This is a genomic window from Streptomyces sp. NBC_00887 (assembly GCF_045207585.1).
Window position 1 is genome coordinate 1,434,260 of the sequence record NZ_CP108788.1, and the last position, 112,943, is coordinate 1,547,202.

108 protein-coding genes and 1 pseudogene (2 of these 109 running past the window's edge) are annotated in these 112,943 nt (G+C 71.1%); 35 read left to right on the forward strand and 74 right to left on the reverse strand.

Translation table 11 applies throughout. From position 1 onward, the window contains the following. Positions 1–84, forward strand: partial view of a serine/threonine-protein kinase gene (locus OG844_RS06485; protein ID WP_406388699.1) — the 3' end only. It extends 1,263 nt beyond the left edge of the window; only the last 84 of its 1,347 coding nucleotides appear in the window; the start codon falls outside the window, past its left edge; the stop codon is at positions 82–84. Here the strand turns inward: OG844_RS06485 and OG844_RS06490 are convergent. The 8 genes from OG844_RS06490 to OG844_RS06525 all read right to left on the reverse strand — a co-directional run bounded on the left by OG844_RS06490 (position 57) and on the right by OG844_RS06525 (position 11,076). After that, positions 57–881: a TrmH family RNA methyltransferase gene (locus tag OG844_RS06490; RefSeq protein WP_406388700.1), complete on the reverse strand. Its 825-nt coding sequence runs from the start codon at positions 879–881 to the stop codon at positions 57–59. The two genes, OG844_RS06485 and OG844_RS06490, sit on opposite strands and share 28 nt — an antisense overlap. Beyond that, positions 874–2,139 (reverse strand): uroporphyrinogen-III C-methyltransferase, encoded by a 1,266-nt coding sequence (gene cobA / locus OG844_RS06495; RefSeq protein WP_406388702.1) that lies wholly within the window; start codon positions 2,137–2,139, stop codon positions 874–876. The genes OG844_RS06490 and cobA overlap by 8 nt, the downstream gene beginning before the upstream one ends. 293 nt (positions 2,140–2,432) lie before the next feature. Then, on the reverse strand, positions 2,433–5,930 hold the full coding sequence (gene cobT / locus OG844_RS06500) for a nicotinate-nucleotide--dimethylbenzimidazole phosphoribosyltransferase (protein ID WP_406388704.1): 3,498 nt from the start codon (positions 5,928–5,930) through the stop codon (positions 2,433–2,435). 333 nt (positions 5,931–6,263) lie between these two features. Next, a complete protein-coding gene (cbiE, locus tag OG844_RS06505) occupies positions 6,264–7,490 on the reverse strand; it encodes a precorrin-6y C5,15-methyltransferase (decarboxylating) subunit CbiE (RefSeq protein ID WP_406388706.1) in 1,227 nt (408 codons plus the stop codon). A 122-nt stretch (positions 7,491–7,612) separates the two neighbouring features. After that, the gene (locus tag OG844_RS06510) at positions 7,613–8,299 is read right to left on the reverse strand and encodes a GNAT family N-acetyltransferase (RefSeq protein ID WP_406388708.1); all 687 of its coding nucleotides are present in this window, start codon (positions 8,297–8,299) and stop codon (positions 7,613–7,615) included. Positions 8,300–8,401: 102 nt separating this feature from the next. After that, a complete protein-coding gene (locus tag OG844_RS06515) occupies positions 8,402–9,268 on the reverse strand; it encodes a MetQ/NlpA family ABC transporter substrate-binding protein (RefSeq protein ID WP_406388710.1) in 867 nt (288 codons plus the stop codon). 69 nt (positions 9,269–9,337) lie between these two features. Beyond that, the gene (locus tag OG844_RS06520; RefSeq protein ID WP_406388712.1) at positions 9,338–10,009 is read right to left on the reverse strand and encodes a methionine ABC transporter permease; all 672 of its coding nucleotides are present in this window, start codon (positions 10,007–10,009) and stop codon (positions 9,338–9,340) included. Continuing rightward, on the reverse strand, positions 10,006–11,076 hold the full coding sequence (locus OG844_RS06525; protein WP_406388714.1) for a methionine ABC transporter ATP-binding protein: 1,071 nt from the start codon (positions 11,074–11,076) through the stop codon (positions 10,006–10,008). The genes OG844_RS06520 and OG844_RS06525 overlap by 4 nt, the downstream gene beginning before the upstream one ends. A 612-nt stretch (positions 11,077–11,688) precedes the next feature. Here OG844_RS06525 and OG844_RS06530 point away from each other — a divergent pair. Continuing rightward, complete coding sequence (locus tag OG844_RS06530; RefSeq protein WP_406388716.1) at positions 11,689–12,048, forward strand: hypothetical protein; 360 nt, start codon at positions 11,689–11,691, stop codon at positions 12,046–12,048. A 2-nt stretch (positions 12,049–12,050) separates the two neighbouring features. Continuing rightward, positions 12,051–12,503: a hypothetical protein gene (locus OG844_RS06535; protein WP_406388718.1), complete on the forward strand. Its 453-nt coding sequence runs from the start codon at positions 12,051–12,053 to the stop codon at positions 12,501–12,503. A 22-nt stretch (positions 12,504–12,525) separates the two neighbouring features. Here the strand turns inward: OG844_RS06535 and OG844_RS06540 are convergent, their stop codons facing one another. The 3 genes from OG844_RS06540 to OG844_RS06550 all read right to left on the reverse strand — a co-directional run bounded on the left by OG844_RS06540 (position 12,526) and on the right by OG844_RS06550 (position 14,890). Further along, positions 12,526–13,029 carry a GNAT family N-acetyltransferase gene (locus OG844_RS06540; protein ID WP_406388720.1) on the reverse strand — a complete coding sequence of 168 codons (504 nt, stop codon included), beginning with the start codon at positions 13,027–13,029 and terminating at the stop codon, positions 12,526–12,528. A gap of 46 nt (positions 13,030–13,075) precedes the next feature. Beyond that, positions 13,076–13,627 (reverse strand): sigma-70 family RNA polymerase sigma factor, encoded by a 552-nt coding sequence (locus tag OG844_RS06545; protein WP_406388722.1) that lies wholly within the window; start codon positions 13,625–13,627, stop codon positions 13,076–13,078. A gap of 93 nt (positions 13,628–13,720) precedes the next feature. Further along, entirely contained in the window at positions 13,721–14,890 is a 1,170-nt protein-coding gene (locus OG844_RS06550) for a glycerophosphodiester phosphodiesterase (protein ID WP_406388724.1), read from the reverse strand. A 370-nt stretch (positions 14,891–15,260) separates the two neighbouring features. On the opposite strand from OG844_RS06550, the gene OG844_RS06555 reads away from it, so the two are divergent. Continuing rightward, entirely contained in the window at positions 15,261–15,932 is a 672-nt protein-coding gene (locus tag OG844_RS06555) for a lysophospholipid acyltransferase family protein (protein WP_329212861.1), read from the forward strand. A gap of 105 nt (positions 15,933–16,037) precedes the next feature. Here OG844_RS06555 and OG844_RS06560 read toward each other — a convergent pair whose 3' ends face one another. Together OG844_RS06560 and OG844_RS06565 are read right to left on the reverse strand one after the other, a co-directional pair. Continuing rightward, positions 16,038–17,591 carry an MFS transporter gene (locus OG844_RS06560; protein WP_406388726.1) on the reverse strand — a complete coding sequence of 518 codons (1,554 nt, stop codon included), beginning with the start codon at positions 17,589–17,591 and terminating at the stop codon, positions 16,038–16,040. After that, positions 17,588–18,139 (reverse strand): TetR/AcrR family transcriptional regulator, encoded by a 552-nt coding sequence (locus OG844_RS06565; RefSeq protein ID WP_406388728.1) that lies wholly within the window; start codon positions 18,137–18,139, stop codon positions 17,588–17,590. Before OG844_RS06565 ends, OG844_RS06560 begins: the two co-directional genes overlap by 4 nt. A gap of 346 nt (positions 18,140–18,485) precedes the next feature. Between OG844_RS06565 and OG844_RS06570 the strand changes: the two genes are divergently transcribed. The 3 genes from OG844_RS06570 to OG844_RS06580 all read left to right on the forward strand — a co-directional run bounded on the left by OG844_RS06570 (position 18,486) and on the right by OG844_RS06580 (position 21,502). Beyond that, positions 18,486–18,644, forward strand: coding sequence for a hypothetical protein (locus tag OG844_RS06570; protein ID WP_406388730.1), 159 nt, complete (start codon positions 18,486–18,488; stop codon positions 18,642–18,644). 160 nt (positions 18,645–18,804) lie between these two features. Next, positions 18,805–20,958, forward strand: a complete 2,154-nt coding sequence (gene helR / locus OG844_RS06575; protein ID WP_406388732.1) for an RNA polymerase recycling motor ATPase HelR — start codon at positions 18,805–18,807, stop codon at positions 20,956–20,958. Between the two features lie 43 nt (positions 20,959–21,001). Continuing rightward, positions 21,002–21,502, forward strand: coding sequence for a hypothetical protein (locus OG844_RS06580; RefSeq protein ID WP_406388734.1), 501 nt, complete (start codon positions 21,002–21,004; stop codon positions 21,500–21,502). Between the two features lie 7 nt (positions 21,503–21,509). Here OG844_RS06580 and OG844_RS06585 read toward each other — a convergent pair whose 3' ends face one another. Continuing rightward, on the reverse strand, positions 21,510–22,481 hold the full coding sequence (locus OG844_RS06585) for an aldo/keto reductase (RefSeq protein WP_406388735.1): 972 nt from the start codon (positions 22,479–22,481) through the stop codon (positions 21,510–21,512). Between the two features lie 64 nt (positions 22,482–22,545). Beyond that, on the reverse strand, positions 22,546–23,979 hold the full coding sequence (argH, locus tag OG844_RS06590) for an argininosuccinate lyase (RefSeq protein WP_406388737.1): 1,434 nt from the start codon (positions 23,977–23,979) through the stop codon (positions 22,546–22,548). Between the two features lie 243 nt (positions 23,980–24,222). Here argH and OG844_RS06595 point away from each other — a divergent pair, with 243 nt between their 5' ends. The 3 genes from OG844_RS06595 (at position 24,223) to OG844_RS06605 (ending at position 27,035) form a co-directional block, all read left to right on the forward strand. After that, complete coding sequence (locus OG844_RS06595; RefSeq protein ID WP_406388739.1) at positions 24,223–25,629, forward strand: HEAT repeat domain-containing protein; 1,407 nt, start codon at positions 24,223–24,225, stop codon at positions 25,627–25,629. Between the two features lie 43 nt (positions 25,630–25,672). Next, on the forward strand, positions 25,673–26,272 hold the full coding sequence (locus OG844_RS06600) for a pyridoxamine 5'-phosphate oxidase family protein (protein ID WP_406388740.1): 600 nt from the start codon (positions 25,673–25,675) through the stop codon (positions 26,270–26,272). A 64-nt stretch (positions 26,273–26,336) separates the two neighbouring features. Continuing rightward, entirely contained in the window at positions 26,337–27,035 is a 699-nt protein-coding gene (locus tag OG844_RS06605) for a L,D-transpeptidase (RefSeq protein WP_406388742.1), read from the forward strand. An 11-nt stretch (positions 27,036–27,046) separates the two neighbouring features. Here OG844_RS06605 and OG844_RS06610 read toward each other — a convergent pair whose 3' ends face one another. The 5 genes from OG844_RS06610 to argC form a co-directional block, all read right to left on the reverse strand. Next, positions 27,047–27,583: an arginine repressor gene (locus OG844_RS06610; protein ID WP_329212851.1), complete on the reverse strand. Its 537-nt coding sequence runs from the start codon at positions 27,581–27,583 to the stop codon at positions 27,047–27,049. Between the two features lie 10 nt (positions 27,584–27,593). Next, positions 27,594–28,790, reverse strand: coding sequence for an acetylornithine transaminase (locus OG844_RS06615; protein ID WP_406388744.1), 1,197 nt, complete (start codon positions 28,788–28,790; stop codon positions 27,594–27,596). Beyond that, positions 28,787–29,749 carry an acetylglutamate kinase gene (gene argB, locus OG844_RS06620; RefSeq protein WP_406388746.1) on the reverse strand — a complete coding sequence of 321 codons (963 nt, stop codon included), beginning with the start codon at positions 29,747–29,749 and terminating at the stop codon, positions 28,787–28,789. Before argB ends, OG844_RS06615 begins: the two co-directional genes overlap by 4 nt. Continuing rightward, a complete protein-coding gene (gene argJ / locus OG844_RS06625) occupies positions 29,746–30,900 on the reverse strand; it encodes a bifunctional glutamate N-acetyltransferase/amino-acid acetyltransferase ArgJ (RefSeq protein ID WP_406388747.1) in 1,155 nt (384 codons plus the stop codon). The genes argB and argJ overlap by 4 nt, the downstream gene beginning before the upstream one ends. Positions 30,901–30,988: 88 nt before the next feature. After that, positions 30,989–32,017, reverse strand: a complete 1,029-nt coding sequence (gene argC, locus OG844_RS06630; RefSeq protein ID WP_406388749.1) for an N-acetyl-gamma-glutamyl-phosphate reductase — start codon at positions 32,015–32,017, stop codon at positions 30,989–30,991. 212 nt (positions 32,018–32,229) lie between these two features. Between argC and OG844_RS06635 the strand changes: the two genes are divergently transcribed. Continuing rightward, entirely contained in the window at positions 32,230–32,895 is a 666-nt protein-coding gene (locus OG844_RS06635; RefSeq protein ID WP_406388750.1) for a hypothetical protein, read from the forward strand. A gap of 291 nt (positions 32,896–33,186) precedes the next feature. On the opposite strand, the gene OG844_RS06640 is transcribed toward OG844_RS06635, so the two are convergent. Continuing rightward, positions 33,187–33,591: a DUF5997 family protein gene (locus tag OG844_RS06640; protein WP_384603748.1), complete on the reverse strand. Its 405-nt coding sequence runs from the start codon at positions 33,589–33,591 to the stop codon at positions 33,187–33,189. Positions 33,592–33,649: 58 nt separating this feature from the next. Here OG844_RS06640 and OG844_RS06645 point away from each other — a divergent pair, with 58 nt between their 5' ends. From OG844_RS06645 to OG844_RS06665, 5 genes are all read left to right on the forward strand, one after another. Next, positions 33,650–34,405 (forward strand): LysR family substrate-binding domain-containing protein, encoded by a 756-nt coding sequence (locus OG844_RS06645; RefSeq protein ID WP_406388752.1) that lies wholly within the window; start codon positions 33,650–33,652, stop codon positions 34,403–34,405. A 146-nt stretch (positions 34,406–34,551) separates the two neighbouring features. Next, positions 34,552–35,508: an alpha/beta hydrolase gene (locus OG844_RS06650; protein ID WP_406388753.1), complete on the forward strand. Its 957-nt coding sequence runs from the start codon at positions 34,552–34,554 to the stop codon at positions 35,506–35,508. After that, a complete protein-coding gene (locus OG844_RS06655; protein ID WP_406388755.1) occupies positions 35,501–36,661 on the forward strand; it encodes an acyltransferase in 1,161 nt (386 codons plus the stop codon). The genes OG844_RS06650 and OG844_RS06655 overlap by 8 nt, the downstream gene beginning before the upstream one ends. 10 nt (positions 36,662–36,671) lie before the next feature. After that, positions 36,672–37,970 (forward strand): sensor histidine kinase, encoded by a 1,299-nt coding sequence (locus tag OG844_RS06660; protein WP_406396022.1) that lies wholly within the window; start codon positions 36,672–36,674, stop codon positions 37,968–37,970. Next, the gene (locus OG844_RS06665) at positions 37,967–38,635 is read left to right on the forward strand and encodes a response regulator (RefSeq protein WP_406388757.1); all 669 of its coding nucleotides are present in this window, start codon (positions 37,967–37,969) and stop codon (positions 38,633–38,635) included. The genes OG844_RS06660 and OG844_RS06665 overlap by 4 nt, the downstream gene beginning before the upstream one ends. Positions 38,636–38,689: 54 nt before the next feature. Here OG844_RS06665 and OG844_RS06670 read toward each other — a convergent pair whose 3' ends face one another. The 4 genes from OG844_RS06670 to OG844_RS06685 all read right to left on the reverse strand — a co-directional run bounded on the left by OG844_RS06670 (position 38,690) and on the right by OG844_RS06685 (position 42,530). After that, the gene (locus OG844_RS06670; protein ID WP_406388759.1) at positions 38,690–39,841 is read right to left on the reverse strand and encodes a serine hydrolase domain-containing protein; all 1,152 of its coding nucleotides are present in this window, start codon (positions 39,839–39,841) and stop codon (positions 38,690–38,692) included. 94 nt (positions 39,842–39,935) lie between these two features. Next, the gene (locus OG844_RS06675) at positions 39,936–40,511 is read right to left on the reverse strand and encodes a histidine phosphatase family protein (RefSeq protein ID WP_406388760.1); all 576 of its coding nucleotides are present in this window, start codon (positions 40,509–40,511) and stop codon (positions 39,936–39,938) included. Positions 40,512–40,581: 70 nt separating this feature from the next. Then, positions 40,582–41,064 carry a GNAT family N-acetyltransferase gene (locus OG844_RS06680; protein ID WP_406388762.1) on the reverse strand — a complete coding sequence of 161 codons (483 nt, stop codon included), beginning with the start codon at positions 41,062–41,064 and terminating at the stop codon, positions 40,582–40,584. After that, complete coding sequence (locus OG844_RS06685; RefSeq protein ID WP_406388764.1) at positions 41,061–42,530, reverse strand: PLP-dependent aminotransferase family protein; 1,470 nt, start codon at positions 42,528–42,530, stop codon at positions 41,061–41,063. Before OG844_RS06685 ends, OG844_RS06680 begins: the two co-directional genes overlap by 4 nt. Between OG844_RS06685 and OG844_RS06690 the strand changes: the two genes are divergently transcribed. Beyond that, positions 42,529–43,503, forward strand: coding sequence for a DMT family transporter (locus OG844_RS06690; protein WP_406388766.1), 975 nt, complete (start codon positions 42,529–42,531; stop codon positions 43,501–43,503). The two genes, OG844_RS06685 and OG844_RS06690, sit on opposite strands and share 2 nt — an antisense overlap. A 42-nt stretch (positions 43,504–43,545) precedes the next feature. Further along, complete coding sequence (locus OG844_RS06695) at positions 43,546–43,749, forward strand: DUF1918 domain-containing protein (protein WP_351170625.1); 204 nt, start codon at positions 43,546–43,548, stop codon at positions 43,747–43,749. A gap of 72 nt (positions 43,750–43,821) precedes the next feature. Here the strand turns inward: OG844_RS06695 and OG844_RS06700 are convergent, their stop codons facing one another. Continuing rightward, positions 43,822–45,066 (reverse strand): glycoside hydrolase family 10 protein, encoded by a 1,245-nt coding sequence (locus tag OG844_RS06700; protein ID WP_406388768.1) that lies wholly within the window; start codon positions 45,064–45,066, stop codon positions 43,822–43,824. A gap of 221 nt (positions 45,067–45,287) precedes the next feature. Here OG844_RS06700 and OG844_RS06705 point away from each other — a divergent pair, with 221 nt between their 5' ends. After that, the gene (locus OG844_RS06705) at positions 45,288–46,148 is read left to right on the forward strand and encodes a 3-hydroxybutyryl-CoA dehydrogenase (protein WP_351172834.1); all 861 of its coding nucleotides are present in this window, start codon (positions 45,288–45,290) and stop codon (positions 46,146–46,148) included. A 97-nt stretch (positions 46,149–46,245) separates the two neighbouring features. On the opposite strand, the gene OG844_RS06710 is transcribed toward OG844_RS06705, so the two are convergent. The 9 genes from OG844_RS06710 to infC all read right to left on the reverse strand — a co-directional run bounded on the left by OG844_RS06710 (position 46,246) and on the right by infC (position 56,346). Beyond that, a complete protein-coding gene (locus tag OG844_RS06710; RefSeq protein WP_351172831.1) occupies positions 46,246–46,776 on the reverse strand; it encodes an NUDIX hydrolase in 531 nt (176 codons plus the stop codon). Between the two features lie 87 nt (positions 46,777–46,863). Then, positions 46,864–48,204: a transcriptional regulator gene (locus OG844_RS06715; protein ID WP_406388770.1), complete on the reverse strand. Its 1,341-nt coding sequence runs from the start codon at positions 48,202–48,204 to the stop codon at positions 46,864–46,866. 457 nt (positions 48,205–48,661) lie between these two features. Continuing rightward, entirely contained in the window at positions 48,662–51,175 is a 2,514-nt protein-coding gene (gene pheT / locus OG844_RS06720) for a phenylalanine--tRNA ligase subunit beta (protein ID WP_406388772.1), read from the reverse strand. Beyond that, positions 51,175–52,302 (reverse strand): phenylalanine--tRNA ligase subunit alpha, encoded by a 1,128-nt coding sequence (gene pheS / locus OG844_RS06725; protein ID WP_351172822.1) that lies wholly within the window; start codon positions 52,300–52,302, stop codon positions 51,175–51,177. The genes pheT and pheS overlap by 1 nt, the downstream gene beginning before the upstream one ends. Before the next feature lie 201 nt (positions 52,303–52,503). Next, on the reverse strand, positions 52,504–53,658 hold the full coding sequence (locus OG844_RS06730; RefSeq protein ID WP_406388774.1) for an ATP-binding protein: 1,155 nt from the start codon (positions 53,656–53,658) through the stop codon (positions 52,504–52,506). A gap of 145 nt (positions 53,659–53,803) precedes the next feature. Then, complete coding sequence (locus OG844_RS06735; RefSeq protein WP_406388776.1) at positions 53,804–54,643, reverse strand: TrmH family RNA methyltransferase; 840 nt, start codon at positions 54,641–54,643, stop codon at positions 53,804–53,806. Positions 54,644–54,797: 154 nt separating this feature from the next. Then, positions 54,798–55,181 (reverse strand): 50S ribosomal protein L20, encoded by a 384-nt coding sequence (gene rplT, locus OG844_RS06740; RefSeq protein ID WP_329212826.1) that lies wholly within the window; start codon positions 55,179–55,181, stop codon positions 54,798–54,800. Positions 55,182–55,287: 106 nt separating this feature from the next. Next, positions 55,288–55,482, reverse strand: a complete 195-nt coding sequence (gene rpmI / locus OG844_RS06745; protein ID WP_031097481.1) for a 50S ribosomal protein L35 — start codon at positions 55,480–55,482, stop codon at positions 55,288–55,290. A gap of 120 nt (positions 55,483–55,602) precedes the next feature. After that, positions 55,603–56,346 (reverse strand): translation initiation factor IF-3, encoded by a 744-nt coding sequence (gene infC, locus OG844_RS06750; RefSeq protein ID WP_406388778.1) that lies wholly within the window; start codon positions 56,344–56,346, stop codon positions 55,603–55,605. Between the two features lie 341 nt (positions 56,347–56,687). On the opposite strand from infC, the gene OG844_RS06755 reads away from it, so the two are divergent. Continuing rightward, positions 56,688–57,050, forward strand: coding sequence for a DUF1844 domain-containing protein (locus OG844_RS06755; RefSeq protein WP_329212824.1), 363 nt, complete (start codon positions 56,688–56,690; stop codon positions 57,048–57,050). Positions 57,051–57,112: 62 nt separating this feature from the next. Here OG844_RS06755 and OG844_RS06760 read toward each other — a convergent pair whose 3' ends face one another. Next, positions 57,113–57,841: an SseB family protein gene (locus tag OG844_RS06760; protein WP_406388780.1), complete on the reverse strand. Its 729-nt coding sequence runs from the start codon at positions 57,839–57,841 to the stop codon at positions 57,113–57,115. Between the two features lie 86 nt (positions 57,842–57,927). Here OG844_RS06760 and OG844_RS06765 point away from each other — a divergent pair, with 86 nt between their 5' ends. After that, the gene (locus OG844_RS06765; protein ID WP_406388782.1) at positions 57,928–58,830 is read left to right on the forward strand and encodes a serine hydrolase; all 903 of its coding nucleotides are present in this window, start codon (positions 57,928–57,930) and stop codon (positions 58,828–58,830) included. On the opposite strand, the gene mycP is transcribed toward OG844_RS06765, so the two are convergent. Beyond that, positions 58,814–60,043, reverse strand: coding sequence for a type VII secretion-associated serine protease mycosin (gene mycP / locus OG844_RS06770; protein ID WP_406388784.1), 1,230 nt, complete (start codon positions 60,041–60,043; stop codon positions 58,814–58,816). The two genes, OG844_RS06765 and mycP, sit on opposite strands and share 17 nt — an antisense overlap. Next, positions 60,040–60,903: a hypothetical protein gene (locus OG844_RS06775; RefSeq protein ID WP_406396023.1), complete on the reverse strand. Its 864-nt coding sequence runs from the start codon at positions 60,901–60,903 to the stop codon at positions 60,040–60,042. The genes mycP and OG844_RS06775 overlap by 4 nt, the downstream gene beginning before the upstream one ends. A 553-nt stretch (positions 60,904–61,456) precedes the next feature. Here OG844_RS06775 and OG844_RS06780 point away from each other — a divergent pair. Further along, positions 61,457–62,659: an amino acid deaminase/aldolase gene (locus tag OG844_RS06780; protein ID WP_406388786.1), complete on the forward strand. Its 1,203-nt coding sequence runs from the start codon at positions 61,457–61,459 to the stop codon at positions 62,657–62,659. Between the two features lie 31 nt (positions 62,660–62,690). On the opposite strand, the gene OG844_RS06785 is transcribed toward OG844_RS06780, so the two are convergent. The 5 genes from OG844_RS06785 to OG844_RS06805 form a co-directional block, all read right to left on the reverse strand. Then, positions 62,691–63,635 carry a DUF2510 domain-containing protein gene (locus OG844_RS06785; RefSeq protein ID WP_406388788.1) on the reverse strand — a complete coding sequence of 315 codons (945 nt, stop codon included), beginning with the start codon at positions 63,633–63,635 and terminating at the stop codon, positions 62,691–62,693. 90 nt (positions 63,636–63,725) lie between these two features. Beyond that, positions 63,726–65,087 carry a PQQ-binding-like beta-propeller repeat protein gene (locus OG844_RS06790; protein ID WP_406388790.1) on the reverse strand — a complete coding sequence of 454 codons (1,362 nt, stop codon included), beginning with the start codon at positions 65,085–65,087 and terminating at the stop codon, positions 63,726–63,728. Between the two features lie 139 nt (positions 65,088–65,226). Further along, positions 65,227–66,015 (reverse strand): 3-oxoacyl-ACP reductase, encoded by a 789-nt coding sequence (locus OG844_RS06795; protein ID WP_406388792.1) that lies wholly within the window; start codon positions 66,013–66,015, stop codon positions 65,227–65,229. A 6-nt stretch (positions 66,016–66,021) separates the two neighbouring features. Further along, positions 66,022–67,386, reverse strand: a complete 1,365-nt coding sequence (locus OG844_RS06800) for an aldehyde dehydrogenase family protein (RefSeq protein WP_406388794.1) — start codon at positions 67,384–67,386, stop codon at positions 66,022–66,024. Between the two features lie 7 nt (positions 67,387–67,393). Further along, entirely contained in the window at positions 67,394–68,755 is a 1,362-nt protein-coding gene (locus OG844_RS06805) for a glutamine synthetase family protein (protein ID WP_406388795.1), read from the reverse strand. A gap of 74 nt (positions 68,756–68,829) precedes the next feature. On the opposite strand from OG844_RS06805, the gene OG844_RS06810 reads away from it, so the two are divergent. Beyond that, positions 68,830–69,567 carry a FadR/GntR family transcriptional regulator gene (locus OG844_RS06810; protein WP_406388797.1) on the forward strand — a complete coding sequence of 246 codons (738 nt, stop codon included), beginning with the start codon at positions 68,830–68,832 and terminating at the stop codon, positions 69,565–69,567. Between the two features lie 114 nt (positions 69,568–69,681). Further along, a complete protein-coding gene (locus OG844_RS06815; RefSeq protein ID WP_406388799.1) occupies positions 69,682–70,395 on the forward strand; it encodes a gamma-glutamyl-gamma-aminobutyrate hydrolase family protein in 714 nt (237 codons plus the stop codon). Positions 70,396–70,464: 69 nt separating this feature from the next. Here the strand turns inward: OG844_RS06815 and OG844_RS06820 are convergent, their stop codons facing one another. After that, on the reverse strand, positions 70,465–71,409 hold the full coding sequence (locus OG844_RS06820; RefSeq protein WP_406396024.1) for a LysR family transcriptional regulator: 945 nt from the start codon (positions 71,407–71,409) through the stop codon (positions 70,465–70,467). Positions 71,410–71,491: 82 nt separating this feature from the next. On the opposite strand from OG844_RS06820, the gene OG844_RS06825 reads away from it, so the two are divergent. Next, complete coding sequence (locus OG844_RS06825; RefSeq protein WP_406388801.1) at positions 71,492–72,646, forward strand: TDT family transporter; 1,155 nt, start codon at positions 71,492–71,494, stop codon at positions 72,644–72,646. Here the strand turns inward: OG844_RS06825 and OG844_RS06830 are convergent. The 4 genes from OG844_RS06830 to OG844_RS06845 form a co-directional block, all read right to left on the reverse strand. After that, the gene (locus OG844_RS06830; RefSeq protein ID WP_406388802.1) at positions 72,585–73,292 is read right to left on the reverse strand and encodes a helical backbone metal receptor; all 708 of its coding nucleotides are present in this window, start codon (positions 73,290–73,292) and stop codon (positions 72,585–72,587) included. The genes OG844_RS06825 and OG844_RS06830 overlap by 62 nt on opposite strands. A 16-nt stretch (positions 73,293–73,308) precedes the next feature. Continuing rightward, complete coding sequence (locus OG844_RS06835; protein ID WP_406388804.1) at positions 73,309–73,854, reverse strand: helix-turn-helix domain-containing protein; 546 nt, start codon at positions 73,852–73,854, stop codon at positions 73,309–73,311. 187 nt (positions 73,855–74,041) lie between these two features. After that, complete coding sequence (locus tag OG844_RS06840) at positions 74,042–76,678, reverse strand: ABC transporter permease/substrate binding protein (RefSeq protein ID WP_406388806.1); 2,637 nt, start codon at positions 76,676–76,678, stop codon at positions 74,042–74,044. Beyond that, complete coding sequence (locus OG844_RS06845; RefSeq protein ID WP_406388808.1) at positions 76,671–77,762, reverse strand: glycine betaine/L-proline ABC transporter ATP-binding protein; 1,092 nt, start codon at positions 77,760–77,762, stop codon at positions 76,671–76,673. The genes OG844_RS06840 and OG844_RS06845 overlap by 8 nt, the downstream gene beginning before the upstream one ends. A 263-nt stretch (positions 77,763–78,025) precedes the next feature. On the opposite strand from OG844_RS06845, the gene OG844_RS06850 reads away from it, so the two are divergent. The 4 genes from OG844_RS06850 to OG844_RS06865 all read left to right on the forward strand — a co-directional run bounded on the left by OG844_RS06850 (position 78,026) and on the right by OG844_RS06865 (position 81,322). Then, the gene (locus OG844_RS06850; RefSeq protein ID WP_406396025.1) at positions 78,026–78,934 is read left to right on the forward strand and encodes a 5'-3' exonuclease H3TH domain-containing protein; all 909 of its coding nucleotides are present in this window, start codon (positions 78,026–78,028) and stop codon (positions 78,932–78,934) included. Positions 78,935–78,998: 64 nt separating this feature from the next. Next, entirely contained in the window at positions 78,999–79,841 is an 843-nt protein-coding gene (locus OG844_RS06855; RefSeq protein WP_406388810.1) for a siderophore-interacting protein, read from the forward strand. A 144-nt stretch (positions 79,842–79,985) separates the two neighbouring features. Next, complete coding sequence (locus tag OG844_RS06860) at positions 79,986–80,570, forward strand: sigma-70 family RNA polymerase sigma factor (protein WP_406388812.1); 585 nt, start codon at positions 79,986–79,988, stop codon at positions 80,568–80,570. Further along, on the forward strand, positions 80,567–81,322 hold the full coding sequence (locus tag OG844_RS06865; RefSeq protein ID WP_406388814.1) for an anti-sigma factor domain-containing protein: 756 nt from the start codon (positions 80,567–80,569) through the stop codon (positions 81,320–81,322). Before OG844_RS06860 ends, OG844_RS06865 begins: the two co-directional genes overlap by 4 nt. Positions 81,323–81,364: 42 nt before the next feature. Here the strand turns inward: OG844_RS06865 and OG844_RS06870 are convergent, their stop codons facing one another. The 5 genes from OG844_RS06870 to OG844_RS06890 are packed head-to-tail and all read right to left on the reverse strand — an operon-like array spanning position 81,365 to position 85,848. Next, positions 81,365–82,171, reverse strand: a complete 807-nt coding sequence (locus OG844_RS06870; RefSeq protein ID WP_406388816.1) for a DUF1295 domain-containing protein — start codon at positions 82,169–82,171, stop codon at positions 81,365–81,367. Further along, on the reverse strand, positions 82,168–82,539 hold the full coding sequence (locus tag OG844_RS06875) for a hypothetical protein (protein ID WP_406388818.1): 372 nt from the start codon (positions 82,537–82,539) through the stop codon (positions 82,168–82,170). The genes OG844_RS06870 and OG844_RS06875 overlap by 4 nt, the downstream gene beginning before the upstream one ends. Further along, positions 82,536–83,798 (reverse strand): class I SAM-dependent methyltransferase, encoded by a 1,263-nt coding sequence (locus OG844_RS06880; protein ID WP_406396027.1) that lies wholly within the window; start codon positions 83,796–83,798, stop codon positions 82,536–82,538. Before OG844_RS06880 ends, OG844_RS06875 begins: the two co-directional genes overlap by 4 nt. Positions 83,799–83,857: 59 nt before the next feature. Beyond that, entirely contained in the window at positions 83,858–84,583 is a 726-nt protein-coding gene (locus OG844_RS06885) for a DUF1365 domain-containing protein (protein WP_406396029.1), read from the reverse strand. Beyond that, entirely contained in the window at positions 84,577–85,848 is a 1,272-nt protein-coding gene (locus OG844_RS06890; RefSeq protein ID WP_406388819.1) for an NAD(P)/FAD-dependent oxidoreductase, read from the reverse strand. The genes OG844_RS06885 and OG844_RS06890 overlap by 7 nt, the downstream gene beginning before the upstream one ends. Positions 85,849–86,097: 249 nt before the next feature. Here OG844_RS06890 and OG844_RS06895 point away from each other — a divergent pair, with 249 nt between their 5' ends. The 4 genes and pseudogenes from OG844_RS06895 (at position 86,098) to OG844_RS06910 (ending at position 89,921) form a co-directional block, all read left to right on the forward strand. Further along, complete coding sequence (locus OG844_RS06895) at positions 86,098–87,633, forward strand: molybdopterin-dependent oxidoreductase (protein ID WP_406396030.1); 1,536 nt, start codon at positions 86,098–86,100, stop codon at positions 87,631–87,633. 75 nt (positions 87,634–87,708) lie between these two features. Further along, positions 87,709–88,353, forward strand: a complete 645-nt coding sequence (locus OG844_RS06900) for a fasciclin domain-containing protein (RefSeq protein ID WP_406388820.1) — start codon at positions 87,709–87,711, stop codon at positions 88,351–88,353. Between the two features lie 28 nt (positions 88,354–88,381). Next, a pseudogene (locus OG844_RS06905) lies at positions 88,382–89,391 on the forward strand (ADP-ribosylglycohydrolase family protein). An 89-nt stretch (positions 89,392–89,480) separates the two neighbouring features. Beyond that, positions 89,481–89,921 (forward strand): SPW repeat protein, encoded by a 441-nt coding sequence (locus tag OG844_RS06910; protein WP_406388821.1) that lies wholly within the window; start codon positions 89,481–89,483, stop codon positions 89,919–89,921. A gap of 144 nt (positions 89,922–90,065) precedes the next feature. Here OG844_RS06910 and OG844_RS06915 read toward each other — a convergent pair whose 3' ends face one another. From OG844_RS06915 to OG844_RS06970, 12 genes are all read right to left on the reverse strand, one after another. After that, a complete protein-coding gene (locus tag OG844_RS06915) occupies positions 90,066–92,894 on the reverse strand; it encodes a DEAD/DEAH box helicase (RefSeq protein ID WP_385610547.1) in 2,829 nt (942 codons plus the stop codon). 50 nt (positions 92,895–92,944) lie between these two features. Next, positions 92,945–93,835, reverse strand: coding sequence for a diacylglycerol kinase (locus OG844_RS06920; protein ID WP_406388823.1), 891 nt, complete (start codon positions 93,833–93,835; stop codon positions 92,945–92,947). 42 nt (positions 93,836–93,877) lie between these two features. Next, positions 93,878–94,843, reverse strand: a complete 966-nt coding sequence (gene tatC / locus OG844_RS06925) for a twin-arginine translocase subunit TatC (protein ID WP_406388825.1) — start codon at positions 94,841–94,843, stop codon at positions 93,878–93,880. A 49-nt stretch (positions 94,844–94,892) separates the two neighbouring features. Next, on the reverse strand, positions 94,893–95,189 hold the full coding sequence (gene tatA / locus OG844_RS06930) for a Sec-independent protein translocase subunit TatA (protein WP_406388826.1): 297 nt from the start codon (positions 95,187–95,189) through the stop codon (positions 94,893–94,895). Between the two features lie 218 nt (positions 95,190–95,407). Beyond that, complete coding sequence (locus OG844_RS06935; RefSeq protein ID WP_384603641.1) at positions 95,408–95,605, reverse strand: hypothetical protein; 198 nt, start codon at positions 95,603–95,605, stop codon at positions 95,408–95,410. Positions 95,606–95,643: 38 nt separating this feature from the next. Then, positions 95,644–95,919, reverse strand: coding sequence for a hypothetical protein (locus OG844_RS06940; RefSeq protein WP_383184435.1), 276 nt, complete (start codon positions 95,917–95,919; stop codon positions 95,644–95,646). A gap of 37 nt (positions 95,920–95,956) precedes the next feature. Continuing rightward, positions 95,957–96,913, reverse strand: a complete 957-nt coding sequence (locus OG844_RS06945) for a WYL domain-containing protein (protein WP_329212791.1) — start codon at positions 96,911–96,913, stop codon at positions 95,957–95,959. Positions 96,914–96,927: 14 nt separating this feature from the next. Further along, positions 96,928–97,881 carry a helix-turn-helix transcriptional regulator gene (locus OG844_RS06950; RefSeq protein ID WP_406388828.1) on the reverse strand — a complete coding sequence of 318 codons (954 nt, stop codon included), beginning with the start codon at positions 97,879–97,881 and terminating at the stop codon, positions 96,928–96,930. A gap of 113 nt (positions 97,882–97,994) precedes the next feature. Further along, positions 97,995–98,369, reverse strand: coding sequence for an FKBP-type peptidyl-prolyl cis-trans isomerase (locus OG844_RS06955; RefSeq protein WP_406388829.1), 375 nt, complete (start codon positions 98,367–98,369; stop codon positions 97,995–97,997). 43 nt (positions 98,370–98,412) lie between these two features. Next, positions 98,413–99,345 carry an FKBP-type peptidyl-prolyl cis-trans isomerase gene (locus OG844_RS06960; RefSeq protein WP_406388831.1) on the reverse strand — a complete coding sequence of 311 codons (933 nt, stop codon included), beginning with the start codon at positions 99,343–99,345 and terminating at the stop codon, positions 98,413–98,415. Between the two features lie 122 nt (positions 99,346–99,467). Beyond that, positions 99,468–100,829 carry a Pup--protein ligase gene (gene pafA, locus OG844_RS06965; protein WP_406388833.1) on the reverse strand — a complete coding sequence of 454 codons (1,362 nt, stop codon included), beginning with the start codon at positions 100,827–100,829 and terminating at the stop codon, positions 99,468–99,470. Between the two features lie 9 nt (positions 100,830–100,838). After that, a complete protein-coding gene (locus tag OG844_RS06970) occupies positions 100,839–102,098 on the reverse strand; it encodes an MFS transporter (RefSeq protein ID WP_406388835.1) in 1,260 nt (419 codons plus the stop codon). Positions 102,099–102,230: 132 nt separating this feature from the next. Here OG844_RS06970 and OG844_RS06975 point away from each other — a divergent pair, with 132 nt between their 5' ends. Beyond that, a complete protein-coding gene (locus OG844_RS06975; protein WP_406388837.1) occupies positions 102,231–103,271 on the forward strand; it encodes a LacI family DNA-binding transcriptional regulator in 1,041 nt (346 codons plus the stop codon). A gap of 62 nt (positions 103,272–103,333) precedes the next feature. Here the strand turns inward: OG844_RS06975 and prcA are convergent, their stop codons facing one another. The 6 genes from prcA to arc all read right to left on the reverse strand — a co-directional run bounded on the left by prcA (position 103,334) and on the right by arc (position 109,464). Next, complete coding sequence (prcA, locus tag OG844_RS06980) at positions 103,334–104,158, reverse strand: proteasome subunit alpha (protein WP_406388839.1); 825 nt, start codon at positions 104,156–104,158, stop codon at positions 103,334–103,336. Positions 104,159–104,213: 55 nt separating this feature from the next. Continuing rightward, on the reverse strand, positions 104,214–105,059 hold the full coding sequence (gene prcB, locus OG844_RS06985; protein WP_385610522.1) for a proteasome subunit beta: 846 nt from the start codon (positions 105,057–105,059) through the stop codon (positions 104,214–104,216). Beyond that, positions 105,011–105,604, reverse strand: a complete 594-nt coding sequence (locus tag OG844_RS06990) for an endonuclease VII domain-containing protein (protein WP_406388841.1) — start codon at positions 105,602–105,604, stop codon at positions 105,011–105,013. The genes prcB and OG844_RS06990 overlap by 49 nt, the downstream gene beginning before the upstream one ends. Positions 105,605–105,610: 6 nt before the next feature. Continuing rightward, positions 105,611–105,829 (reverse strand): ubiquitin-like protein Pup, encoded by a 219-nt coding sequence (locus OG844_RS06995; RefSeq protein WP_329212782.1) that lies wholly within the window; start codon positions 105,827–105,829, stop codon positions 105,611–105,613. Positions 105,830–105,949: 120 nt separating this feature from the next. Further along, complete coding sequence (dop, locus tag OG844_RS07000; RefSeq protein WP_406388842.1) at positions 105,950–107,461, reverse strand: depupylase/deamidase Dop; 1,512 nt, start codon at positions 107,459–107,461, stop codon at positions 105,950–105,952. 236 nt (positions 107,462–107,697) lie between these two features. Further along, a complete protein-coding gene (arc, locus tag OG844_RS07005; RefSeq protein ID WP_406388844.1) occupies positions 107,698–109,464 on the reverse strand; it encodes a proteasome ATPase in 1,767 nt (588 codons plus the stop codon). A gap of 241 nt (positions 109,465–109,705) precedes the next feature. On the opposite strand from arc, the gene OG844_RS07010 reads away from it, so the two are divergent. Continuing rightward, a complete protein-coding gene (locus OG844_RS07010; protein ID WP_351175720.1) occupies positions 109,706–110,017 on the forward strand; it encodes a ferredoxin in 312 nt (103 codons plus the stop codon). A 4-nt stretch (positions 110,018–110,021) separates the two neighbouring features. Here the strand turns inward: OG844_RS07010 and OG844_RS07015 are convergent, their stop codons facing one another. From OG844_RS07015 to OG844_RS07025, 3 genes are all read right to left on the reverse strand, one after another. Next, positions 110,022–110,609: a hypothetical protein gene (locus tag OG844_RS07015; protein WP_406388846.1), complete on the reverse strand. Its 588-nt coding sequence runs from the start codon at positions 110,607–110,609 to the stop codon at positions 110,022–110,024. A 209-nt stretch (positions 110,610–110,818) separates the two neighbouring features. Then, a complete protein-coding gene (locus OG844_RS07020) occupies positions 110,819–111,727 on the reverse strand; it encodes a tRNA (adenine-N1)-methyltransferase (protein WP_406388848.1) in 909 nt (302 codons plus the stop codon). A gap of 88 nt (positions 111,728–111,815) precedes the next feature. Continuing rightward, positions 111,816–112,943, reverse strand: partial view of a site-2 protease family protein gene (locus OG844_RS07025; protein WP_383811499.1) — the 3' portion only. 123 nt of this gene lie beyond the right edge of the window; the window shows 1,128 of its 1,251 coding nt (coding positions 124–1,251); its start codon lies off the right edge, out of view; the stop codon is at positions 111,816–111,818.

The following is a 112,943-nucleotide window of genomic DNA, read 5'->3' on the forward strand; positions in this document are numbered from 1 at the left end:
CCGTCCCCGACCCACGACGCGTACCCGGCCGTGGATCAGCAGGTGGCGCCGTCCGGTCAGGCGGAGACGGGACGCGTCGCGTAGAAGGCGACGGCCGAGGCAGCGGCGACGTTGAGCGAGTCGACTCCGGCGTCCATGGGGATGCGGACGTGTTCGTCCGCGGCGGCCAGCGCCGCGGCGGTGAGCCCGTCCCCCTCGGTACCGAAGACGAGCGCGAGCCTCTCGTGCCGACGTGCGGCCAGGGCGTCCAGGGTGATCGACTGCTCGCTGAGGCAGAGCGCGGCCGTGGTGAAGCCGGCCGAGCGGAGCAGGTCGAGGTCCTTGGGCCATGCACCGAGCCTGGTCCACGGGACCAGGAAGACGGACCCCATCGACACCTTGACCGCCCGCCGGTACAGGGGGTCGGCGCAGCGCGGGGTGAGGAGGACGGCGTCGACTCCGAGTGCTGCCGCGTTACGGAAGGCCGCTCCGAGATTGGCGTGGTCGACGATGTCCTCGAAGACGGCCACCCGGCGGACGTGCCCGGACTCCGGGGCCAGGAGGGAGCCGACCTCGGCAAGCGGTCTGCGCTGCATGGAGGCGAGCGCTCCGCGGTGCACGTGATAGCCGGTGACGCGTTCGGCGAGCTCCGGTGTGACCGCGTAGACGGGTGCGCGGGCCTCGTCGATGACATCGCGCATCACGTCGACCCACTTGGCGGACAGCAGCATGGACCGCATCTCGTACCCGGCGTCCGCGGCCCGTCTGATGACCTTCTCGCCCTCGGCGATGAAGAGGCCTTCGGCGGGCTCCCGGCGGCGCCGGAGTTCGACGTCCGTGAGGCCCGTGTAGTCGCTCAGACGCGGGTCGTCGGGGTCGTCGATCGTGATGAGTTCAGCCACGGGACGATGCTTCCCCACCGGTGACCGGGCCGGTGCCGACGCCGACGACGGCGCCGATGACGATCACGGCGGGCGGACGCACGTCCTCCGCGACGACTCGCTCCCCGACGTCCTTGAGGGTCGCGTCGACCCTGCGCTGAGCGGCCGTGGTGCCCTCCTGGACCAGTGCGACCGGGGTGTCGGGGGACTTGCCGTGGGAGATGAGCGCACGGGCGATGGCGCCGATCTTGTCGACGGCCATCAGGAGGACGAGGGTGCCGCGCAGCTGTGCGAGGGCCTCCCAGTCGACCAGCGAGCGCGGGTCTTCGGGGGCCACGTGCCCACTGACCACGGTGAACTCATGGGCGACTCCGCGGTGGGTGACGGGGATGCCGGCCGCCCCCGGTACGGAGATCGAACTGGAGATGCCGGGGACGACGGTGCAGGCGATGCCTTCGGCGGCCAGCGCCTGGGCCTCCTCCATCCCGCGGCCGAAAACGAAGGGGTCGCCTCCCTTGAGCCGGACGACGGCCTTGCCCGCCTTGGCGTGGTCGATCAGCGCCTGGTTGATCGCCCCCTGCGCCATGTAGCGGCCGTACGGGATCTTCGCCGCGTCGATCACCTCGACGTGCGGCGGGAGTTCGTCGAGCAGATCACGGGGACCGAGCCGGTCGGCGATGACCACATCGGCCTCGGCCAGGAGGCGCCGGCCCCTGACCGTGATCAGGTCGGGGTCGCCCGGGCCGCCGCCGACCAGCGCGACGCCGGGGGCACGGGTGCGGTGGTGCGGGGCGGCGAGGGTGCCGTCGCGCAGGCCCTCGACGATCGCGTCGCGGACCGCGGCGGAGTGGCGGGGGTCCCGGCCCTGCGAGGTGGTGGTGAGGACGGCGACCGTGATGCCCTCGCTGCGGCCGGTGGCCGGTGTCCAGGCGGTCGCCGCCTCCGCGTCGTCGCTGCGGACGCACCAGGTGCGGGTGCGCTCCGCCTCGGCGGACGCGGCGTCGTTGGCTGCGGCGTCGGTGGACGCGACCAGGGCGTACCAGGTGTCCGCGAGGTCGCCGTCCTCGTACCGGCGGCGCTCCCAGCGGATCTCACCGGCGTCCGCCATCGCCTCGACGGACGGGGTTGCGGACGGGGAGACCAGGGTGATGTCGGCGCCGGCCGCGATGAGGGCGGGCAGCCGGCGCTGCGCGACCTGGCCGCCGCCGACTACGACGACGCGGCGCCCGGTCAGGCGCAGTCCGACGGGGTAGGCAGGGTGATCGTCGTGCTCGGCCATGGCGGTGCGGGCTCCTCGTGCAGGGTGCAGGGTGCGGTGTGCTGCGGGCCGCTGCGGCGGTGGAGCGGCTGTGACGTGAGGCTGTGACGTGTGGCTGTCGCGGACCCACGATACGGGGTGGTGGGGGCGGGGGTCGGTGGGCGGTGCGGGGTCCGGTGGGCGCCCGCGGTGGGCCTGTACCCCTGCCCGCCCTGCCGGTGACCGGGGCTCCCGCCCGTCCCCGGTCCCCGATCGTGCACCGCACCGCGGTACCGGTCCCACCGGGTGGGACCGGTACCGCGGTGCGGTGCCCGCTACTTCTCCGTGACTCCGGCTGAGTCGAAGGTCGCCACGTCGTGCATCGCGCGCGCCGCGCTCTGCACGATCGGCAGTGCGAGCAGGGCGCCCGTGCCCTCGCCGAGCCTGAGGTCCAGGTCGACCAGCGGGCGCAGGCCCAGCTTGTTGAGGGCGGCGACATGGCCGGGTTCCGCGCTGCGGTGTCCGGCGATGCAGGCGGCGAGCGCCTCGGGGGCGATCGCGCGGGCGACCAGGGCGGCCGCGCCCGCGCTCACACCGTCGAGGATGACGGGTGTGCGGAGCGACGCACCACCCAGCAGGAAACCGGCCATCGCGGCGTGCTCGAGGCCGCCGACGGCAGCCAGCACGCCGATCGGGTCGGCCGGGTCGGGCTGGTGCAGCTCCAGGCCGCGCCGGACCACATCGACCTTGCGGGCGTGCATCTCGTCGTTGATCCCGGTGCCCCGCCCGGTCACCTCCGCCGGGTCCATGCCCGTGTACACGCAGATCAGGGCCGCCGACGCGGTGGTGTTGGCGATGCCCATCTCACCTGTGAGGAGGCCCTTGTTGCCCGCAGCCACGAGGTCCCGCGCGGTCTCGATGCCGACCTCGATCGCCGCGAGGACCTCCTCGCGGGTGAGCGCGGGGCCCGTCGTGAAGTCGGCCGTCCCCGGGCGTACCTTCCGGGGAAGGAGGCCGGGCGTCGAGGGCAGGTCGGAGGCGACTCCGACATCGACCACGCAGACCTCGGCGCCGACCTGGGCCGCGAACGCGTTGCACACGGCTCCGCCGCCGAGGAAGTTGGCGACCATCTGGCCCGTGACCTCCTGCGGCCACGCCGTGACGCCCTGGGCGTGCACCCCGTGGTCACCGGCGAAGATCGCGACGGCGGCGGGCTCCGGGACCGGCGGCGGGCAGACCCGCGAGAGTCCGGACAGCTGGGCGGAGATGATCTCCAGCATGCCGAGCGCGCCTGCGGGCTTCGTCATCCGCTTCTGGCGTTCCCAGGCCTCGCCGAGCGCCTTCGCGTCCAGCGGGCGGATGCTCGCGATGGTGTCCTGCAGCAGGTCGTGCGGCTCCTCGCCCGGCAGGGCACGGCGGCCGTACGTCTCCTCGTGCACGACCCAGGACAGCGGGCGGCGCTTGGACCAGCCCGCCTGCATCAGCTCGGGTTCCTCGGGGAACTCGTCGACGTAACCGACGCAGAGGTACGCGACGACTTCGAGGTGATCGGGCAGGCCCAGGGCACGGACCATCTCACGCTCGTCGAAGAAGCTGACCCAGCCGACTCCGAGGCCCTCGGCGCGGGCGGCGAGCCACAGGTTCTCGACGGCGAGAGCCGAGGAGTACGGGGCCATCTGCGGCTGGGTGTGGCGGCCAAGGGTGTGACGGCCGCCGCGGGTGGGATCCGCGGTGACGACGATGTTCACCGGAGTGTCGAGGATGGCCTCGATCTTCAGTTCCTTGAACTGCTTGGCCCGGCCCTTGGGGAGCGACTTGGCGTACGCCTCCCGCTGGCGCTGAGCCAGTTCGTGCATCGAACGGCGGGTCTCCGCGGAACGGATGACCACGAAGTCCCAGGGCTGGGAGTGACCGACGCTCGGTGCGGTGTGCGCTGCTTCGAGCACACGGAGCAGGACCTCGTGCGGGATGGGGTCGCTGCGGAATCCGTTGCGGATGTCGCGGCGTTCGCGCATGACCTTGAGGACGGCTTCGCGCTCGGCGTCGTCGTAGCCGGGGGCGGGCGGGGTCACGGCCGGCGGTTCGGCGGGCTCGGGGGCCGCGGCGGGAGCGGCCTCGGCGACAACGGTCCCGTCGGGAGCCGCTTCGACGAAGACGGCCCCGGCGGGAGCCGCTTCCGCGGACACGGCCTCGGCCCCGCGGGGCTCGGCGTCCGTCGTCACGGCGTCGGGCTCCGCGCCGCCCGCGAGTTCGGTGGCCGGAGCACCCACGGCAGGGGTCTCCAGGGCGGGAGTCTCGATGATCTCCGGTCCGGTGCCCGGTTCGGCCTCGGCCTCTACGGGGAGTTCGGCCTGCGGTACGGGGACGGGCTCCGCGACGAGCTCGGGCTCGGACTCCACGACGGGTTCCGGAGTCGCGAGCGCGGCCGGCTCGGGGTCCGGCGCGGCAACCGGCTCGGGCTCGGGCGCGCCAACCGGCTCGGCGATCGCGACGGGTTCCGCAACGGGGGCCGGTTCGGCGAAGGTGACCGGCTCGACCGGGGCGACGCCGTCCGGCGCCTCGACCGCCTGCTCGGGCTCGGGGGCCTCCACCGGCACCGGGGCGACGGCCACCGCAGGAGCGGTGGGCTCCGGCGCGGTCGGCGCCACGGGTTCCGGGGCGACCTCGGGCGCGAACGCGACCGGAGCAGCCGGGGCGACCTCGGGCGCGAACGCGACCGGAGCAGCCGGGGCGACAGCGAACGGCTCCTGGTCGACGACCGCGTCGGGCCGGGCCTCCTCGGCCGTCACAGCCCCGGCTTCCGGCTGTACGGGGTCGGGTGCCGGGGCAGCGGGCGTCGGGGCGAGGTGCGGAGTCGTCGGCACGGAGCCTTCCACGGGCACGAACTGCCCCATGGACTCGGCTGCGGCAGTTTCGGCCGGCGCGTCGAGGGGCGTCGTGAGGGGAGTTCCCTCAGCAACCCCGTCAGGAAGACCGGCAATCCCGGTCTGCACCTCCGCCGGCACCTCCGGTGTCGCCTCGGCCACCGGTTCCGGGGCCACTTGTTCCGGGGCGACCTGTTCCGGGGCGACCGTTTCTGCGGGAACGGCAGGTACGGGTTCGGGCCGGAAAGCCTGCTCGGGCGCCTGCGCGCCCCACGGGTCGCCGAGCTGGCGCGGGATCTCGCCCAGCTGCGGGCCCGGCAGCGGGGCCTGGTCGTCCGCCGGGATGTCGAAGTACTCGGGACCCGTCGTCGGCGGCCCGGCGTGCCGTGCGGGCATCGGGCTCTGCGGGGCGCCGGCCGGGCCGCGGTCGGCGAGTGAGCGCACGACGCCGCCGCTCGGCGAACCGCCGTAGGAGGGGGCGTCGCCCGAGGCGGGGCCCCGGTGCAGTGGGCGCCGCGCCGGGGCGGGGGCCTGGGCGGCCACGGGGACCTGGGCGGGGGCCTGCACCGGGGCGGGGGCCGGGATCCGTACCCCGTTGAGGTCGACGGAGCCGGAGTCACGGCCTCCGGACTCGTGGGTGCCGGTCGTGGACGTCTGCGCCTCGGCGGCGTACAGGGGCTGGCCCTGCGCCGGTACATGCGCATGGTGCTGCGACTGGAAGGCGGACTGCTGTCCTGCCGACTGCTCGGGCAGACCCGACGGCGCGGGCGCCGGTGCGGGTGCCGGGGCGGCGGGTGCGTCGCTCCACGCGCCCTGGGGCGCGGGCATCAGCAGAAGGTCTTCGTCCTCGGGTGCGTGCTCGGAGGGGTCGAGGTAGGCGTACGCGTCCGGGGCGGGGATGCCCGGCTGCGCCACCATGCCTGCGTTCTCCGGCAGTCCCTCGCCCGGGATCTGGCCGGTGTCAGTCATGCGTACCCCTCGCCCATCGTCAGTGCTCCTTCGGCCCTTCGCCCGGGATGCCCGAACCACGGCACGCCGGTGCTCGTCAACAAGAACGAGCGGGCTCGCCGCGCGGCACGAAACGCGCGCGGAGCTATACATTCTCGCGGTCGTTCGCCGCCGCGACAGGCAGTTCCGCCACGGCTCGCTGTGGACTGCGCCACGTTGCGCGTCCCCCGGTTTCGCCGTACCACACCGCGGACCAAAACGAGCCACTTTTCCGGACATTGACGAACGAAGCGACGAACGGCCGGGCGCGGTACAACAATCGGTCAGCCTACCTCGCGCTCCGTGGCGAGCACCTCAGGGGGCGAGGTCGGAACGGAGCGCGGAGAGCAGGAACACGACGGACCGTTCGCGCTCGGTCCAGGCAGAGGTGTCGAGTTCGACGGACTGGAGCAGTGCGCACTCGATGGTGTAGCCGTTCTCCGTGAGTGCCGCCCCGAGGGCTTCGGCCTCGTCCCGGGTGGAGGCATGGGTGACGATGCGCTCCGGGCGCCGGGCGGCGACGGCGGTGACCACGGGAACGCCGCCGCCGCCTATCCGTACGACATCGGGCTCAGGCAGGCGTTCGAGAACGTGCGGGGCCCGGCCGTGGACGACCTGGACCGGGACCTGGAAGGTCCTGGCCGCCGCCGTCGTACGGGTACAGGCGTCCGGGTCGCTGTCCACGGCCAGGACCGCCGCACCGAAGCCTGCGGCCTCCACGGCGAGGGCGCCGCCGCCGCAGCCGATGTCCCAGACCAGGTCGCCGGTGCGCGGGCCGAGGCGGGCCAACTGGGCGGCCCGCAGGCCGGGCGACTCGCCCTCGCCGGGCTCCGCCCCGACGGGTCCGTAGGCACCGGCCGGCAGGGCCCAGCCGCGGGCTCCCCGGGGCTGGACCGGCTCGCGGCCGGCGAACCAGGCGCCGGTGGCGGGATTCTCGGGCCCGCCGCCTATGACGATGACCACGTTCGGGTCGCGCCAGGTGTGGTCGGCGGTCTTGTCGGAGGTGAGGACGGTGACCCGTTCGCGTTCGGTACCGAGCTCCTCGCAGATCACGAAGGTGCGGTGGACGCCTTCCATGAGGAGGGCGAGCTCGGCGGGTCCCGCGCCCGGGGAGGTGAGGACGGCGACCTTGTGGTGGGCGCGGCAGACGTTGACCGCGCGGCGCAGGGTGCGCGGGTGGGCCACGACGACCTGGGCGTCGTCCCAGGGCATTCCCGCGCGGGCGAAGGCGGCGGCGACCGAGGAGACGGCGGGGACGACTTCGACCTCGAGGCCGTGCTCGGGTGCGCGCAGGGTGCGTACGACCCCGAAGAAGCCGGGATCGCCGTCGGCGATGACCACGGCGCTGCCACGGTGGCCGGCGATCCTGCGGGCGGCCAGGTCGATGCTGCCGAGGCGGATCCGTTCGGCGCTCCCGGGGACCTCGGGGAGCGCCAGGTGGTGGGCGGCTCCGGCGACGAGCGTGGCGGCCGAGAGCGCGGCCGTGGCCGCTCTGGTCAGTGGCGAGCCGTCCCAGCCGATCACCGTGACCCGGTCGGCCATCGTCGTCAGTCTCCTGGTGTGTCGCAGGCGTGGGCTCTGCGCGGGAGCGGCGGAGCAAGGGTGAGCGTATCCGGTCCGTACCAAGGGCCGGCCAGCGGCTTCCTTGAGCCCGGAGGAGGCCTTCAGTTCCAGTCGTTGTAGGTGCCGTAGCCGCCCGCGTCGGCCAGCTGCTCGGCGACGCCTTCGAGGTCCTCCGGGAGGAGCCCCCAGACGATCAGGTCGGTCCTGATGTCCGTCCAGCCGCCGTCCGTGCCGTTCTCGGTCCGGGTGCGCGCTATCCGTGCGTTGCGCAGCACTCCCTCGCTGATGCAGCCCAGCTTCTGGGCGACCTGCTGGGAGGCGGTGTTGTCGGCGGGCGTGCGCAGCTCGATGCGCTCGAAGCCCTGGTCGCGGAAGAGCCACTCGGCGAGGGCCAGGACGGATTCGGTGGCGTATCCCTCGCCGCGCGCCCAGGGGGCGGTGATGTAGCCGACCTCGGCCGCCAGGGTGCGCCAGTCGGTGTTGAGGAGCCGGACGGAGCCGACGAGGCGCTGGGTGAGGAATTCGGTGACGGCGAAGACGATGCCGTTTCCCTGGGTGCGCTCGGCGGGGGCGATCCTGCGGACCCACCGTTCCGCGTCGACCTGGGTGTAGGGGTGTGGCGCATCGGTCCAGGCGGTGACCAGCTCGTCGTTCATCATTTCGATGTACGCGGGGACGTCCGCCATGTCGAAGGGGCGCAGCACCAACCTGTCCGTGCTGATGGAGATGGACGGGAAGGTGGTATTCATGCGCAGCTCCATGCCGAAGACCGTGTAAAGGCACAGCATGCAGCATCGGGCCGTTGATGTGCATGGCCGGGTCCGCACGGCGGAGCCCCGCACACCCCGGTCGGGGTGTGCGGGGCTCGTGACGCAAGTGGCCCCGGAGGGTCAGGACTTGGCGGGCACTCCGAAGGCCGGGACGATCGAGCCCTGGTAGGTGTCCTCGATGAACTTCTTGACCTCGTCGGAGTTGAGGAGCTTCACGAGCTTCTGGACGCGGGCGTCCTTCTCGTTTCCTTCCTTGACGGCGAGGAAGTTGGCGTACGGGTTGTCGTCGGCGCTCTCCAGCACCAGCGAGTCCTTGCCCGGCTTCAGGTCGGCCTCGATGGCGTAGTTGCCGTTGATGACGGCGGCGTCGACGTCGTTCAGGGCGCGGGGCACGGTTGCGGCCTCCAGCTCCTTGAACTCCAGACCCTTCTTGTCCGTGATGTCGCTGAGCTTGGCGCTGGTTCCGACGCCGTCCTTGAGGGTGATCAGCCCGTTCTCGGCGAGCAGCTGGAGCGCGCGGCCCTCGTTGGTGGTGTCGTTGGGCACGGCGACCGTCTGGCCGGCCTTGATGTCCTTGACGTCCTTGATCTTGCTCGAGTAGAGGCCGAGGGGCTCCAGGTGAACGTTGACGACCGGGACGATGTGCGTCTTCTGCTTCTTGTTGAAGTCGTCCAGGTACGGCTTGTGCTGGAAGAAGTTGGCGTCGACCTGGCCGTTCTCCGTGGCGGTGTTCGGCAGGACGTAGTCGGTGAACTCCTTGACCTCCAGCCTGAGGCCCGCCTCGTCCGCCAGGTTCTCCTTGACGAAGTTCAGGATGTCGGCGTGCGGCGTCGGGGACGCGGCGACGACGAGGGCCTTGGAGGTGTCGGCGCCGGCGCCGGTCTCGCCCTTGGCGGCCGGGTCGGAGTCCGTGCCGCAGGCGCTGAGGCCGAAGGCGAGGGCGGCGGTGGCTGCGGCTGCAGCGGTGATCTTGATGTTCTTACGCACGAAGAGTGCCTCTTTCCGGTGGTGATGGTGGTGCGCCCGGACAAGGAGTTCGGGCTTCTTGGGGAGAAGTCAGGAGGTGGTGCGGCCCCGGCGGGCCAGCAGGCGTACGGCTCCGTCACCGATCAGCTGGATCAGGGTCACGACGACGATCAGCAGCACGACGGTGATGAGCATGAACTGGTTGTCGAAGCGCTGGAATCCGTAGGTGACGGCCTTGGAGCCGAGCCCTTCGCCGCCGACCGCGCCGGCCATCGCGGAGTAGCCGATGAGCACGATGACGGTGGTGGTCACACCGGAGACAATCGAGGGCAGCGCCTGCGGGAGCAGGACCTTGCGGACGATCGTGGGGATGGACCCGCCCATCGACTGGACGGCTTCGACGAGCCCGTGGTCGACCTCGCGGATCGCCGTCTCGACGAGGCGCGCGAAGAACGGGATGGCGCCGACGGCGAGGGGCACGATCATCGCCGACGGGCCGATGAAGGTGCCGACGACCCAGGTGGTGAACGGGATCAGGGCGATCAGCAGGATGATGAAGGGCAGCGAGCGGCCGATGTTCACGATCACGCCGATGACCTTGTTGACCACGGTGTTTTGGAGCAGCCCGCCCTTGTCGGTGAGGACCAGCAGAACGCCGAGCGGCAGTCCGCCGAGGACGGTGACGACCGCGGACCACAGCACCATGTAGAGGGTGTCGATGGTTCCCTGGGTGAGCAGTGGCTGCATTTCGGACCAGGTCACTTCGCCACCTCCTTGGTGAGCGGGGCGGGGGTCTGTGCGGGGATGGCGGTGGTGCCGGCGGGCGCGCTGTCCACGATCTCGGCCTGGAGGCCCTGCTCGCGCAGGAAGCCGATCGGGACGACGTTCTCCTCGAACCGGCCGGGCAGCTCGATGCGCATCCGGCCGATCTGCCGGCCGCCGACGGTGTCCATCGCGGCACCCAGGATCGAGATGTCGACGTTGTACGTACGGGAGAGCTGCGAGATCAGGGGCCGGGCCGCGGCCTCGCCGTGGAAGGTGACGTCGACGACCGTGCAGTCGGGGCCGGAGGCCGTGCCCCCCACGGGGAAGAGCTCGTGGGCCAGCTCCGAACCGGGCGTGGCCAGCAGCGTGCCGACGGTGCCCGACTCGACGATGCGGCCCTTCCTCATCAGCGCGGCCGAGTCGCAGATGGTCTTGACGACGTCCATCTCGTGCGTGATGAGCAGCACGGTGAGGCCGAGCTCCTGGTTGAGGTCGCGCAGCAGTTGCAGGATGGAGCGGGTGGTCTCGGGGTCGAGGGCGGAGGTCGCCTCGTCGGAGAGCAGCACCTTCGGGTCGCCGGCCAGCGCGCGGGCGATGCCGACGCGCTGCTTCTGACCGCCGGAGAGCTGGCCCGGGTAGGCCTTCGCCTTGTCGGCGAGTCCGACGAGGTCGAGGAGCTCGCGGGCCTTGCGGGTGCGTGCCTGGCCGGAGACGCCGAGGATCTCCAGGGGCAGCTCGACGTTACCGAGGACGGTGCGTGAGGCCAGCAGGTTGAAGTGCTGGAAGACCATGCCGATACGGCTGCGCGCCTCGCGCAGTTCCTTGCCGGCCCGCTTGCCGCGGCCCGCGAGGGCGGTGAGGTCCTGGCCGGCCACGGTCACGGTGCCGGCGGTGGGGCGTTCCAGCAGGTTGACGCAGCGGATGAGGGAGGACTTTCCGGCGCCGCTCTGTCCGATGACGCCGTACACCTCGCCTTCGCGGACATGGAGGTCCACGCCGTCCAGGGCCGTGACCTCACGGCCGCGTGACTGGTAGACCTTCGTGAGGCCCGAAGTGGTGATCACAGGGGGGTTCCGTCACTGTCGAGTGCACGGCGCGGTGTCCGCCGGGCACGGGGCATTCGTCTGAAGAGACTGTTCTCGGTGGTCTCGTGGTCGACCGGTGGGAGTCTCGGCACGGCCGGGCCGTCGGTGGGCGGGGGCGCGGCACATGCCCGGGCAGGCTCGATCCGTTGGCTACGGACGGCGCGGGCTCGGTCTCGCTTCGGGGCGCGAGGCTCAGGCGGGGGCCCTCAGAAGGCGCGCATTCGACACATACAACGAGCACCGGGCGTGGTGATCGCCTCGGTCGCAGGGATGCGGCAGCTCGTCGTGGTCATGGGCCCCAGTAAAACAGACGTGCCGTTCCGGAAGATCCAGCTGTCCGGATAGCGGACAGCCGTGGATGGTCGGCCCACGACGCCCGGCCTCCGGTTCCGCGCCCCGTGCGCACCGCTCTGACCTGCGGTGACACGAGGTACGGCATACCCCCTCCACAGTGCCCGGCCCGCCCTTGCCGGGCGCGTGCTGTGGTCAAGGCCACGAAGTCCGGACGCCGCGCCGGTCCGGACGCCGGTGCCCGCCCGAGGGGCCGGGGCCGCACGCGGCGGGTCCTGGAGTCCGTAATACCCTCACTGCATGCTTGACGCCCTGACGGTCGCGGTCGCCGTGACCGCGCTCGCCCTCGCCGCCTGGTGCGGTCACGCCGCCTACCGGGACCAGCCCACGAAGGACTGGCACTTCATCGGGATGGCCGTCGTCTCCGTGCTGGCGCTGGCCCAGCTGCTGGTGGGGATCGTGCAGCTGGCCCGGGGTGAGCGGCCCGACCAGGGCATGACGATCTTCATCGCCTATCTGATCGGCTCCTTCGCGGCCGTGCCCGCGGCGGGCTTCCTGTCGCTGAGCGAGCGGACCCGCTGGGGTTCGGTGACGGTGGCGGCGGGCGCGGTCGTGCTGGCCGTGCTCGAAGTACGGCTCTACGACATCTGGGGAAACTGACCGTGACCGACACCGACCGCACCGGGGACCCCGGCGCTTCCCCCGTACCCGCGGGCCCGAAGCCGCAGTTCGAGCTCGGCACCGGGCCCGGGCGCGTACTCGTCTGGTTCTACGGGGTGTTCACCGTGGCCGCCGCGTCCCGCTCGATCGTCCAGATGATCCTGGACTTCGACAAGGCTCCGTTGGCCTACGTGCTGTCCGCCGTCGCCGCCGTCGTATACGGCTTCATCACGTACTCGCTGGTGCGGGGCGGGGAGAAGGCGCGCAGGGCGGCGCTGGTGTGCTGCGCCGCCGAGCTCGCGGGGGTGCTGGTCATCGGCACCTGGACCTTGCTGGAGCCGTCCGCGTTCCCCGATGCCACGGTGTGGTCGGACTTCGGCATGGGCTACCTGTTCATCCCGGTGATCCTGCCGGTCACCGGGATGATCTGGCTGCGCCGCGCGCGGAACGCCTGACTGTCAGATCCGCCGCGGTCCTTCAGGCACTGGCCACGTAGACCGGTGCGGCAGCGTCCTTCTCCAGCAGGATCAGACGAACGCCGTCCTCGCCGGTGGCGTTGCCCACCCTTGAGTAGCCGGCCTTGCTGTAGAGCCGCAGGTTCGCCTCGCTGCGCTCTCCGGTGTGCAGCCGGAAGCGCCTGGCCGAACGCCCGTCGGCCAGGCCCGATTCCGCGGCGCGCAGCAGACGTGCGCCGAGGCCGTGCCCCTGGAGCCGGGGGTGGACGCAGAGTTTGCCGATGAGGCCGGTGCTGTCCCCGTCGGTGAAGCCGCGTACCGAACCGACGACTTCCTCGCCGAGCCGGGCCACGAAGACCAGGTCCCTGGCGACTTCGCCGCGTACCGATTCGAGGGTCTGGACGAGTGGGTCGATCCGGTAGTTGCCGTAGAGCTCCGCCTCGCTCTGGAAGCAGAGGTACTGAAGCTTGAAGATCTGCTCGACGTCCTGTGCTGTCGCCGCCGAGATGGTCACGCTCATGCCCATGTGTGCATGCCTCCCGCTCACCTGGTCCGCCGGTTGTCTACCGCTCCTATCCCCGCACTTCAGGAGCTACAACCTCCGCCGCGAGCATTCTGCGCAGACATCCAAGGCATCGGGAACGGATCGGGCCCAAGCTTCCCTGTGACATACCCAACTCCCCTGCGATTTCCCGGTAGGTCGGATCGTGGGGAGCGAGTATCGCCGCCAGCAGCCGGGGGCACCGGCCGGGCAGCCGGTCCACCGCCGCACGCAGCACCCGGCGTTCGTCGGCACCCAGGGCGAGGCGCTCCGGGCAGCCGCTCCAGTCTCCCGGCGGCTCGCCCGCTGTGTACGCGCGCTCGCGCCGTGCTCTGCGGCGGGCGCGGCGCACCTCCGCCCGTACGGCGGTGCGGACCCAGCGGGCGGGATCCGCGGGTGCCCCCTGCCCCGCCGGCCGCTCCAGCAGCCGCAGCCACACGGCCTGTTCCAGGTCCGCCGGATCGATCTCGGCGGCCGGGGCCTCGGCCGTCGCCTCCGCGCGCACCAGCGGGAGCAGGGCCCGGACGACAGCGGCCGGGGAGAGCGGGCCCCGGGCCGCGGGAGCTTGATCGAGAAGCGTCATGCCCCGTCAACGCTCCCCGTCCACAGCCGGTTGCCGTGCACGGGGAGCTCCACCCGACCGGGGCATCCCGGCCTGGCCGCTGACGGAGGTGGCTCAGCGGCCGGCGGCGTCCCCGGCGAAGTCGGCCGCCGCGAGCAGCGCGGTGTCCGGGTTGTCCGAGAAGACCCCGTCGATGCCGGCCTGGAAGTACGTACGGAGGGCGCCGAAGGCGTCGCCGTACGCGTTCGGGTCCGTGCCGCGCCGGAAGTCCGCCGGCAGGAAGGAGTTCTCGTTGCGCATCGTGTACGGGTGCAGGATCAGGCCGCGCGCGTGCGCGTCCCGGACCAGGGTGGTCGGTGTGGTGAGCCGGCCCGCCGAGTCCTTGGGGATGACCAGGTCCAGCGTCGGGCCTATGCCCTGCGCGAAGGACGCGATCCACGTCAGCCCGGCGGGCTTCACGAGGTCGGCGACGGTACGCGGGTCGCCCGCCTCGACGAAGTCCCAGGGCCGCTCCTTCGGTCCGGACAGCAGGACGACGCGCGGTGTGGCGACGAGCTTCGACAGCCGCTGCACGGAGGTCGGTTCGAAGGACTGCAGGATCAGCGGGGAGTGCGCGCGGTGCCGGTTGTGGCGGCGCAGCAGCCGGGCCAGCGGCTCCTCGAGACCGAGCCCGAGGCTCCGGAAGTACGTGGGGTGCTTGGTCTCGACGTACAGCCAGACGGGCTTGCCGCGCCGGCGTCCTTCCTTGTCTGCCCAGCGCAGGACCTCCTCGAAGGTGGGGATCTCCCAGCGGCCGTCGTAGAGGGTGTTCTCCTGGCGGGTGCCGGGGATCCGCTCCTTGGCGCGCAGCGTCTTCAGTTCGGCGAGGGTGAAGTCCTCGGTGAACCAGCCGGTGAGGGAGACCCCGTCGACCGTCCTGGTCGTCCTGCGGCCCGCGAACTCGGGGTGGTCCGCGACGTCCGTCGTGCCGGTGATGTCGTTCTCGTGTCGGCAGACGAGATGGCCGTCCTTGGTCGGCACCAGATCCTGCTCGACGATGTGCGCGCCCATGTCCAGGGCCAGCTGGTAGGAGCCGAGGGTGTGCTCGGGCCGGTAGCCGCTGGCGCCGCGGTGGCCGATGACGGTCGGCACGGGCAGGTCCCGGTAGGAGCCGTGGCCGCCGCCCTGTGCGGCCCGGCCGTGCTCGGCCGCGTTCGCCGTACCGATCGGTCCGAGGGCTGCCGTACCGAGGACGGCCGCTCCCAGCAGTGTCCGCCGGCCGGGACCCTGCGCACGCTCTGTCATGTGTACTCCTCGCATGTGATGTCCGGCACCTGTCGAGCCGGGGTCTTCCGCTTGGAACAGGCCGGATCGGGCCGGGGTCCGGTGCCGTGGATCGCGGGGCGGAGGCGCTGCCCGACGACCAGGAGACGGGGTAAAGCCGCACGCGAGCCCGGCCCCATCCGTACGAGAGGCTCGAGTGGCTTGATCGTAGGCAGCTACGCCATCGGTGGGGCGGCACGTGGACGAACATGGCGGAAACACACGTCAACACTGCGTATCCACTCGGTGAACCCGATGTGCGATTCGGGGGTACCCACGAGTATCGTCCTCACCTGCACAGACCCTTAAAATTCCCGACCCGGCCGGCCCGGCCACAACACCGGAGGATGCGTTGTCCCGACTCACGGTCATCAAGGCAGTGCTCGGACCGATCCTGCGCCTGATGTTCCGCCCCCAGGTGGAAGGCGCCAAGAACATTCCGGGGACCGGGCCGGTGATTCTCGCGGGCAACCATCTGACGTTCATCGACTCGATGATCATGCCGATCTGCTGCGACCGGCCGGTGTTCTACATCGGCAAGGACGAGTACGTCACCGGCAAGGGCCTCAAGGGCCGTCTGATGGCCTGGTTCTTCACGGGCTGCGGAATGATCCCGGTCGACCGGGACGGGGGCCGCGGAGGCGTCGCCGCCCTCATGACGGGCCGCCGGGTGCTGGACGGGGGCAACGCCTTCGCCATCTACCCGGAGGGCACCCGCTCCCCCGACGGCCGGCTCTACCGGGGCCGTACGGGCATCGCGAGGCTGACGCTGATGACGGGTGCGCCGGTGGTGCCGTTCGCGATGATCGGCACGGACAAGCTGCAGCCGGGCGGCGCCGGGCTGCCCCGGCCGGGCAAGGTGACGGTCCGGTTCGGTGAGCCGATGGAGTTCTCGCGCTACGAGGGCATGGACCGCGACCGCTATGTGCTGCGGGCGGTGACGGACTCGGTGATGGCCGAGGTGATGCGGCTGTCCGGCCAGGAGTACGTCGACATGTACGCAACGAAGGCCAAGGCCGCCTGACCCGGCCGCGCCCGGCGTGAAAGGGCCCGTACCTCCGGATGGCGGGGGTACGGGCCCTTTCGTGTGTCCGCCGCTCGGGTGGACCCTGTGGCCGGCGTGAAGGCCCTACGGCCTGCCGTCCGGCACGATGCCTTCCTCCAGCTTCTGGCCGCGCAGCAGGTACCACGCGGATACGGCGGTCGCCAGGAGCACCGCGGCGCCGACGCCAGCGGCGACCCTCAGCCCGTTGACGAACGCCTCCTGCGCGGCCCAGACCAGTGCCTCCGCCTGCTGGGCGGGTAGTGCCTCGGCCGATTCCACGGCACCGCCGAGTGATTCGTGGGCCGCCGCGGAGGTGTCCGCCGGGACTCCCTCCGGTGTGGCGAAGCCCTGGTAGACGCTGGTGACGATGGAGCCGAGCAGCGCGATACCGAGGGCCGCGCCGAGCTCGTACGCCGTCTCGGAGACGGCGGACGCGGAGCCGGCATGCTCATGGGGGACGCTGGAAAGGATGACGTCGGCGGTGACGGTGAAGGAGAATCCGGCGCCGACGCCGACCACCAGGAGCAGAGCTCCGATCAGCGGATACGCGGTCTCCTTGTGGATGAGGGTGACCACCGCGAGCGACAGCCCGATCGCCGCCAGCCCGCCCGCGACGACGGACCGGACCGAGAAGCGGCGGGCCGCCCGGCCCGCCAGCAGCCCCGCGGTCACCGCGCCGATCGCCGCGGGCAGTTCGGCGAGCCCGGCCTCCAGCGGGCTGCGCCCCTGAACCAGCTGCAGGAACTGGGAGAGGAAGAAGACCAGTCCGGACAGGCCGAGGATGGTCAGCAGGTCGGCGACGACCGCGCCCGAGAAGCCCCGGTGGTGGAAGAGCCGCATGTCCAGCAGGGGTGCGGGGAGCCGGAACTGCCGCCGTACGAACCAGACGAGCGCGAGCACACCCACCACGGCTGCGAGAGCCACGGCCCAGCTGATGCCGTGCGCCGCCAGGTCCTTGATGGCGTACACGACGCCGACCATGCCGATGAGGGAGAGCCCCACGCTGGGCACGTCCCACGGCCCCGGCGCCGGGTCCTTCGACTCGGGGATCATCTTGATGCCCACGGCCACGAGGACCGCCATCACCGGCAGGTTGATCAGGAAGACCGAGCCCCACCAGAAGTGCTCGAGGAGGACACCGCCGATGACGGGGCCGACCGCCGCGCCCGCGGAGGCCATGGCACCCCAGATGCCGATGGCGAAGCTTCGCTCGCGCGGATCGTGGAAGAGGTTCCGGATCAGGGCGAGCGTGGACGGCATCAGGGTGGCTCCCGCGACACCCAGCAGCGCCCGGGCCAGGATCATCATCTCGGCGCTGTTCGCATACGCGTTGAGCACGGAGACCGCGCCGAAGGCGGCGGCCCCGGTCAGCAGGAGCTTCTTGCGGCCGATGCGGTCGCCGAGGCTGCCCATGGAGACGAGGAGTCCGGCGATGACGAAGGAGTAGACGTCGCCGATCCAGAGCAACTGGGTCGCCGTCGGTTCGAGGTCCTCACTGAGGAACGGGGTGGCGAGGCCGAGGACAGTGGCGTCGACGGCCACCAGCAGGACGGCGAGGACGAGGACCGCGAGGGCGATCCACCGCCCCGGGTGGTACGGGTCGCCCGAGATGCCGGGGCGGTGCTCGGTGCTGGTCATTTCTCCACGCTCCGGCGTGCTCCGCCGAGCAGCAACTCGACGATCATGTACTGGAAGTCCTGTCCGGCGACGCGCCCGGCCTGTACGGCCCACGCGCCGGTGCCGATGAGCCCGTACAGGGCCTCGGTCAGCCAGGCCGGTGTGAGGTCGATCCGGAACTCGCCGCGCTCCTGGCCGCGCCGGAAGAAGGCGGAGACGCGGGCGTCGAGCCGGTTCCAGCCCTCGTTCACCTGATCGCCCTCGAAGAGCTGGTTCTCGTTGACGAGGAAGGACAGCAGCCCGGCAGCGGGCTCGACGGCGGCGACGAGGCGCCGCAGGCCTTCCTCGGCGGTTCCCTCGTCGAGCTCGGCGGTGTCGAGTGCGGCCTCGAATTCCTGGATGCCGAGGTTCTCCAATGCCCTGACCAGCGCATCCCGTCCGGCAAAGTGGCGGTGCAGGGTGGCGCGGCCGATGCCTGCGGCCTTGGCGACCTCGTCCATGGTGGCGGTGGATCTACGGGTCAGCAGTGCGGCGGCGCTGCGCAGCACCTGCTCACGGTCGAGAGTCATGAGACGACACTAACCCAAATGAGACATGGACGTCTCATAGCGAGGCCGGGTCGTGTCGCAGCCCGCGGCGGTACGGGTCATCATGAACGACTTCTGGATCCGCGGCCGCATCCGTGGGCCGACGGGAGATTCTCCTGAGCCGCGGCACCGGCGTACGCTCGTAGGCTGCACACCGCGGATGTACGAGGAGGCTGTCCGTCCGGAGCGGACGGCAGAGGGAAAAGAGGAGCACCCACTCCTTTCCACTCTCAACATATAGCGCACGGGGGGCCTTGCGGCAAGGCCCCGGTCATGCCGCAGAATCATCCGCCGAAGCCACTACCTGCGGAAATGAGGGAGCAACGACGTGCGCGCGTTGTCGTCTGCGTATGGACCGGGCGGGGAGGCCGAACCGCTGATGGGACTCGCGGTGACGGCCATCCGGGCCGACGCACCTCCGGTGGTGGTGACCCGGCCGTACTGGGCCGGACGGGTGGCCGACGAACGACACCCCGTGTCCGCGTGAGCCACGCGGGAACGCCGGCCCGGAAACCCGGAAGCACAGAGCACGAGACCTCAACACCCCTGGTGGCCGATGCCCGCCACGGACACCAGATTCTTCACGCCGGTCCAGGCACCTTGCTGCGCGCAACGGTTGCAAGCGACCTCAGATCGGAGCCAACGCCGTGAACCCGCTGACCACCAGCGCATTCGACCTTCCCGACCGCCTCTCCCCCAAGGCCGACCCGGCACTGATCGCCGGCGACGAGCGGCACTTCGCGGCCATCGCGGAGTGCCTCGAGCAGTCGATCGCCGAACTGTCCGACCGCCTCGCCGCCGAACGAAGGACCCCCGGCGGCATCGGCCGGCAGGCCATGGACCGGGACAGCGAAATCCACCGGCTGACCGCTCGTCTGCGCACACTGCGTCGCTTCGGCATGGACCTGTGCCTCGGGCACATGGTCGGTGCGGACACCTCCGAGCCGGTCTACGTCGGACGTCTGGGCCTGACGGACAGCTCGGGCCGCCGGCTGCTGCTCGACTGGCGCTCACCCGCGGCCGAGCCGTTCTTCGGGGCCACCCACGGCAACCCGATGGGTCTGGCGAGCCGCCGCAGGTACCGCTGGACACGCGGCCGCATCAGCGACTACTGGGACGAGGTGTTCACCCCGGACGGCTTCGCCGGGCACGCCGCGCTCGACGACCAGTCCGCCTTCATCGCCAGCCTGGGCAGCAACAGGTCGCCCAAGATGCGGGATGTGCTCGGCACCATCCAGGCCGACCAGGACGCCATCATCCGCGCGGGATCACGTGGCGCCCTCGTCGTCGACGGCGGTCCGGGCACGGGGAAGACCGTCGTCGCGCTGCACCGCTCCGCCTACCTCCTCTACTCCGACCCCCGCCTCGGTCACCGCCGGGGCGGCGTCCTGTTCGTCGGTCCGCACCAGCCCTACCTCGGCTACGTCGCCGACGTCCTGCCCAGCCTCGGGGAGGAGGGCGTACAGACCTGCACCCTGCGGGATCTCGTCACCGAGGGAGCCGCGGCGGCCGTGGAGACCGACCCGGAGGTGGCCCGCCTGAAGTCGTCCGCGAACCTGGTGAAGGCGGTGGAGGCGGCCGTCAGCTTCTACGAGGAGCCGCCGACCGAGGGGATGACGGTCACGACCCAGTGGTCCGACATCCGGCTGAGCGCCGCCGACTGGGCCGTGGCGTTCGAAGCAGCAGGACCCGGTGCCCCGCACAACGAGGCGCGCGACCAGGTCTGGGAGGAACTGCTCACGATCCTGATGGACAAGTACGAGGGCGAAGGCTCGGAGTACTTGCTGCGCAAGTCGCTGCTGCGGAACAGGGACCTGCTCACGGCCTTCGACCGGGCGTGGCCGCTGCTCGAAGCGGCCGACCTCGTCGGAGACCTGTGGTCGGTACCCGCCTACCTGCGCAAGTGCGCTCCCTGGCTCGGCCCCGATGACATCAAGCGTCTGCAGCGCCGCGACGCCCAGGCCTGGACCGTGTCCGACCTGCCGATCCTGGACGCGGCTCGACAGCGGGTCGGGGACCCCGAGGCGGCGCGGCGCAGGCGTCGGAACGAGGCCGCTGTCGCCGACGAGCGCGAGCGCAGGGCCGAGTCCATCACCAGCATGATGCAGAACATGGTGATCGACGAGAGCGAAGGCGCGCTGGGGATGCTGCACGGCCGGGACCTGCAGGACTCCCTGATCGACGAGAGCGCACTGCAGGGCACCGAACCGGACCTGCTCGCCGGCCCGTTCGCCCACGTCGTCGTGGACGAGGCCCAGGAACTGACCGACGCGGAGTGGCAGATGCTGCTGCTCCGGTGCCCGTCCCGCAGCTTCACCATCGTCGGGGACCGCGCCCAGGCCAGGCACGGGTTCACGGAGTCGTGGCAGGAACGTCTCGAGCGGGTCGGGATCGACCGGATCAACCTGGCCTCACTGAGCATCAACTACCGGACGCCGGAGGAGATCATGGCGGAGGCCGAGCCGGTCATCCGGGCCGTGCTCCCGGACGCCAATGTTCCGGCCTCCATCCGCAGCAGCAACGTTCCCGTCGTGCACGGGTCCGCTTCGGAACTGAGCTCGGTCCTCGACACCTGGCTCGCCGAGCATGCGGACGGGATCGCCTGCGTCATCGGCGATCCGGCATTCCGCTCGACGTCCCGCGTCCGGTCGCTGACCCCGGAGCTGTCGAAGGGGCTCGAGTTCGACCTGGTCGTCCTCGTCGACCCGGAGGAGTTCGGCGAGGGCGTCGAAGGGGCGGTCGACCGCTATGTCGCGATGACCCGGGCGACCCAGCAGCTCGTCATCCTCACGAGCTCCTGACGCCTTCCACCCTGTCGGGCGGGGACAGGGGCACCATGAGGCGATGAAGCCGCTGCTGCTGATCGACATCGACGGCCCGCTCAATCCGTACATGGCGCTGTCCCGCCGCGGGGCGCCCGAGGGCTACCGGCGGCACACCATGCGGCCGACGGGGTGGACGGCGGGGCCGGCGCTGCCGGTCCTGCTCAACCCGGAGCACGGCGACGAACTGCTGGCCCTCACCGACCGGTACGAACTCGTCTGGGCGACCACCTGGAAGGACGAGGCCAACGAGTGGATCGGCCCGCACCTCGGGCTGCCCCCGCTGCCGTACATCGACTGGCCCGCGATGCACGGTGCCACCGCGGACGGGACGTACTGGAAGACGCGGTACGTCGTCGAGTACGCGGCCGGGAGGCCGTTCGCCTGGGTCGACGACGAGATCACGGATCTCGACACGGGCTGGGTGGCGGGACACCACCCGGGGCGGGCGCTGCTGCGTCCGGTGGATCCCCGGGTGGGGCTGGTGCGGGCGGACTTCGACGCACTCGCCGCCTGGGCGTGATGCCGGCTCAGCTCCAGGGCAGCGAGGAGCGGTGCCGCCAGTACGCCTCCGGCTCCTCCACCAGGGCGTCGAGCCGGTCCAGCCGGTCCGCGTCCAGGTCGAGGAGGGGGGCGTGCAGATTGCCGGCGAGCTGGGTGACGGTGGCCGCTCCTGACAGCACGACGCCCGCCCACGGCCGGTGGAGCACGAAGGCCAGGGCGGCGGCGTCCGCGCCCAGTTCGGCCTCGGCGGCGATCTCCCGGACGACGGCGGGAGCCTCGGTCCCGGCGAGCCTGCCGTTGGCCATGGCCTCCTTGACGATGACGGTGAGCCCGGCGTCGTGCGCCTCGGCGAGCGCCGGCTCCGCGGAGGTCTCCAGCGCGTTGTACGTGGCCTGGACGGTGCGGAAGAGGGGCTCGCCGTCCACCGTGACGGCAAGGGCGGCCCGGATGGCGTCGGCCTGGGCGGGGCCGCTGGTGGAGAGACCGACGGTGGTGCCCTCCGCGGCCAGCGCGGCCAGGCGCGCGTGCAGGTCCTTGTCGCTCAGTGCCGGGCTGTCGGCGGTCACCGAGTGGATCTGGTAGAGGTCGAGCCGTTCGCCGAGCAGTCCGGCCGTTTCGGCGCGCTGGCGTTCGAACGTGGCGAGGCTGTGGTCCTTGACCTCGTGCGCTTCGGCGTCGACGCGCCAGTCGGCGGTGTAGGTGTAGCCCCACTTGCTGCCGATGACCACGTCCGTCACCTCGGGCCGCGCGGTCAGCCAGTCGGCGAGGAACTCCTCGGAACGGCCGTAGGAGCGGGCCGCGTCGAAGTACCGGACGCCCTGCGCGTAGGCGGCGTCCAGGAGGTCGTGGGTGCGGGAGCGCAGCGCGTCCGCGCTGCGGTCTGCGGGCAGGTCCCGGTCCCGGTGCAGATTGATGTAACCGGGCCTGCCGACAGCGGCCAGGCCCAGCCCGATGTGGGCGGTCGGGGTGGTCGCTCGGTTCAGGCGGGCGAAGGGCATCGCGGACTCCTCCTGGTCGGTTTCATGTACCTGCCCGACCAACGTAGCCCGCGATGCCGCCGGATCAGCCGCGCGCGGTCGCCCAGGCGTGCTGCGTCGTGAGGTCGGCCTTCACCTCGGCGAGCTGGACGGCGACGGCCGACGGGGCCGTGCCGCCGCGGCCGTCGCGGGAGGCGAGCGCGCCGGGCACGTCGAGTACCGTGCGCACCTCGGGGGTGAGGTGCTCGGAGATCTTGGCGAACTGCTCGTCCGTCAGTTCGTCGAGCTCGATGCCCTGCTGCTCGCACACCTTGACGCACTCGCCTGCGACCTCGTGCGCGACCCGGAACGGGACGCCCTGCTTGACCAGCCACTCGGCGATGTCCGTGGCGAGCGAGAAGCCGGCCGGGGCCAGCTCCTCCATGCGCTCACGGTTGACGGTGAGCGTGGCCATCATGCCGGTGAAGGCGGGGAGCAGGACCTCCAACTGGTCGCAGGAGTCGAAGACGGGTTCCTTGTCCTCCTGCAGGTCGCGGTTGTACGCGAGCGGGAGGGCCTTGAGGGTCGCCATCAGCCCGGTCAGATTACCGATGAGACGGCCGGACTTGCCGCGGGCCAGCTCGGCGATGTCCGGGTTCTTCTTCTGCGGCATGATCGATGACCCGGTGGAGAAGGCGTCGTGGAGGGTGACGAAGGAGAACTCCTTCGTGTTCCAGATGATGATCTCCTCCGCGATCCGGGAGAGGTTGATGCCGATCATCGCGGTGATGAACGCGAACTCGGCGACGAAGTCCCGGGACGCGGTGCCGTCGATGGAGTTGGCGACGGATCCGTGCTCGAAGCCGAGGTCGGCGGCGACCGCCTCCGGGTCGAGCCCGAGGGACGATCCGGCCAGCGCGCCGGAGCCGTACGGGGAGACGGCGGTCCGCTCGTCCCACTGCCGCAGCCGCTCGGCGTCCCGGATGAAGGGCTGCACATGGGCCAGGACGTGGTGGGCGAACAGCACGGGCTGGGCGTGCTGCAGGTGCGTACGGCCGGGCATGGCCACGTCGGCGTGGGCCTCGGCCAGCCCGACGAGCGCGTCCTGGAGTTCGGCGATCAGCCCGCCGATGATCCTGGCGTGGTCGCGCAGGTACATCCGGAAGAGCGTGGCGACCTGGTCGTTGCGTGACCGGCCTGCCCGCAGCTTGCCGCCGAGGTCCGGACCGAGACGCTCCAGCAGGCCGCGCTCCAGCGCGGTGTGGACGTCCTCGTCGGCGATGGTGCCGGTGAACGAGCCGTCGGCGACGGCGGCTTCGAGCGAGTCCAGGCCGGCGATCATGCGGTCGAGCTCGTCCTCGGTGAGCAGACCCGCCTTGTTGAGCACCCGCGCGTGGGCACGGGAGCCGGCGATGTCGTACGGGGCGAGCCGCCAGTCGAAGTGGACGGAGGCGGACAGCTTGGCCAGCGCCTCGGCGGGTCCGTCGGCGAAACGGCCGCCCCAGAGGCGTACGTCGCTGTTGCCGGTGCCGTTGCTCACTGCGTGCTCCTCGGGAGTGCAAGGGTGGGATGTGCGACCGCCTCCCCGCACGCGTACGGAGGGGAGGCGGTGGGTGACTCGGGGATCGGACGAGGTCGCACGTGGCCGCGATCTTCGAGGAAAGGCCGAGGATCCCGATGAAGCCCTGTGCGGTGCAGTCACTGGTAGGCATAACTATGCAGCCCTCTGTATGGTTTGTCAAAGCTGCTGGTGGGAGGCGCGTGTGATCCCTAGGCTGGGCTCATGCGGAACGTGATCCCTCTGTCGCCCACGCTGTACCTCTCCCCGCAGGACCGACTCCTGCTGGGCAAGCCCCTGGCCGCGGCACTGGACACGCCCGATCCGGAGGCATGGGTCGAGCTCGACCGGCGGATACGGTCGGAGACCGCGCGGCGGAGCGGGGTCCTGCCGCTGGTGTCCCTGCTCCGGGAGCGTCATGCAGGCGGACGCGGGTCGGTCGACTGGTCGAGCGCACCCCGCTGGGACGAGGAGGCGAAGGACGTCACCTGGTCGCAGTTCCCGCCCCGTGAGGCGGAGACCGCGATCGCCCTCTGCCACCGCCGGTGGCAGGTCCGCGAGGCCGCGCTGGCGTTCACCCCCGGGCAGCCGCCCCTCCTGCCCCTGCTGCTGATCCGCTGCGCCGACCGTCACGTACGGGTACGGGAGCGGGCCCGCCGGATCATGCGTGCGACCCTGCAGGCGTCGGAGGCGGAGCCCTCGGACCTGGTGGCCCTGGCCCTGCGTCTGACCCTTTTCCCGCACGGCGGCTGGGCCCTGGACCGGGTCCTGGCCGCCACGGGACCCCTGCCGGGACTGCCGGGCATGCTCTGCGCGAGCCATGCGCCGGAGGTCCGGGTCCTCGGGGCGCGACTGGCCCTGGAGGGGGACCTGCTCACGCCCGCCGGGCTGACGGAGCTCATCCTCACCGCCCCGGACCGGGTCGTCCGCCACCGGTGCACCGACAAACTGCTCGCGCAGGTCACCGCAGGTGATCCGGAGCGGCTCCTGGACCCCTTGCTCGGGGCCTCCTCGGCCGTGACGCGGTCCTCCGCGGTGATGGCCCTGCACCGGGCGGACCGCGGCCCGGAGGCCGAGTCGCGCCTGGTCGATCAGTCGGCCCGCGTGCGTTCCGCCGCCCGCCTGGTCCTGCGGCTGGAGGGCCGCGACCCGGGGGAGGTCTACCGCGCGATGTGCGCCGGTCGCGCCGCCTCCGGGCTGCCGCCGGGAGCCCTGTTCGGCCTGGCCGAGTCCGGAGCGCCCGACGCGACGGCCCTGCTGCGGCCGTTGACGGCCCATCCGGAGGGCCGGGTGCGCGCCGCGGCACTCGCCGCCCTGCGCATGCTGGACGCGGTCTCCCCCGACGAGCTGATGGCCGCCATGGACGACCCGCATCCGCCGGTGGTGCGCACCGCCTGCAAGGCGCTCGTCCCGTACGTCCTGCTGGTCCCGGAGGAGTGGCTGGCCTCCTTGGTCGCCCCCGGCCGCCCCCAGCACGTGCGGCGTTCCGCCCTCCGCCTGCTCTGCGCCCACAGCCTCGCTCTGCGCAAACGCGTACTGGCCGCGATGGAGGACGACGAGGACCCCGAGGTCGCCCACGAGGCGCAGCGTGCCCGCTACGAGCCGCTGCCGCCCTTCAGTTCCGGTGGATGAGAAGCATTACGGGCGAGTCGTCCGGCGACGGATACTTCACTTCATGGGAAAAACGTACGAGCGTATCGACGGACGGCTGCGGACCTTCATCGAGGAGCAGCACATCTTCTTCACCGCCACCTCCCCTCTGGACGCCGATGGCACGGTGAACCTCTCCCCCAAGGGCGTCAGCGGTTCATTCGCCGTCGTCGACGAACGGACCGTCGCCTACCTCGACTTCGCGGGGAGCACCGCCGAGACCGTCGCCCACCTGCGCGAGAACGGACGCATCACGCTGATGTGGTGTGCCTTCCAGGGGCCGCCGAACATCGTGCGTGTGCACGGCCGCGGTGAGCCGGTCTTCCGCGACGATCCGCGGTTCCCTGCCCTGCTCGGCCACTTCCCCTCGGTCGACCCGGCTTCGCACGGCCTGCGCGCGATCATCGTGGTGACGGCCGAACTGATCCGGGACAGCTGCGGATACGGGGTGCCCTTCATGGCGTACGACGAGGACCGCTCCCTGCACGCCGACCGCTTCAGGCGGGAGGACGACGCCAGCCTGAGCGCGTACTTCGGGAAGAAGGAGCACATCGCGACCAGCATCGACGGGCTGCCGGGTCTTCCCCTGCCGCTGCCCGCCCTGCCGGCGCCGTCCGCGGGGTGAGGCGCTGGGCCGTACGGAGCAGGCGCGGTGGGGCCGCGCCGCCGCGGGCCGTACGGTCCGGAACATGCGCAGATCCCTGGTGACCGTGTCGGTTCTGCTGGCACTGGCGTCCCTCGCGGCCCGGCCGGCAGAACCGGCACCCCTCCCTGAACGGCTGGCCGACACGGGCGGCGGCAGCCAACTGATCACCGCCGAGGCCCCGGGCACGGACTCCACCACGGGCACGGTCACGTGGTGGGACCGGCGGTCGGGTACATGGGTCCGTGCGGGTTCCGCACCTGCCCGCTTCGGGGCGAACGGACTGACCGAGGGTGCCGCGCGTACGCAGGGCACGAACACCACGCCCACCGGCCTGTACGACCTGCCGTACGCCTTCGGCGTCGCTGCCGCCCCGGCCGGGACCCGCTATCCGTACCGCCTGGTCAACGAGCGCTCGTGGTGGTGCCAGGACAACGCGTCGCGCGCGTACAACCGCTGGGTGGAGCCGCTGTCGGCGGACTGCCGGGCGGACGAGGCCGAACATCTGGTGACGTACGGGACGCAGTACGCGCGTGCGCTCGTGATCGGCTTCAACTACCACCGGCCGGTACGGGGCCGGGGTGCCGGGATCTTCCTCCACGTCAACGGCAAGGGGGCGACAGCGGGTTGTGTCTCCGTGCCGGCCGCCGACATGGACCGGATCCTGGCCTGGGCGGAGCCGGCGCGGCGTCCGCATATCGCGGTCGGGACCGAGTCCGGCCCGACCGCGATCACGCGCTACTGACGGGCCGCCGCTCAGCGCTCGTTCTGGGCGAGCCGCAGCAGGTGGTCGGCCAGCGCCTGGCCGCCGTTCGGGTCACGGCTGATCAGCATCAGCGTGTCGTCACCCGCGATCGTGCCGAGGATCGCCTGCAGTTCGGCCTGGTCGATGGCCGAGGCGAGGAACTGGGCGGCGCCCGGCGGCGTACGCAGCACCACGAGGTTGGCCGAGGCCTCCGCCGAGATGAGCAGCTCGGAGGAGAGCCTGCGCATCCGTTCCTCCTTCGCGGACCCGCCGAGCGGTGCCTGCGGGGTACGGAAACCGCCCTCACTGGGCACCGCGTAGATCAGCTCGCCTCCGGTGTTGCGGATCTTCACCGCGCCGAGCTCGTCCAGGTCCCGGGAGAGCGTCGCCTGGGTGACGCTCAGCCCGTCGTCGGCCAGCAGCCTGGCCAACTGGCTCTGTGAGCGCACCGGCTGCCGGTTCAGGATGTCCACGATCCGTCGGTGGCGGGCGGTGCGGGTCTGTGGCACCGACGGCCCGCCGTGCTCGGATTCCTGCGCCTCGGTCATCGTCGTCGCCTCATTCTCCGGATCGTCCGTCCCCGTGGGCCGCGTCGAGAGCTCCGGGCAGAATGCGCAGGAACGCGTCCACCTCGGCGTCGCCGATGATCAGTGGCGGCATGAGCCGCACGACATCGGGGGCGGGAGCGTTCACCAGGAGTCCGGCTTCCTGGGCCGCCTTCTGCACCTGCGGTGCGAAGGGCCCGGTGAGCACGATGCCCAGCAGCAGGCCGGAGCCGCGGACGTGGGAGACCAACGGGTGACCCAGCCCCTCCACACCGTCCCTGATCTTCTCGCCGAGCCGCTTCACGTCGTCCAGGGCGCCGTCGGCGGCCAGGGTGTCCAGAACGGCGAGACCGGCGGCGCAGGCGACCGGGTTGCCGCCGAACGTCGTGCCGTGCTGGCCGGGCTTCAGCAGGTCGGCCGCCGCGCCGAACGCTACGGTCGCGCCGATCGGCAGCCCTCCGCCGAGGCCCTTGGCGAGGGTGACGAGGTCGGGCTCGACGCCCTGGTGGGCCTGGTACTCGAACCAGTGGCCGCAGCGGCCGATCCCGGTCTGCACCTCGTCCAGGACCAGCAGTGTGCCGGTGGCCCGGGTGATCTCCCGGGCGGCCTCCAGATAGCCCTTGGGCGGTACGACGACACCGTTCTCACCCTGGATGGGCTCGATGATCAGGAGGGCCGTGTCGGTCGTCACCGCGGCGCGGAGCGCCTCGACGTCGCCGTACGGCACGTGGGTGACGTCGCCGGGCAGCGGCACGAAGGGCTCGCGCTTCCTGGGCTGGCCGGTCAGGGCGAGCGCGCCCATGGTCCGGCCGTGGAATCCGCCGTCGGTCGCGACCATGTGGCTGCGCCCGGTGAGCCGGCCGATCTTGAAGGCGGCCTCGTTCGCCTCGGCGCCGGAGTTGGAGAAGTAGACCTTGCCCGTCCGGCCGAAGAGCTGAAGCAGGCGCTCCGCGAGCGCGATGGGCGGTTCGGCGATGAAGAGGTTGGAGACGTGGCCGAGTGAGGCGGCCTGGGCGGAGACGGCCTCGACGACGGCCGGGTGCGCGTGGCCGAGGGCGTTCACCGCGATACCGCCGACGAAGTCGAGATATTCGGTGCCGTCGGCGTCCCACACACGGGCGCCCGCGCCGCGGACCAGGGACAGCTGCGGTGTTCCGTAGTTGTCCATCAGCGCCGTCTGCCAGCGCTGCGAGAACTGCTCGTTGCTCATGACTCCCCCTGCGCGTGCGGCTGCGGCTCGATGTGTACGTCGTTGTGTGGGCCGACCGGTGCGCCGTCCTGCGTGTCGGGCACGACCATCGTGCCGATTCCCTCGTCGGTGAAGATCTCCAGCAGGATCGAGTGCTGGACCCGGCCGTCGATGACGCGGGCGGTCTCGACGCCGTTGCGCACTGCGTGCAGGCAGCCCTGCATCTTGGGCACCATGCCGCTGGAGAGATCGGGCAGCAGCTTCTCCAGCTCGGTGGCGGTGAGCCGGCTGATCACGTCGTCGCTGTGGGGCCAGTCCTCGTAGAGGCCCTCGACATCGGTGAGGACCATCAGCGTCTCGGCGTTGAGCGCGGCCGCGAGGGCCGCGGCGGCGGTGTCGGCGTTGACGTTGTAGACGTGGTTGTCCTCGGCGGAGCGCGCGATGGAGGAGATGACCGGGATCCGGCCGTCGTCCAGCAGCGCCTGGATGGCTCCGGTGTCAATGGCGGTGATCTCGCCGACCCTGCCGATGTCGACGGACTCGCCGTCGATCATCGGGCGGTGCTGGGTGGCGGTGATGGTGTGGGCGTCCTCGCCGGTCATGCCGACGGCGAGCGGGCCGTGCTGGTTGAGGAGGCCGACGAGCTCGCGCTGGACCTGGCCGGCCAGCACCATGCGTACGACGTCCATGGCCTCGGGCGTGGTGACGCGGAGACCGGCCTTGAACTCACTGACCAGGCCCTGCTTGTCGAGCTGGGCACTGATCTGCGGACCGCCGCCGTGCACGACGACGGGCTTGAGACCGGCGTGCCGCAGGAAGACGACGTCCTGGGCGAACGCGGCCTTCAGCTCCTCGTCGATCATGGCGTTGCCGCCGAACTTGATGACGACGGTCTTTCCGTTGTGCCGGGTCAGCCAGGGCAGCGCCTCGATGAGGATCTGCGCCTTCGGCAGCGCCGTGTGCTTCCTCGCGGCACTCATGAGCTGTACGCGCTGTTCTCGTGGACGTACTCGGCGGTGAGGTCGTTGGCCCAGATGACGGCCGTCTCGGTGCCGGCGGCGAGGTCGGCGGTGATCTTGACCTCCCGGTAGCGCATGTCGACGAGGTCGCGGTCCTCGCCGACACAGCCGTTCCTGCAGACCCACACGTCGTTGATCGCGACGTTCAGCTGATCGGGGTCGAAGGCGGCCTTCGTGGTACCGATGGCGGACAGGACACGGCCCCAGTTGGGGTCCTCCCCGTGGATGGCGCACTTGAGGAGGTTGTTGCGGGCGATGCTGCGGCCCACCTCGACGGCGTCGTCCTCGGTCGCGGCGTTGACGACCTCGATCCGGATGTCCTTGGAAGCGCCCTCGGCGTCACCGATCAACTGGCGTGCGAGGTCGGCGCAGACGGTCTGGACGACAGCGGCGAACTCGGCCTGCCCCGGGGAGATTCCGCTCGCGCCCGAGGCGAGCAGCAGCACGGTGTCGTTGGTCGACATGCAGCCGTCGGAGTCGACCCGGTCGAAGGTGGTCCGGGTCGCGTCGCGCAGCGCGGAGTCGAGACCTGCGGCGTCCACGTCGGCGTCGGTGGTCAGGACGACCAGCATGGTGGCGAGGCCGGGGGCGAGCATGCCGGCGCCCTTGGCCATTCCGCCGACGGTCCAGCCCGCGCCGCCCGCGACCGCGGTCTTGTGCACGGTGTCGGTTGTCTTGATGGCGATGGCGGCCTTCTCACCGCCGTGCTCGCTCAACGCCGCCGCGGCCTTCTCGATGCCGGGCAGGAGCCTGTCCATGGGGAGCAGCAGGCCGATCAGTCCGGTCGACGCGACCGCGATCTCGCCCGCGCTGTGACCGGTGAGGACCTCGGCGGCCTTCTCTGCGGTCGCGTGCGTGTCCTGGAAGCCCTTGGGGCCCGTACAGGCGTTGGCACCACCGGAGTTGAGGACGACGGCGGTCACTTCGCCACCCTTGAGGACCTGCTCCGACCAGAGGACGGGTGCGGCCCTGACGCGGTTGGAGGTGAAGACGCCCGCGGCGGCGCGACCGGGCCCGTTGTTGACCACGAGGGCCAGGTCCGGACCGCCGCTCTCCTTGATTCCGGCGGCGATGCCCGCCGCCGTGAATCCCTTGGCTGCCGTGACGCTCACTGCATCTCCTCGTTCGCTGCTCCGCCGGCGCTGCGCGGCGGCGCGGTCCTCGTCGTCTCCCGCAGCCCGGCGGCTGCGCGTGCGTCGCTCACGGTGCGACTCCGATGGTGGAAAGACCTGTGTCCTCGGGCAGCCCGAGTGCGATGTTCATGCTCTGCAGGGCTCCGGACGCGGTGCCCTTGGCGAGGTTGTCGATGGCGCTGATCACGATGATCCGGCCGGCTGCCTCGTCGTGGGCGACCTGGATCTGGACGGCGTTGGATCCGTACACGGCCGCGGTGGCGGGCCACTGCCCCTCGGGCAGCAGGTCGACGAACGGCTCGTCCGCGAAGGCCTTCTCGTAGGCGGCGCGGAGGGACTCCGTGCTCACGCCCGGCTTCGCCTTCGCGCTGCACGTGGCGAGGATGCCGCGGGGCATGGGCGCGAGGGTCGGTGTGAAGGACACGGTGACCGGCTCACCGGCTGCCGCACTGAGGTTCTGGATCATCTCGGGCGTGTGCCGGTGGACTCCGCCGACGCCGTACGGGGACATGTTGCCCATGACCTCGGAGCCCAGGAGGTGCGGCTTGGCGGCCTTTCCCGCCCCCGAGGTGCCGGAGGCGGCGACGACGACGGCCTCCGGTTCGGCGAGCTGGGCCGCGTACGCCGGGAAGAGCGCGAGGGAGACGGCGGTCGGGTAGCAGCCGGGCACCGCGATGCGCTTGGACCCCTCCAGCGCGCTGCGGGCTCCGGGCAGCTCGGGCAGGCCGTACGGCCAGGTGCCCGCGTGCGGCGAGTTGTAGAATTTCTCCCAGTCGGCGGCGTCCTTCAGCCGGAAGTCGGCGCCCATGTCGACGACGAGCACCTCGTCGCCGAGCTGCTCGGCGACGGCGGCCGACTGCCCGTGCGGCAGGGCCAGGAAGACGACCTCGTGCCCGGCGAGCACCTCGGCCGTGGTCGGCTGGAGCACGCGGTCGGCCAGCGGCCTCAGGTGCGGTTGCAGTGCGCCGAGCTTCTGTCCGGCGTTGGAGTGGCCGGTGAGGGCGCCGATCTCGACCTGTGGGTGGGTGAGGAGCAGGCGGAGCAGTTCCCCGCCGGCATATCCGCTCGCTCCAGCCACTGCCGCACGTACCACCATCGAAATGCCTCCTCGTCGATGGCATGACTATACGCTGGCCTGCACTTTTATGCAAAGATTTGCTGATTGAGCGTCGTCTTGATGGTGACTGAGCGCGATAGTTGGCCCTTGAGCTCACGAGTTGGCCCCTGAGCGCGATTCCTGGCCCGTAGGACTGCGGGCGGGACTGCCGCCCGATGCGCTGCCGGACCCCGCCACTAGACTCCGGCACCATGACGGCCGCCACTCCCCTGTCGCCGATCCCGGTCGCTCCTGACGGTTTGACCCGCAGGGCCAAGAGGTTCGTAGAGGTGGAGGGCATCCGCGTTCCTCGGCAGTGCATCGGGCGCCATCGCGACACGTGGCTCAGGCACGGCATCCCGGCCGCAGAGATCGACCGGGTCGCGGCCTTCCAGAACCGCTGGGGCGGTCTCGCGCTGCCGCCGGCCCCGTTCTACGAGAGCGGCCCGCGCATCCTGGACGCGGACGTCCCCGAGGGCTCGGCCGCGGAGGGCTGGTGGATTCCGGCCGGGGACTGTCGGGTGTCCATGGCCTACGGCTTCATGATCGGCCCCGGTGGCGAGTTCGGGATCCACGGCTCCCATTGGGCGCCGCTGCATGCCAGTGCGGACGGCTGGGTGGAATCGCTGGCGCTGGCCGCCCACGCGAGGCGCTGGGCCAAGACCATCACGAGGACCACCGGCAAGGCCGTCGACTCACTGGACCTCGACGGTTACGAGCAGGTGCCTGAAGTGCAGGGCCTGACCGACACCTGGTGGCGGGGCAAGGACTCGCTCATCGCCCTCTACCGTGGCGAGGCCGTAGGCCTTGACGCACCTCAATGCCTGGAGGCTCACGTCTACGGCAGCCTCGACCAGTGGGGCCTCCACGGCGGCTGACCGCTCACCGGCGCCGCTGTTCGGGCCGGAGCCGGGGTTCGGCGAGGAAGCGGCCGCCTGGCAGTCCACGCCCGAGGCGAAGTCGGTCATGGCGCGCTCCGGCAACGAGTGGGGCGCCGCGTACGCCGCGTCGGGCGCGGACCCGGAGGTCGTGGCGGCCACGACGGCGGCGACGATCGCTGCCTACACCGGGGCGTAGAGCGGGGCGGCCGGGTTCCTCACCGCTTCGAGACCCTGACGGACCCGGGAGACCCGGCGGCCGTCACCGCGCCCTCACCGCCCCCGCACGCGTCAGGAACGCGGGTCGCCGGACTCCTCGGACCGCGCCGCGTTCTTCTCCTTGATGCGGATCGCTTCCTTGCGGACCTCGGCCTGGGTGGCGCGCTCCTTCTGCAGCCACTCGGGGCTCTCGTCCTTGAGCGCGTCGATCTGCTCGGTGGTGAGCGGCTCGGTGACTCCGCCCCGCGCGAGGCCGGCGATGGAGATGCCCAGCTTCGAAGCGACCACGGGCCGGGGGTGCGGACCGTTGCGCCGCAGCTCCTGCAGCCACTCGGGCGGATCGGCCTGGAGTGCGTTCAGCTCGCTGCGCGAGACGACGCCCTCCTGGAACTCGGCGGGGGTGGCTTCGAGGTACACACCCAGCTTCTTCGCCGCGGTGGCGGGCTTCATTGTCTGGGTGGTCTGGTGCGACGTCATGGTGTCCAGGGTATCGAGCATGTGCGCCGCCTCCGACCACGGCCGGTAACCTGGCGGAGTGACAGGCTCGGAAACCCCCTCTTCGTTCCGGCTCGCCTACGTCCCGGGCGTGACCCCGACCAAATGGGTGCGGATCTGGAACGAGCGGCTGCCCGGCGTCCCGCTGATCCTCGTGGGCGTCCCCGCGGCCGAGGCGGCCGGTGTGCTGCGCGGCGGCGACGCCGACGCCGGTTTCGTACGCCTCCCGGTGGACCGTACGGATCTGAGCGCGATCCCCCTCTACACCGAGACGACCGTGGTCGTGGTCCCCAAGGACCACCTCGTGGCGGCCGTCGACGAGGTGTCGGCCGCGGATCTCGCCGACGAGATCGTGCTGCACCCCCTCGACGACACCCTGGAGTGGGAGCGTCCGCCTGGCCGGCCCGCGCTCGAGCGCCCCGCGACGACGGAGGACGCCGTCGAGCTGGTGGCGGCGGGGGTGGGGCTGCTCGTCGTCCCGCAGTCGCTGGCCCGTCTGTACCACCGCAAGGACCTCACCTACCGGCCGCTCTCGGACGTACCCGAGTCGCGCATCGCCCTGTCCTGGCCGGAGGAGAGGACCACCGACCTGGTGGAGGAGTTCATCGGGATCGTCCGCGGGCGGACCGTGAACAGCACCCGGGGCCGCCCCCCGACACCCCCGCAGCCGAAGGCCAAGCGCCCGGAGAAGAAGGGCGGCGCACCGCGCAAGCCCGCAGCCGGCAAGGCGACGGGCAAGAGCCCCCGGGGCGCGTCCGGCGGCGGCAAGCGCGGCAAGCCCCGGCGTCGCCCGTAGCGGGCATCGGAGGCGGGGCACCCCCTACTCGTAGTACTCCAGAGCTACGTGACAGGTGCGCTCCTCAGCGGGACGCCGACCACACGGGGCGGTCCATAGCTTCGGTACCGGATTCATCAGGCACATCCGGTACGGAAGGACCACCCATGGCGTCCCGCCCACGCAGCAGCCGTTTGCGTCGCGCGTTGCTCTCCGCGCTCGTCACCGCGTCCGTGGCACTGCCGGTGTCGGGGGCGGCCCGCCCCGCCGCTGTTCCGGCACCCGCCCCTGCGGCCCTCGGCCCGCTGGGCACCACGGCCCCTGGCGCGCTGGCGGCGCGGTACGCGGCGAACCGTGACGGCATCCGGGCCGCCGAGCACATGGCCGCCCGGAACGGGGACCGGCAACGCGCCGCCTCGCTGCGGGACATGGCCAGGTCCGCCCGGCACTTCCTCGCGTTCGACGGGCGCGACGGCGGCCGCAGCGCCGAGGTCTTCGGGGATCTGTCCCGGGCCGGACGGATCGCCGTACTGGTACCGGGAGCCGGCGTCGACCTCGACCACTACTGGCGTTTACGGCGCGATGCCGAGGCGCTCCTCCGGGAGCTCGGCAGCGGGTCGGCCGTCGTCGCCTGGCTCGGGTACCGGACACCGGTCACGGTGAGCCCCGGGGCGCTGACGTCGGCGCGTGCCGTCGAAGCGGCACCTCAACTGACCTCCTTCGTACGGGAGTTGGGTGCGGCACGGCCCCCCGCCCGGGTCTCCGTGCTCTGCCACTCCTACGGTTCCGTCGTCTGCGCCAGGGCGGCGTCCGGACTCGATGTCGCGGAGATCGTGCTGTACGGCAGTCCCGGCACCGGTGCCGACAGCGCCGCCGCGCTGCACACCCGGGCCACCGTCCGGGCCGGCCGGAGCGGTGACGACTGGATCGCGGACGTACCGCACATACGGGTGCGACTGCCGTTCGTGACGGTCGGGTTCGGTACCGACCCGGTCTCGCCGGAGTTCGGCGCCGAGGTCTTCGACGCGGGCGACGGCGGGCACAGCGACTACCTGAAGCCCGGTTCCGTCTCGCTGCGCAGCATCGGCCGGATCGTCGCGGGGACGGCGGGCCGTCGTGCGTGAGCTCGTGCGGCGCATCGAGTCCGCGACGCCTCCGGACCGCGACCGTGCGCTCGACGCCCTGCGCGGCCTCGCCATCCTGGGCGTGGTGTGCGGCCACTGGCTGGTGACGGCTCTGGTCGCCGACAGCGGCACGGTGCACGGGGCGAGTCCGCTCCAGTACATGCCGCAGTTCACCCCGGTGTCCTGGGTGTTCCAGACGCTCGCGGTCTTCTTCCTGGTGGGCGGGCACGTGGGAGCGAAGGGTTATGCCTCCGCCCGGGCGAGGGGCGAGTCCTACGGCGTGTGGCTGCGGGCCCGGATGGGGCGGCTGTTCCGGCCGGTCGCCGTGGTCCTGGTGGTGTGGGCCGTGGCGGCGTGCGTGATGCTGGCCTCCGGGGTGGACCAGGGCACCGTGCGCGCGCTGGGCAAGCTGGTGTGGTCGCCCCTGTGGTTCCTGCTGGTCTTCGCGGCGCTGACGGCGGCGACCCCGCTCGTGGCGCGGCTGCATGCGCTGTGGCCGCTCGCCGCGGTCCTCCACGTCGACCTGATCCGCCTGGGCCTCGACGGCCCGGCCGCCCTCGGCCGGGTCAACGTGGCGGCGGGCTGGCTGGTCCCGTACTGCCTGGGCGCCGCTTGGGCGCGGGGCGGGCTGCGCAGCCGCCGGACCGGTTGGGCGTTGCTGCTCGGGGGCGCGGCGGCCACCGCAGGGCTCGTCCTGTTCGCCGGCTATCCGGCGTCCATGGTCGGGGTGCCGGGCGGCGAGCTGTCCAACCTCGATCCTCCGACGCTCGCGGTCGTCACCTTCGGCCTCGCCCAGTGCGGAGCGGCTCTGCTGCTGCTCGGACCGCTGCGCCGGGTCCTGGCGCGTCCCGCCGTCTGGGCGGCCGTGGCGCTGGTGAACCTGTCCGCGATGACCGTGTTCCTGTGGCACCAGACCGCGATGATCGTGGTCACCTCGACCGTCCTGTTCGCCGGCGGCCCGTTGCCCGGTCTGCACACCGTGCCCGACGGCCCGGTCTGGGTCCTGGCACGGCTGGCCTGGCTGCCGGTCTTCGCCCTGGTGTTGCTGGCGCTCCGGCACGCCTTCGGTGCGTACGAGCAGCGGCGGAACAGCAGATCGACCGTCGTACGGAAGAGTTCCCCCGCCCGGATCCAGGAGTCGCGACGTGCTTAAGGTGGAGAACATGACGGGGTGGGCGGGGGCCGGGGCGGCCGGGCGACGGCTGGCGGCCGCTCTGCGGAGGCTGCCGCGCACGCTGCGCGAGGATCTGTGGACCTCGCCCGTCGATCCGGTACCGCCACCGGGCCGGCCGGGCGCACCGATATGGCGGCCGGTGTTCGGAATGCTGCTGGCGATCGTCGCGTCGGCGATCACGCTGTTCCATGTGTACGACCTGATACCGGACGGCTCCGGCATCCCCCTGTACGCGGTTCTCCTCGCCGTGCTCCAGTCGGTGGCGCTGATCACCGGTATGTCCCGGCCGCTGTACGCCTGGTGGGCGTCGCTCGGGCTCATGGTCGTCAGCGTGCGGCTCGCCGAGCCGGTGCTGAGGCCAGACGCGCTGTTCCCGTGGACCACGCCCGAAATCGCCCTGCAGAGCGGGGCGTTGTTTCTGTTGGCACTCCGGGTCCAGCCACGCCGCGCGGTCACCGCGCTGGTGGTCAGTCTCCTGACGGGGCTTGCCGCCAGCTCGTTCGCCACGCAGGCCCACAACTACGCCCTCGACCGCGCCGCCCTCGTCGCCGTCGCGGCCGTCGTGGTCGGCAGCGCGCTGCGGGCCCTGCGGGTGGCCCGCACCCAGTTGGTGGAGCAGTCGGAGCTGACGGAGGAGGAACGGGCCCGGCGCACGCTCCTGGAGGAGCGCAACCGGATCGCACGCGAGCTGCACGACGTGGTCGCCCACCACATGTCCGTGATCTCCATCCAGGCCCAGGTAGCCCCGCACCTGGTGGAGAACCCGTCGGACGAGCTCAAGGAGAACCTCGCGGGCATCCGGGAGAACGCCGTCGAGGCACTCGCCGAACTGCGCCGCGTGCTCGGCGTACTGCGCTCGGAGGACGCCCTCGCGGACGGCGTACGGCACGCCCCGCAGCCCACCCTCGACATGCTTCCCGAACTGGTCGGGAAGGTACGGGGGGCCGGCATCACCGTCACCACGGAAACGGCCGGCACCCGGCGGCCGTTGCCGCCCGGCGTCGAGCTGTCGGCGTTCCGCATCGTGCAGGAGGCGCTCAGCAACGTGATGCGGCACGCCCCGGGGGCACGCGCCCGGGTGGAGGTCGGCTACCACAGGGCGGCCGTCACGGTCCGGGTCACCAACTCCGCCCCGGACACCCCGCCCGCACGGTCCGCAGGCGTCGGCCACGGGCTGCTCGGAATGAACGAACGGACCGCCATGCTGGGCGGCGAACTCACCCACGGCCCCACCCCCGGCGGGGGTTACGAAGTAGTGGCGACACTTCCCCTGGAGGAACCCGCATGACCATCCGCGTGCTGATCGCCGACGACCAGATGATGGTGCGTCAGGGCTTCACGGTGCTGCTGAACGCCGAGCCCGGCATCGAGGTCGTCGGCCAGGCGGTGGATGGTCTCGACGCGGTGGAGAAGGTCGCCGCACTGGCTCCCGACGTCGTCCTGATGGACATACGGATGCCGCGTCTCGGCGGGATCGACGCCACCCGCCGCATCACCGAAGCGCCGGGCGCCACCGTCAAGGTCCTCGTCCTGACCACCTTCGACCTCGACGAGTACGTGTACGAGGCGCTGCGCGCGGGCGCCTCCGGTTTCCTGCTGAAGGACGCGTCGGCGGCCGAACTCGCGCGGGCGGTACGGGTGGTGGCGGCCGGCGACGCGCTGCTCGCCCCGAACATCACCAAGCGTCTGATCGCCGAGTTCTCCCGGGTGAGCACCGCGCCGCGCGCCCCGAGCAGGGACCGCGTCGGTGATCTCACGGAACGCGAGACCGAGGTCCTGTTCCTCGTCGCGCAAGGGCTGTCCAACGCGGAGATCGCCGGGCGGCTGGTCGTGGCGGAGCAGACCGTGAAGACCCATGTGAGCCGGATCCTGGTGAAACTGGGCCTGCGCGACCGGACGCAGGCCGCGGTGTTCGCGTACGAGTCGGGGCTGGTGCGCCCGGCCGGCTACTGACCGGACGCCGCCCGCGGCCGGGAGCGGGGCACGTCGTCCGCCCCGTCCGCCCGGTCAGAGGGACGCGTACACCGCGTCGATCAGCGCCATCTTGCGTGGGTCGTCGGCGATGTTCGCGCCCATGCGGTTCATGACGTAGCCGAGCGAGATGCCGGCCTCCGGGTCGGCGAATCCGCAGGAACCGCCCGCCCCGTCGTGCCCGACGGCACGCGGGTTGGGACCGTAGGAGGCGTTCTCGCCGCTCAGCCAGAGGCCGAGGCCCAGCTCGGTGTCGTGGGCGAAGCCCGCGCCGAGGACCAGGTCCCGGCAGCTGCCCTGCCCCTCACGGACCCTTTCCGCGGCCTTCTCGGAGAGGATCCGACGGCCGTCGACGCTGCCCCGTCCGGCGAGGATGCCGTAGAGCGCGGCGACCGCGCGGGCCGTTCCGTGGCCGTTCGCGGCGGGGATCTCGGCGGCCCGCCACTCGGGGGTGTTGGCGGCGGCCGTGCCCGTACCGGGGTTGAGCAGTGAGGCGATGGCCACCGGCTCCATCCGGGCGAAGAGCGCGGCCTGTTCACGCGAGACGGTCTTCGGCTGGACGAGCTCGGCGACCCGGTGGGCGTCCTCCTCCGGGAAACCGATGGTGAAGTCGATGTCCAGCGGGCCCGTGATCTCCTGCCGCAGGAACTCCCCGGGCAGCAGGCCGGTGATCCGGCGGACGACCTCGCCGATGAGGAATCCGTACGAGATGGCGTGATATCCGGAGCGGGTGCCCGGCTCCCACCACGGTTCGGTCGCGGCGAGGCGGGCCGTCGTCAGCTCCCAGTCGTACAGCTCGGCCAGGGTGTGCGGATCCCGCAGGCCCGCGACGCCCGACCGGTGCGAGAGCAGATGGCGTACGGGCACGGACTCCTTGCCGGCGGCGGCGAATTCGGGCCAGTACGTGGCTACGGGAGCGTCCAGGTCGAGGAGGCCGCGGTCGACGAGGATGTGGGCGCAGAGCGCGGTCGGGCCCTTCGTCGTGGACCACACGTTGACCACGGTGTCCCGCTCCCACGGACGGGTCCGGTCCTTGTCCGCCCAGCCACCCCAGAGGTCTACCGCCGGGGAACCGTCGACGAGGACGGTGACGGCCGCGCCCAGTTCGTCACGCTGCTCGAAATTCGCCGCGAACGCGTCGCGCACCGCCGCGAACCGGTCGTCGCAGTGGCCATGGAAGTGCGGCACGGATCACTCCTCGTCTCGGGAGCCCTCACCGTACCGACTGGTCGGACTGGCGGGAAGAAGCCGAACTCCGGGTTCCTCCGATCGAGGGGAGCCGTCAGCGCCGAAGCGCTTCGAGGCTCAGGCTCCAGCGGCCGGGCATCCCGGTGAGCGTGAGGGTGGAGAGCGGGCGGACGTCGACGTTCCAGTACGTCGACGGCGGAGCTTTGAGCGCGTAGACGAGGGCGGCCCGGACGACGGCGGGTTCGGCGACGGCGACGATGAAACCGTCGCACGCCGGACGGGTGTCGAGCCAGCCGCCTATCCGGGAGATGAAGGCGAGCAGCGGTTCGCCGCCGTGCGGGGCGGATCGCGGGTCGGCGAGCCAGGCGTCGACGGACGCGGGCTCCCGGGCGGCCACGTCCGCGAGGGTCAGGCCGCGCCAGCGGCCCATGTCGCAGTCGCGGAGCGCGGGCTGGGCCATGGGCGCGAAGCCGAGGGCGTCGCCGGTGGCGCGGCTGCGCGGTGTGGGCGAGCAGTAGCGCAGCTCGGCCGCGCCGAGCGACACCAGGGCGTGTGCGGCGAGCTGCACCTCGTGCCAGCCCGTGTGGTCGAGCGGCCGGTCGTCGTCGAAACGCTCGGCGAGCAGGGCGGAGCTGCGCGCTGCTGCGACCAGGGAGACACGAACACTCATGGGCGCGATCGTGGAGCCGAACGCCGCGCCGGTCAAGAGGGCGGCGTCCGGCGGACACAAGCGCTTCCGGTCAGCCCACCTGGAGGCACATCCACTTTCCCGGTGCTTCGAGCGGCATGAAGCCGACCTTCGCGTAGACCCCGTGCGCGTCGTCCGTGGCGAGGAGGAACCTGCGCACGCCCGTCGGCGCCAGCCGGTCCCGGATCTCGGTGACGAGCCGGGTGCCGATTCCGTTGCCGCGGGCCGCCCGGTCGACGTACACGTCGCAGATCCAGGCGAACGAGGCGTGGTCGGTCACCACCCGGGCGAGGGCGACCTGTTCGCCCGAGGCGACGTCGTACGCGCCGAAGTTGAGGGATCCGGCCAGCGCACGGTCCTGCTGCTCACGACTGCGGCCCAGGGCCCAGTAGGCGTCCGTGGAGAGCCATTGGTGAATGCGGGCGGGGTCCAGCCGGGAGGGGTCGCTGGAGATCTCGTACCGCTGCCCGCAGGCACCTGCGGAGGAGGCGTCGGCAGAGGAGGCGGTGGCTGCTGAGGCGTCTGTGTCGGTCATGCGCGCAGGCTATCCGTCGGGCCCTGGCGGTCGAACAGCTCGTCGCACGCTGTGCGCAGTCTCCGTACGCCCTCGGCGATCTCCACGGGGCCGGCGACCGCGGCGAAGCTCAGCCGGATGTGACCGGCCGGGGGCTCGGCGCAGTGGTACGGGCGGCCGGGGGCGACGGCGACGCCGGCCCGCAGGGCGGCGGAGACCAGGGCGGGCTCCTCGGCCCCCGGCCCGGGGAGCCTGAGCCAGAGGCTGCCTCCGCCCGACGGCACGTGGGGCAGCGCGAGTTCGGGCAGCCGGCTCCGGACCGCGGCGGTGATCGCGGTGCGGCGGCTGCCGAGCTCGGCGGCCACCGCACGCAGATGACGCCCCCAGGCCGGTGAGCCGACGAGTTCGAGTGCGGCCTCCTGGAGCGGGCGGGGCACGAAGAAGCTGTCGACGACCTGGATGGCCCGCAGGCGCTCCAGGACAGGACCGCGGGCCGCCAGCGCGCCGACGCGCAGGCTCGGCGAGGTGACCTTGGTGAGGGAGCGGACGTGGACGACGACACCGTCCCGGTCGTGTGCGACCAGAGGTTCGGGCAGCGGGCCGGAGTCCGCGTGGGCGAGGCGGCGGGCGAAGTCGTCCTCGACGACGAAGGCGCCCGCCTCCCGGGCGGTCCGTACGATCTGCGCACGCCGGTCCGGTCCGAGTACCGCGCCGGTCGGGTTCTGGAAGAGCGGCTGGCAGACGAAGAGCCGCGCCCCGGTGGCGCGGAAAGCGGCGGCGAGCAGGTCGGGGCGTACGCCGTCGGTGTCCACCGGCACGGGCACCGGCCTCAGCCCGGTGGCACGGGCGGCGGCCAGCATGCCGGGATAGGTGGGGGATTCGACGAGAACGGGGGCCCCGGGCGGCGCGAGGGCCCGCAGTGCGGTGGCCAGCGCGCTCTGGCCGCCCGCGGTGATCAGGACGTCGGCGCCGGTGAGCGTGCCGCCGATCTCGCGGGCGAACCAGGCGCGGAGCTCGCTCAGGCCGTCGGTGGGCGGTCTCCCCCACGCTCCGGGGCGGCGGCCGGCCCGGGCCAGCGCGTCGGACATGGCTCGCTCGGGCTGGAGCGAGGTGTGGAGGTAACCGCCGTTGAACTCGATGACTCCGGGCCGCGGCGCGGCGAGCGTGACCAGCACTCCGGAGGCGTCGACGGTGCGCGGTACGACCTCCGGTCCGCTGTCGCCGCTGAGCGAGACCTCCTGCCAGGACGTGTCACCCGGTGCGGGAACGTCGGTGCGGTCCTCGGCCCGGAAGGCTCCCGAGCCGGGCCGGGTGACGACCAGGCCTTCGGCGGCGAGCTGCGCGACGGCCCGGGAGACGGTCACGGGACTCACCCGGAAGCGCTCGACGAGAGCTCGGCTCGATGGGAGCTTTCCACCGGGTGAGTAGCGGTTGAGTTCCTCGCGCAGGGAACTCACCAGCTCGGCCACACTGCTACGCTCATGCATGACAGCACAGGATAGCGCTATTGCGCCCACCACGATAGCGGTCGGCCGGCACACGGGCCGTGGCGGCGTCCTGCTCGCCGGACTCGGCGTCCTCGCCTTCTCACTGACCTTTCCGTCCACCGCGTGGGGGCTGGAGAGCTTCGGCCCCTGGTCCCTGGTCGCGCTGCGCAGCGTGCTCGCCGCGCTGATCGTCGGCAGCTTCCTGCTCGCGGGCCGCGTCCCGTTGCCGGACCGCCGCCACTGGGGCGGCCTCGCGGTCGTCGCGGGCGGGGTCGTGGTCGGGTTCCCCCTGCTGACGACGCTCGCCCTGCAGACCTCCACGACTTCGCACGCGGCCGTGGTGGTGGGGCTGCTGCCACTGACGACCGCGCTCTTCGCGTCGCTGCGCACCGGCTCCCGGCCGCCCCGCGCCTTCTGGATCGCCGCGCTCACCGGCGCCGCCGTGGTGATCGCCTTCACGGTCCAGCAGAGCGGCGGGGTCCTCTCCCGCGGCGATCTGTACCTGTTCGGCGCACTGCTGGTCTGCGCGGCCGGATACACGGAGGGCGGCAGGCTCGCCGGCGTCATGCCGGGCTGGCAGGTCGTCGGCTGGGCTCTGCTCCTCTGCCTGCCGCTCGCCATCGTGGGCGCGGCCGTGGCGCTGCCCTTCGAGCCGGTGCGAATCACCGCGCACGGGGTGATCGGTCTGGTCTGGGTCGCGGCGGGGTCGACCTTCCTCGGCCTGTACGTCTGGTACCGCGGCATGGCGGAGATCGGGGTCGCGCGGGCGAGCCAGCTCCAGCTGGCGCAGCCGTTGCTCACCCTGGTCTGGTCGTTCTTCGCCCTCGGCGAGGAGGTGCCCGCAGCCGCTCCGGTGGCGGCGGTGGCCGTGCTGGTGTGCATCGCCGTCACCCAGCGCGCGGGCAGGCCCGCAGGACGCCCTGGAGCCCGCGGGACGGCCCGTACGAGAGGCGGCGCCCGCGTCCGGTCATAGACTTGTCGACATGGATCGCCACCCGTGAGGAGGTCACTCCCGATGGAGGCACATGCGGGCGACCGGCTGCTGATGCACGGCAGGACCGTGGGACAGCACGACCGTGTCGCAGACATCATCGAAGTGCTCGGCGACGGGGGCAGTCCCCCGTTCCGCCTGCGCTTCAAGGACGGGCATGAGTCGATCATGTCCCCCGGCCCCGACAGCGTCGTCCAGCACACCGCCCCCGAGGACCGGGACCGGTAACCGGGCCGCGCGCGTGCAGCCGGGGACCGTGCGGGTCCCCGGCACACGCGTCCCCGGCACACGCGTCCCCGGTCAGCGCGGCGTGCGGGTCCGCACCTGGTAGTGGTCGGCGACCACACGGGCCATGGCCCCGATCCTGTCGGCCTTCAGGTGCCGCGCGGAGAAGAAGACGTGGCCGCCCACCTCCGGGTGCGTGGCGGCGAGGTCGAGGTGGCGGGAGAGTTCCGCCGGGTCCTGCCAGGCGGCGGGCTGGGCGGGATCACCGGCCTTGTGGAGCGCCTCTCCCGCATAGAGACCGACTCCCGTGCCCCGGACCGTCTCGGCCCACCAGGGCAGCAGCTTCGCGTAGTCGGCGGCGGCGAAGCCGATGTTCCAGTAGATCTGCGGGCAGATGTAGTCGATCCAGCCCTCCTTCACCCACTTGCGGGTGTCGGCGTGCAGGTCGTCGTACGTCTGCACACCGGCCCTGGTGTCCGAGCCCAGTGGATCGGTCGCGGCGTTGCGCCACACCCCGAAGGGGCTGATCCCGAAGCGGACGGCCGGCTTGAGCTCCTTGATCCGTTCGGCCGTCCCGCTGACGAGCCGGTCGGTGTTGTCCCGGCGCCAGGCGGCCTTGTCCGGGAAGTCCGCGCCGTACTCCTCGTACGCCGCGTCGTCGGCGAAGGCCTGGCCCGCCACCGGGTAGGGGTAGAAGTAGTCGTCCCAGTGGACCCCGTCGATGTCGTAGCGGCTGACCGCGTCGAGCATCGCGTCCTGAACGAACGTCCTCACCTCGGGGAGCCCCGGGTTGTAGTAGAGCTTCCCGCCGTAGGGCAGTACCCAGTCCGGATGAAGTCTGGCCGGGTGGGTGGCGACGAGCCGTGAAGGGTCCGTGTGGTTCGCGACCCGGTACGGGTTGAACCATGCGTGCAGCTCCAGACCGCGGGCGTGCGCCTCGCGCACCGCGGTCCCCAGCGGGTCCCAGCCCGGGTCCCGGCCCTGCACCCCGGTCAGGCACCGCGCCCACGGCTCGTACGGCGAGGGCCACAGGGCGTCCGCGGTCGGCCGCACCTGGAGGAACACCGCGTTCAGCCGCAGCTCGACCGCCCGGTCCAGATGGGCGGCCAGCTCCGCCTGCTGGGCCGCGGCGGTCAGGCCGGGGGCAGAGGGCCAGTCCAGATTGGCCACCGTCGCGATCCACACACCCCGCAGTTCACCCGGGGCCGCCCCGCGGCGCCTCCGTGCGGAGCCCGGCCGGGGCCCGGCGACCGCGTCGCCCGCCGTCATCAGGGCGGCCACCATCCCGGCCGCGCCCATCGCGAAGGATCTCCGGCCCATATGCCGCATTGATCACACCTTTCACTCGTCTGTCCCCTGTACCGCTCCGGTCTCACTCCGGATCATGGCCGGTGACGCAGATCATGCCCGCCCCAAGACCTCCCGACCCGCAGGTCACCTCGGCCGGATCGCGGAGTAACGTCGTGGGGTCGAGGCGGGCACCGGAATCAGACGGGAACTGCCGCACGAAGATCAGCGAAAGGCACGAGGTGACGGACTCTATGGCCGACATTGCACGCGTCGGAGTGGTGGGCTGTGGCCAGATGGGCGCAGGCATCGCGGAGGTGTGCGCCCGCAGCGGCCTCGATGTCATGGTGGCCGAGACCACCGGCGAGGCCCTGGAGATAGGGCGTACCCGGCTGCACAACTCCCTCTCGAAGGCCGCCGAACGCGGCAAGATCACTGCGGAGGAGCGCGACGAGACACTCGGCCGCCTCAGCTTCACCACCGATCTCGGTGAGTTCGCGGACCGCGATCTCGTCATCGAGGCCGTCGTGGAGAACGAGCAGGTCAAGACCGAGATCTTCCAGGTGCTCGACCAGGTGGTGACCCGGCCGGACGCGATCCTCGCCTCGAACACCTCCTCCATCCCGCTGGTGAAGCTCGCCGTGGCGACGTCCCGGCCGGACCAGGTCATCGGCATCCACTTCTTCAACCCGGCCCCGGTGCAGAAGCTCGTCGAGCTGATCCCCGCTCTGACAACGTCGGACGAGACGATAAAGCGCGCCGAAGCCGTCGTGCAGAACGTGCTCGAGAAGCACGCGATCCGCGCCCAGGACCGTTCCGGTTTCGTCGTCAACGCCCTGCTGATCCCGTATCTGCTCTCGGCGATCCGGATGTTCGAGTCGGGCATCGCCAGCCGCGAGGACATCGACAACGGCATGGAGATGGGCTGCGCCCACCCGATGGGTCCTCTCAAGCTCGCCGACCTGATCGGGCTGGACACCGTGGCCTCGGTCGCCGACTCGATGTACGCCGAGTACAAGGAGCCGCTGTACGCCGCTCCCCCGCTGCTCCAGCGGATGGTGGACGCGGGCCGCCTCGGCCGCAAGACGGGCTCGGGCTTCTACCCGTACGGCTGAATTCCCGCGGCGCCGCGACCACGCGCCAGGCGCCGCACGTGTACGCGAAGGGCCGGCCGGGACATCCCCGGCCGGCCCTTCGCATGTCCGTATGCGCTCAGCCCAGCTGCATGTGATGCAGCATCAGCAGGCCGGCCGCCATGTTGGCCGCCGGGATCTCGCCGCGCGCGATCATGTCGGGCACGAGCTTGAGCGGTATCCACTCACGGCGCGAGGACTCGAAGCCGTCCGCCGGGGGGCCGGTGTACGTCGCCTCCCGCGTCCAGAAGAGGTGGTGCCGGGCGTCGATGAGGCCGTTGGCCGGCTCCACCGTCATCAGTGGGCGCAGTTCGCCCGGGCGCCAGCCGGTCTCCTCCTCCATCTCCCGGGCTGCCCCGGCCGCGATGTCCTCGCCGTCCTCGACGACACCCGCAGCGAGCTCCCAGCCCCAGCTGTCGGTGATGAACCGGTGCCGCCACAGCAGGAGCACCTCGTTCGCCTCGTTCACGACGGTCGCCGCGGCCACCGGCCGCAGCCGGATGAGGAAGTGCTCGAGATGCCGGCCGTCAGGCAGAACGACATCTGCCAGATTGACCCGGAACCAGCGATTCTCATAAACAGTCTGTTCGCCTAAGTTCATCCACTGCACAGTTTTGCCACCTTCCGACTGGTCGATGGCAACATCGGAGCAGGGTCAGCCCCGCAAGGGAACGTACGGCGGCACCTCGGGCGGAGCTCACAGAGGCACGCGCAGCGCCCCGTCGATGAGGCCGGCCGCAGCGTCGGCGTCGGCGGAGCCGCTCGCGGCCAGGTGTTCCCGCACGGAGCGCAGCCGGTCACGCAGTCGCCGCGACTCCATGCCCCGGGCGCGTTCCGCCATTTCCGAGGCGGTGCGGGCCGCCTTGTCCGGCTCGCCCTGGAGCAGTTCGAGATGGGTGAGCATCGCCAGCCTGTGCACGGTGCCGCGGTCGTGCGCCGGGGAGCGTACGGCCGCCGCGGCGTGCTCCCTGGCGCCGGGGAGATCCCCGAGCCTGAGCAGCGCCTCCGCCACCTGGACGTTGACGAGTCCGGGCTGCACGTATCCCGTCTCGTCCGGTTCGTGGCCCGGGTGGATACGGCCGTCCTGGGACTCTGCGCGGCGGATGCACTCCAGGGCGCTCCGGTGGTCGCCGAGCTGCGCGTAGGCCTTGGCCTGCATCGCGTACAGATCGGCTGCCAGGGCCGGGGTGATGTGGGAGCCCGCCGCCCGCAGTGCGGCCTCGGCGAACGCGACGGACCGGCGGTAGTCGGCCAGGAACAGCGACTGGTTGACCAGCAGCGCGATCACGTAGCCGCCGAGCCCCCGGTCCCCGCTGGCCTTGGCGAGTCGCAGTGCCTGGTGGAAGTAGCGCTGCGCGAGCCCATGGGCGTCCGAGTCGTAGGCACAGATCCCCGCGACGGCCACCAGCCCACCCGTCGCACGGTGCAGTTGACGGCCCGTCGCGTCGCTGTACCCGCTGCGCAGGAGCGGCGCGGTCTCGGCGTTGAGGAAGCCCACGACCCGTGCCCTGGTCGCGATGCCACCCGCCTTTCGGTACATCTGTTCGTAGTGGGCGCGGGCCGCACGCAGCATCGCTATGTCGGCCATGCTCACGCGGGACGGCCCGGGGCGGGACACATCGGCGTCCTCGGGCGGGTTCTCCCACTCCCAGACGGGCATCACGGCCGTCGTACCCGTGACGGCGGGAGCCGTCACGAGATTGGGGCGCTGTTGCTCGTCGGAGCGCCACAGGGCGGTCGCGTGCTCGACGAATCCCGGGAGGGTCGAACCGTGCGCGACCGTGTACACCCCTGAGGTACCCATGCCGATGTCGTCGAGCGTGACGGGCCTGTCCAGTCGGCTGCCCAGGACCTCGCAGATCAGGTCCGGCACCTGACCGCGCGGGCGTTGGCCCTTGAGCCAGCGGGAGACCGCAGTGTGTTCGTACTTCAGGCACAGGCCGCGGGCGCGGCCTGCCTGATTGACATGGCCGGCGAGCCCTGCGCGGGACACACCCGCCTCGTCGATCAGGGATTCGAGCAGGACGTTGGGCTCCATTGCCCCCCCATGTGCGCGTCGCAATGACCCTAGTGGAGCACGATTCACACGGGGTGTGAACGGAATGCCCGAACCATCCTGCTGTGCGCTCTGCCGCGCCGGGGCACCGGTCGCTTGAATGAGTGCCTCGCAAGAGGCGGCCGGGTCGTCGGCTCCCCCTCGTAAAGTTCGACGACCCGCACCCGCGCCGTCCGTTCTGCCGACCTGCCCGACACTCCGTGGCAGGGCGGACGGCGCCGGATCGCACGACCTACTGCCCCGATGACAGGAGGGTGGCTGCGGGTCCGGCCGGACCGGGGTTCCCCCGGCGCCGTCCGGGGCCCGCGTGCGGTCCACGCGCCCGGCGAGACAGAAGAAGGGGCGTATCCGATGGCCGGATACGCCCCTCCTCACTGTGCGCGAACTGTGCGCGAACCCTGCGCGAGCCCTCGTCGGCAAGGACCGGTCGCGCCGGGTGCTACGCGCCGCGCAGCACCGCGCCCGTGCGCTCGGCGGCCAGGGCGACCGCGGTGTCGCGGGCCGCGGAGGCCTCGTCGACGGTGAGCGTGCGGTCGGTGGCGCGGAAACGCAGCGCGTACGCCAGGGACTTCTTACCCTCGCCGATCTGGTCGCCGGTGAAGACGTCGAACAGCCGCAGCGACTCGAGGAGTTCGCCGGCGCCTTCGCGCAGCGCCTTCTCGACCGCGTCGGCGGACACGTCCTGCCCGACGACGAGCGCCACGTCCTGGGTCGCCACCGGGAAGGTGGAGATCCGCGGCGCCTGGAGCGCACCGTCGACGGCCTGCTCCAGGACGTCGAGCTCGACCTCCATGGCGCAGGCCCGCTCCGGCAGGTGGAGCTCCTTGATGACGCGCGGGTGCAGTTCGCCCGCGTGCCCGAAGAGGGTCTCCTCGCCGTTCACCGTGACGTACAGTGCGGCGCACCGGCCGGGGTGCCACGGGGCGTGCTGATCGCCGCGGACGGTCAGCTCGACGCCCGCCTCACGGGCGATCGTGCGTGCCGCCTCGACGGAGTCCGCCCAGTCGGCGGGACGGCCCCTGCCCCACCAGCCGGCCTGCTCGCGGGCGCCCGCGAGGACGACGGCGGCGCGGCGCGGCTGGCGCGGGAGCGCCGCGTCGAGACCGGCGATCTCCTCGTCGGTGGGACGGCGGTCGACGGGCAGCCGCACGGCCTTCGTCTCCTCGCCGGACGGCCGGAAGACCAGACCGGTCTCGAAGAGCGCGAGGTCGTGGCTGCCTCGCCCGTCGTTGCGCCGCAGTGCTCCGAGCAGACCCGGCAGCAGCGTCGTGCGCAGCGCGGGCTCCTCGTCGGACAGCGGGTTGACGAGCGTGACCGTGCGGCGGCGGGCGTCGTCCTCGTCCAGGCCGAGCTGGTCGAGGGCGGCGTCGCCGATGAACGGGTAGCTGAGCGCCTCGACGTAACCGGCGCCCGCGAGTGCCCGGCCGATGCGCCGGTGGAGCCGCTGGCGGTCGGTGAGCCCCCGGCCGGACGGCGGCGTCGGCAGCGTGGACGGGAGGTTCTCGTAGCCCTCGAGCCGGATGACCTCTTCGGCCAGGTCGTTCGGCGCGGCGAGGTCGGGGCGCCAGGACGGCACCGTGACGATCAGCTCGTCCTGACCGTAGACGTCGCAGCCGACCTGCTGGAGGCGGCGTACGACGATCTCGCGGCCGTAGGCGACACCGGCCACCCTGTCGGGGTGATCGGCCGGCATGGCGATGGTGCGGGGGGCGGACGGGGCGCTGATCTCGGTGACGCCCGACTCCGCGGTGCCGCCGGCGAGGAGGACCAGCAGGTCGACGGTGCGCTGCGCGGCAGCGGCGGCGGCCTGCGGGTCGACGCCGCGCTCGAAGCGCTTGGACGCCTCCGAGGCCAGCTTGTGGCGGCGCGCGGTCCGTGCGATGGAGATCGCGTCGAAGTGCGCGGCCTCGATGACGACCTCGGTGGTGCCGGCCTCCTCGGCCTGCACGTCGGCGATCTCCGTGTCGGCACCGCCCATGACACCCGCGAGACCGATCGGCCCGCGGTCGTCGGTGATGACCAGGTCCTGGGCGTCCAGGACGCGCACCGTGCCGTCGAGCGTGGTGAGCTTCTCGCCCTGCTGGGCGCGGCGCACCCCGATCGCTCCCTGGATGCGGGTCCGGTCGTAGGCGTGCAGCGGCTGGCCGAGCTCGAGCATCACGTAGTTGGTGATGTCGACCGCGAGCGAGATCGGGCGCATCCCGGCCTTCTGGAGCCTGCGCTGCATCCAGATCGGGGAGCGTGCCTCGGGCTGCAGACCGACCACGGTGCGCGCGGTGAAGCGGGAGCAGCCGATCGGGTCGGCGACCTTCACCGGGTAGCCGTACGCGTTCGGGGCGGGCACGTCCAGCAGCGCCGGGTCGCGCAGCGGCAGACCGTACGCGATCGCGGTCTCGCGGGCGACGCCGCGCATCGACAGGCAGTAGCCCCGGTCGGGGGTGACGGCGATGTCGAGGACCTCGTCGATGAGCTCGAGGAGCTCGATCGCGTCGGTGCCGGCCTCGTGCTCGGGGGGCAGCACGATGATGCCGTGCGTGCCGTCGTCGCCCATGCCGAGTTCGTCGGTCGAGCAGATCATGCCGTGCGAGGTCTTGCCGTAGGTCTTGCGCGCGGCGATCGCGAAGTCACCGGGCAGGACGGCGCCCGGGAGGACCACGACGACCTTGTCGCCGACGGCGAAGTTGCGGGCGCCGCAGACGATCTCCTGCGGTTCGCCGGTGCCGTTGGCGGTGCCGACGTCCACGGTGCAGAAGCGGATGGGCTTCTTGAAGCCCTCCAGCTCCTCGATGGTCAGTACCTGACCGACGACGAGGGGGCCCTTGAGGCCCGCGCCGATCTGTTCGACGGTCTCTACCTCGAGGCCCACCGCGACGAGCTTGGCCTGTACGTCACGGCCGGTCTCGGTCGCCGGCAGGTCGACGTACTCCCGCAGCCAGGAAAGCGGGACGCGCATCAGATCTCCATCCCGAACGGCCGGGTGAACCGGACGTCACCCTCGACCATGTCTCGCATGTCTTCGACGTTGTGGCGGAACATCAGCATCCGCTCGATGCCGAACCCGAAGGCGAATCCGCTGTACTTCTGGGGGTCGACACCGCAGGCGACGAGCACCTTCGGGTTGACCATGCCGCAGCCGCCGAGCTCGATCCAGCCCTCGCTGCCGCAGGTGCGGCAGGGGCGGTCCGGGTTGCCGACGGACTCGCCGCGGCAGACGTAGCAGACCATGTCCATCTCGGCGGACGGCTCGGTGAACGGGAAGAAGTTCGGCCGCAGCCGGGTCTTCATGTCCGGGCCGAAGAGCGCCTGGACCATGTGGTCGAGGGTGCCCTTGAGGTCGGCCATGGTGAGGCCCTCGTCGACGGCGAGCAGCTCGATCTGGTGGAAGACCGGGGTGTGCGTCGCGTCGAGCTCGTCGGTGCGGTAGACCCTGCCGGGGCAGACCACGTAGACAGGGGGCTTGCGACTGAGCAGCGAGCGGGCCTGGACGGGCGAGGTGTGCGTGCGCAGCACGACACCGGACTCGTCGTTCCTGGCACCGTCGGCGCCCTGCACGAAGAACGTGTCCTGCATCTGCCGGGCCGGGTGGTCGGGCACGAAGTTCAGGGCGTCGAAGTTGAACCACTCCGCCTCGACCTCGGGGCCTTCCGCGATCTCGTAGCCCATGGCGACGAAGACGTCGGCGACGCGCTCCATGATGGTCGTGAGGGGGTGGCGCGCACCGGCCGGGGTGCGGTCGTAGGGCAGTGTGACGTCCACGGCCTCCTCGACGAGCACACGGGCGTCACGCTCGGCCTCCAGCTCCGTCTGGCGGGCGGCGAGGGCCTTGGAGACGGCGCCGCGGGCCTGGCCCACGCGCTTGCCGGCCTCGGCCTTGGCCTGCGGCGGCAGGGCGCCGATCTCGCGGTTGGCGAGCGACAGGGGCGAGGTGCCACCGGTGTGCGCGGTCTTCGCCTGGGCGAGCGCGTCGAGGTCGCCGGCAGCGGCGAAGGCGGCGAACGCCTCGTCCCGCATGCGCTCGATCTCTTCCGGTTTCAGTGCCTCGACCTCGACTGGGTCGTACGACTTGTTCGGTGCCGACATCTCTTCCCGTGCTTCCGATTGGCTGATACTGCGCTGAACCGGGGAAACCCCGGACCCTGCGGCCCCTCGCTCGACGACTGAGGACGCAAAGGTGCCAAAAGTCGAGTCTAAGGGCCGGGGAGAGGCGAAGGAGCCCGTGGGCCGCTCAAGCCCACCCGTCGCCCGCCGCCACCCTGTCCGATTCGCTGGCGCGAAACCCCTTCATTTCAGATAGGCCGGGGCGCTCACGGGCAGGATAAATCGGAACTCGGCGCCGCCGCCGGGCCCCCGGTCGACCGTGATCGTGCCGCCGTGCGCCTCGACGATGCCCTTGACGATGTAGAGGCCCAGGCCGGTCCCGCCGCGCTTGCTCCCCCGCCAGAAGCGGGTGAAGACGCGGCCCATCGACTCCTCGGGGATGCCGGGACCTTCGTCGCTCACGGTGACTGCCGTTCCGATCTCGTCGCTCTTGCCCGGTGCGGGTGCAGGGGCGATCTCAATAGTGATGGTTCCCTCGCCGTGGCGCACCGCGTTTTCCAGGAGGTTGCCCAGGACCTGGTCGACCTTGTCGGGGTCGGCCCAGAGGTCGGGCAGGGGCTGCCGTGTGCGTACGAGGAAGCGGTCCGGTGCCTGGCCGTTCGCCGTGAGGGCCTGGACGTGGCGTTCGACGGCGGCGGAGATGTCCACGGGCTGGCGGCGCAGCTCCAGGCGCCCGGAGTCGATGCGGGAGATGTCGAGCAGCTCCGCGATGAGCCGGTTGACGCGGTTGGCGTCGGCGTCGACGGTCTCCAGCATGAGCCGCTTCTGGTCGTCGGTGAAACGCTCCCACTTGGCCAGCAGGGTCGCGGTGAACCCCTTGACCGAGGTCAGCGGGGAGCGCAGTTCGTGGGCGACGGTGGCGATCAGCTCGGCGTGGCTGCGTTCGGTGCGGCGGCGCGCCTCGGTTCCGCGGAGCGAGACGACCAGCCGGCGGACCGGGCCGGTCGGGGCTTCACGTACGTACCGCGCTGATACCAGGACCTCACGGCCGCCGGGGAGCAGCAGGTTCCGCTCGGGCTGTCCGACCCTGATGGCGAGCCCCCCGTACGGGTCGGTCAGGGCCCACCAGCGGCGGCCCTTGAGGTCTTCGAGGGGCAGCGCGAGCTCGAGGGGGCGGCCCAGGGCCGCAGCCCGCGGTGTGGCGGTGATCCGCGTCGCGGCCGAGTTGAAGCAGATGATCCGGCCGCTCTCGTCGGCGACGACGAGACCGTCGGGCAGGTCGTCCGGGTCGATGCCCGTTGCCGCGTCCCCGATGATGCCGATGGTGTCGTCCCCGTCGGTGATGGCGCGCACGGCGGCCGTGTGTGTCTGACGCGGCCTGCTCATGCCGACAGCCATATTCCCGTACCCCACCTCTCGAACCGGTGCAGTGGGCCCCCGAGTTCGTCACCCTACTAGGCGCCGGACGGCGAGCGACACCCCGAGGCTGCGCACCGCCGGGTGTGGCTTGGATCGATCGGTGGAGCTCCGGTAACGGGCCGGCTCAGCCGGTGTGCCGCGGGCGCTGGGCCCGTGCGGAGGCGTAGAGGCACACGGCGGCGGCAGTGGCAAGATTGAGGCTCTCCGCCCGGCCGTGGATCGGGACCCGGACGACGGCGTCGGCCAGCGCCCTGGTCTCCTCCGGCAGGCCCCAGGCCTCGTTACCGAACACCCAGGCGGTGGGACCGCCCATGGTGCCCGCGTCGAGCTCGTCGTCGAGGTCGTCCGCGCCCGCGCCGTCGGCCGCCAGGATGCGCACACCGGCGTCCCGCAGCCCTTGCACGGCCTGTTCGACGGGCACGCCGACGGCGACCGGCAGATGGAAGAGCGAACCGACCGAGGCACGGACCGACTTGGGGTTGTACAGGTCCACGGACGCGTCGGTGAGCACGACGGCGTCGGCGCCCGCGGCATCGGCGCAGCGCAGCACGGTTCCGGCGTTCCCGGGGTCCCGTACGTGGGCGAGTACGGCGACCAGTGTGGGCTTCGCCGCGAGGATCTCCTCGAAGGGCGAGTCCAGGAAGCGGCAGACACCGATCAGCCCCTGCGGGGTGACGGTCTGCGAGACGTCGGCCAGCACGTCGCTGTCCGCGAGATGCACGCGGGCGCCCGCCGCGTGGGCGGCGTCGACGATGTCGGCGTACCGGTCGGCGGCCTCGACGGTGGCGAAGAGCTCGGTCAGCGTGGGCTCGCCGTCGCTGCCCCGGTGCGCCGCTGCCTCCCGCACGGCCTGCGGCCCCTCTGCGATGAACCTGCGCTCCTTGCCGCGGAAGTTGCGCCTGGCCAGCCGTCGTGCGGCGGCGACGCGCGGCGACCGCGCGGAGATCAGTTCGGGGGTGCCCATGGTCGGCGGCGAGCCTCTCTGCGTATCTCTGCTTCTCTGCGTACGTTTCTCTGCGTACGGATGACTACGTACGCACAGCGTCCTGCAACGCACCGGACCCGCAGACGGCTTGCGCCTGCGGGTCCGGCTCACACACCTGGAAGGACTGCCTGGATCAGGCGGCCTTCGGGGCGTTGACGTCGCTCGGAAGGGCCTTCTGAGCGACCTCGACGAGAGCGGCGAACGCGTTGGCGTCGTTGACCGCGAGCTCGGCCAGGATCTTGCGGTCCACCTCGATGTTGGCGGCGTTCAGACCCTGGATGAGGCGGTTGTACGTCATGCCGTTCTGGCGGGCAGCGGCGTTGATGCGCTGGATCCAGAGCCGACGGAAGTCGCCCTTGCGCTTCTTGCGGTCGTTGTAGTTGTAGACCAGGGAGTGGGTGACCTGCTCCTTGGCCTTGCGGTACAGGCGCGAACGCTGACCGCGGTAACCCTTGGCGGCCTCGAGGATCGCCCGGCGCTTCTTGTGGGCGTTTACTGCCCGCTTGACGCGTGCCACTTTTGACTCCTTACAGCGGGGCCGTGGTTGGACTCACACGGCCCGGAAACGAATTGGTCCCGGTCGGATCGAGGTCGCGCCTCCGGGTTCACCGGAGGCAGCGTCCTCACTTGCCGAGAAGCTTCTTGACCTTCTTGACGTCGGCCGGAGCCACGACGACCGTGCCGGTCAGCGAGCGGGTCTTCTTGGACGACTTGTGCTCGAGCAGGTGGCGCTTGCCGGCCTTCTCACGGAGCACCTTGCCGGAGCCGGTGATCTTGAAGCGCTTGCTGGCACCGCTGTGCGTCTTGTTCTTCGGCATCGCGCCGTTCTCTCCTCGTCAGTGGCGCCCCTCTCGGTGCGGGCACCGGACTGCAGGGGCGTCAGATCTTTGGGTGGTTCCCGAGGGACCTGGGGGCGCCTGGATGGCAGCCCCCAGAGGTCACGCCTCGGAAGGTGTTTCTGCAGGTGTCTCGGCCGGAGCCTCGGCAGCTGCGGCCGGGGCCTCAGCGTCTTCACCCTCGGGCTCGGCGTCGTGGGCGTAACCCTGACGCTCCGCCTTGCGGGCGGCCTGGGCCTCACGGGCCTCGGCCATGGCTTCGGTCTTCTTCTTGTGCGGGCCCAGAACCATGATCATGTTCCGGCCGTCCTGCTTCGGGTTGGACTCGATGAAGCCGAGGTCCTCGACATCCGAAGCGAGACGCTGGAGCAGTCGGAAACCCAGCTCGGGACGGGACTGCTCACGACCACGGAACATGATCGTGATCTTGACCTTGTCCCCCTGCTTGAGGAACCGGACGACGTGACCCTTCTTGGTGTCGTAGTCGTGCGGGTCGATCTTCGGCCGGAGCTTCATTTCCTTGATGACCGTGTGCGCCTGGTTCTTGCGCGCCTCACGGGCCTTCATGGCCGACTCGTACTTGAACTTTCCGTAGTCCATGAGCTTGCACACGGGGGGACGGGCTGTCGCCGCCACCTCGACCAGGTCGAGGTCGTACTCCTGTGCAAGTTCCAGGGCCTTGGCAAGCGGAACAATCCCGACCTGCTCGCCGCTGGGACCGACAAGTCGCACCTCGGGAACGCGAATCCGGTCGTTGATGCGGGGCTCGGCGCTGATGGATCCTCCTCGGTAGCGCCACGCGACCGCCTGGCGGACAGCCGCGTAGCGTCTGTTTCGTAAGACCAACCGAGCCGGGAAAGCAAAAATGCCCCGGGACGGGACACAGGCGGGGCTCCAGGAAATACCGGAACACCGCGCGGTCAACCGCGGGGCGCATCGAGCAGCTCCATCGTCCGTACGGAACGATGGTCGCTACCTGACCGGTGACCCGCCGTCCGCGAGGACGGTCAGGTGGGAGATCGGAGCCTCCACTTGTGGGCCGAGCACATAGGTGTCCGGCCGGTCGTTACACAAGGTTAGCAGCTTCGCGGGGCTGCGGCTAACCCGCGGCCCCGCACGCCTCGCAGTCGCTCCCACAGGTGCTCCCACGGACAGCGCCGTGCGGACGTGGCCTTATCGTGTGGGGCATGAGTGACGCGACCCCCAGCACCGAGAACCCCGGCTTCGACGACATGGCCCGCGACATCGCGGAGGTCCCCGCGGTCGAGGTGATCGTGACCGTCGCCGTCAATCTGATGAGCGCGGCCGCCGTGAAGCTCGGTCTGACCGAGGAGGGCGAGCAGCACAAGGACCTGGACGAGGCCCGCAAGCTGGTCCAGGCACTGGCCGGTCTGCTCGACGCGAGCACCACCGAGATCAGCACCTTCCACGCCTCCCCGCTGCGCGACGGCCTGAAGTCGCTCCAGCTGGCCTTCCGCGAGGCCTCGCTCGTACCGGACGAGCCGGGCCAGGGCCCCGGCGAGAAGTACACGGGCCCCGTCTACGGCTGATCCCTCCGCACCGCACACCTCCGAGCCCGCTGCCTGCGACAGGCGGCGGGCTCTCGCGTGTGTCAGCGGGTGAAGAGGGGCTCGCCGGGTGCCTCGGCCCCGGCCGGCAGGAGTGCGAGGTCGATACCGCGCACCAGCCTGGCACGCAGGACCTCGCTGGCCGACAGCGCGTCGGCGACCCGCCGGGCGGCTTCGGCCACCACCGCGTCCGGGCGGAGGACCAGGGCGAGGGTGCCGTCGGCCTGCCCCGGGCCCAGGTGGGCCCGGATCACCGCAGGTTCGGCTGCGACCGCTTCCCGTACCGCGGCGACCACGGCCGGGTCGTCGAGCGGGTCCGTGCTGCTGCGGTTCTCTGCCAGGGCGAGCAGCGCCGGGCCGGTCAGTTCGAAGGCGACGGGCCCCGCGAGGTCCAGGACCACCGTGTCCGCCTTCTCGTGGGCGGCGGCCTGCAGGGCCTGGTGCAGGGGTACGGCGACCGGGCGCGCCTGCGGGTCCCAGCGGGCCAGCGAGGCGGTGGAGGTGAAGGCGGGCAGGGCGCGCCGGTCACCGGCCTGCAGGGTCGGCACGGCCATGTCGCTGGTCTTCTCGCGACGCAGCCCGTTCTCGTCCTCCTCGACCTCGCCGAGGACGGCGACGACCGGGACGAGGAGCCTGGCGCCGCGGAGCGCCGCCAGGACCGGGCCGACGGTTGTCCGGTCCTCCGCCCACGCGGCGAGCGCCGCCGTCAGTTCGGGGGCGGCCGTGCCGTCGTCGTCGGAGAAGCCGGGGTCCGGAATGTTCTTGAGCGCCACACGACGAGCGTAGTGGACCGGTTCTCCCATCCCGGCGACAGGTCGGGCACAGGCTGCTGCCAGCTGCGGTTCCTAGCGTCCGGATCATGTCCCGCAGAAGAATCCGCAGGTCCGCCCTGTCCGCATCCGTGACGGCTGTCGTGCTGCTGGCGGGTTCCGCCGCCGGGGGCGCGAATCTGGTGGGTCACTCGCCGGATCGTGCGCCCGCCGCCGTGGCATCCGTATCGTCCGCGTCGAGCCCGTCGGCCGCGGCGAGCACGAGCGAGGAGCCCGAGGTGGATCTCGATGCGGAGCTGGCAGGCGCGCTGGCGCCCCTGACCGGCGGCGCCGACGTGTCGGTGGCGGTGCTGGACACGGCGAGCGGGGCGGGCGCGGTGTACGGGGACGGGGCGTACGACACCGCGAGCATCGTCAAGGTCGACATCCTGGCGGCCCTGCTGCTCCTCGCCCAGGACGAGGGGCGGGAGCTGAACGGCGCCGAGCACGCGTGGGCGGAGGCCATGATCCGGCGCAGCGACAACACCTCGGCCACCGAGCTCCTGAAGACGGTCGGCGGCGCCGAGGGGCTGGACGCGGCGAACGAGCGGCTGGGGCTCTCCGGGACGACTGCCGCGCATGCGTGGGGGCTGACGCAGACGACGGCCACCGACCAGGTGCGTCTGCTGGAGGCGGTGTTCGGTACGGATTCGGAGCTGTCGGAGACCTCGCGCGCGTACCTGACGGAGCTGATGGGCGAGGTCCGGGCGGACCAGCGGTGGGGGGTGTCGGCGGCGGGCAGCGGCGCGGCGCTGAAGAACGGGTGGATGCCCCGCACGACGACCGGGCTGTGGGACATCAACAGCATCGGACGGGTGGAGAGCGGCGGGAGCACCTACCTGGTGGCCGTGCTGTCGCGCGGGCACGCGACGAAGGAGGCCGGCGTAGCCCTCGTCGAGTCGGTGGCGAAGGCCGCCGTCGGCGTGGCAGGACGGGTCAGCGCCACCGGGTGATGCCGGCGACGGTGCTGTTTCCGCTCGTGCTTCCGCCGGTGTGGGCTCCCCTGCCGCGCCACAGGACCACGGCCAGGGCCAGCAGCACGGCGCCGAGCGCCCCGGCGGACGGGGCCAGCCAGCCGGCGGGGCCGTCGTCCCCGGCCTTCGGGTCGGGGCCGGATCCGAAGTACTGCTTGCGGTAACCGGCCGGGGCGGACTTGGCGTCCAGGTTGTCGGGGCGGAGCTTCTCCCCGGCCTCGATCGCGGCGGCGGGGTCGACCAGCCCGTAGCCACGGGCGTCGTCGCGGCCGCCTGCCGGGGAGTTGCGCGCGGTGTCCGCGAGCAACGTCTTGAGCTGGGCGGGCGACAGCCCGGGGTGGGCGGCGCGTACGAGGGCGACGGCTCCGGAGACGAACGCCGAGGCGGCCGAGGTGCCCCACTCGATGTAGTAGTGGCGGTCCGGGTTGGCGACGACGATGTCGACACCCGGCGCGCTGACGGTGGCGTACCAGCGGCTGGTGGAGAACGCGGCGTGGGTGCCGTACTTGTCGACGGCGGCGACAGCGATCACCCCGGGGTAGGCGGCGGGGTAGGAGACGCCGTTGCCCTTCTCACCGCTGTTTCCGGCCGAGGCGACGACGGAGACGTTCTTGCTCAGGGCGTACTGGACGGCCGCGTCCTCACCGGGCTCGGGGTGCGCGGACTTGCTGTCGTCGCCGAGGGAGAGGTTGATGACGTCGGCACCGTGGTCGGTGGCCCAGCGGATGCCGTCGGCGAGGGCGGTACCGCGCGACTGACGGGCCTTGGCGCGGGACGCGTCGTTGGACTCGAGGATGACCCGCACGGGCATGATCCTCACTTCCGGTGCGACTCCGAGGACGCCGTCGTTCCGCCCGGGCCCGTTGCCGTGGCCCGCGATGATGCCGGCCATCGCGGTGCCGTGCACCGCCCAGGCCCGGTCGCCCTTTCCGGCGCCGAACCCGATGAGGTCCTTGCCCGGGAGCACTTGGCCCTGGAGGTCGGGGTGGCTGCCGTCGACCCCGGTGTCCAGGACGGCGACGGTGATGCCCTTGCCCTTCGTGGTCTGCCAGGCCCGGTCGGTGTGCAGGGCCTCCAGGGCCCATTGCCGGTCCCGCAGGGCGTCGGCCTGGGCCGGCACCGCGGGCAGTACCGCGAACGCTGTGGCGATGGCCACCGCGGCGAACGCGCGGAGCCGGCGGGGGCGGGTCATTCCGGCTTCTCCGTGAGGTCGGTGACGTTCCTGCGCAGCGAGCGCTCCACCCGGTCGGCGATGCCCTTCGCCTCGTGGCCGAGCCCGGCCTGGGCGACCGCCGTGGTGGCGCCTGCCGCCATGGCGACGGCTGCGGGCTGCGGCTCGGCGACCGTACGGCCGTCGGCGAAACCGGAGACGGCGAACACGACGACGGGCACCTCGGTCAGGACGCTGACCGTCCAACTGGCACGCTGCCGGTCACCGAAGTCCGCTGCGGCGGTGCCCTCGGCGGGGTAGGTACGGGGCATCAGGTCTGCCCGTACATCGAGGTGCTGGCCGGTGAACCGGGTACTGAGCGCGCGCATCCCTTCGCTGTCCGCCTCGGTGAAGACCATGCCCACGGTGGTGACACTGCTGCTTGTCGCGTCGGTGTAGGTGGCCCGCACCATGCGTGCGCAGCCGACCGGGCGGAGCGTCTTGAGCAGCAGCGGGTCCAGGCCCGCCGCGCAATCGCTGTCGGTGGCGACGGCGACGCGGGTCCAGACCCGGTCGGTGGCCCCCGGTCCCGCGCCGTCGCCCTTGAGGGTGCGGGGGAAGAGCGTGTCGACGGGGACGCTGTGCCAGGCGGAGCGGCCGGCCGAGTACGCGGTACCGGCTCCGGGCTCGGCCGCGGAGTCCCCCGTGAGCCAGGTGCCGGTGACCGCACCGCCGATCAGCCCGATGCCGAGCACGACACAGGCCACGGCGGCCGCGGCCCTGCCCGGGTTCCGGGTCTTTATGGGGCGCAGGCGGGTGGTGGTCTCGACGGGCGTCTCGGCGTAGCCGTAGTACGCCCCCGGCGGGGCGGGGACGGCGCCGGGGCGCGGGGTGAGATCCACCGCGCCGACGGGCCTGCGCCTGGTCGCGGGCGGCGGCGGAGGAGGCGCGGCGGGTGGTGCGGGCGGCACGATGCGCAGCTGGGTGGTCGTCTCCACGGGCGGGGGCGCGTCGTCCGCGGTGCGGGGCGCGGGGGCCTGCGGGCGGGGAGCCGGGGCCTGCGTGGGCTGCGCGACCGTGCCCGGTGCGGCGGGGGCCTGCGTGGGCGGCACGCCCGTGCCCGGTGCGGCGGGAGGCACGGAGGGCGGTATGGGCTGCACGCCCGTGCCCGGTGCGGCGGGAGGCGCGGGCGGAGCCGGGGGCTGCGCGGGGACGGGCGGCGGGGTGGTCGGGCGGGGCGGCACAGGAGCGCGCTGCGCTTCGGTACTCATCCGGCCCCCTGGTTCACTTCCCCGTACCGCCTGCGGATCACTTTCCCGGACCGGCCGTCGGTCATCCGCGTGACCGTCACTCTACGGGGTGAAGGGCGCCCCGTGGGCACAGGACCGGGGGTGCGGGGGATCTGCACCGAACGTCCCCCTACCCAGTGGTACGACCGTCTGGCAAGCTGCGGCCATGACTGCCCGCGCCGCTGACCGGACCCGTTACAACCGGGCCACCGCCCATCTCGACGCCCCTGTGGCGGTGGTGGACCTGGAGGCTTTCGACACCAATGCGGACGACCTCGTGCGCCGGGCGGGCGGGAAGCCCGTCCGGGTGGCGAGCAAGTCGGTGCGCTGCCGCGCGCTGCTGGAGCGGGTGCTCGCGCGTCCGGGGTTCGCCGGGATCATGTCGTTCACCCTCGCGGAATCGCTGTGGCTGGCCCGGGCCGGTTTCGACGACGTGCTGCTGGCCTATCCGTCGGCCGACCGGGCCGCGTACGCCGAGCTGGCGGCGGATCCCAAGCTGTCGGCGGCCGTGACCGTGATGGTGGACGACCACGCGCAGCTGGAGCTGATCGACGCGGCACGGGCCGGCGGCACCGAGGAGATCCGGGTCTGTCTGGAGCTGGACACCTCGCTGCGGATGCTCGGCGGCCGGGTCAGGATCGGCGCGCTGCGCTCGCCCCTGCGCTCGCCCGCCCAACTGGCCGAGCTGGCCCGTTCCGTGGCCCGTAGGCCGGGCTTCCGGCTGGTGGGGCTGATGGCGTACGAGGGCCATGTCGCGGGCGTCGGGGACTCGGTCGCCGGCCGGCCGCTGCGATCGCGTGCGGTCCGCCTGATGCAGGCCACGGCCCGCAAGGAGCTGGCGGCGCGGCGGGCGGAGGTCGTGCGGGCCGTCCGGGCGGTGACGCCGGACCTGGAGTTCGTGAACGGGGGCGGCACCGGCAGTGTGCAGCACACCGCGGCCGAGGCGGCGGTGACCGAGATCGCGGCCGGTTCGGGGTTGTACGTACCGCGGCTGTTCGACAACTACACCTCGTTCACGGGCCGTCCGGCCGCCCTGTTCGCCCAGCCCGTGGTGCGGCGGCCGGGTGTGGGCGTGGTGACGGTGCTGGGTGGCGGATATCCGGCGTCCGGGGCCGCGGGCGCGGACCGGCTGCCGGTCCCGTACCTGCCCGAGGGGCTGCGCTACGACCCGCAGGAGGGTCCGGGAGAGGTGCAGACGCCGTTGCTCGGCTCGCCCGCCGATGATCTGCTGATCGGGGACAAGGTGTGGTTCCGGCACGCCAAGGCCGGTGAGCTGTGCGAGCGCTTCGACGAACTGCAGCTGATCGAGGGCGACCGGATCACGGCGACCGTGCCGACGTACCGGGGCGAGGGCCGTACGTTCCTCTAGGGTCGTCTGCCCGGATCGGGGCCGGAGCGGGTCAGGGTCCGACCGAGCTGCCGACGCCTCCTCCGGTGGCACTGTCACCGAGCGGGCGGATGCCCCGGGTGATGGTGTCCATGAGGGAGACGGGCAGCTTGTCCTGTCCGGCGTCGAGCGCGAAGCGGACGATGACCGGCGTTTCGCTGCCCACCGCCGAGGGGAAGACGAGCGACTGCACGAATCCGCCGGGGCCCTTGCCCGTGGTGACCTGCCGGCGCACCAGGTATCCGGTCCGCCCGGCCACGCTCACGGACTTGGACGCCAGTTCCTTCTGCGACGTGATGCCGCCGTGGATCGGGTCCCCGACGAAGTTCTCCCCGTAGGCCTTGTCGGCGGCGGTCTTGATGTCCTGCTTCGCCAGAGTCTCGACGGACGTGACGTCGGTGCCGCTCGCGGTGCGGACGGTGACCGTGCCGTGGTAGCAGTAACTGCCGGAATCGCCGGGGCAGGTGTAGGACTCGACCGTACGCATCGTGGTCGCGTCGTCGAGCGTGCTCTCCGGCTTCTCCCAGCCCTCGGGGACCGGGAGCGTGATCCCGTTGAGCTGGTCGACGAGCAGCTTCGGGTCGTCCGCGGGGGCGTCGTCGGCCGACGGGGTGTCCGTGCCCGGGGTGTCGGAGCCACCGGTCGCCGGTGCGGAGCTGCTGGGCCCGGGGCCCGCCTGTGTGCCTGTGCCGTCGTCCTCGCCCAGCACCAGGATTCCGGTGACGGTCGCGCCGGCGATCACGAGGACCGCCAGCGCGACCGCGACGACCCGGGTGGTCCGGCCGCCGCTCGGGGCGGGGGCCGGTGGGACCTGCGGTGCGAACTGCTGCTGGAACGCGACGGGCTGCGCGACGGCGGCCGGCCGCGTGTGCCCGGTCCAGGCCGTGCCGTCCCACCAGCGCTCGGTGCCGGAGGTACTCGCGTCCGGGTACCAGCCGGGAGGGGTCGCGTTGCTCATGCCCCCACTCTAGATTCCGGGGATTTCGCTGCGAGGGGCCCTGGTGCCCTGCGCCGGAGATCCGGCGTCGGTGGTGCGGTCCCCGATCCGTCACTCGCGCGCGTACACCGAGAAGGGGCGCGCCCCCGAATCCTGCCGCACGGCGACGACGAGCTCCTCGTACACGAGCAGGTCCGCCAGTTCGCCCTGTGCCCGGTCCACGTCGAGACCGGTCTCGATGCTCTCCTTCTCGTCGCCCGTGGCGGCGTCGAGCACCCGCAGTTCGTCGAGGCCGTCGTGCCGGGAGCCGCGGTCGGCGAGAACGGTCACCCGGCCGCCGGTCACGTCGAGGGCGCGCAGACCGCCCGCGACGGCCACGTCCTCCAGCCAGACCTGGCCGCCGCTCGTGAGGTCGAAGGCGACCACGCGGTCCCGGTACGCCTCGCGCTCCCTGCTCTCGGCGCCGAGATAGAGCCGCCCGTCCGCGACGGCCACGAGGGCCGGCGCGTGTGCCTGGACCGTTCCGTATCCGCCGGTGGACTCGATCCGCCCGGCGGGCTTCCCGTCCTCTCTGAAGGCGAGGAAGGTACTTGGCTGGCCCTCCGTCGCGCCGCCGAGCTGCGCGACCGCCGGCTCGGCGGACAACAGGGTCACCTGACCGTCCGGTACGGGCGTGGTCCGGCCGCCGAGGGGCGCGGTCCACCGCTGCCGGCCGTCGGCCGGATCGAACGCGGCGAGGCGCAGTTCGGTGCGGGCACAAGCGAGTACTGCGACGACCTGCCGCTCCCCCGCGGCGATCTGCTCGGGCACGCAGCCCTCGGGGACGGCCGCTGTCCAGCGCGGGGCGCCGGTCCGCAGATCGAGGGCGCGCAGGGCCTTCGACCCGGGGACGGCGGGGCGGGTGTCGGGGGTCCACGTGTCGTCGTCGAGGGCCCACATGTCGTCGGCGTCCCGCACGACGGCGATCCCGCCACCGACGGCGACCATGTCGGTGAACGTATCGGTCTGTTCGCCCGGGGGGCGAGGCGTGTGCCATCGCTCGCGGCCGGTCGTGAGGTCGAGCGCGGCGACGGTCGAGCAGCCCGCGTCCGTCGTGTTCCCCCGGGCGATCAGAACGATGGAGCCGGCCGACCGCCGGCTGACGGCGCAGATGTGCTCCTGTCCGGGTGGGGTGTACTCCCAGCGGCCCTTCCCCGTCCCCGCGTCGAAGGCGGTGACCGCGTCGTACCGGCTGCGGACGAGCGTGTCACCGACCAGCCAGGTTCCGTTGCCGTAGCCCATGGCTTCGCTGTCGACCGGGGCCTCCCAGACGACGCGCAGTGAGCCCCCGAGGGCGGAGCAGCCCGTGGCGAGGCCGGCGACGAGGAGCGCGGTGAAGGCCGCGCGGAGGGGGCGAAGCCGCCCCGTACCCTGACGGCCCGGCAGCAGCCTCTTCCGCCCCGGCCCCGTGTCGTCGGTCGTGCGCGTCGCCATGCGGATCCCCACCCCTGGCTCGAACGGTCGAAACCCCGTCAGGGTAGGTCACAGCCGGTCCACTTGGTCGACACTTCCGGCGGGCGGCCGGCCTGGCCGCGGCTCGTCCGTCGACCCGGCCGACCGGAACGGGCGATCGCTAAAGGGGAGTCACGTACGCCCCCGAGATCCCGCCGTCGACGAGGAAGTCGGTGGCGTTGACGAACGAGGAGTCGTCGCTGGCCAGGAAGGCTACGGCCGCCGCGATCTCCGTCGCCTCGGCGAACCGGCCGACGGGAATGTGCACCAGCCTGCGGGCTGCCCGCTCGGGGTCCTTGGCGAACAGCTCCTGGAGCAGAGGGGTGTTGACCGGTCCCGGGCACAGGGCGTTGACCCGGATCCCCTCCCGGGCGAACTGCACACCGAGTTCGCGGGACATCGCGAGCACTCCGCCCTTGGACGCGGTGTACGAGATCTGGGAGGTCGCCGCGCCCATCCGGGCCACGAAGGACGCGGTGTTGATGATCGAGCCGCGCCCCTGGCGCCGCATGTAGGGGAGGGCAGCCTTGCAGCAGAGGTAGACGGAGGTGAGGTTGACGTCCTGGACGCGCTTCCACGCCTCCAGCCCGGTGGTCAGGATGGAGTCGTCGTCGGGTGGCGAGATGCCGGCGTTGTTGAAGGCGATGTCCACGGATCCGTACGTGTCGTACGCGGCCTTGAACAGCGCCTCGACCTGGTCGGGGTCGGTGACGTCGACCTGTACGAAGGTGCCTCCGGCTTCCTTGGCGGCCGCTCTGCCCGCGGTTTCGTCGATGTCGCCGCAGACGACGTTGGCGCCTTCGGACGCCAGCCTGCGGGCGGTGGCGAGACCGATGCCGCTGCCGGCTCCGGTGATGACGGCGGTACGGCCGGCCAGGCGGCGGCAGATGTTCCCGGTGTCGGTGGTCATGCGTGTTCAGGCCTCCGTGCCGATGAAGACGTTCTTGGTTTCGGTGAATGCCGCGAGGGCGTCGGGCCCCAGTTCACGGCCGAGTCCGGACTGCTTGTAGCCGCCGAACGGTGTCCAGTAGCGGACGGCGGAGTGGGAGTTGACGGACAGGTTTCCGGCCCGCACCGCCCGGGAGACCCGCAGGGCGCGGCCCACGTCGCGGGTCCAGACGGACCCGGCCAGGCCGTACTCGGTGGCGTTCGCCAGCCGGACCGCGTCCGCCTCGTCCTCGAAGGGCAGCACGACGGCGACCGGCCCGAAGACCTCCTCGGTGGCGACGGGCGCGTCCGCGTGGACCTCGGTGAGGACGGTGGGCGGGAACCAGAACCCAGGGCCTTCGGGGGCGCTGCCCCGGATGCCGGCCGCGCCCTCGGGGACGTAGGAGCGGACCCGCTCCAGTTGGGTGCGGGAGATCAGCGGGCCCATCTGGGTCTTCTCGTCCGAGGGATCGCCCACGACCACCGAGGCGAGGGCGGGGGCGAGGAGTTCCAGGAAGCGTTCGTGGGCGGAACGCTGGACGAGGATGCGGCTGCGGGCGCAGCAGTCCTGACCGGCGTTGTCCAGGAAGGACATCGGTGCGGCGGCTGCGGCGGCCTCGATGTCGGCGTCCGCGAAGACGATGTTGGGGCTCTTGCCGCCGAGTTCGAGGGTGAGCCGCTTCACGCGGTCGGCGCACGCGGCCATGATCTGCTTGCCGACACGGGTGGAGCCCGTGAAGACGATCTTGGCCACTCCGCGGTGTTCCACCAGGGCCCTGCCCGCGACCTCGCCCGCGCCGGGCAGCACCTGGAAGAGGTGCTCGGGCAGACCCGCTTCCAGGGCGAGCCCGGCCAGGTGCAGGGCGGTGAGCGGGGTTGTCTCCGCCGGTTTGAGGAGTACGGCGTTACCGGCGGCGAGAGCCGGGGCCACCCCCCAGGCGGCGATCGGCAGGGGGAAGTTCCAGGGGGCGATCACCCCGATGACGCCGAGGGGTTCGAGGAAGGTGACGTCGATGCCGCCGGGCACGGGGATCTGACGCCCGGTGAGGCGCTCCACTCCCCCGGCCGCGTAGTCCAGCAGATCGCGGACGTTGCCGGCCTCCCAGCGCGCGTTGCCCAGGGTGTGGCCCGCCTCGGTGACCTCCAGCCGCGCGAGCCGTTCGCCGTGTTCGTCGACAAGGACGGCGAAGCGGCGCAGCAGCCGGGCGCGGTCGGCGGGAGCGAGTGCGGCCCAGACCTGCTGCGCTGCCGCGGCCCGCGTGACGGCGGTGTCCACCTCGGCGACGGTGGTGGCGGGAACGGTGGCGACGAGCTCTTCGGTCGCCGGGTTCAGTACTCGGTGCTCGGTGATCACAGGTGCCTCACAGGCGTTCGAAGGAGCGGCGGAGCTCCCAGTCGGTCACCGCGGCGTCGAAGGCCTCGAGTTCGACACGCGCCATGTTGCGGTAGTGCGAGACGATCTCGTCGCCGAAGGCCTCCCGGGCCACGTCGCTGTCCTCCCAGAGGGCGGCCGCTTCGCGGAGTGTGGTGGGGACCTGGTCGTATCCGGCGGTGTAGGCGTTGCCCTCGCACGCGTCGGGGAGTTCGAGTGCGTGCTCGATGCCGTGGAGTCCGGCGGCGACGAGGCCTGCGACGGCGAGGTACGGGTTGACGTCTCCGCCGGGGAGCCGGTTCTCGAAGCGCATCGAGCGGCCGTGTCCGACGACGCGCAGGGCGCAGGTGCGGTTGTCGTGGCCCCAGGCGACGGCCGTCGGGGCGAAGGAGCCGGGCTGGAAGCGTTTGTAGGAGTTGATGTTGGGCGCGTAGAGCAGGGAGAAGTCGCGCAGGGCGGCGAGCTGTCCGGCGAGGAAGTGCCGCATCACGGGTGACATCGTGCCGTCCTCGCCCGCCATGACGCTCTGTCCGCCTTCGTCCCGGAGCGAGAGGTGGATGTGGCAGGAGTTGCCTTCGCGCTCGTTGAACTTGGCCATGAAGGTGAGCGCGACGCCCTCCTGGGCGGCGATCTCCTTGGAGCCCGTCTTGTAGACGGCGTGCTGGTCGCAGGTGACCAGTGCCTCGGCGTATCGGAAGACGATCTCGTGCTGGCCGGGGTTGCACTCGCCCTTGGCCGACTCGACGGTGAGGCCGGCGGCCGCCATCTCGTTGCGGATGCGGCGCAGCAGGGGCTCGATGCGGCCGGTTCCGAGGACGGAGTAGTCGACGTTGTACTGGTTGGCCGGGGTGAGATCGCGGTAGTTGCGGTCCCAGGCCTGCTCGTAGGTGTCCTTGAAGACGATGAATTCGAGCTCGGTGCCGACATGGGCGGTCAGCCCGTGGGCGGCGAGCCGCTCCAGCTGGCGGCGGAGGATCTGGCGGGGCGCGGCGACGACGGGTGCACCGTCCTCCCAGGCGAGGTCGGCGAGAACCATGGCCGTGCCCTCGTGCCAGGGCACCCTGCGCAGGGTGGCCAGGTCGGGGTGCATCGCGAAGTCGCCGTAGCCGTTGGCCCAGGAGGACATCGCGAATCCGTCGACGGTGTTCATGTCCGTGTCGACGGCGAGCAGGTAGTTGCAGCCCTCCGTTCCGTGTTCCAGCACCTCGTCGACGAAGAAGGACGCCGCGAACCGTTTGCCCTGCAGCCGGCCCTGCATGTCGGGGAAGGCAAGGACGACGGTGTCGATCTCGCCGCTCGCGACGAGCAGACGCAGCTCCTCGGGCCGGAGCGGGGGTGTGCGGTCTGCCACGGGGTACTCCTCGTTCGGTCAGCCGGAAGGCTTAAGGTATGGGACAGAACCATTGAGGGGAAGGGGATCGGGACGTGGCGCAGGAGACCGGTGGGACCGGGCCCTTCGACCGGCTGCTGCCCGTACTGAGGCCGGTGCACGCGGGCAACGGCTTCGAGGAGGCGCTGGAGCAGGTCCTCCAGGTGGTCCGGCTCGGCCTGGTGCCCAGCGGCGGGCGGCTGCCCGCCGAGCGGGATCTGGCGGAGCTGCTGGGGATCAGCCGCGTCACCCTGCGCGAGGTCCTGAAGGTGCTCCAGGACCAGGGGCTGGTCGAGGCCAGGAGGGGCAGGTACGGCGGCACGTTCGTGCTCCCCCGCGCCGGCGGGGCCGGCGGCGGCGAGCTGCGCCGCCGGGTGGAGGGGGTCGACATCGAGGACGTCCTGCGCTTCCGCGAGGTGCTGGACACCGGGGCGGCCGGGCTGTGCGCGGCGCACGGCCTCCACGACGAGGGCGTGGACCGGCTGCGCAGGGCACTGATCGCGACACACGAAGCACCTCTGCCCGACTACCGCAGGCTCGACACCCTGTTTCACCTGACGCTGGCCGAGCTCTCCGGCTCCCCGTCCCTCACCGCCCGGTACGCCGCCGTACGGGCGACCCTGAACGACCTGCTCGACTGCATACCCCTGCTGGTGCGGAACCTCGAGCATTCGCAGCACCAGCACGCGGTGCTCGTCGACGCGGTGCTCGACGGCGACGAGGAGGCCGCGCGCACGGTGATGCGCGAGCACTGCGCCGGAACGGCGGCACTGCTCCGGGGTTTCCTGGCCTGAACCCGATCTTCCGGATCGTCTCTCTTGCGCACCGGCCCGGTACGCACAAAGGTATGACGCATCACCATTGCACCGGGCCCGGTCCACGCGACCGCCCGCCGGAGGGACCGCACCATGCACGAACCGCTCATCGGCGTCACCACCTACCTGGAGCCGGCGGCTCGCTGGGGTGTCTGGGAGCTCCCCGCAGCGGTGCTCCCCTCGGCGTATCCCCGGCTGGTCCAGCGGTCCGGCGGCCTGGCGGCCCTGCTGCCGCCGGACGCCCCCGAGCGCGCGTCGGCCGTCGTGGCCAGGCTGGACGGGCTGGTGATCGCGGGCGGCGCCGATATCGACCCCGGTCTGTACGGCGCGGAGCGCGACTTCAGGACCGGGCCGCCCGCGCACGAGCGCGACGCCTGGGAGCTTGCGCTGCTCCGCGCGGCGATGGAGGCCGGCACCCCGGTGCTCGGCATCTGCCGCGGCATGCAGCTGCTCAACGTGGCGCTGGGCGGCACACTGAGCCAGCATCTGGACGGGCACACCGGTCCGTTCGGCAAGGCGGGGGTGCTCGGCGAGCACGCGGTGTCGCCGGTGCCGGGGACGCTGTACGCCTCGCTCGTGCCCGAGAACGCGTCCGTACCCACGTACCACCACCAGGCCGTGGACCGTCTCGCTCCGGGTCTCGTGGTGTCCGCGCACGCGGCGGACGGCACGGTCGAGGCGGTCGAGCTGCCGGGCCCGCAGTGGGTGCTCGGGGTGCAGTGGCACCCGGAGATGGGCGAGGACCTCCGGATCATGCGGGCCCTGGTCACGGCGGCCCTGGCACGGACGAGCCCGTCCGCCGTCTGAGGAACCGGGGCCGGAAGCGGTCCGGGGACCGAGGAGCAGCAGAGCCGGAAGGCGGGCAGGCCCGCGGGACTACGCCCCGTCGGCGGTCAGTGAGAGCAGGTCACGGGCGGGGCCCGTGGGGCGGTGGCCCGCGGGCCAGACCGCCCGCAGCTGACGCCTGAGCCGGACGCCCGCCACGGGGACCTTGACCAGGCGCCGGGCCGACAGCTCCTCGCCGAGAGCCAGTTCGCTCAGGACACAGGGACCGGCCCCGCTCTCCGCCGCCCCCTTCACCGCCGTGGTCGAGGAGAGTTCCAGCAGCGGCCGCGCGAGTCCGCCGTGCACGGCGAGTGCGGCGTCCAGGACCTGCCGGGTGCCCGAACCGTGCTCCCGCAGGATCAGCGGTGTCGCCGCCAGCTCCTGCGGAGTCAGCTGACTGCGGCGGCGGGCCCACGGATGGGTGGGCGCGACGACGACGACGAGGCGGTCGTGCGCGATGACCGTGCCGTCGAGCCCCTCCGGCACCGACAGTCCCTCGACGAAGCCGAGGTCGGCCTCACCCGCGCGCAACCGCAGGGCGACCACGGCCGAGTTGCCCGCGGTCAGGGACACGGCCGTTCCAGGGCGTGCGGCGCGCAGCGCGATCAGCCAGCCCGGCAGCAGGTACTCCGCGATGGTCATGCTCGCCGCGACCCGCAGCCGGGAGTCGCGCCGGTCCCGCAGCGCCTGCGCACCGGCGTCGAACGCCTCGGCAGCCTCGACGACCCTGCGCGCCCAGTCGGTGACGAGGGCGCCCGCGTCGGTCAGCCGGGAGCCCCGCGGCGAGCGGTCAAGGAGCGCGACACCGAGCTGCCGCTCCATCGACCGGATGCGGCTGGAGGCGGCGGGCTGGGTGATGCCGACGTCCCGCGCGGCCCTGCCCAGGCTGCCGTGACGGGCGACGGCCAGCAGCAGCACCATCGCCCCGAGGTCGGGGACCCGGTGGGACAGGGGGCCGTGCTCGTCACCGGGGCTGGGCGGCGGGGCGCTGGACATCGGTATGGACATAAGCCCAGCTTATGACGTCATAGGTCCGGGCTCCCTGGTGGGCCGGAACCCGCCCGCCGAGGATCGTGGCATGGCCATCTTTCCGCAGATCCAGTCCCGGGTGCTCGCCCCCGCCCCCACCCCTCTTCGGCTCCCCACCCTGCGGTACATCGGCCCCAACTGGTACGCGACGGTCATGGGCACCGTGATCGTCGCCACGGCAGGGGCCGGGCTGCCCGTGCACGTGCCCGGGCTGCGCGGTGCCTGCCTCGTGGTCTGGGCCGTGTCCGCGGTGCTGCTCGTAACGGTCCTCGCGGCCCGCGCCGGACACTGGATCCTGCACCGGGACCAGGCCCGCGCCCACCTCCTGGATCCTGCCGTCGCCCCGTTCTACGGCTGCCTCTCCATGGCGCTGCTCGCGGTCGGCGCGGGGACCCTCCTGGTCGGCCGGGACGTCATCGGGCATTCCGCCGCGGTCGCCGTGGACGCGGTGCTGTTCACGCTCGGCACGGTGACCGGACTCGCCGCGGCGGTCGCGATCCCGTACCTCATGGTCGTACGGCACCGTCCGGAACCCGGCACCGCGTCGCCGGTCTGGCTGCTCCCCCTCGTGGCGCCGATGGTCTCCGCCGCTGTCGGTCCGCTGCTCGTGCCGGAACTGCCCGCGGGCCAGTGGCGCGAGGCACTGCTGCTCGCCTGCTTCGCGATGTTCGGGCTGTCGCTGCTGGCGACCCTGGTGATCGTTCCGCTGGTCTTCGGCCGGCTGGTGCACCAGGGCCCGTTGCCGCTCGCGCTGACACCGACCCTCTTCCTGGTGCTCGGCCCCCTGGGCCAGTCGACGACCGCGGTCAATCAGCTGGCCGATGCGGCGCCGGCTGCGATCGGGGCGCCGCACGCCTCGGCGTTCGGCGCGTTCGCCGTGCTGTACGGGGTACCCGTGATGGGGTTCGCGCTGCTGTGGCTGGCGCTGTCCGTGGCGATGGTGGTGCGGGCCGCGCGGCGCGGCATGCGGTTCACGATGACGTGGTGGGGCTTCACGTTCCCGGTCGGTACGTGTGTCACGGGCGCGGCGGGGCTGGCCCGGCACACCGGGCTCACCGCCTTCGTCTGGCTGGCCGTCGCGCTCTACGTGCTGCTGGTGGCCGCCTGGGCGGTGGCGGGCGCACGGACGCTGCGGGGACTGCTCAGCGGAGTGCTGCTCGCAGCACCGCAGCCGCTTCGGTCAGCGACGGCCCGTACCACGTGAGGTGACGGCCGTCGACGAGCGCGGCGGGCAGCCCGGGAAAGGCCTCGGGGCCGTCGGTCGCGGTGAACCGGTACGGCTCGTCGGGCAGGACGACCAGCTCGGCGCCTGCCGCGTTCAGCTCGGCCACCGGGATGCGGGGATAGCGCTCGGGGTGGTCCGCGTAGACGTTGCGTACGCCGAACCGTGCCAGCAGGTCACCGGCGAACGTGTCGCGGCCCAGCACCATCCAGGGCCTGCGCCAGACCGGGATGACCGCGGGGCGCGGGGTGGCGGGAGGCGGCAGCGCCGCCCAGGCGGTCTCGGCCTCCTCCAGCCAGCGCGGCCGGCCCAGGCCGCATCCGGCGACCAGGACCCGCTCCAGTTCGGTGAAGGCCTGGGCGAGGGTGCGGACCTCGGTGACCAGGACGTTCAGCCCGGCCTCCCGCAGGGCGGCGAGGTCGGGGTCCCGGTTCTCCTCCTCGTTGGCGACGACGAGGTCGGGGCGCAGTGCCACGACGGCCGCCACGTCGGGATTCTTGGTACCGCCGATCCGGGCGGTGGTGAGCTCCGGCGGGTGGGTGCACCAGTCGGTGGCACCGACCAGCAGGCCGGGGGCGGTGACGGCCACCGCCTCGGTCAGCGAGGGAACGAGGGACACGACGCGCACGACAGGACCCCTCGGCTCAGCGACGCGAGTCGTACGTCGCGTCGATGTGCTCGGCGACCGAGACGACGAGCAGCCGGGTGCCGGGCACCGTCGCGCGCCACCGGTGCCGGACCCCTCCGGAGAGGAAGAGGGTGTCGCCGCGGCCCAGCCGGTAGGCCTGGCCCTCGGCCTCGACCTCGGCTGCGCCCTCCACGACGTACATCACCTCGTCGTTGCGGTGCTGGAACTCGCGTCCGAGGTCCTGCTCGCCCACGAACTCCAGGACGCTGAGCTGGTGGCGGCCGCGCACGAGTCTGCGTACGCCGTCGTCGTCACCCGCCCGCACGACGTCCACGGAGCGCGCCGAGTCCGCCGCTGCCCGCAGCCGCTCGGTCGTGGTTTCCAGTGCTTCCGCCACCCGGTCCAGGGAACGGGCGCTGGGTCTGGCACGCTCGTTCTCGATCTGGCTGAGGAACGGCACGGACAAGCCGCTGCGCCCGGCCACCGCGGCCAGTGTGAGACCCAGGGTCCTGCGCCGTCGGCGAACCGCGGCACCCACCCGAAGGGCTTCCTTGTCGTCCATGTCCGGCTCCCTCCCCGGATCGTCATCCTCCCGGTTGCCAGCACCCTACGCATGTCGTTTGTGGGATGGAGCCGAAGTGAATGTCCGGGAAACCTTCAGGGAGGGCTCCGACCAGCCTGAAGGGGACGGCCCCGGCGCAATGCCGGGACCGTCCCCTTCAGGGTGTTGACTGCTGACGCGGACCGATTCAGCTGCCGACGGGGGCCAGCTGGTCCACCACTTCCGGGTTGGCGTCCATCCAGTGGCGGGCGGATTCCTTCTCCTTGCCCGCCCCGCCCTTCTGGATCTCCACCTCGAGCGAGGCCAGCTGCGCCTCACTGAGCTTGAAGTCCTTCAGCCAGCCGGTGAACTCCGGGAAGTCCTTGGCGAAGTCCTTCTTGGCGACCGTGTGGATCTGCTCGCCCTCGCCCCAGGCGCCCTTGGGGTCCTTCAGCTTCTTCAGGTCGTGCTTGCCGTAGGCCCAGTGCGGCGACCACAGGGTCACCACGACCGGCTCCTTCTTCTTGATCGACCGGTTCAGCTCGGCCAGCATCGAGGAGGTGCTGGAGGAGACGACCTCGTACTCGCCCTCCAGTCCGTACTCCTTGAGCACCTTCTCGTTCAGCGTGCCCATCATCCCGGCGCTGGACTCGATGCCGATGATCTTGCCGTTGAACTTCTTGCCCTGGCCCTTGAGGTCATCGAGCGAGTCGATGCCCTTGACGTACGAGGGAACGGTCAGCTCCAGCGAGGTCGGCCCGTACCAGGAACCGAGATCGGTGAGGTTGTCCTTGTAGCGATCCCAGTAGTCCTTGTGCGTGGTCGGCAGCCAGGAGTCGAACTGGACGTCCAGCTGTCCCTGCGCGAGGCCGGTGTAGAGCGGGCCCGGGTCGAGCTGCTTCACCGTGGTCTTGTACCCGCGGTCCTCCAGCATGTTCTGCCAGAGGTAGGTGGAGGCGATGGCTTCGTCCCACGGGAAGTACCCCATGTTGACGGTCTTGCCCGCGTCCTCGCCCTGCTGCGCACCGCCCGCACCGCCGGGTACCGGCGCCAGCTTGGCGAGGAGACCGGGGTTCTTCTTCAGCCAGCTGCGGACGCCGTCCTGCTCCTTGCCCTGGCCGGCTCCCTGGATCTCGTTCTCCAGGCTGGTGAGCTGCTTCTCGGTGAGCTTGAACTTCTTCAGCCAGTCGGCGACGGCCGGTGCCTTCTCGGCGAAGCCCTTGTGGGCGACGGTGTGGATCTGCTCGCCCTCGCCCCAGGCGCCCTTGGGGTCCTTCAGCTTCTTCAGGTCGTGCTTGCCGTAGGCCCAGTGCGGCGACCACAGGGTCACCACGACCGGCTCCTTCTTCTTGATCGACCGGTTCAGCTCGGCCAGCATCGAGGAGGTGCTGGAGGAGACGACCTCGTACTCGCCCTCCAGTCCGTACTCCTTGAGCACCTTCTCGTTCAGCGTGCCCATCATCCCGGCGCTGGACTCGATGCCGATGATCTTGCCGTTGAACTTCTTGCCCTGGCCCTTGAGGTCATCGAGCGAGTCGATGCCCTTGACGTACGAGGGAACGGTCAGCTCCAGCGAGGTCGGCCCGTACCAGGAACCGAGATCGGTGAGGTTGTCCTTGTAGCGATCCCAGTAGTCCTTGTGCGTGGTCGGCAGCCAGGAGTCGAACTGGACGTCCAGCTGTCCCTGCGCGAGGCCGGTGTAGAGCGGGCCCGGGTCGAGCTGGGTGATGCCCGTGGTGTAGCCGCGCTGCTCGAGGAGCTCCTTCCAGAGGAAGGTGGAGGCGATGCCCTCGTCCCAGGGGATGTAGCCCAGGTTGATCTTCTCGCCCTTGCCGACGTTCCCGCTGTCGGCCGTGGCGGTCCCGGAGTCGTTCGAGCCCGAGCCGGCGATGTTCAGACCGCCCGCGACGAGCGCGAGCACGACGACACCGGTCATCGCGACAGCGGTTCCCGGCTTGTAGTGCGTGAACTTCAGGCGACGCGCACCGGCGGCGGCCTTGGCGGCCGCTCGGCGGCCGAGCGGGGAGACCCGCTCGTTGAGCGCTCCGGTCATCCGGTCGAGGTACATGGCGAGGATGACGACGGCGATCCCGCTCTCGGCGGCGAGGCCGACCTGGAGCTGGGTGATCGCGGCGTACACCTTCTCGCCGAGGCCTCCGGCGCCGGCCATGCCGCCGATGACGACCATCGACAGGGCCAGCATGATGACCTGGTTGATTCCGGCCATGATCGTCGGAAGCGCGAGCGGAAGCTGCACCCGGGTCAGGGTGTCCTTGGGCGTGGTGCCGAACGCCGCGGCCGCCTCGACCAGCTCGCTGTCGACCTGGCGGATGCCGAGCTCGGTCATCCGGACGCCGGGGGGCATCGCGAAGACGATGGTGGCGATGACACCGGGGGTGACGCCGACGCCGAAGAACATGACGCCGGGGATCAGGTAGACGAAGGCGGGCATCGTCTGCATGACGTCGAGCACGGGCCGCAGGGCGGCGCCGACCCGGTTGTTGCGCGCGGCCCAGATACCCATGGGCACCGCGATCACGATGGTGATGACGGCTGCCACCACGACCAGCGAGAGCGTCGCCATCGCCTCGCCCCACAGGGCGAGGGAGTCGATCAGCGCGAAGCCCGCGAAGGTGAGCACGGCCGGGACGATGCCGCGCAGCCAGAAGGCGATCACGGCGAAGATCGCGGCCACGAGCAGCGGCTCGCCGCCGCCGAGTACCGCGTTGACACCGTCGTACATGCCGCCGAGGACGGCCTTGATGGCGTCGAAGATCCAGGTGAGGTTCGACTGGAGCCAGTCGACGGCGCTCTCGACCCATGCGCCGAAGGAGATCCTAGGCACCGGCGTTCACCTTCCTGATGTCACGCTGGGCCGGCACCACGTTCTCGACCTTCGGTTCCTCGCCGAGCGCGGCGAGCAGACGGTTGCGCGGCACGACGCCGATGACGCCGCCTTCCGCGTCGGTGACGGCGACGGCGACCCCGCTGGTGGAACAGGGGGTGAAGAGCTCCGCGATGGGCGTCTCGGCGGACACCGTCGCGGGGGCCTCGGCCAACAGGTCCTCGTCGGAGCGGCCCGCTTCGGGCTGCTCCATGATCGAACCGGCGGTGAGCACGCGGGAGCGGTCGACGTCCTGGATGAAGGAGGCCACGTAGTCGTTGGCCGGCCGGACGAGGATGTCCTCGGCGGTGCCCTGCTGGACGATCTCGCCGTCCCGCATCACGGCGATGCGGTCACCGAGGCGCATGGCCTCGTTGAGGTCGTGGGTGATGAAGACGATGGTCTTCTTCAGTCGCTTCTGCAGTTCGAGCAGCTGGTCCTGCATGTCGCGGCGGATCAGGGGGTCGAGCGCGCTGAACGACTCGTCCATCAGCAGGAGGTCGGCGTCGGTGGCGAGCGCGCGGGCGAGCCCGACACGCTGCTGCATGCCGCCGGACAGCTCGTCGGGCCAGGACTTCTCCCAGCCGGCGAGGCCCGTCATCTCCAGGGCGTCGGTGGCGCGCTTCTCGCGCTCGGCACGCGGTACTCCCTGAACCTCCAGCCCGTACGCGGCGTTCTCGAGCACGCTCCTGTGGGGGAAGAGCGCAAAGTGCTGGAAAACCATGCTGATCTTGGAGGAGCGGACGCCGCGCAGCTCGCGCGGGCTCAGGGCGGTGAGGTCCTGCCCGTCGAACAGCACACGTCCGGCGGTGGGCTCGAGCAGCCCGTTGAGCATCCGCAGCAATGTGGACTTCCCGGATCCGGAGAGCCCCATGACGACGAAGATCTGGCCCGGTTCCACGGTGAACGAGGCGTCGATCACCGCTGCGGTCGTTCCGTCGGCGCGCAGCTCGTCGCGGTGGGTACCGCTCTCGAGCTTCCGCACGGCTTGATCGGGTCGTCTGCCGAACACCTTGTACAGGTGCTCCGCTTGCAGCCTTGACACATATACCTCACGCGTTGAACCAAAAACGGTCTGCCACCCCCTCCGGCAGACCGTGGAGCAGTGCGGATTCGGTCCGCAAAGCACGCACATCAGTCGAAAAATGGACGTGGTCCGCTCCGGTGGCGCGCCTGCCCTCACTTACGCAGCCCAAACACATGTGTGATCCAGTTCACCTTCGGGTGGCGGTGGCGGCGGGACGGCAGGCGTCGGCCGCCGGCGGTGTCGGTGCCGTGCGGCATCATCGGGGTGTGACGCGACGCCTGATGCTCCTCGACACCGCCTCCCTCTACTTCCGCGCCTACTTCGGCGTCCCGGACTCGGTGCGCGCACCGGACGGCACTCCGGTCAACGCCGTGCGCGGGCTCCTCGACTTCATCGCCCGGCTGGTCCAGGACCACCGGCCCGACGACCTGGTCGCCTGCATGGACGCGGACTGGCGGCCGCACTGGCGGGTCGAGCTGATCCCCACCTACAAGGCGCACCGGGTGGCCGCCGAGACACCCGCCGGGGTCCCGGACGAGGAGGAGACCCCCGACACCCTCTCCCCGCAGGTCCCGATCATCGAGGACGTCCTGGACGCCCTCGGCATCGCCAGGGTGGGCGTCGCCCCGTACGAGGCGGACGACGTGATCGGCACGCTCGCCGGCCGGGCCACCGGCCCCGTGGACATCGTGACCGGCGACCGCGACCTGTACCAGCTGGTCGACGACGCCCGCCAGGTGCGGGTGCTGTACCCGCTGAAGGGCGTGGGCACGCTCCAGATGACCGACGAGGCATGGCTGCGGGAGAAGTACGGTGTCGACGGCGCCGGCTACGTCGATCTCGCGCTGCTGCGCGGAGACCCGAGCGACGGCCTGCCGGGGGTCCCCGGCATCGGCGAGAAGACCGCGGCGAAGCTGCTGGACGCCTACGGCGATCTGGCCGGGATCATGGCCGCGGTCGGCGATCCGGCCTCGAAGCTGACCCCGTCGCAGCGCAAGCGCCTCGACGAGGCGCGGGACTACGTGGCGGTCGCACCGAAGGTGGTCCGGGTCGCCGGCGACGTACCGCTGCCCGAATTCGACGCCGCGCTCCCCGACGAGCCGCGGGACCCCGCGGCCCTCGAGGCCCTCGCGGCCCAGTGGGGTCTGGGCGGCTCCCTGCAACGCCTGCTCGTCACACTCCAGGCGTGAGAGTGCTAACTTAGGCATACCTAAGTCCAGAGGTTCATTGCACAACCGGAGCAGGGAGTCCCTTGTGGCAGAGCGGCAGGCACGCCAGGCACCGACGGCGCAGGGGGCGCAGGTCGTGCGCACCGAACAGCTCACCCCGCACATGGTGCGGGTGGTTCTCGGCGGCGACGGCCTGGCAGGCTTCGAGCTCGCGGGGTTCGCCGACCACTACGTCAAGCTGTGCTTCGCGCCCGAAGGCGCGGACTACGCACACCCCTTCGACATGGCCAGGATCCGCGAGGAGTACCCGCGCGAGCAGTGGCCCACCACCCGTACGTACACGGTGCGTTCCTGGGATCCGGCCGCCCGTGAGCTCGCCATCGACTTCGTGGTGCACGGGGACGAGGGGCTCGCAGGTCCGTGGGCGAGCCGGGCGCAGCCCGGCGACCAGGTGACGTTCCTGGGCCCCGGCGGCGGTTACGGGCCGCAGGCCTCGGCCGACTGGCACCTGCTCGTCGGCGACGAGAGCGCGCTGCCCGCGATCGCCGTGGCCCTGGAGCAGATGCCGGCGGGCGCGCTGGTGCACGCCTTCGTCGAGGTCGCGGACGCCGCGGAGGAGCAGAAGATCGTCACGCCCGACGGAGTGGTGGTGACCTGGCTGCACCGGGCCGAACGTCCCGTCGGAGAGGCTCTGACCGCCGCGGTGACGGGTCTTGAGTTCCCCGAGGGCGAGGTACAGGCCTTCGTCCACGGCGAGGCGGGCTTCGTCAAGGAGATCCGCCGTCACCTTCGGCTGGAGCGCGGGATCCCGCTCGCTCAGCTGTCGATCTCCGGTTACTGGCGCGAAGGCAAGAACGACGACGCCTGGCGCGCGGTCAAGCGCGAGTGGAACGAGCAGGTCGAGCGCGAGCAGGAGAAGGCCGCGTAGCGAGCCCGACGCACCCCTGCGGCCCGGTCCCCGTCATCGACGGCGGCCGGGCCGTGCGACGATTCCGGCCCACCGACCAATCCGCACGGCCGCCGGCTTCGAATCACCCAGGAAACCGTTGCGTGCCCTGGGAGGAACATCCGCGTGAAAGAGGCCGTTTACATCAGCGGGGCACCCGCGCCCGGGCCCGATCTGCAGGCGCTGCTCGTCCTGGTCGCCTGTGGGGACCAGGACGCCTTCACCGAGGTGTACGACATGGTCAGCGGGTCGGTCCTCGGCCTGGTGCGCAGTGTCCTCCGCGACCCCGCCCAGTCCGAGGAGGTCGCCCAGGAGGTGCTGGTCGAGGTGTGGCGCACCGCCGCCCGCTTCCAGCCGTCCCGGGGCAGCGCCATGAACTGGGTGCTCACCCTCGCCCACCACCGCGCCGTCGACCGGGTCCGGTCGGCCGAGGCGAGCGCGGCGCGGGAGCACAGGGCGGCGCTGCTGGACCGCACGCCCGACTTCGACGAGGTCTCCGAACAGGTCGAGACCCGGCTCGAGAGGGAACAGGTCCGTCGCTGTCTGCGGACGCTCTCCGAACTCCAGCGGCAGTCCGTGACCCTGGCGTACTACCGGGGGCTGACCTATCGCGAGGTCGGCGAGCTGCTCTCCGTACCACTGGGAACCGTCAAGACACGGTTGCGCGACGGGCTGATCCGGCTGCGCGACTGCCTGGGGGTGAACGCATGAGCACCGCCGATCTGCACACACTGACCGGGGCCTACGCCCTGCACGCTCTACCGGAGGACGAACGCCTCGCGTTCGAGCGGCACCTGGACGCCTGCGAGGCGTGCGCCCAGGAGGTACGGGAGCTGTCCGCCACCGCCGCCCGGCTCGGGCTCGCGGTGTCCACCCCTGCGCCGCCCGGGTTGCGCGACCGGGTGCTGCGGGAGATCACGACCGTACGGCAGGAGCCGCCGGCCCGCGGCCGGACCGGCCTCTCCGGTGCCCCTCCGCGCCGGGCGGGCCGCTGGTCGACGTACGCGCTCGCCGCCTGCGTCGCCGCCGCTGCCGCGTTCGGCGGGGTCGCCGTGTGGCAGAACCAGGTCGCGCAGGACGCCCGGCAGAAGGCGGACCGGGCACAGCAGCAGAACGAGCAGCTGGCCCGGGTGCTCGCGGCGCCGGATGCCAGAACCGGCTCGGGAGCCCTGGAAGACGGCGCCCGCGGGGCGGTCGTCGTCTCGCAGAGTGAGAACCGGGCGGTCTTCCTGGCCTCCGGCCTGGCCCGGCCGCCCGGGGGGAAGGTCTACCAGCTGTGGTTCAACGACGACGGGACCATGCGGTCGGCCGGTCTGATGGACCCGTCGGCGACGGACGACGCCGTACTGCTGGACGGGCCGGTCGACCGGGCGTCCGGCATGGGCATCACCGTCGAGCCGGCGGGTGGATCCGAGCAGCCGACCTCGGCGCCCGTGGCCCTGATGGACTTCCCGGGCGCCTGAGTCGGAGCGAGGGGCCCCTGGGCACGCGCGCCCAGGGGCTGTTCAGCGCTTCCTGCCCGGCGGCCACGGGAGGAATCCGCTGGTACGGGCCCGGTAGTCGTCGTAGCCGGGCCGTCCTGCCATGTGCCGCTCCAGCAGCGCCTTGCCGCTGCCCTTGATCAGCAGGAAGCTCATCACCACGGGCGCCACGAGGGTCGCCGCCGCGACCGCGGGGTCGGAGCACACGAAGAGGAACAGACCCCACCAGACACAGAAGTCGCCGAAGTAGTTCGGGTGCCGGGTCCAGGACCACAGCCCCCGGTCCATGATCCGCCCCTTGTTCTCCGGATCGCTCTTGAACCGGGCCAGTTGCCGGTCCCCCACCGCCTCGAAACCGAGCCCCACCGCCCACAGCGCGGTGCCCGCCCAGGCCCACCAGGACAGCGGTCCCGTCAGGTACTGCGCCGCCTGTACGGGCAGTGAGATCAGCCAGACCAGCGCCCCTTGGAGGAGGTACACCTTGCGCAGGGCGTAGAGGTCCGGGTGCCCGGGAGCCTTGGCCAGCATGGCGGCGTAGCGGGGATCCTCCCCGTGGCCTCGGCCGCGGAGGCCGATGTGCACGGCCAGCCGCAGTCCCCAGACGACCGTCAGTGCGGTCACCAGGAGCCGGCGTGCGTCCTCACCGTCGCCCTTCGAGAGCGCGTACGAGACGACTGCGACGGCTGCGAAGCCGATGCCCCACGCCACGTCGACGATCCGGTGCAGGCCCTCGCGCAGGGCGATCAGGAACGTCACGAGCATGACGGCGAGCGCGGCACCCGCCGCCGCGGCCAGGTTCTGGGCGAATGCCGCCCAGGCGAAGCCGTTCACCGGCCGGACCCTGGGCGCGGCCCCGCGATGACGGGTTCGCCGGGGGTGTGGCCGTCCTGTGCGGCCGTGGCGCCGAGGCCCGTGTACCGGTCGTGGCGGGTGGCGCGCAGACCGGCCGCGAGGTTGTCGGCGATGTCGATGTCACCGGTGATGCAGGCCTCGGCCAGGCCCGGTTCGCCCGGCTGCCGGAGGAGGCGGCGCAGCGCCCTGGGCGAACGGACCTGCACCGTGAGGGCGTCCTCGGGGCCGGTCTCGCTGCCGTCCCACATCCTGATCCTGAGCGGCGGCTGCCCACCGAGGTACTGCTCGATGACCGGCGCGATGCGCTGCGCGGCCCCGTACCCCGGGGTGTGGGTGATGGTGTTCACGCGGTGTCCTCACGGGTCAGGAGAATCTGCTGCACGTCGAGATAACCGGACCGGAATCCGGCCTCGGAGTAGGCGAGGTAGAACGTCCACATGCGCCGGAAGGTCGCGTCGAAGCCGAGGGCGTCGACCCGGTCCGCCCGCTCCTCGAAGCGCTCACGCCACAGCCTGAGTGTCTCTGCGTAGTGCATGCCGTAGGTGCTGCGCCGCCTGGTCCGCAGGGCGGTGTGTGCGGTGGTGACGCGCTCGATCGATTCGGTGGAAGGGAGCAGCCCGCCCGGGAAGATGTACTTCTGGATCCAGGTGTGGGTGCTGCTGCTGGCGAGCATCCGGTCGTCCGGCATGGTGATCGCCTGGAGTGCGATGCGCCCGCCGGGGGCGAGGCAGCGGTCCAGCGTGCGGAAGTACACCGGCCAGAACTCCTGGCCGACGGCCTCGATCATCTCGACGCTGACGACCGCGTCGTACTCCCCGGTGACGTCCCGGTAGTCGCAGAGGCGCACGTCCACGCGGTCCTCGTGGCCGGCCTCGCGGATCCTGCCAATGGCCAGTTCCCGCTGTTCCCGGGAGAGCGTCAGCGTGGTGACGCGGGCACCGCGCGCGGCGGCCCGGAGGGCGAGTTCGCCCCAGCCGGTTCCGATCTCCAGCAGTTCGGTGCCCTGGCTCACGCCGGCCATGTCGAGCAGCCGGTCGATCTTGCGGTGCTGGCCGGCGGCCAGCAGGTCGTGCTCGGCCGGGAATCCGCGGAAGACGGCCGAGGAGTACGTCAGCGTGTCGTCGAGGAAGAGGGCGAAGAGGTCGTTGGACAGGTCGTAGTGGTGGCTGATGTTGTCGCGCGAGCCCTCGGGGGTGTTGGCCTGAGCGGCAGGCTGCCGCGGTGCCCACAGTCTCCGCAACTTCTGCAGCGGTGCGGGGACGAGGTCCGCCGCGTTGCCGGCGAGGACCGTCAGGACGCCGACGAGGTCCGGCGAGTCCCATTCGCCGGCCATGTACGACTCGCCGAAGCCGACCAGTCCGCTCGCGCCGATCCGCCGGAAGAACGCGTCCGGCCGCCGGATCTCCATGAGCGGCCCGCCCGGTCCGATGCTGTCACGGCCGGCGAGCCGGGCACGCAACGGGAGCCGTGACAGGGCGTGCCGGACGAGCCGTTCGGCCACGGCGGTCCTGACCCCGGACGCCCGCGGCTGGGCCACCACATCGGGCCATCTGTCCGGGTCGACGCCCGTGAGGGAGGCCGAGGCGGCTCTGACCTGGGCCGGAATGCTGCCGCTGCGGGCGGGAGCCACGCGAGGGGCTGAGGGAGTGGGAGAGGTGGGCACCTTCACTGCATGCCTTCCTGTGTGCGGTGACGGGGACGTGGCTGCACGGGCAGCCGGCGAAGGAACAGCCGGATGCCGTGGAGCCTGATGGCGGCGGAGACGACAAGGGTGGAAAAGGGGTGGCGGAGGAACAGCCGGAGCAGTTGGGCGGGCGTACCGGGGCGCCGCGTTCCCCGTACGGTCGCCGTGAACGGGCGTGTGCCGTCGCGTTCCAGATGGATCGTCAGGTTCAGTCGAGGGCCGGGTTCGGGCAGCCGCATCCGGTAGTCGCCGTCCACGGGGAAGAACGGCGACACGGAGAAGTCCTTGCCGGTCACCGCCCGGTCGGCCGCGTCCGGGCGCAGCAGGTAGCAGTGACGTTCCCCGTAGGTGTTGTGCACCTCGGCGACCACGCAGAGGGGCGTGCCGTCGGGGCGGCGGCACCAGTAGACGGTCAGCGGGTTGAAGACATGGCCGAAGACCCGGGCCTGGGTGAGCATGGTGACGGTGCCGTCGGCGAGGTCGACGGCCCGGGCGGCGAGGAACCGCTCCAGCCCGGCCCGGATCGTGGGGGCCGTGCCGCCGAAGTGGTCGCGCGCGTCGAAACGGGCCAACGGGCGCAGGACGGAAGGGAGTCGTGGCGGCCGGTCCGGGTCGATCAGCCACAGATAGCCGCGGTGCCGCAGGTCGTACCGACGGGGCGCGGTGCGTACGTGGGTGATGGCGCACGGGTAGAGGGCGTTCACCAGGTCACCCCCAGGGCGGCTGCGGCCTCGGCTCCGGAACGGCAGCCGTCCTCGTGGAAACCCCAGCCGTGGTAGGCCCCGGCGTAGGCGGTGACCGGTCCCGAAAGGGCCGGCAGCCGGGCCTGGGCGGCGACCGATTCCGGGGTGAAGACGGGGTGCTCGTAGAGCATGCGGGCCCGGACGCGGTCCGGGTCGACCCTGTCCGCACCGTTCAGCGTGACGACGAACCGCTCGGGGGCGTCCAGCCGTTGGAGCCGGTTCATGTCGTAGCTGACGGTGACCCGGTCGGCGTCGGCCGCGCAGGACGGCATCAGGTAGTTCCACGAGGCTGCGGCGCGCCGGCTGCGCGGAAGGACGGCGGTATCGGTGTGCAGCAGCGTGGGGTTGTGGGAGTAGCGGAAGGCGCCGAGGGTGCGCCGTTCCTCGTCGGTGGGGTCGGCGAGCAGGCGGAGCGCCTGGTCGGGATGGGTGGCGACGACCACCTCGTCGTACTCGTCGGTGGCGCCGTCCTCGGTGACGATCTCCACGCCGTCGCTGTGCCGGCGCACGGCACGCACGGGGGTGGACGTGCGCACGGAGTGCACCTGCTTGGCGATGCGTTCGGCGTAGGTCCGCGATCCGCCGGTGACGGTCCGCCACACCGGCGACCCGCCGATCGTGAGCATGCCGTGGTGGTCCAGGAACCGGAAGAGGTACCGGGCCGGGTAGCGCAGCGCGGTCACCGGGTCGCAGGACCAGACGGCGGAGACCATGGGTGTCAGGAAGTGGGCGCTGAAGTAGGGGGAGAAGCGGCCCCGGGCGGCGAACTGCCCCAGGGTCATGGCGGACGCACCGTCGTCCCGGGCGAGCAGGGCGCGGGCTGCCCGGTGGAACCGGGGCACTTCCGCGAGCATCCGCAGGTACGGGCCCCTCAGGGCGGCCCCCGGCCGGGCGAACAGTCCTGCGGCGCCCCGGGCGCCCGCGTACTCCAGGCCGCAGCCCTCGCAGCGCACGGACATGCTCATCTCCGACTCCTGGGTCGCCACACCGAGTTCGTCGAAGAGCCGGAGCAGATGGGGGTAGGTACGCCGGTTGTGCACGATGAACCCGGAGTCGACGCGGTGTATGCGGCCGTCCGACGAGGTCAGGTCGTGGGTGTGCGCGTGGCCCCCGACGCGCTCGTCCGCCTCGTGGAGTGTCACGTCCCGTGCGCTGCCCAGGACGTGAGCGGCGGTCAGCCCCGCCACTCCGCTGCCGATCACGGCTGTGCGCCGCCGCTTCGTTGTCATGGGGGTTCCTCCCGGTGTCGCACGGCTGGCGGGGCTCGCCGGAGAGCCCCTCAGAGGCCATTCGGTGCAGGTGGGCCCGCGGATTGGCCGCTGTGCGGACTTCCTTCGATCGGGTGAACGACCAATCCGCGTGGTCCCCGGTGCCGAACTCCTGGTGTGAGCACAGACCGATACGTTTCGCAGAGTCACGGGGCCCCGGGGTCCCGGGGATCCCGCTGGGCACGCGCCGCGTTCGCCGCGCTCAGCGGTCTGATCGCCGGGTTCACGGCCCTGTGCGTGGCCGAACTCGTCGCGGCTGCCGTACGTCCGGAGGCGGGGCCGGTCACGGCGGTGGGCGGGGCGGTCATCGACCGGACTCCCCCGGCCGTCAAGGACTTCGCCGTACGGAACTTCGGCACCGACGACAAGCTGGTGCTGCAGCTCGGGATCCTCGTACTCCTGGCGCTCTTCGCCATGGCGGTCGGGGTCCTCGCGCTGCGGCACCGGCGGAGCGGCGCCGCGGCCGTACTGGTCTTCGGTGTGGTCGGCGCGGTCGCGGCAGCCGGGCGGCCGGAGGGCCGCCCGGCCGACGCGCTGCCGTCGGTCGTGGGCGCCTTGGTGGCCGCGGGGGTCCTGTACCTCCTGGCCGGACGGCTCACACCGGCAACCGGCCCGTCTCCCGCGGCTGAGGAGACGGACGGCGGGGCGCAGGGTGCCTTCGACCGCCGCGGATTCGTGATCGCGGCGACCGCTGCCGCGGCGGCCTCGGCCGGTGCGGGGCTCCTGGGCCGTCGGTTCCAGGTGTCCGAACTGGCCGGGGTCTCCGCCTCACGCGGCGAGATCGCACTCCCGGCACCCGCCTCACCGGCTCCCGCCGTACCCGGGGGCGCCGATCTGGGGATCCGTGGGCTGAGTTCCTTCGTGACGCCGAACAAGGATTTCTACCGGGTGGACACCGCCCTGGTGGTCCCGCGCGTCGACGCCGACCGGTGGCGGCTGCGGATCCACGGCAGAGGGGTGGCGCAACCCGTCACTCTCCGCTTCCAGGACCTCCTGCGGCGCGAACTCGTCGAGCGGGACATCACGCTGACCTGTGTGTCCAACCAGGTGGGCGGCCCGTACGTGGGCACCGCCCGGTGGATCGGCGTACGACTGGCCGACCTGCTGGGCGAGGCCGGGGTGAAGCCCCCGTCGGAGGGCGGGCCCGCGGACCAGATCGTGGCGCGTTCCGTCGACGGGATGACGATCGGCACCCCGGTCGAGGCGGCCATGGACGGCCGCGACGCACTGCTCGCGGTCGGTATGAACGGCGAACCGCTGCCGTTCGACCACGGCTTCCCCGTCCGGATGGTCGTTCCCGGTCTGTACGGCTACGTCTCGGCCTGCAAGTGGATCCGGGACATCGAACTCACGACGTTCGACGCGTACGACGCGTACTGGGTCGAGCGCGACTGGTCGCGCGAGGCTCCGATCAAGACCCAGTCACGCATCGACACGCCCCGCCCCTTCGCCTCCCCGCGCGCGGGGACCGTGCCCGTCGCCGGCGTCGCATGGGCCCAGCACCGGGGCATCGCCCGGGTGGAGGTCCGGGTGGACGGCGGCGCGTGGCACACGGCACGGCTGGCCGCCGAGGCCGGTCGTGACACCTGGCGCCAATGGGTGTGGGAGTGGCCGGCCACGACCGGCCACCACACCCTCGAGGTCCGCGCGACGGACCGTAGCGGCGTCACCCAGACCGACGAGCGGGTCGGCACCGTGCCCGACGGTGCGACCGGCCGGCACTCGGTGGTGGTCGACGTGTCCTGACCGCCCGGCCTTTCCACCCGTTCCCCTTCCTGTCCCCTCCGCTTTGTTGATCAACACACCTCACAGGAGAACACCATGAACAACCGTCACCTTCGCCGCGTCGCCGTCGCCGTCTCCGCCGCCGCCCTGCTGCCGCTGGCGATGACCGCCTGCTCCGGCGACTCCGACACCGCGGCGTCCGGCTCCGACTCCGGCGCGGACAAGGCCGCGTCGAGCGCTCCGGCCAAGGAGACCCGGCCCATGGACGAGCCGTTCGGCCCGGCCTGTGCGACGGTCCCGAAGGACGGCGCGGGCTCCTTCGCGGGGATGGCGCAGGACCCGGTCGCCACGGCGGCGTCGAGCAACCCGGCGCTGTCCACCCTGGTCACGGCCGTCAAGCAGGCCGGCCTCGTCGACACCCTGAACAGCGCCGAGAACATCACGGTGTTCGCCCCGACCAACGACGCCTTCGCCAAGATCCCGAAGGCCGACCTGGACAAGCTGCTCGCCGACAAGGCCGCGCTCACCAAGGTGCTCACCTCGCACGTCGTGGGCGAGAAGCTGGCGCCCTCGCAGCTGGACAAGGGCTCCTTCGACACCCTGGCCAAGACGCAGCTGACGACGTCCGGTTCGGACATGACGTACACCGTGAACGACTCCTCGAAGGTCGTCTGCGGCAACGTCCCGACCGCCAACGCCACGGTCTACATCATCGACACCGTCCTGATGCCGGCCGCCTGACGTTCTCTTCCGCTCGTGCGCTGACCGTATGAGCAGAACGGGCCCCGAGGGCCGCACTCCTGGAACGGGCGAACCGGGGAAGGCGGCCCGGAGGGACCGCGCCGCCGGTGCCGTGGTCGGCTCCGCGGCCGGCGACGCACTGGGCGCCCCCTTCGAGTTCGGGGCGCCCGGTGTGTTCGGCGCCCGCTTCCCGGACGGCGTGAGGACGCTGTGCGGGGGCGGGGGCTGGGATCCTGGCGAGGCCACGGACGACACGCAGATGGCCGTTCTGGTCGGCGAGTCGCTGCTGGAGAACGACGGTCTCGAACTCTCCGACATCTTCGACCCGTTCAGGCGCTGGGCGGCCGACGGACCCAAGGAACTCGGGCTGCAGACCGAGGACGTCCTGACGAGCGGGGACCCCTGGGACATGGCCGCCGCCCTGCATTTCCCGATCAACGCGCGTGCGGCGGGCAACGGTTCGCTGATGCGGGCGACCACCTCCGCCGTGTACTTCGCGCGGCAGGGGGTGCGGCGACCATGGACGCCGCACGCCGCATCGCGGCCCTGACCCATGGCGACCGGGCCGCGTGGGAAGGCACCTCCGTCTTCCACGAGCTGGTGCGCGTCGCCCTGGACGGCGACGATCCCCTCGCCGCCGTTCCCGGCGCCCTCGCCGAGGTGCATGCCGACCACCGGGACCGCTGGGCGGCCGTGCTGGCACCGGACTGGCATCCGGACGACGCGACCGAGTTCAACGGTGCGGTGTGGCCCTGCCTCGGCACCGCGCTCCGGGCACTGCGCACCACCTCCGGCTTCGAGGGCGCGCTCGGCGCCGCGGTCGACGTGGGCGGGGACACCGACACGGTCGCGGCGGTCACCGGCGGACTGGCGGGAGCGGTGTACGGGCTCGGCGCCCTCCCGGAACGCTGGACGCGAACCCTGCACGTGCCGCTGCCGGGGTACGGGGACCGGGTGCTGCGGGCCGCGGACCTGGTGTCCCTGACCGAGCGGCTCGACGGAAACGCAGGAATCCGCCGCGAGAAAACCTACACATAAGAGACATATAAGGGCACACTGGCTGAAGAGACGATGACCGCGCCATCCGTACCGCGGTCGCCCTTCAAAGGTTCGAAGGAGACGATCTCATGAGTAACGTCTCGCACAGGAGTGACCTATCGGGCCATCCCGATGTCGATGAGATGCGGGAGCGCCACGACCGCGTGATGAGCGGCGGCGGCCGCGGTACCGCTCTCGCCGACGCGCCTGTGTTCCTCCTCGGTATCTACTGCGCCGTCTCGCCCTGGGTGCTGCACTTCACGGCGAGCCAGCCGGCCCTGGTGACACACAACCTCGTCATCGGTATCGCGATCGCCGTTCTGGCGCTGTGCTTCACCGCCATGCCGGAACGGATGACCGGCATGAGCATCGCCATCTGCGCCCTGGGCGCCTGGCTGATCGTGTCGCCCTGGATCGTGGGCTCGAGCCCCGATATGGGCGTCATCCTCAACAACGTGATCGTCGGAGGCCTGGCTGTGGTGCTGGGGGCGGTCTGCGCGGGCCTCGCGGTGATGAACAAGAAGACGTAGCGGAGAGGACCGCGAACGCAGGAAAGGACTGCGCACGCACAGAAGTGGCCACAGACACGAACACGCCTGCGGCCACTCTGCTGTCGTTCCTACCCGGCGGCATCACGCCGACGGGATCACCCGCCGGAATCACCCCGTCCGGGATCACCCCACGGAGCTGTACGCCACCACGCCCCGCAGGACCCCGTCGACGGCCTTGTGCGCGTTCTTCGCCACCGAACTCCCGTCCCTGGGTGCGGCGGCCGCGATCTGGCCGAGCACGTCGATGACCTGCTTGCACCAGCGCACGAAGTCGCCGGCCGGCATCTCCGCCTCCCGCAGCACCTCGTCCAGCGTCCGCCCCGAGGCCCACATGTAGACGGCCCAGGCGAAACCGAGGTCCGGTTCGCGCTGGCCGACCCCTTCCGTCTGGCTGATCTTGAAGTCCTCCTCCAGGGCGTCGAGCCTGCCCCAGATGCGGACCATCTCACCCATCGCCGTCTTCGCCGGACCGGACGGCAGCTTGGGCGCCACCGCGTCGTCCGCCTGGCGCGACTCGTAGACCAGGGCCGACACGCACGCGGCGAGCTCGGCGGGGTTCAGCCCCTCCCAGACGCCTTCGCGCAGGCACTCGCTCGCCAGCAGGTCCAGCTCGCCGTAGAGCCGTGCCAGCCGCCTGCCGTTGTCCGTGACCTCGCTGCCCCGCAGGTAGTCGAGCTCGGTGAGGAGGGCGACGATCCGGTCGAAGGTGCGGGCGATCGTGTTCGTCCGCCCCTCGATCCGGTGCTCCAGCTGCCGGGTGTCGCGCTGCAGCCGGTGGTACCGCTCCGCCCACCGGGCGTGGTCCTCACGCTCGTCGCACCCGTGGCACGGGTGCGCACGCAGCTCGGTACGCAGCCGGGCGATCTCCCTGTCGTCGGCCGCCGCGGCCCGCTCCTTGCGGTGGCGTCCCGGATCGATGTGCCCCGCCTTGCTGCGCAGCGCGGACGCCAGATCGCGGCGCGACTGCGGTGAGCGCGGGTTGAACGACTTGGGGACCCGCATCCGCTCCAGCGCCTCCACCGGCACCGGGAAGTCGATGTGGGCCAGCCGCTTGACCTGACGCTCGACGGTCAGCACCAGGGGACGCGGTCCGTCGTGGTACTCCAGCCCGCGGTGCCCGTTGGTGCGCCCTCCCGGCAGCCCCGGGTCCAGCACCAGAGCCAGTCCCGCGAACTTGCCGGTCGGCACATGGATGATGTCACCGGGCTTGAGCTTCTCCAGCGACGACGCGGCAGCGGCCCGCCGCTGCGCCGCACCCTGCTTGGCGAGGTCCGTCTCCCGGTCCTTGAGGTCGCGGCGCAGCCGCGCGTACTCCTCGAAGTCCCCGAGATGGCAGGTCATGCCCTCGCGGTAGCCCTCCAGGCCCTCTTCGTTGCGCTGGACCTGCCGGGAGATCCCGACCACCGAACGGTCCGCCTGGAACTGTGCGAAGGAGGTCTCCAGCAGCTCGCGCGACCGGTGCCGCCCGAACTGCTGCACGAGGTTCACGGCCATGTTGTACGAGGGCCGGAAGCTGGAACGCAGCGGATACGTGCGCGTACCCGCGAGTCCGGCGAGCGCGCCCGGGTCCATGCCCCGCTGCCACAGGACCACCGCATGGCCCTCGACGTCGATGCCCCGCCGCCCGGCCCGCCCGGTCAGCTGGGTGTACTCGCCGGGAGTGATGTCGGCGTGCTGCTCGCCGTTCCACTTGACGAGTTTCTCCAGCACGACGGAACGCGCCGGCATGTTGATGCCGAGCGCCAGTGTCTCCGTCGCGAAGACCGCCTTGACGAGGCCGCGGACGAAGAGCTCCTCGACGACCTCCTTGAAGGTCGGCAGCATGCCGGCGTGGTGCGCGGCGATGCCCCGCTCCAGGCCTTCGAGCCACTCGTAGTACCCGAGGACATGCAGATCCTCGGGTGGGATGGACGCGGTGCGCTCCTCGACGATCTCCCGCACCAGACGGCGCTTGTCCTCGTCGTTGAGCCGCAGCCCCGCCTGCAGGCACTGCTGGACGGCCCCCTCGCAGCCTGCCCGGCTGAAGATGAACGTGATGGCGGGCAGCAGGCCCTCGGCGTCGAGCCGGTCGATGACCTCGGGCCTGGCCGGGGTCCAGATCCGGCTGCGCTGACGCCGCTCGCGCTCGCGGTCGGCCTCGCGCACCATCTTGCCCCGGCGGCGCTCACGCGGGTTGTACCCGCGCTGGTTCTCCATGCGGGCGAGCCTGACGAGGTCGGGGTTGACCTCGCGCCGGCCGGTGCCCCGGCCGCCGTGGTCGGTCTCCTCCTCGAAGAGGTCGTACATCCGCCGTCCGGCCATGACGTGCTGCCACAGCGGAACCGGCCGGTGCTCGGAGACGATCACCTGGGTGTCGCCCCGGACGGTGTCCAGCCAGTCGCCGAACTCCTCGGCGTTGGACACGGTCGCCGACAGCGACACCAGAGTCACCGACTCCGGCAGGTGGATGATCACTTCCTCCCACACGGCACCGCGGAAGCGGTCGGAGAGGTAGTGCACCTCGTCCATCACCACATAGCCGAGGCCGGTGAGCGACTGGGAGCCCGCGTACAGCATGTTGCGCAGCACCTCGGTGGTCATGACGACCACGGGTGCGTCCGCGTTGACGCTGTTGTCCCCGGTGAGCAGTCCGACCTTGTCCGCGCCGTAGCGCCTGACCAGGTCGGTGAACTTCTGGTTGGACAGCGCCTTGATCGGCGTCGTGTAGAAGCACTTGCGGCCCTGCTCCAGGGCCAGGTGTACGGCGAATTCGCCGACGATCGTCTTGCCCGACCCCGTGGGGGCCGCGACCAGCACCCCCTTGCCCGCCTCCAGGGCCTGGCAGGCCTCGATCTGGAACGGGTCCAGTCCGAACTCGTACATCTCGCGGAAGGGCCCGAGGGCGGTGGCCTGCTCGGCCGCACGGACCCGGGAAGCCTGGTATCGCTCAGCTGGTGAGAGGTCCTCTGTCATCTTGATACGAGCCTACCCGCCAGGTATGACAGTCAGCCCGATCTTTAAATTCACGGTGAGAGGACCCGGACGGCACCGGGTACACAGGTCGCCGTGAGGGGCAGCGCCCCCAGCGGCTCGCCGTCGGCGTACGCGGTGACGCCCGCGGCGGCCAGCTCGATCGAGGCGACCCGGTGCACGGTGACGTCGGGGTGGCCGAGATGCGTCCCCTTGTACACCTTCGGGAACACCTTGAGCAGGGTGGACCGGCTGCAGTCTCCGACCACGGTGACGTCGAAGAGCCCGTCGTCCATGACCGCGTCCGCGCAGATCCGCATGCCACCGCCGTACGTGGACCCGTTGCCGACGGCGATCAGCGTCGCCTCGATCTCGCGCACCGGACCTCCGTCCAGCCGGATCCGGTACGGAATCGGCCGGAAGGCCGCCAGTTCGGCGAGGATCGCCAGGTCGTACTTGAACCGTCCGCCGACCCAGCGCATCCGGTTCCCGCGGTCGTTGACCCGCGAGTCGAACCCGGAGGCGAGCACGGAACCGAACCAGCGCTCGCCGACCCGGCCCAGGTCGATCTCGCGCTCCGTCCCCGCCTTGAGCGCCGCCGCGGCCAGCCGTCCCGCCGCGGCGGGGTCACGGATCGGCAGCCCGAGCGCGCGGGCGAAGTCGTTGCCGGTGCCGACCGCGACGACGCCCAGCGGTGTCCCGGTCCCGGCGACGGCCTGCAGGGCGAGGGACATCATGCCGTCCCCGCCCACGGCTATCAGTGCGCCGGTCCCGGCGGCCACGGCCTCGCGGGCGCGCCGCAGGGCGTCAACGGCGTCCTCGCCGAGCACGGTCCGCACGGAGAATCCGGCGTCCCGCAACGCGGAAGCGGCCGGCTGCGCGGCACGCGCGCCCCGGCCGCGTCCTGCGGTGGGATTGACGAAGAGGGTGATCTCGCTGGTCACTGGGGTCCCCTTGGACGGAGTCTGGGGGAGGACCCTACAAGATCAGGTGATGTCGTCGTAACCGTTGAGGCGGTGAGATCGGGCACCGTCGGAGTCACCACTGGCCTGCTCGGGCAGGGCTGCCCGTGAGGCGGAGACGCCCTCGACCGCGCCGACGCCCTCGGGTGTGAGGTCGAGCTGCGATGCCTCGTCGTCGTCGAGGTCGGCGTCGGGGTTGCGGCGCCGCCTGCGCTTGTCGTTGAGGAGGGAGAAACCGACCGCGATGAAGTAGAGCACCGCGAGCGGGCCCGCCAGCAGGAGCATCGAGATGGGCTCGCCGCCCGGCGTCGCGATGGCCGCGAACGCGGTGAGTCCGACGAGCATCCCGCGCCACCAGCGCAGCATGCGGGCTCCGGACAGGACCCCCGTCATGTTGAGCAGGATGAGCAGCAGGGGCAGCTCGAAGGCCAGCCCGAAGACGAGCACCATCCGCGTGATCAGGTCGAGGAAGTCGTCGAGGGGCAGCAGGTTCTTCACGTTGTCCGGCGTGAAGCCGAGCATGATCTCCGCGGTCTGCGGAAGGATCGTGTACGCGAGGTAGGCGCCGGCGAGGAAGAGCGGAACCCCGGCAGCCACGAAGGCCATCGAGTAGCGCTTCTCCTGCTTGTGCAGGCCCGGGGCCACGAACGCCCACAGCTGGTACAGCCAGACCGGCGTGGCCATCAGAACGCCCGCCATCAGGGACACCTTCAGCGCGATGGTGAAGGGCGACAGCAGACCGTTGGTGGTCATCTCCGCACACGGCCGACCGTTGACCATGGTCACGGCGCCGTTCTTGCAGCCGACCGAGTCCAGGATCGGCTTCATCAGGAACTCGAAGATTTCCTTCTGGAAGAACGCTGCCGCGATCACGGCGACCACGATGGCAAGTACCGACTTCAGCAGTCGGTTGCGCAGCTCACGCAGGTGATCGAGGAGGGGCATCCGCCCCTCGTCGTCCTTCTCCTGCTTGCGGGCAGACTTGAGCAACCCACTTCCCTCGTCTCGTGCGGCAGCTGTCGGTGGAGCGCGTCAGCTGTCAGCTCTGGGTGGTGGGCTTGGCCTCGCTGACCGGGCGGGAGCTGGTGACGTCTCCCGGGGCGGCCTGGATCGTCTTGGCGGGGGCCGGCTGCGGGGTGGGGTCCGCGACGGTCTCCGTGGTGGGCGTCGCGGGTTCCGCGCCGTCCTTCTTCATGGCCTTGGCCTCGCTCTTGAGGATGCGGGCCGACTTGCCGAGCGAACGCGCCATGTCGGGAAGCTTCTTGGCACCGAAGAGCAGCAGAATGACAGCGATGATCAGGATGATCTCGAGGGGCTTCAGATTGCCGAGCGGCATGTGCGACTTCCTTCTCACTGAGGCGACTGGAGGGTGGACTCACTACCCGTTCGACCGGACGTACGTCCGACCTGCGCGCTGGCAGCGATCGTAACCCGCAGGGGTAAACGCGAGGCAATGCCCGTGCGTACTCCCGCTTGCGGCCCGCACCTCCCTAGCCTGGGCCGACTCCAGCAGCGTACCCCCCGAACCGGTGAATCCTTAAGGCCGCTCCCCTGCTATCGCAGGGCCTCACCGGTGTCCGCGAGACCGGTGGCCGCTCGTTCGAGATCCTCTGCCGCTCGATTGATCCGCTTCGTGGTGGCCGAAACCTGGCGGCCGAGCCGTTGCGCCTCGACGAAGACCTTGACGGCCAGGATTCCGAGCACGGCCAGGCCGAGGAATCCCAGAGCGATGGCGAGCATGGGCCAGAACATGGACGGAGCCTCGATGTCTTCTCGTTACTGCGGGGCGGTCACCGCAGGGCGGTGTGGAGGCGAAGGGTCCGCACTCCGCCGCCGGTGAGGAGTTCGATGATGCGCTCCCCGGCGGGCTTGCGGACGGCCGAGCCGCACTCGGGGCAGGTGAAGGAGTAGAAGGTCGTGCGACGGCTCGCGCCTATCGCGAGGCGCAGGGCACCTGCCGCCAGCTCGAATCTCTCGCGGCAGTCCGGGCAGGCCGCCCGGAACCGGACGGTGGCGGGCACCGGTACCGCTACCGGCCCGGTCTGCCTACTCGATATCGCAGTCATACGGCCTCTGTCTCCTCCGTGTTCCGGTAGCCGCCGCTCAGAGGGCACCGTCATAGGCGGCGAGCGCTTCCCGGGCCGCCGTCCGCGCACTCTGCGCGAGGTCCTCCGGCGCCGTGATGCGCCCTTCTCCGCCCAGCCTCAGGGCGAGTCTGCGCAGCGAGGCCGGGTCGGGGGTACGGAGTGTGATCCGCAGGCCCCCGTCGGGCAGTTCCTCCGCGCTGTCGTGCGGGTAGTACTCGGCGACCCACCGGCCCCCGGGTCCCACCTCGACGACGACCTCCGGGTCCTCGGCCGCCGGCTGCACCAGGCCCTCCGAAAGATCACGCAGTTCGAGCTCCGGCGGTGCGGCCGGGGCGTCGAGCAGCCGGATCTCGGCGACCCTGTCGAGCCGGAACGTACGCCGCGCCTCGGAGAGCCGGCACCAGCCCTCCATATAGGTGTGGCCGACGGCGAACAGGCGGATCGGGTCCACCTCGCGCTCGGTGAGCTCGTCGCGCGCGGGAGAGTAGTAGCGCAGCCAGAGGCGGCGGCGCTCGGAGATCGCCCGGTCGACCTCGGCGAAGACCCCGCCCTCGGACTCGAAGATCACCGAGAGCCGAGAACTGGCCGCCCCGACCTCTCCGGCCGCCGTCTCCAGTTTCGCGGTCGCGCGCACCAGCGCCTGCCGGTCGCTCTCACGCAGTCCGGGCAGCGTGGCCACCGCGCGGGCCGCGACGAGCAGCGCCGTGGCCTCGTCCGCGGCCAGCCGGAGCGGCTCCGCCACGTCGTCCGGGTTGTGCCACCAGATCCGGTCGCCGTCGGTGTCGATGTCGAGCAGGTCACCGCCGCGGAAGCTGGTCCCGCACATGGGGAGCACGTCGAGGTCGGAGATCAGCTCGTCCTCGGTGATCCCGAAGGCCCGGGCGACGTCCTGGACGTGGGCGCCGGGGCGCTCGCGCAGGTATGTCACCAGGGAGAGCATCCGCCTGGTCTGGTCGATCGCGTTCGTGGCCACGAGTACGGTTCCCCTCAGTCCTTGGCCACGGCGCGCAGCCGGTCCATCACATCGGCCCGCAGATCGGCGGGTTCCCTCACGACGACGTCGGGTCCGAACTCGACGAGCCAGGCGTCCAGTCCGTGTCCGTACGGAATCTCCAACTCGTCCCAGCCGTCACCGAGTTCCCGTACGGATATCGCGCGGGAGCGCAGCGGGTAGCCGGACCCGGCGCGCAGCCTGATCCGGGCGGTCCTGGTCGCGGTCTCCCCCGCCCAGCTCTCCACGGTCTCGCGCACGGTCACCACATCGGGCACCGAGGCCGTGAAGGCCCCGGCCCGGGAGCGGACCCGGCCGGCGATCCTGGACAGCCGGAAGACCCTCTCGGCGCCCCTGTCCCGGTCCCAGCCTGCCAGGTACCAGTGGCCGCGCCAGCACTCGAGCGTCCAGGGCTCCACCTGGCGCTGCTCGGGGCGGGCGGCGTTGGCCTTGCGGTAGTCGAAGGTGACGGGGCGGCGGTCCCTGCAGGCGAGCATCAGCGGCTCGAAGGCCGCCTCGTGGACCGGGATACGGGGTTCGAGGGCACTGTGCACCTCGTACGCGTCCTCGGCCTCCGGCATGCCGGCCGCCCGCAGCTTCTGCAGGGCGCCGCTGGCGGCCCCGGCCAGCCTTGCCTGCTGCCAGACCTTGGCGGCGAGCCCGAGGGCGGCGGCCTCCTCGGCGTCCAGCGTGATGGGGGGCAGCCGGTTGCTGTCGCGGCGCGCGAGGTAGCCGGTGTCGCCGTCCAGGTTCTCCACGGTCTCGATGACCAGACCGAGTTCGCGCAGATCATCCTTGTCGCGCTCGAACATCCGGTTGAAGGATTCGTCCGAGCCCGCTTCCATGTAGGCCTCGATGGACCCGCGGAGCTCACGTTTGCTGAGCGGGCGCCGGGTACCCAGCAGACACAGTGCCAGGTTCATCAGCCGTTCGGCCTTGGCAATCGCCATCGACGCCCTTTCTCTACGTGCTACGACCGTCGACCGTACCGCCCCGGGGTGTCCGGACCAAAGCGAGGGCCCGCGCCTGCGGCGCGGGCCCTCGCTCCTGTAGTCCGGACGGATCAGACGCCGACCAGGTCACAGACGAAGATGAGCGTCTCGCCGGGCGCGATGGCGCCGCCACCCGCGCCGCGGTCGCCGTAGGCGAGGTTCGCGGGGATGGTCAGCTGACGACGGCCGCCGACCTTCATGCCCTGGACGCCCTGGTCCCAGCCGGCGATGACCTGACCGGCACCGAGCTGGAACTGCAGCGGGGTGCCGCGGTTCCACGAAGCGTCGAACTCCTCGCCGGTGGAGAACGCCACACCCACGTAGTGCACGGAGACGGTCTGGCCCGCCTGGGCCACCGCTCCGTCGCCCTCCCAGATGTCCTTGATCTCCAGGTCGGCCGGCGGCTCGCCACCCGGGAAGTCGATCTCGGGCTTCTCGATGCTCACTGAACTGCTCCTCTAAATGATGAACTGGGCAACCGGGACAGTCTTACATCTTTGTCAGGATGTCCATGGCCCATACGAGCGTCGAGTTGGCAGGAATGGTCTGCTGCGCCTCGTTGCCGAAAGCCTGGTCCGGCGGGATGACGAGCAGCACACGGCTGCCGACCTTCTTGCCGACCAACCCGTTCTTCAGACCCTTGACGGTGATCTGGGCCAGCGGGAAGGTCGCGGTCTTGCCCGTGTCGTAGGTGCTGTCGAACTTCTTGCCGCCCTTCCACAGGTAGGCCTCGTAGTTCACGACGAGGCTGTCGGTCTCCTTGATGACGTCCCCGTCGGACTCCAGGATGTAGTGGGAGACCAGCTTCTTGGGCGGGTTGCCCTTGGGGAACGTGACCTTCGGTGCCTTGCCGTCGGTGTTCGTGCCGACCTTCGGCAGGTCGATGTTGTCCTGGGCGACCGGGGTGCCCTCGGCGGACTTCGGAACCTGCGTCGCCTTCACCACGTCGACGACGAAGACGAGGGTGGAGTTGGGCTTGATGTCTCCCTGCCCCTGCTCCCCGTAGGCGAGGTCCGGCGGGATGACGAGCTGGACCCGGCTACCGACCTTCTGGCCGACCAGACCCTTGTCCCAGCCCTGGATGACCATGCCGGCACCGAGCGTCAGGTCGAACGGCTGGCCCTTGTCGAAGCTGTTGTCGAACGGCTTGGTGGAGTTCCACGCCTGCCCGAGGTAGTTGACCTGGATCGCGTCGCCGTTCTTGAGCTTCGCGCCGTCACCCTCACTGATGACTTCGGTCTTCAGCTCCTTGGGCGGATCGCCCTCACCCTTCGCCAGGGTGGGCTTCTCGCCGAATTTCGCTCCCGCGGTGATCGCGGGATTGCCTTCGGACGAGGCGGAGTCGGAGGCCTTGTCGTCGCCGCATGCCGCCGTGGACAGCAGCAGAAGGGGGACGACGAGAAGGCCGGCAAGTCGGCGCACTGGTTCCTCAGATCTCAGACGGCACGTGAATGGGTCCCCGACACTCTAGGCCGAGCGAAGGGCCCCGCACGAGGAACGTACGGGGCCCGGTCGCGTGCGGGGCGGGAGATCTCTCGTCCGGATCACATACCCGCGATCAGTTTCTCCACCCGCTCGTCGACGGAGCGGAACGGGTCCTTGCACAACACGGTGCGCTGTGCCTGGTCGTTGAGCTTGAGGTGCACCCAGTCGACGGTGAAGTCCCGCCGCTGCTCCTGGGCCCTGCGGATGAAGTCACCGCGCAGCCGTGCCCTGGTCGTCTGCGGGGGCACCGACTTGCCCTCGAAGATCTTCAGGTCGTTGCAGATACGGGCGGTCTGGCCCTTGCGCTCCAGGAGGTAGTAGAGCCCGCGCCGCCGATGGATGTCGTGGTAGGCGAGGTCTATCTGCGCGACCCTCGGGTTCGACATGGTCATGTTGTGCTTGGCCCGGTACCGCTCGATGAGCTTGTACTTCATGACCCAGTCGATCTCGGTGCCGATCCGGTCGAGGTCCTCGGCCTCGATGGCGTCCAGCGTGCGGCCCCACAGTTCGAGGACCTGGTCGACGGTGCCGGTGCGGATGCCGCGGCGTTCGACGAAGTCGACGGCCTTCTCGTAGTACTCCCGCTGGACCTCGATGGCCGATGCCTCCCGGCCGCTGGCCAGGCGCACCTTGCGCTGCCCGGTGATGTCGTGGCTGACCTCGCGGATGGCCCGGATCGGGTTCTCCAGGGTCAGGTCGCGCATCACCGTGCCCGCCTCGATCATGCGGAGCACCAGGTCGGTCGCGCCGACCTTGAGCAGCATGGTCGTCTCGGACATGTTGGAGTCACCGACGATGACGTGGAGGCGGCGGTACCGCTCGGCGTCGGCGTGCGGTTCGTCCCTGGTGTTGATGATCGGCCGGGAGCGTGTCGTGGCGGAACTGACGCCCTCCCAGATGTGCTCGGCACGCTGGCTGACGCAGTAGACCGCGCCACGCGGGGTCTGCAGCACCTTGCCCGCACCACAGATCAGCTGCCGGGTGACGAGGAACGGAATGAGGATGTCCGCGAGCCGGGAGAATTCTCCGTGCCGGGCCACGAGGTAGTTCTCGTGGCACCCGTAGGAGTTTCCCGCCGAGTCGGTGTTGTTCTTGAAGAGATAGACGTCGCCCGCGATTCCCTCCTCGTGCAGGCGGCGTTCGGCGTCGACGAGCAGGCCTTCGAGAATGCGTTCGCCTGCCTTGTCGTGCGTGACCAGTTCGGTCACGTCGTCGCATTCGGGTGTCGCGTATTCCGGATGCGATCCCACGTCGAGGTAGAGGCGGGCGCCGTTCCGCAGAAAGACATTGCTGCTGCGGCCCCATGACACAACACGGCGGAAGAGGTAGCGCGCCACTTCGTCAGGTGACAGTCGGCGCTGTCCCCTGAACGTGCACGTGACGCCGTACTCGTTCTCCAGCCCGAAAATGCGGCGGTCCATGACTGAACATTACGCCTTACGGCCTGAGCTGAAACCGGGTTCGGCAGCACCGTTTCGATCATTTTCCGATCCGGTCACAACAGCGGGCCTGCGCCCGGGAACTGCGAGGACCCTTCCGGTGGCCAGCAGAACCAGCAGCGCGGCCACTCCCCCGGCCCCCGCGACGGCGAAACCCGACGCCGTTCCGCCGAGCTCGACGGCCGGGCCCGCCACGGCCGTTCCGGCCGCGGCACCCACACCGAACGTCGTCACGAGCCAGGAGAACGCCTCCGTCACCGTGCCCCGCGGGGCGTGCCGGTCGACCACGATGAACGAGCAGGCGATGGCCGGCGCGAGGAAGACTCCCGCGAGCGCGGACAGCGCGGTCATGGCGGGCACCCCGGGGGTCAGCATCAGGGGCAGGTAGCACAGGGCCAGCAGCGCGACGATGACCCGCAGCCGCCGCTCGGGGGCTCCGGCCCACTGGCGCGCCCCGTAGGCCACGCCGCCGATCAGTGCGCCCAGTCCGAGCGCGGCCATCAGCCAGCCGTACACGGACTCCCGGCCGTGGTCGTCGGCGTACGCGACACCCGCCACCGTGATCGAGCCGAGGGCGAGCCCGACGAAGAAGAACGCCCCCAGCAGGGCCAGCAGCCCGCGCGAGCGCAGCGCGCCCAGCCAGTGCGCCTCGCGGGGAGCGGAGCGCCAGGTGCGGGACGGCTCGGACAGCACCACCCAGAGCGCGCCGAGGACACCCATGGCGTTGATGACCAGCAGCGCCGCGGCCGGTGACCAGAGCGACACCAGGACCGTCACGAGGAGCGGCCCCAGGGTGAACATCACTTCCTGGGCCACCGCGTCCATGGCGTACGCACGGTGGACCCGGTCCTCGCTGCCCAGCACCTTCGGCCACAGGGCCCGCAGGCCGCCCTCCAGCGGCGGTGTGAAGACTCCGGCCACGATCACGGCCGCGACGGCCTGCGGGAGCGAGCCGAGGCCCACCAGGGCCAGCGCGGCCATGCCCAGTGCGGAGAGCACGGCGGCGGGGAGCTGGACGCGTGGCTGGCCGTAGAGGTCCACGGCTCTGCCCAGAAGGGGCTGCCCCACGGCCGTGGCCAGACCGTACGCGGCGGCGAGGCCACCGGCCAGCGTGTAGCTGCCGCCCTCGGCCCGGGTGAACAGGACGATCGCGATGTGGGCGGTGCCGTTCGGCAGCCGCCCGACCAGGGTCCCCGCCAGCAGTCGGGCGGCATGCCGCGCCCGGAGGATGTCCAGATATCCCGCGGCCATGTCCGCCTCTCTCCCCCGGCGTGCTTCGCGCTCCACCGAAGTTTTACGTATAACGTCGAGGTTCATACGTACCATGTGCGCAGTCCGCGAGTCCATCCCACGGCAGCTGGCCGGTCCAGCACGGAGGCACGAGTGAGCAGCGCGCAGCAGCCCGCCCCACCCCGGCCCACCAGCCGCGACGTGGCCCGGGCCGCAGGCGTATCGCAGGCCACCGTCTCGCTCGTGCTCGGCGGCAAATGGCAGGGACGGGTGTCCGAGGCGACCGCCGGGCGCGTCCGCGACAGCGCCCGGGACCTCGGCTACCGGCCCAACCTCGCCGCTCGCAGCCTCCGGCTCGGCCGCACCCGCACCGCGCTCCTCGTGGTGCCCGCGCTCACCAACGAGTTCTTCGCCCGGGTCTACACGGGCGCCGCCGCCGTCGCGGCCGAGCACGACTTCGGCGTCGTGCTCTACCCCTCGCCCGATGGCACAGGACCGGCCAGGGACCCGTTCGCGTCGGCCCGCGCGGCACTCGACGGTGTCATCGCCTCCTCCATGGCCGCCGACGCCCTGGGTGCGCTCCGCGGGGCGGATCTGCCCCTGGTGATGCTCGACAGCGACCCCGACGAACACGGCGCGGCGGCACAGGTGAACCTCGACATCGCGGACGGCATGCGCCAGGTGGCGGAGCATCTGCTGGCCCTCGGCCACCGCCGCCTCGTCCATCTGGCCTCCGCCGTGGACACCTGGACCTTCGCGGAGCGGGCCCGCGCCCTGGCGGACGCCGTGCGGGACGTCCCCGGCGCCGCCGTCCGCCGGGTGACGTCCCCGCTGGACGTTCGGGCCGGGCGCGAGGCAACGGAGGCGGTCCTGGCCGCCCCCGGGCCGCTGCCGACGGCGATCGTCTGCGACGACGACATCCTGGCCGCCGGTGCCTGCAAGGCGGTACGCAGGCGCGGGCTACGGGTTCCCGGCGACATCTCCGTGACCGGCTTCGACGACCTCGCCCTCGCCACAGCGGTGGAACCGGAGCTCACCACGGTGCAGCTCCCGGCCGAACAGGTGGGCGAGCGCGGTATGGCGGCCCTGCTCGCCGTCCTGGACGGCCGGCCCGCGGAGCCGGGCAGCCTCCCCGTGCGCCTGGTGGTCCGCGGCTCCACAGCGGCGCCTCCCGCCGACGGCGGCCGGACATGACGGCGCCCCGGCAGCCGGTCGCGGCTGCCGGGGGCACCGGCACGGATACCTGCCCGAGCGGATTACTCCTGCGTGGACTCGCCGGTGCTGCCACCGGTGCTCTCGCCCGAGCTCTCGCCGGTCGTCCCGTCCGGGGCGTCGGGTTCCTCGGTGTCGGACGGGGCGTCCGTCGGGGTCGCTCCCGCACCGTCCGCGTCCAGCAGCCGCGTCAGCTGCCGGCCGACGATCCGCTTGAACTTGCGCTGCTGCGGCCTCGTACGGTCCAGGACCGCGACTTCGAGCCGCTCGGCGGGAATCTCCCGCTCGTTGCCGTTGGCCTCGCGCGACAGCGCCTGCACGGCCAGCTTGAGCGCCTCCGCGAGCGACATCCCGTCACGATGGCGCTGATCGAGGAAGGTGCTGATCTGCTCGGCGTTGCCGCCGACCGCGACCGAGCCGTGCTCGTCCACGATCGAACCGTCGTGCGGGAGCCGGTAGATCTGGTCGCCCTCCGGCCCGGCACCGACCTCGGCGACCACCAGCTCCACCTCGTACGGCTTCTCGGCGGCGCTGGAGAAGATGGTGCCCAGGGTCTGCGCGTAGACGTTGGCCAGCCCACGGGCCGTCACATCGTCACGGTCGTAGGTGTATCCGCGCAGATCCGCGTAGCGCACACCGCCGATCCGGAGGTTCTCGTACTCGTTGTACTTGCCGGCGGCGGCGAAGCCGATCCGGTCGTAGATCTCGCTGAACTTGTGCAGCGCACGGGACGGGTTCTCGCCGACGAACACAATGCCGTCGGCGTACTGCAGCACAACCAGGCTGCGACCACGGGCGATGCCCTTCCGGGCGTATTCCGCCCGGTCGGCCATGGCCTGCTGGGGTGAGACATAGAACGGCGTCGACACCGGCTATCCGTCCCTTTCTGTCAGTGACGAGTGCATCGGAGAGGAATCGGGCCGGTCAGAGCAGCGCGGCACGCGGGCCGTCGGGCTGCTCGAGCCGGCGCTCCAGGATCGCGCGCGCGATCTCCGAGGATTCCGTGTCGTTCAGCCTGCGGAAGCCCTCGTCGGTGATGACGGTGACGATCGGATAGATCCGGCGGGCCACGTCGGGGCCACCGGTCGCCGAGTCGTCGTCTGCCGCGTCGTACAGCGCCTGCACGACCAGAGTGAGTGTCTGCTCCTCCGTCAGGTCCTCGCGGTACAGCTTCTTCATCGACCCGCGGGCGAAGATCGAGCCGGAGCCGGTGGCCGCGTACCCGTGTTCCTCGGAACGCCCGCCGGTGACGTCGTACGAGAAGATCCGGCCCTTCTCACGGTCGACGTCGTAGCCGGCGAACAACGGGACGACCGCCAGACCCTGCATGGCCATCGCCAGATTGCTGCGGATCATCGTGGACAGCCGGTTCGCCTTGCCCTCCAGGGAGAGTGTGGCGCCCTCGACCTTCTCGAAGTGCTCCAGTTCGAGCTGGAACAGCTTGACCATCTCCACGGCGAGACCGGCCGTGCCGGCGATCCCCACCGCCGAGTACTCGTCGGCCGGGAACACCTTCTCGATGTCCCGTTGCGCGATCATGTTCCCCATGGTCGCCCGCCGGTCACCGGCCAGCACCACACCGCCCGGGAACGAGGCCGCGACGATCGTCGTACCGTGCGGTGCCTCGATGGCTCCCTGCATCGGCGGCAGGCTGCGGTTGCCCGGAAGCATCGACGGCGACTGGTCGGACAGGAAGTCCATGAACGAGGACGATCCCGGCGTCAGGAAGGCAGCTGGTAGACGCCCGGTGCTACGAGTGTTGGCTTCCACGCGTTTCCCTCCACGTATGCGGCTGCACGCCTTATGGCATCCGGCCGGTCCTTGAGCTGCCCCAGGGCTGCGTTGCAGCTGAAGCACAGTACGCCACGGACCCTACCCGTCTCATGACAGTGATCCACATGCTCCGCCGAAGCAGTTAGACAGATGCAGCAAACGCCCTGCTGAGCGGCGATCAGCGCGTCCAACTCCGCTGGACCGAGCCCGTACTTGCGCTGGAAGTAACTGATCCGGTTTCGCTCGCCGCGGCATGGGCGACAGTAGCTCGACCAGCCGTCGGAAGACGATCTGTTGCGATCCCACTGATCGTGCGGTTTCACCTCGCCGCACTGCGGGCAACGCTTGTGCCCCCGAGGGACCGGGACCTTGACTCGAACGGTCCGGCCCCTGGCCTCCTGGCGCTGCCGGTAGTACTCAGCAGAGCACCCCCGGCAGTACGCCTGGAGGCCGTCCCGCATTGCCCTGTTACTGGCGAAGGACTCCGTCGGCAGAGTTTTTCGACAGCGAGAGCATTTCCTTCCGGCAGAGAGGTCGGACATTAAGCCCTACTCTCCACCTTTCTGAACGAACGACCTCACGAAATCCTCGGCGTTGGCCTCGAGTACGTCGTCGATCTCGTCGAGGACGTCGTCGACGTCCTCGCCCAGCTTCTCCTGCCGCTCCTTGAGGTCCTCGGATGCCTGCGCCTCCTGCGCCTGCTCCTCGGCCTCCTCGGTGGAACGTGTCGCCTTCTGCTGTCCGCCGCCGGTGTCCTTGGTCGCCATGTAGCTCACCCCGCTCGGTTCGAAGCACTTGATCAGACCCTACCTACGGAGTCCGACATTGGCCCGGTACTTGTCTCAACGTCCGGAGGTCATCTGATTGATTCCCAGTCGAGGGGCCTTTCAGCCGCCCGACAGCGTCCGGACCAGCTCTTCCGCCGTGCGGCAGCGGTCCAGGAGCTCCTTCACGTGCTCCCGTGTACCGCGCAGCGGCTCCATCGTGGGCACCCGTTGCAGAGAGTCACGATCGGGCAGATCGAAGATGACCGAATCCCAGGAGGCCGCGGCCACGTCGTCCGCGTACTGCTCCAGGCAGCGGCCCCGGAAATAGGCCCTGGTGTCCTCGGGAGGCTTCGTACGGGCCCGCTCGACGTCGTTCTCGTCGAGCAGTCGCTTCATCTTCCCGCGGGCCGCCAGGCGGTTGTAGAGGCCCTTGTCGGCCCTCACGTCGGCGTACTGGAGGTCCACCAGGTGCAGGCGGGGGGCGTCCCAGTCCAGGCTGTCGCGCCGCCTGTAGGCCTCCATGAGTTCCCGTTTGGCGATCCAGTCCAGTTCGCCCGACAGGCTCATCGGATCGGTCTCCAGGCGGTTCAGCGTGTCCTCCCAGCGGACCAGGACGTCCTTGGTCTGCTCGTCGGCGTCCGCCCCGTAGCGCTCCTCGACGTATTTGCGGCCCAGCTCGAAGTACTCCATCTGGAGTTGTACCGCGGAGAGTGTCCGGCCGCTGCGGAGCGTGATCAGCTGCTGCAGGGTCGGGTCGTGCGAGACCTGGTGCAGGGTGCGCACCGGCTGGTCGACGGCCAGGTCGACGTTGATGAAGCCGTCCTCGATCATGGAGAGCACCAGTGCCGTGGTGCCGAGCTTCAGATAGGTCGAGATCTCGGAGAGATTGGCATCGCCGATGATCACATGCAGCCTGCGGTACTTCTCGGCGTCCGAGTGCGGTTCGTCGCGGGTGTTGATGATGGGGCGCTTGAGAGTGGTCTCGAGACCGACCTCGACCTCGAAGTAGTCGGCACGCTGACTGATCTGGAACCCGTGCTCGTGGCCGTCCTGGCCGATGCCGACCCGGCCGGCACCGGTGACGACCTGCCGGGACACGAAGAACGGCGTCAGATGGCGCACGATGTCCGAGAAGGGGGTCTCCCGCTTCATCAGGTAGTTCTCGTGCGTGCCGTAGGACGCGCCCTTGTTGTCGGTGTTGTTCTTGTAGAGGTGGATCGGCTGGGCACCGGGGATGGCCGCGGCCCGCTCGGCGGCTTCGGCCATGACGCGCTCGCCGGCCTTGTCCCAGAGCACCGCGTCCAGCGGATTGGTGATCTCCGGTGAGCTGTATTCGGGGTGCGCGTGGTCGACGTACAGCCGCGCACCGTTGGTGAGGATGACATTGGCGAGGCCGATGTCCTCGTCGGTGAGCTGACTGGAGTCGGCGGTCTCGCGGGCGAGGTCGAAGCCTCGCGCGTCGCGCAGCGGATTCTCCTCCTCGAAGTCCCAGCGGGCGCGGCGCGCCCGGTGCATCGCCGCCGCGTAGGCGTTGACGATCTGGGACGAGGTGAGCATGGCATTGGCGTTGGGGTGACCGGGGACGGAGATCCCGTACTCCGTCTCGATGCCCATTACTCGCCGTACGGTCATGCGGCCCTCCTTGCCCGGCGGTGCCCCCGTCCGGGAGCGCCGCTCAAGTACCGCTGCTGGTCCGGTACGCGTGCGGTGCCCGTCCCCGCACTGCGCGACTCGGCGGTACAGCAGAGCCTAGAGCGCCTCTGCGCCGGTGGGGAGATCAATTACGTCATTGTTCGGGTATGGCCGGAGCTGCCGGGAAAACGGCCGGCTGCGAATGCCCTGCCGGGCATCCGCAGCCGGTCTGCGTTTTACAGGTACTGTCCGGTATTTGCCACCGTGTCGATGGAGCGACCGGTGTCCGCGCCCTGCTTTCCGGTGACGAGTGTGCGGATGAAGACGATCCGCTCGCCCTTCTTTCCGGAAATCCTGGCCCAGTCGTCCGGGTTCGTGGTGTTGGGCAGGTCCTCGTTCTCCTTGAACTCGTCCACGCACGCCTGGAGAAGGTGGGAGACGCGCAGGCCCTTTTGGCGCTGCTCGAGGAATGCCTTGATGGCCATTTTCTTTGCCCGGTCCACGATGTTCTGAATCATCGCTCCGGAGTTGAAGTCCTTGAAGTACAGGACTTCCTTGTCGCCGTTGGCGTAGGTGACCTCGAGGAAGCGGTTCTCCTCGGACTCCGTGTACATCCGCTCCACGACCGACTGGATCATCGCGTGGGCGGCGGCCTCCTTCGAGCCGGAGTGCTCGGTGAGGTCGTCCGCGTGCAGCGGCAGCGAAGGAGTGAGGTACTTCGCGAAGATGTCCTTCGCGGCCTCCGCGTCCGGGCGCTCGATCTTGATCTTCACATCGAGACGGCCGGGCCGCAGGATGGCGGGGTCGATCATGTCCTCGCGGTTGGAGGCACCGATGACGATGACGTTCTCCAGGCCCTCCACACCGTCGATCTCGGCGAGCAGCTGGGGGACGATGGTGTTCTCCACGTCCGAGCTGACACCGGAACCACGGGTGCGGAAGAGGGACTCCATCTCGTCGAAGAAGACGATGACGGGGGTGCCCTCGCTCGCCTTCTCCCGAGCACGCTGGAAGACCAGACGGATGTGCCGCTCGGTCTCACCGACGTACTTGTTGAGGAGCTCGGGGCCCTTGATATTGAGGAAGTAGCTCTTCCCCGCGGGCTGTCCGGTGACCTCGGCGACCTTTTTGGCCAGCGAGTTGGCTACGGCCTTGGCAATGAGTGTCTTGCCGCAGCCGGGGGGACCGTAGAGCAGGATGCCCTTCGGCGGACGCAGTTCGTGCTCTTTGAAGAGGTCCGGGTGCAGGTAGGGGAGCTCGACCGCGTCGCGGATCAGCTCGATCTGGTCGCCCAGGCCGCCGATCTTCTCGTAGTCGATGTCCGGAACCTCTTCGAGGACGAGCTCTTCGACCTCGCTCTTGGGGACCACTTCGTAGACGTAGCCGGACCTGGGTTCGAGCAGGAGGGCGTCGCCGGGGCGGATGGTGATGTCCAGCAGAGGCTCGGCGAGCCTCACCACCCGCTCCTCGTCGGTGTGCCCGACGACCAGGGCGCGTTCGCCGTCCTCGAGGATCTCCTTGAGGGTGACGATGTCCCCGGCCCGCTCGAATTCCATGGCCTCGACCACGTTGAGCGCCTCGTTGAGCATGACTTCCTGGCCCCGCCGAAGGCCTTCGATCTCGACGCTGGGGCTCACATTCACCCGGAGCTTGCGGCCCCCGGTGAAGATGTCGCAGGTGCCGTCCTCGTTGACCTGCAGGAAGACACCGAAGCCGGCCGGTGGCTGGGCAAGCCGGTCGACTTCCTCCTTGAGGGCCACGATCTGGTCGCGGGCCTCGCGGAGCGTATTGGCGAGCCGCTCGTTCTGTGCGGACACGCCTGCCAGGTTGGTCTGCAACTCGACGATCCGCTCTTCGAGAATCCTCGTATGACGCGGAGAGTCGGCGAGCTTGCGTCGCAGGACGGCGATTTCCTGCTCGAGATAGGCAACCTGGCCGGCTGGGTCTTCTGACCCCCGCCCGGGCCGGATGCCGCGGTTGATGTCGTCGTCGTGGGCTGCCACGGTCCTCACCTCCTCCAAGGGGAGCTGGACGCTTCCTGACCCTACCTGGGTGGGTGATGATTGAAACCCCTAGATCACAAAGACCCGGTGGTGTGTCCGATCTTCACCCTTGCGCTCTCCCTCACGCCAAGGGAATACCCACCCTTCGGCACCGGGAAGCTGCCGGTTGTATCGTCGAACCGTTCAACACCCGTCAGGGCTGGCTTCAATTGGTGCAGATACGCAGGGAACGGCAGGACACATGACCGCGCAGCAGGACGCTCCGGGCAGCAGTGACACGCAGGACCTGGAGGTCTGGATCGACCAGGACCTCTGTACGGGCGACGGCATCTGCGTGCAGTACGCACCTGAGGTGTTCGAGCTGGACATCGACGGTCTGGCATATGTCAAGAGCGCCGAGGACGAGCTGCTCCAGGACAAGGGGGCGACCACCCCGGTGCCGCTGCCGCTGCTCCAGGACGTGGTGGACTCGGCCAAGGAATGCCCGGGCGACTGCATTCATGTACGTCGCGTTTCGGACAACGTGGAAGTCTTCGGCCCGGACGCGGCGTAACGCCTCAGGCGCTCAGCGCGGTGTCCCCGGCGGACTTGATGAACGCGTTGCCCTTCCACTGCCAGGTGGCGCTCTCCTGCTCGTCGGGGCAGCAGCGCGGCACCTCGGCCGAGGAGTAGCCGAGGAGCGTCGCCGCGACGAGGCCGTCACGGACCGCGAGATCCGTGACCGTCATCTTCTGGGCGGGGTCCACCAGGGTTGCCACAACCCGCGGTGCGGCCCCGCTCGCCTGTGTCAGGACGTAGATCCCGCTGGGCGGTGTGCCGGAACCCGCGGCGCAGTGCACGACGGCGACGGTCTCGGGCCTCTTGTCGCCGTCGAGGTCGCCGGCGGCCTGTTCGGCGACGGTGTACCCGGCTGTGCCGCAGTCCAGCGGGAAGTCGGCGTCGGCCGGGTCGGGTGCTGCGGCGGCGGGCGCGGCGCCGTGCTGGGCGTTGGTGCGGTGCTCGGACGCGGAGGCGGTCGCGGTGGCCGCCTCCGGCTGGAGCAGGCCTGCCGCTGCGACGACGGCGGCCATGGCCGCGGCCGTGGCGAGCCAGTGCACCGGCTTGGTGTCGGTGTGCGCGAGATCCGGGAGCGCGGAGGACTGCACGCGGTTTCTCTCCTGTGGTTCCTGGAGGCCTGGACAGGCGGCGGCCGACGGGAAATCGGCGGGTGGGGGTGGCCAGCATCGTGCCACACCTCACACCGCAGGGGAACGGCGGGGTCACCGCCCGTTGCCGCGGAGGACGAAAAGGCGCCGCCTGCCGGCTCCCGGGTCGGTCCGGGGAACTGGGCGGCGGCGCCTGAGCGTTGTACGGGTCAGTCGCGGTTGGCGGAGCCGCTCTTGCTGCCGGGACCGCTGTAGTCCTCGCCGTAGGCGCCCTTGGACGGGCGGCGGCGGCGCAGCGGCGCCTCGACGCCGTCCGCGAGACGGCGGGCGGTGACCAGGAAGCCGGTGTGGCCGATCATCCTGTGGTCGGGACGGACGGCCAGGCCTTCGACGTGCCAGTTGCGGATCATCGACTCCCAGGGCTGCGGCTCCGCGAAGCAGCCGATCTCCCGGATGGATTCGACGGTCCGCGACAGCTGCGTGGTGGTCGCGACGTACGCGCAGAGGATGCCGCCGGGCACGAGTGCCTTGGAGACGGCCTCGAGGCATTCCCACGGGGCGAGCATGTCCAGGACGACACGGTCGACGTCGGTGTCCGAGAGGTTGTCCTGGAGGTCGCCGACGGTGAGCTGCCAGGCGGGGTGCGGAGAGCCGAAGTAACGCTCCACGTTCTGCCGGGCGATCTCGGCGAAGTCCTCGCGGCGCTCGTAGGAGTGCAGCATGCCCTGCTCGCCGATGGCGCGCAGGAGGAAGGTACTGAGCGCTCCGGAGCCGACACCGGCTTCCACGACGCGGGCGCCGGGGAAGATGTCGCCGAAGGCCAGGATCTGCCCCGCGTCCTTGGGATAGACCACGGCGGCGCCGCGGGGCATGGACAGGACGTAGTCGGGGAGCAGGGGGCGCAGCGCGAGATAGGCGACGTTTCCCGTGGTACGGACAACACTGCCCTCGGGAGCACCGATCAGCTCGTCGTGCGGGAAAGAACCCTTGTGGGTGTGGAAGTTCTTTCCGGCCTCGAGCGTGAAGGTGTAGTGGCGTCCCTTGGGGTCGGTGAGCTGGACCTGGTCCCCGACTTTGAATGGGCCGCGACGACGGGCGGCACCGGTCGGTTCGGACATGCGGCCAGCCTACCGGTATTTCGGAGTCCCCCATTTTCGGGGGCCTTTCCGGGGGCCTTCGGCCGCCCGCGTGCCCGGTGGCGGAGAGTCAGGCCGCGGGCCGGGCCATCGCCGCGACGAAGGCGCGTTCGACGTCGGCGGTGGAGAGGACTCCGTAGATCTCGCCGGTGTCCTCGACGACCAGGTACTCGGTGGCGGGGGTCGCCTTGAGCCGGTCCAGCAGAGCCTCGCCCGCGAGTTCCGCGGGGACCTTCATGCCCTCGGTGAGGTCCTGGGCGAGGCCGCTGACGGCTACCCAGGGGCGGCGGTGTTCGGGGACTCCGACGATGGCTGCCTCGCGGACGACGCCCTTGGGGTTGCCCTGTCCGTCGACGACCACGAGGGCACGGGCGCCCGCCTCGTTGGCACGGCGGAGTGCCTCGGAGAGCGGAGTGGCGGACTCGACGGGGACCGCGCGCCGCGTCAGGGTGCGGGCGCGCAGGTCCGGGAGGTGCTCGCGCAGCCTGGCCATGCGCAGGCTGTTGCCCGCGCCGGTCCAGATGATTCCGGCGAGGATCGCGGCGAGCAGAGCGTCGGTCACGGTCTCGAAGCCGCTGATCTCGCTGGTGGCGTTGCCGAGGGCGCCGGTGTGGGTGAGGAGGGGCAGGCCGACGAGAACGGCGACGGCCAGGCCCCGGCCGACCCATGCGGCGGCGATGGTGCCGCTCATCGGCTTGCCGGTGATCTTCCAGACGACGGCGCGCAGCATGCGTCCGCCGTCGAGGGGGAGGCCGGGCAGCAGGTTGAAGGCGGCGACGATGAGGTTGGAGATCATCAGTCCGGCGAGGAGCACCCCGGGGACGGTGCCGGCTTCGACGAACTGCAGGGGGATGTAGAAGAGGCCGCCCAGCACCAGGGAGAGCAGGGGACCCACGAAGGCGAGGACGAACTCGCGGCCGGGGGTCTCGGACTCCTTCTCGATCTCGGAGACGCCGCCGAAGAACTGGAGCTGGATGCGGCGGACCGGCAGCTTGTAGCGCAGGGCGGCGACGGTGTGCGCGAGCTCGTGGACGAGGACGGAGGCGTAGAAGGCGATCGCGAAGAACAGTGCGACCAGGTAGCGGGCGGCGCCGAGTTCCGGCAGCACGCGGTCGAGCTGACCGCCGAAGACCCACGTGATCAGCGCGGCGACGACGAACCAGCTGGGCGCCACGTACACGGGCACGCCGAAGGGGCG

Excerpts from the sequence above, each read along its gene's own strand:
- OG844_RS06715 (WP_406388770.1), bottom strand. The coding sequence starts at position 48,204 with ATGGAGCCCAACGTCCTGCTCGAATCCCTGATCGACGAGGCGGGTGTG.
- OG844_RS06700 (WP_406388768.1), bottom strand. The coding sequence starts at position 45,066 with ATGGGCCGGAGATCCTTCGCGATGGGCGCGGCCGGGATGGTGGCCGCC.
- OG844_RS06835 (WP_406388804.1), bottom strand. The coding sequence starts at position 73,854 with ATGGACGACAAGGAAGCCCTTCGGGTGGGTGCCGCGGTTCGCCGACGG.
- OG844_RS06940 (WP_383184435.1), bottom strand. The coding sequence starts at position 95,919 with ATGACTGCGATATCGAGTAGGCAGACCGGGCCGGTAGCGGTACCGGTG.
- OG844_RS06910 (WP_406388821.1), top strand. The coding sequence starts at position 89,481 with ATGAGTAACGTCTCGCACAGGAGTGACCTATCGGGCCATCCCGATGTC.
- OG844_RS06755 (WP_329212824.1), top strand. The coding sequence starts at position 56,688 with ATGAGTGACGCGACCCCCAGCACCGAGAACCCCGGCTTCGACGACATG.
- OG844_RS06865 (WP_406388814.1), top strand. The coding sequence starts at position 80,567 with ATGAGCACCGCCGATCTGCACACACTGACCGGGGCCTACGCCCTGCAC.
- OG844_RS06995 (WP_329212782.1), bottom strand. The coding sequence starts at position 105,829 with ATGGCGACCAAGGACACCGGCGGCGGACAGCAGAAGGCGACACGTTCC.
- OG844_RS06680 (WP_406388762.1), bottom strand. The coding sequence starts at position 41,064 with ATGACCGACACAGACGCCTCAGCAGCCACCGCCTCCTCTGCCGACGCC.
- dop (WP_406388842.1), bottom strand. The coding sequence starts at position 107,461 with ATGACCGTACGGCGAGTAATGGGCATCGAGACGGAGTACGGGATCTCC.
- OG844_RS06550 (WP_406388724.1), bottom strand. The coding sequence starts at position 14,890 with ATGACAGAGCGTGCGCAGGGTCCCGGCCGGCGGACACTGCTGGGAGCG.
- OG844_RS06510 (WP_406388708.1), bottom strand. The coding sequence starts at position 8,299 with ATGCTGTGCCTTTACACGGTCTTCGGCATGGAGCTGCGCATGAATACC.
- rpmI (WP_031097481.1), bottom strand. The coding sequence starts at position 55,482 with ATGCCGAAGAACAAGACGCACAGCGGTGCCAGCAAGCGCTTCAAGATC.
- OG844_RS06540 (WP_406388720.1), bottom strand. The coding sequence starts at position 13,029 with ATGGGCATGAGCGTGACCATCTCGGCGGCGACAGCACAGGACGTCGAG.
- argC (WP_406388749.1), bottom strand. The coding sequence starts at position 32,017 with ATGGTGGTACGTGCGGCAGTGGCTGGAGCGAGCGGATATGCCGGCGGG.
- OG844_RS06815 (WP_406388799.1), top strand. The coding sequence starts at position 69,682 with ATGCACGAACCGCTCATCGGCGTCACCACCTACCTGGAGCCGGCGGCT.
- cbiE (WP_406388706.1), bottom strand. The coding sequence starts at position 7,490 with ATGGCCGACCGGGTCACGGTGATCGGCTGGGACGGCTCGCCACTGACC.
- OG844_RS06695 (WP_351170625.1), top strand. The coding sequence starts at position 43,546 with ATGGAGGCACATGCGGGCGACCGGCTGCTGATGCACGGCAGGACCGTG.
- OG844_RS06675 (WP_406388760.1), bottom strand. The coding sequence starts at position 40,511 with ATGAGTGTTCGTGTCTCCCTGGTCGCAGCAGCGCGCAGCTCCGCCCTG.
- OG844_RS06890 (WP_406388819.1), bottom strand. The coding sequence starts at position 85,848 with ATGACAACGAAGCGGCGGCGCACAGCCGTGATCGGCAGCGGAGTGGCG.
- OG844_RS06915 (WP_385610547.1), bottom strand. The coding sequence starts at position 92,894 with ATGACAGAGGACCTCTCACCAGCTGAGCGATACCAGGCTTCCCGGGTC.
- OG844_RS06560 (WP_406388726.1), bottom strand. The coding sequence starts at position 17,591 with ATGACCAGCACCGAGCACCGCCCCGGCATCTCGGGCGACCCGTACCAC.
- OG844_RS07020 (WP_406388848.1), bottom strand. The coding sequence starts at position 111,727 with ATGTCCGAACCGACCGGTGCCGCCCGTCGTCGCGGCCCATTCAAAGTC.
- OG844_RS06635 (WP_406388750.1), top strand. The coding sequence starts at position 32,230 with ATGACGGCCGCCACTCCCCTGTCGCCGATCCCGGTCGCTCCTGACGGT.
- OG844_RS06850 (WP_406396025.1), top strand. The coding sequence starts at position 78,026 with ATGCTCCTCGACACCGCCTCCCTCTACTTCCGCGCCTACTTCGGCGTC.
- OG844_RS06900 (WP_406388820.1), top strand. The coding sequence starts at position 87,709 with ATGAACAACCGTCACCTTCGCCGCGTCGCCGTCGCCGTCTCCGCCGCC.
- OG844_RS06640 (WP_384603748.1), bottom strand. The coding sequence starts at position 33,591 with ATGACGTCGCACCAGACCACCCAGACAATGAAGCCCGCCACCGCGGCG.
- OG844_RS06820 (WP_406396024.1), bottom strand. The coding sequence starts at position 71,409 with ATGTCCAGCGCCCCGCCGCCCAGCCCCGGTGACGAGCACGGCCCCCTG.
- OG844_RS06565 (WP_406388728.1), bottom strand. The coding sequence starts at position 18,139 with ATGACTCTCGACCGTGAGCAGGTGCTGCGCAGCGCCGCCGCACTGCTG.
- OG844_RS06795 (WP_406388792.1), bottom strand. The coding sequence starts at position 66,015 with ATGACCACCGACACCGGGAACATCTGCCGCCGCCTGGCCGGCCGTACC.
- OG844_RS06580 (WP_406388734.1), top strand. The coding sequence starts at position 21,002 with ATGAAGCCGCTGCTGCTGATCGACATCGACGGCCCGCTCAATCCGTAC.
- OG844_RS06660 (WP_406396022.1), top strand. The coding sequence starts at position 36,672 with ATGACGGGGTGGGCGGGGGCCGGGGCGGCCGGGCGACGGCTGGCGGCC.
- cobT (WP_406388704.1), bottom strand. The coding sequence starts at position 5,930 with ATGACTGACACCGGCCAGATCCCGGGCGAGGGACTGCCGGAGAACGCA.
- OG844_RS06735 (WP_406388776.1), bottom strand. The coding sequence starts at position 54,643 with ATGGGCACCCCCGAACTGATCTCCGCGCGGTCGCCGCGCGTCGCCGCC.
- OG844_RS06605 (WP_406388742.1), top strand. The coding sequence starts at position 26,337 with ATGCGCAGATCCCTGGTGACCGTGTCGGTTCTGCTGGCACTGGCGTCC.
- OG844_RS06705 (WP_351172834.1), top strand. The coding sequence starts at position 45,288 with ATGGCCGACATTGCACGCGTCGGAGTGGTGGGCTGTGGCCAGATGGGC.
- OG844_RS07010 (WP_351175720.1), top strand. The coding sequence starts at position 109,706 with ATGACCGCGCAGCAGGACGCTCCGGGCAGCAGTGACACGCAGGACCTG.
- pafA (WP_406388833.1), bottom strand. The coding sequence starts at position 100,829 with ATGGACCGCCGCATTTTCGGGCTGGAGAACGAGTACGGCGTCACGTGC.
- mycP (WP_406388784.1), bottom strand. The coding sequence starts at position 60,043 with ATGACCCGCCCCCGCCGGCTCCGCGCGTTCGCCGCGGTGGCCATCGCC.
- OG844_RS06785 (WP_406388788.1), bottom strand. The coding sequence starts at position 63,635 with ATGAGCAACGCGACCCCTCCCGGCTGGTACCCGGACGCGAGTACCTCC.
- OG844_RS06935 (WP_384603641.1), bottom strand. The coding sequence starts at position 95,605 with ATGTTCTGGCCCATGCTCGCCATCGCTCTGGGATTCCTCGGCCTGGCC.
- OG844_RS06685 (WP_406388764.1), bottom strand. The coding sequence starts at position 42,530 with ATGCATGAGCGTAGCAGTGTGGCCGAGCTGGTGAGTTCCCTGCGCGAG.
- OG844_RS06825 (WP_406388801.1), top strand. The coding sequence starts at position 71,492 with ATGGCCATCTTTCCGCAGATCCAGTCCCGGGTGCTCGCCCCCGCCCCC.
- OG844_RS06600 (WP_406388740.1), top strand. The coding sequence starts at position 25,673 with ATGGGAAAAACGTACGAGCGTATCGACGGACGGCTGCGGACCTTCATC.
- OG844_RS06790 (WP_406388790.1), bottom strand. The coding sequence starts at position 65,087 with ATGGCGACGCGCACGACCGACGACACGGGGCCGGGGCGGAAGAGGCTG.
- OG844_RS06545 (WP_406388722.1), bottom strand. The coding sequence starts at position 13,627 with ATGACGCTTCTCGATCAAGCTCCCGCGGCCCGGGGCCCGCTCTCCCCG.
- OG844_RS06665 (WP_406388757.1), top strand. The coding sequence starts at position 37,967 with ATGACCATCCGCGTGCTGATCGCCGACGACCAGATGATGGTGCGTCAG.
- pheS (WP_351172822.1), bottom strand. The coding sequence starts at position 52,302 with ATGTCGGCACCGAACAAGTCGTACGACCCAGTCGAGGTCGAGGCACTG.
- OG844_RS06970 (WP_406388835.1), bottom strand. The coding sequence starts at position 102,098 with ATGGCCGCGGGATATCTGGACATCCTCCGGGCGCGGCATGCCGCCCGA.
- OG844_RS06990 (WP_406388841.1), bottom strand. The coding sequence starts at position 105,604 with ATGTCCGACCTCTCTGCCGGAAGGAAATGCTCTCGCTGTCGAAAAACT.
- argB (WP_406388746.1), bottom strand. The coding sequence starts at position 29,749 with ATGAGTGCCGCGAGGAAGCACACGGCGCTGCCGAAGGCGCAGATCCTC.
- OG844_RS06530 (WP_406388716.1), top strand. The coding sequence starts at position 11,689 with ATGCTTGACGCCCTGACGGTCGCGGTCGCCGTGACCGCGCTCGCCCTC.
- OG844_RS06950 (WP_406388828.1), bottom strand. The coding sequence starts at position 97,881 with ATGGCGATTGCCAAGGCCGAACGGCTGATGAACCTGGCACTGTGTCTG.
- pheT (WP_406388772.1), bottom strand. The coding sequence starts at position 51,175 with ATGCGCGTCCCGCTTTCCTGGCTGCGGGAGTACGTCGACCTGCCGGCG.
- OG844_RS06690 (WP_406388766.1), top strand. The coding sequence starts at position 42,529 with ATGACAGCACAGGATAGCGCTATTGCGCCCACCACGATAGCGGTCGGC.
- OG844_RS06730 (WP_406388774.1), bottom strand. The coding sequence starts at position 53,658 with ATGGCTGTCGGCATGAGCAGGCCGCGTCAGACACACACGGCCGCCGTG.
- cobA (WP_406388702.1), bottom strand. The coding sequence starts at position 2,139 with ATGGCCGAGCACGACGATCACCCTGCCTACCCCGTCGGACTGCGCCTG.
- OG844_RS06650 (WP_406388753.1), top strand. The coding sequence starts at position 34,552 with ATGGCGTCCCGCCCACGCAGCAGCCGTTTGCGTCGCGCGTTGCTCTCC.
- OG844_RS06615 (WP_406388744.1), bottom strand. The coding sequence starts at position 28,790 with ATGAGCAACGAGCAGTTCTCGCAGCGCTGGCAGACGGCGCTGATGGAC.
- OG844_RS06585 (WP_406388735.1), bottom strand. The coding sequence starts at position 22,481 with ATGCCCTTCGCCCGCCTGAACCGAGCGACCACCCCGACCGCCCACATC.
- tatA (WP_406388826.1), bottom strand. The coding sequence starts at position 95,189 with ATGCCGCTCGGCAATCTGAAGCCCCTCGAGATCATCCTGATCATCGCT.
- OG844_RS06765 (WP_406388782.1), top strand. The coding sequence starts at position 57,928 with ATGTCCCGCAGAAGAATCCGCAGGTCCGCCCTGTCCGCATCCGTGACG.
- OG844_RS06780 (WP_406388786.1), top strand. The coding sequence starts at position 61,457 with ATGACTGCCCGCGCCGCTGACCGGACCCGTTACAACCGGGCCACCGCC.
- OG844_RS06610 (WP_329212851.1), bottom strand. The coding sequence starts at position 27,583 with ATGACCGAGGCGCAGGAATCCGAGCACGGCGGGCCGTCGGTGCCACAG.
- OG844_RS06595 (WP_406388739.1), top strand. The coding sequence starts at position 24,223 with ATGCGGAACGTGATCCCTCTGTCGCCCACGCTGTACCTCTCCCCGCAG.